The 115,343-nt window shown below is 42.4% G+C and carries 101 protein-coding genes and 1 tRNA gene (2 of these 102 running past the window's edge); 58 read left to right on the top strand and 44 right to left on the bottom strand.

Features of this window, described 5'->3' with window-relative positions; genetic code table 11:
• A protein-coding gene (locus tag AC1DV1_RS07735; protein WP_477357219.1) for a helix-turn-helix domain-containing protein crosses the window boundary here: on the bottom strand, window positions 1-646 show its 5' portion. The gene continues 203 nt to the left of window position 1, outside the view; the window shows 646 of its 849 coding nt (coding positions 1-646); it begins with the start codon at window positions 644-646; its stop codon lies beyond the left edge, outside the window.
• Between the two features lie 1,012 nt (window positions 647-1,658).
• On the opposite strand from AC1DV1_RS07735, the gene AC1DV1_RS07730 reads away from it, so the two are divergent.
• On the top strand, window positions 1,659-4,196 hold the full coding sequence (locus tag AC1DV1_RS07730; RefSeq protein WP_477357217.1) for a PAS domain S-box protein: 2,538 nt from the start codon (window positions 1,659-1,661) through the stop codon (window positions 4,194-4,196).
• 239 nt (window positions 4,197-4,435) lie between these two features.
• Here AC1DV1_RS07730 and AC1DV1_RS07725 read toward each other — a convergent pair.
• From AC1DV1_RS07725 to AC1DV1_RS07685, 9 genes are all read right to left on the bottom strand, one after another.
• A tRNA-Arg gene (locus tag AC1DV1_RS07725) sits at window positions 4,436-4,507 on the bottom strand.
• Window positions 4,508-4,591: 84 nt separating this feature from the next.
• On the bottom strand, window positions 4,592-5,320 hold the full coding sequence (locus AC1DV1_RS07720; protein WP_477357215.1) for an esterase family protein: 729 nt from the start codon (window positions 5,318-5,320) through the stop codon (window positions 4,592-4,594).
• Window positions 5,321-5,389: 69 nt separating this feature from the next.
• Window positions 5,390-5,980, bottom strand: a complete 591-nt coding sequence (locus AC1DV1_RS07715) for a GDSL-type esterase/lipase family protein (RefSeq protein WP_477357213.1) — start codon at window positions 5,978-5,980, stop codon at window positions 5,390-5,392.
• Window positions 5,981-6,078: 98 nt separating this feature from the next.
• Entirely contained in the window at window positions 6,079-6,579 is a 501-nt protein-coding gene (locus AC1DV1_RS07710; RefSeq protein ID WP_477357211.1) for a DUF3859 domain-containing protein, read from the bottom strand.
• A gap of 93 nt (window positions 6,580-6,672) precedes the next feature.
• Complete coding sequence (locus tag AC1DV1_RS07705) at window positions 6,673-7,413, bottom strand: hypothetical protein (protein WP_477357209.1); 741 nt, start codon at window positions 7,411-7,413, stop codon at window positions 6,673-6,675.
• Window positions 7,414-7,439: 26 nt separating this feature from the next.
• The gene (locus AC1DV1_RS07700) at window positions 7,440-7,808 is read right to left on the bottom strand and encodes a DUF1801 domain-containing protein (protein WP_477357206.1); all 369 of its coding nucleotides are present in this window, start codon (window positions 7,806-7,808) and stop codon (window positions 7,440-7,442) included.
• 3 nt (window positions 7,809-7,811) lie between these two features.
• Window positions 7,812-8,372 (bottom strand): NADAR family protein, encoded by a 561-nt coding sequence (locus AC1DV1_RS07695; protein ID WP_477357204.1) that lies wholly within the window; start codon window positions 8,370-8,372, stop codon window positions 7,812-7,814.
• A gap of 1 nt (window position 8,373) precedes the next feature.
• A complete protein-coding gene (locus tag AC1DV1_RS07690; RefSeq protein WP_477357202.1) occupies window positions 8,374-8,730 on the bottom strand; it encodes a DUF1801 domain-containing protein in 357 nt (118 codons plus the stop codon).
• A gap of 81 nt (window positions 8,731-8,811) precedes the next feature.
• The gene (locus AC1DV1_RS07685; protein WP_477357200.1) at window positions 8,812-9,468 is read right to left on the bottom strand and encodes a hypothetical protein; all 657 of its coding nucleotides are present in this window, start codon (window positions 9,466-9,468) and stop codon (window positions 8,812-8,814) included.
• Window positions 9,469-9,600: 132 nt separating this feature from the next.
• On the opposite strand from AC1DV1_RS07685, the gene AC1DV1_RS07680 reads away from it, so the two are divergent.
• The 3 genes from AC1DV1_RS07680 (at window position 9,601) to AC1DV1_RS07670 (ending at window position 12,015) form a co-directional block, all read left to right on the top strand.
• The gene (locus tag AC1DV1_RS07680) at window positions 9,601-10,902 is read left to right on the top strand and encodes a DEAD/DEAH box helicase (protein ID WP_477357198.1); all 1,302 of its coding nucleotides are present in this window, start codon (window positions 9,601-9,603) and stop codon (window positions 10,900-10,902) included.
• A 15-nt stretch (window positions 10,903-10,917) separates the two neighbouring features.
• Window positions 10,918-11,184, top strand: coding sequence for a DUF1456 family protein (locus AC1DV1_RS07675; RefSeq protein ID WP_477357196.1), 267 nt, complete (start codon window positions 10,918-10,920; stop codon window positions 11,182-11,184).
• A gap of 294 nt (window positions 11,185-11,478) precedes the next feature.
• Window positions 11,479-12,015, top strand: coding sequence for an AAA family ATPase (locus tag AC1DV1_RS07670; protein ID WP_477357194.1), 537 nt, complete (start codon window positions 11,479-11,481; stop codon window positions 12,013-12,015).
• A 265-nt stretch (window positions 12,016-12,280) separates the two neighbouring features.
• Here the strand turns inward: AC1DV1_RS07670 and lolA1 are convergent, their stop codons facing one another.
• Together lolA1 and AC1DV1_RS07660 are read right to left on the bottom strand one after the other, a co-directional pair.
• On the bottom strand, window positions 12,281-12,958 hold the full coding sequence (gene lolA1, locus AC1DV1_RS07665) for an outer membrane lipoprotein periplasmic chaperone LolA1 (RefSeq protein WP_477357192.1): 678 nt from the start codon (window positions 12,956-12,958) through the stop codon (window positions 12,281-12,283).
• Window positions 12,959-13,027: 69 nt separating this feature from the next.
• Window positions 13,028-15,601, bottom strand: coding sequence for an FtsK/SpoIIIE family DNA translocase (locus tag AC1DV1_RS07660; protein ID WP_477357190.1), 2,574 nt, complete (start codon window positions 15,599-15,601; stop codon window positions 13,028-13,030).
• 352 nt (window positions 15,602-15,953) lie between these two features.
• Between AC1DV1_RS07660 and AC1DV1_RS07655 the strand changes: the two genes are divergently transcribed.
• On the top strand, window positions 15,954-16,601 hold the full coding sequence (locus AC1DV1_RS07655; protein ID WP_477357188.1) for an ankyrin repeat domain-containing protein: 648 nt from the start codon (window positions 15,954-15,956) through the stop codon (window positions 16,599-16,601).
• Between the two features lie 142 nt (window positions 16,602-16,743).
• Window positions 16,744-17,511, top strand: a complete 768-nt coding sequence (locus tag AC1DV1_RS07650) for a hypothetical protein (RefSeq protein ID WP_477357186.1) — start codon at window positions 16,744-16,746, stop codon at window positions 17,509-17,511.
• Between the two features lie 116 nt (window positions 17,512-17,627).
• Here AC1DV1_RS07650 and AC1DV1_RS07645 read toward each other — a convergent pair whose 3' ends face one another.
• Together AC1DV1_RS07645 and AC1DV1_RS07640 are read right to left on the bottom strand one after the other, a co-directional pair.
• Window positions 17,628-18,671, bottom strand: coding sequence for a sterol desaturase family protein (locus AC1DV1_RS07645; RefSeq protein WP_477357184.1), 1,044 nt, complete (start codon window positions 18,669-18,671; stop codon window positions 17,628-17,630).
• Between the two features lie 127 nt (window positions 18,672-18,798).
• The gene (locus tag AC1DV1_RS07640) at window positions 18,799-19,110 is read right to left on the bottom strand and encodes a hypothetical protein (RefSeq protein WP_477357182.1); all 312 of its coding nucleotides are present in this window, start codon (window positions 19,108-19,110) and stop codon (window positions 18,799-18,801) included.
• Window positions 19,111-19,261: 151 nt separating this feature from the next.
• Between AC1DV1_RS07640 and AC1DV1_RS07635 the strand changes: the two genes are divergently transcribed.
• Window positions 19,262-19,531 carry a hypothetical protein gene (locus AC1DV1_RS07635; RefSeq protein ID WP_477357180.1) on the top strand — a complete coding sequence of 90 codons (270 nt, stop codon included), beginning with the start codon at window positions 19,262-19,264 and terminating at the stop codon, window positions 19,529-19,531.
• A 754-nt stretch (window positions 19,532-20,285) separates the two neighbouring features.
• On the opposite strand, the gene AC1DV1_RS07630 is transcribed toward AC1DV1_RS07635, so the two are convergent.
• Complete coding sequence (locus AC1DV1_RS07630) at window positions 20,286-23,957, bottom strand: ABC transporter permease (protein WP_477357178.1); 3,672 nt, start codon at window positions 23,955-23,957, stop codon at window positions 20,286-20,288.
• A gap of 362 nt (window positions 23,958-24,319) precedes the next feature.
• Between AC1DV1_RS07630 and AC1DV1_RS07625 the strand changes: the two genes are divergently transcribed.
• A complete protein-coding gene (locus tag AC1DV1_RS07625) occupies window positions 24,320-24,877 on the top strand; it encodes a hypothetical protein (RefSeq protein ID WP_477357176.1) in 558 nt (185 codons plus the stop codon).
• A gap of 76 nt (window positions 24,878-24,953) precedes the next feature.
• On the opposite strand, the gene AC1DV1_RS07620 is transcribed toward AC1DV1_RS07625, so the two are convergent.
• The 3 genes from AC1DV1_RS07620 to AC1DV1_RS07610 form a co-directional block, all read right to left on the bottom strand.
• Window positions 24,954-26,111, bottom strand: a complete 1,158-nt coding sequence (locus tag AC1DV1_RS07620; protein ID WP_477357174.1) for an MFS transporter — start codon at window positions 26,109-26,111, stop codon at window positions 24,954-24,956.
• Between the two features lie 226 nt (window positions 26,112-26,337).
• Window positions 26,338-27,006, bottom strand: a complete 669-nt coding sequence (locus AC1DV1_RS07615; RefSeq protein ID WP_477357171.1) for a hypothetical protein — start codon at window positions 27,004-27,006, stop codon at window positions 26,338-26,340.
• 229 nt (window positions 27,007-27,235) lie between these two features.
• Window positions 27,236-27,946, bottom strand: coding sequence for a DsbA family oxidoreductase (locus AC1DV1_RS07610; RefSeq protein ID WP_477357169.1), 711 nt, complete (start codon window positions 27,944-27,946; stop codon window positions 27,236-27,238).
• Between the two features lie 500 nt (window positions 27,947-28,446).
• Between AC1DV1_RS07610 and budA the strand changes: the two genes are divergently transcribed.
• The 3 genes from budA (at window position 28,447) to AC1DV1_RS07595 (ending at window position 31,188) form a co-directional block, all read left to right on the top strand.
• A complete protein-coding gene (budA, locus tag AC1DV1_RS07605) occupies window positions 28,447-29,256 on the top strand; it encodes an acetolactate decarboxylase (RefSeq protein ID WP_477357167.1) in 810 nt (269 codons plus the stop codon).
• A 126-nt stretch (window positions 29,257-29,382) separates the two neighbouring features.
• Window positions 29,383-29,946 (top strand): carboxymuconolactone decarboxylase family protein, encoded by a 564-nt coding sequence (locus AC1DV1_RS07600; protein WP_477357165.1) that lies wholly within the window; start codon window positions 29,383-29,385, stop codon window positions 29,944-29,946.
• A complete protein-coding gene (locus tag AC1DV1_RS07595) occupies window positions 29,947-31,188 on the top strand; it encodes a DUF3179 domain-containing (seleno)protein (RefSeq protein WP_477357163.1) in 1,242 nt (413 codons plus the stop codon).
• Between the two features lie 6 nt (window positions 31,189-31,194).
• On the opposite strand, the gene AC1DV1_RS07590 is transcribed toward AC1DV1_RS07595, so the two are convergent.
• Window positions 31,195-31,488, bottom strand: a complete 294-nt coding sequence (locus tag AC1DV1_RS07590) for a hypothetical protein (protein ID WP_477357161.1) — start codon at window positions 31,486-31,488, stop codon at window positions 31,195-31,197.
• A gap of 202 nt (window positions 31,489-31,690) precedes the next feature.
• Here AC1DV1_RS07590 and AC1DV1_RS07585 point away from each other — a divergent pair, with 202 nt between their 5' ends.
• The 3 genes from AC1DV1_RS07585 to AC1DV1_RS07575 all read left to right on the top strand — a co-directional run bounded on the left by AC1DV1_RS07585 (window position 31,691) and on the right by AC1DV1_RS07575 (window position 34,755).
• Window positions 31,691-32,503 (top strand): helix-turn-helix domain-containing protein, encoded by an 813-nt coding sequence (locus AC1DV1_RS07585; RefSeq protein ID WP_477357159.1) that lies wholly within the window; start codon window positions 31,691-31,693, stop codon window positions 32,501-32,503.
• A gap of 144 nt (window positions 32,504-32,647) precedes the next feature.
• Window positions 32,648-34,300 (top strand): serine hydrolase domain-containing protein, encoded by a 1,653-nt coding sequence (locus AC1DV1_RS07580; RefSeq protein WP_477357157.1) that lies wholly within the window; start codon window positions 32,648-32,650, stop codon window positions 34,298-34,300.
• Between the two features lie 92 nt (window positions 34,301-34,392).
• A complete protein-coding gene (locus AC1DV1_RS07575; protein ID WP_090644786.1) occupies window positions 34,393-34,755 on the top strand; it encodes a hypothetical protein in 363 nt (120 codons plus the stop codon).
• A 306-nt stretch (window positions 34,756-35,061) separates the two neighbouring features.
• On the opposite strand, the gene AC1DV1_RS07570 is transcribed toward AC1DV1_RS07575, so the two are convergent.
• A complete protein-coding gene (locus tag AC1DV1_RS07570) occupies window positions 35,062-36,636 on the bottom strand; it encodes a C1 family peptidase (RefSeq protein ID WP_477357155.1) in 1,575 nt (524 codons plus the stop codon).
• A 31-nt stretch (window positions 36,637-36,667) separates the two neighbouring features.
• Entirely contained in the window at window positions 36,668-38,920 is a 2,253-nt protein-coding gene (locus tag AC1DV1_RS07565; RefSeq protein WP_477357153.1) for a tetratricopeptide repeat protein, read from the bottom strand.
• A 776-nt stretch (window positions 38,921-39,696) separates the two neighbouring features.
• Here AC1DV1_RS07565 and AC1DV1_RS07560 point away from each other — a divergent pair.
• The 5 genes from AC1DV1_RS07560 (at window position 39,697) to AC1DV1_RS07540 (ending at window position 47,520) form a co-directional block, all read left to right on the top strand.
• Window positions 39,697-40,302 carry a hypothetical protein gene (locus AC1DV1_RS07560; RefSeq protein WP_477357151.1) on the top strand — a complete coding sequence of 202 codons (606 nt, stop codon included), beginning with the start codon at window positions 39,697-39,699 and terminating at the stop codon, window positions 40,300-40,302.
• A gap of 48 nt (window positions 40,303-40,350) precedes the next feature.
• Entirely contained in the window at window positions 40,351-41,448 is a 1,098-nt protein-coding gene (locus AC1DV1_RS07555; RefSeq protein WP_477357149.1) for a hypothetical protein, read from the top strand.
• A gap of 27 nt (window positions 41,449-41,475) precedes the next feature.
• Complete coding sequence (locus AC1DV1_RS07550) at window positions 41,476-42,294, top strand: hypothetical protein (protein WP_477357147.1); 819 nt, start codon at window positions 41,476-41,478, stop codon at window positions 42,292-42,294.
• A gap of 15 nt (window positions 42,295-42,309) precedes the next feature.
• The gene (locus AC1DV1_RS07545) at window positions 42,310-45,267 is read left to right on the top strand and encodes a tetratricopeptide repeat protein (RefSeq protein ID WP_477357145.1); all 2,958 of its coding nucleotides are present in this window, start codon (window positions 42,310-42,312) and stop codon (window positions 45,265-45,267) included.
• 324 nt (window positions 45,268-45,591) lie between these two features.
• Window positions 45,592-47,520: an ATP-binding protein gene (locus AC1DV1_RS07540; RefSeq protein ID WP_477357143.1), complete on the top strand. Its 1,929-nt coding sequence runs from the start codon at window positions 45,592-45,594 to the stop codon at window positions 47,518-47,520.
• A 422-nt stretch (window positions 47,521-47,942) separates the two neighbouring features.
• Here the strand turns inward: AC1DV1_RS07540 and AC1DV1_RS07535 are convergent, their stop codons facing one another.
• On the bottom strand, window positions 47,943-49,028 hold the full coding sequence (locus AC1DV1_RS07535; protein ID WP_477357141.1) for a toxin-antitoxin system YwqK family antitoxin: 1,086 nt from the start codon (window positions 49,026-49,028) through the stop codon (window positions 47,943-47,945).
• Between the two features lie 183 nt (window positions 49,029-49,211).
• On the opposite strand from AC1DV1_RS07535, the gene AC1DV1_RS07530 reads away from it, so the two are divergent.
• Together AC1DV1_RS07530 and lysA are read left to right on the top strand one after the other, a co-directional pair.
• Window positions 49,212-50,522, top strand: a complete 1,311-nt coding sequence (locus AC1DV1_RS07530; protein ID WP_477357139.1) for an aspartate kinase — start codon at window positions 49,212-49,214, stop codon at window positions 50,520-50,522.
• Window positions 50,523-50,655: 133 nt separating this feature from the next.
• Window positions 50,656-51,861 (top strand): diaminopimelate decarboxylase, encoded by a 1,206-nt coding sequence (lysA, locus tag AC1DV1_RS07525; RefSeq protein ID WP_477357137.1) that lies wholly within the window; start codon window positions 50,656-50,658, stop codon window positions 51,859-51,861.
• A 72-nt stretch (window positions 51,862-51,933) separates the two neighbouring features.
• On the opposite strand, the gene AC1DV1_RS07520 is transcribed toward lysA, so the two are convergent.
• The 4 genes from AC1DV1_RS07520 to AC1DV1_RS07505 form a co-directional block, all read right to left on the bottom strand.
• A complete protein-coding gene (locus tag AC1DV1_RS07520; RefSeq protein ID WP_477357135.1) occupies window positions 51,934-52,698 on the bottom strand; it encodes a hypothetical protein in 765 nt (254 codons plus the stop codon).
• A gap of 103 nt (window positions 52,699-52,801) precedes the next feature.
• The gene (locus AC1DV1_RS07515) at window positions 52,802-53,455 is read right to left on the bottom strand and encodes an HAD family hydrolase (RefSeq protein ID WP_477357133.1); all 654 of its coding nucleotides are present in this window, start codon (window positions 53,453-53,455) and stop codon (window positions 52,802-52,804) included.
• Window positions 53,456-53,708: 253 nt separating this feature from the next.
• On the bottom strand, window positions 53,709-54,605 hold the full coding sequence (locus AC1DV1_RS07510; RefSeq protein ID WP_477357131.1) for a hypothetical protein: 897 nt from the start codon (window positions 54,603-54,605) through the stop codon (window positions 53,709-53,711).
• Between the two features lie 197 nt (window positions 54,606-54,802).
• The gene (locus AC1DV1_RS07505) at window positions 54,803-55,231 is read right to left on the bottom strand and encodes a hypothetical protein (protein WP_477357129.1); all 429 of its coding nucleotides are present in this window, start codon (window positions 55,229-55,231) and stop codon (window positions 54,803-54,805) included.
• 395 nt (window positions 55,232-55,626) lie between these two features.
• On the opposite strand from AC1DV1_RS07505, the gene AC1DV1_RS07500 reads away from it, so the two are divergent.
• Window positions 55,627-55,821, top strand: coding sequence for a cold-shock protein (locus AC1DV1_RS07500; protein ID WP_090644815.1), 195 nt, complete (start codon window positions 55,627-55,629; stop codon window positions 55,819-55,821).
• A 264-nt stretch (window positions 55,822-56,085) separates the two neighbouring features.
• Complete coding sequence (locus AC1DV1_RS07495; protein WP_477357127.1) at window positions 56,086-56,484, top strand: YtxH domain-containing protein; 399 nt, start codon at window positions 56,086-56,088, stop codon at window positions 56,482-56,484.
• A 73-nt stretch (window positions 56,485-56,557) separates the two neighbouring features.
• On the opposite strand, the gene AC1DV1_RS07490 is transcribed toward AC1DV1_RS07495, so the two are convergent.
• Window positions 56,558-58,438 (bottom strand): M1 family metallopeptidase, encoded by a 1,881-nt coding sequence (locus AC1DV1_RS07490; RefSeq protein WP_477357125.1) that lies wholly within the window; start codon window positions 58,436-58,438, stop codon window positions 56,558-56,560.
• Window positions 58,439-58,714: 276 nt separating this feature from the next.
• Window positions 58,715-59,221, bottom strand: a complete 507-nt coding sequence (locus AC1DV1_RS07485; protein ID WP_477357123.1) for a DUF892 family protein — start codon at window positions 59,219-59,221, stop codon at window positions 58,715-58,717.
• Window positions 59,222-59,357: 136 nt separating this feature from the next.
• Here AC1DV1_RS07485 and AC1DV1_RS07480 point away from each other — a divergent pair, with 136 nt between their 5' ends.
• Window positions 59,358-60,305 carry a Smr/MutS family protein gene (locus AC1DV1_RS07480; protein ID WP_477357121.1) on the top strand — a complete coding sequence of 316 codons (948 nt, stop codon included), beginning with the start codon at window positions 59,358-59,360 and terminating at the stop codon, window positions 60,303-60,305.
• A 49-nt stretch (window positions 60,306-60,354) separates the two neighbouring features.
• Here the strand turns inward: AC1DV1_RS07480 and AC1DV1_RS07475 are convergent, their stop codons facing one another.
• Entirely contained in the window at window positions 60,355-61,644 is a 1,290-nt protein-coding gene (locus tag AC1DV1_RS07475) for a DUF885 domain-containing protein (protein ID WP_477357119.1), read from the bottom strand.
• An 89-nt stretch (window positions 61,645-61,733) separates the two neighbouring features.
• Between AC1DV1_RS07475 and AC1DV1_RS07470 the strand changes: the two genes are divergently transcribed.
• A complete protein-coding gene (locus AC1DV1_RS07470; RefSeq protein WP_477357117.1) occupies window positions 61,734-62,696 on the top strand; it encodes a TolB family protein in 963 nt (320 codons plus the stop codon).
• A gap of 93 nt (window positions 62,697-62,789) precedes the next feature.
• On the opposite strand, the gene AC1DV1_RS07465 is transcribed toward AC1DV1_RS07470, so the two are convergent.
• Both AC1DV1_RS07465 and AC1DV1_RS07460 read right to left on the bottom strand, forming a co-directional pair.
• The gene (locus tag AC1DV1_RS07465; protein WP_147052543.1) at window positions 62,790-63,491 is read right to left on the bottom strand and encodes an NUDIX hydrolase; all 702 of its coding nucleotides are present in this window, start codon (window positions 63,489-63,491) and stop codon (window positions 62,790-62,792) included.
• 183 nt (window positions 63,492-63,674) lie between these two features.
• Entirely contained in the window at window positions 63,675-64,097 is a 423-nt protein-coding gene (locus tag AC1DV1_RS07460; RefSeq protein ID WP_477357115.1) for a secondary thiamine-phosphate synthase enzyme YjbQ, read from the bottom strand.
• A gap of 169 nt (window positions 64,098-64,266) precedes the next feature.
• Here AC1DV1_RS07460 and AC1DV1_RS07455 point away from each other — a divergent pair, with 169 nt between their 5' ends.
• From AC1DV1_RS07455 to AC1DV1_RS07430, 6 genes are all read left to right on the top strand, one after another.
• Window positions 64,267-66,852, top strand: a complete 2,586-nt coding sequence (locus tag AC1DV1_RS07455; RefSeq protein ID WP_477357113.1) for an ATP-binding protein — start codon at window positions 64,267-64,269, stop codon at window positions 66,850-66,852.
• 525 nt (window positions 66,853-67,377) lie between these two features.
• Window positions 67,378-67,929 carry an RNA polymerase sigma factor gene (locus tag AC1DV1_RS07450; protein ID WP_477357111.1) on the top strand — a complete coding sequence of 184 codons (552 nt, stop codon included), beginning with the start codon at window positions 67,378-67,380 and terminating at the stop codon, window positions 67,927-67,929.
• 4 nt (window positions 67,930-67,933) lie between these two features.
• Entirely contained in the window at window positions 67,934-68,752 is an 819-nt protein-coding gene (locus tag AC1DV1_RS07445) for a zf-HC2 domain-containing protein (protein ID WP_477357109.1), read from the top strand.
• 11 nt (window positions 68,753-68,763) lie between these two features.
• Window positions 68,764-69,615, top strand: a complete 852-nt coding sequence (locus tag AC1DV1_RS07440) for a DUF4097 family beta strand repeat-containing protein (RefSeq protein WP_477357107.1) — start codon at window positions 68,764-68,766, stop codon at window positions 69,613-69,615.
• Window positions 69,616-69,626: 11 nt separating this feature from the next.
• Window positions 69,627-70,439 carry a DUF4097 family beta strand repeat-containing protein gene (locus tag AC1DV1_RS07435; protein WP_477357105.1) on the top strand — a complete coding sequence of 271 codons (813 nt, stop codon included), beginning with the start codon at window positions 69,627-69,629 and terminating at the stop codon, window positions 70,437-70,439.
• A 156-nt stretch (window positions 70,440-70,595) separates the two neighbouring features.
• A complete protein-coding gene (locus AC1DV1_RS07430) occupies window positions 70,596-72,956 on the top strand; it encodes an ABC transporter permease (protein ID WP_477357103.1) in 2,361 nt (786 codons plus the stop codon).
• A 125-nt stretch (window positions 72,957-73,081) separates the two neighbouring features.
• Here AC1DV1_RS07430 and AC1DV1_RS07425 read toward each other — a convergent pair whose 3' ends face one another.
• A complete protein-coding gene (locus tag AC1DV1_RS07425) occupies window positions 73,082-73,399 on the bottom strand; it encodes a hypothetical protein (RefSeq protein WP_477357101.1) in 318 nt (105 codons plus the stop codon).
• 265 nt (window positions 73,400-73,664) lie between these two features.
• Here AC1DV1_RS07425 and AC1DV1_RS07420 point away from each other — a divergent pair, with 265 nt between their 5' ends.
• The 3 genes from AC1DV1_RS07420 (at window position 73,665) to AC1DV1_RS07410 (ending at window position 77,350) form a co-directional block, all read left to right on the top strand.
• Complete coding sequence (locus AC1DV1_RS07420; protein WP_477357099.1) at window positions 73,665-74,471, top strand: alpha/beta fold hydrolase; 807 nt, start codon at window positions 73,665-73,667, stop codon at window positions 74,469-74,471.
• 1 nt (window position 74,472) lies between these two features.
• Window positions 74,473-76,965 (top strand): response regulator, encoded by a 2,493-nt coding sequence (locus AC1DV1_RS07415; RefSeq protein ID WP_477357097.1) that lies wholly within the window; start codon window positions 74,473-74,475, stop codon window positions 76,963-76,965.
• A 148-nt stretch (window positions 76,966-77,113) separates the two neighbouring features.
• The gene (locus AC1DV1_RS07410; RefSeq protein ID WP_147052534.1) at window positions 77,114-77,350 is read left to right on the top strand and encodes a helix-turn-helix domain-containing protein; all 237 of its coding nucleotides are present in this window, start codon (window positions 77,114-77,116) and stop codon (window positions 77,348-77,350) included.
• Between the two features lie 114 nt (window positions 77,351-77,464).
• Here AC1DV1_RS07410 and AC1DV1_RS07405 read toward each other — a convergent pair whose 3' ends face one another.
• Window positions 77,465-78,394: an AraC family transcriptional regulator gene (locus AC1DV1_RS07405; protein WP_477357095.1), complete on the bottom strand. Its 930-nt coding sequence runs from the start codon at window positions 78,392-78,394 to the stop codon at window positions 77,465-77,467.
• 155 nt (window positions 78,395-78,549) lie between these two features.
• On the opposite strand from AC1DV1_RS07405, the gene AC1DV1_RS07400 reads away from it, so the two are divergent.
• Together AC1DV1_RS07400 and AC1DV1_RS07395 are read left to right on the top strand one after the other, a co-directional pair.
• On the top strand, window positions 78,550-80,052 hold the full coding sequence (locus tag AC1DV1_RS07400; RefSeq protein WP_477357093.1) for an aldehyde dehydrogenase family protein: 1,503 nt from the start codon (window positions 78,550-78,552) through the stop codon (window positions 80,050-80,052).
• A 350-nt stretch (window positions 80,053-80,402) separates the two neighbouring features.
• On the top strand, window positions 80,403-80,777 hold the full coding sequence (locus AC1DV1_RS07395) for a DUF779 domain-containing protein (protein ID WP_477357091.1): 375 nt from the start codon (window positions 80,403-80,405) through the stop codon (window positions 80,775-80,777).
• 45 nt (window positions 80,778-80,822) lie between these two features.
• Here AC1DV1_RS07395 and AC1DV1_RS07390 read toward each other — a convergent pair whose 3' ends face one another.
• The 3 genes from AC1DV1_RS07390 to AC1DV1_RS07380 form a co-directional block, all read right to left on the bottom strand.
• A complete protein-coding gene (locus tag AC1DV1_RS07390) occupies window positions 80,823-81,947 on the bottom strand; it encodes a C1 family peptidase (RefSeq protein ID WP_477357089.1) in 1,125 nt (374 codons plus the stop codon).
• A gap of 135 nt (window positions 81,948-82,082) precedes the next feature.
• A complete protein-coding gene (locus tag AC1DV1_RS07385; protein ID WP_477357086.1) occupies window positions 82,083-83,174 on the bottom strand; it encodes a PAS domain-containing sensor histidine kinase in 1,092 nt (363 codons plus the stop codon).
• A 77-nt stretch (window positions 83,175-83,251) separates the two neighbouring features.
• A complete protein-coding gene (locus tag AC1DV1_RS07380; protein WP_477357084.1) occupies window positions 83,252-84,706 on the bottom strand; it encodes a sensor histidine kinase in 1,455 nt (484 codons plus the stop codon).
• Window positions 84,707-85,233: 527 nt separating this feature from the next.
• On the opposite strand from AC1DV1_RS07380, the gene AC1DV1_RS07375 reads away from it, so the two are divergent.
• The 6 genes from AC1DV1_RS07375 to AC1DV1_RS07350 all read left to right on the top strand — a co-directional run bounded on the left by AC1DV1_RS07375 (window position 85,234) and on the right by AC1DV1_RS07350 (window position 91,059).
• The gene (locus AC1DV1_RS07375; RefSeq protein WP_477357082.1) at window positions 85,234-86,451 is read left to right on the top strand and encodes a DUF5690 family protein; all 1,218 of its coding nucleotides are present in this window, start codon (window positions 85,234-85,236) and stop codon (window positions 86,449-86,451) included.
• The gene (locus AC1DV1_RS07370; protein WP_477357080.1) at window positions 86,402-87,496 is read left to right on the top strand and encodes an alcohol dehydrogenase catalytic domain-containing protein; all 1,095 of its coding nucleotides are present in this window, start codon (window positions 86,402-86,404) and stop codon (window positions 87,494-87,496) included. Before AC1DV1_RS07375 ends, AC1DV1_RS07370 begins: the two co-directional genes overlap by 50 nt.
• A gap of 74 nt (window positions 87,497-87,570) precedes the next feature.
• Window positions 87,571-88,251: a phosphonatase-like hydrolase gene (locus tag AC1DV1_RS07365; protein ID WP_477357078.1), complete on the top strand. Its 681-nt coding sequence runs from the start codon at window positions 87,571-87,573 to the stop codon at window positions 88,249-88,251.
• A gap of 129 nt (window positions 88,252-88,380) precedes the next feature.
• Window positions 88,381-89,130, top strand: coding sequence for an HAD-IIB family hydrolase (locus AC1DV1_RS07360; protein ID WP_477357076.1), 750 nt, complete (start codon window positions 88,381-88,383; stop codon window positions 89,128-89,130).
• A 171-nt stretch (window positions 89,131-89,301) separates the two neighbouring features.
• The gene (locus tag AC1DV1_RS07355; RefSeq protein ID WP_477357074.1) at window positions 89,302-90,186 is read left to right on the top strand and encodes an oxidoreductase; all 885 of its coding nucleotides are present in this window, start codon (window positions 89,302-89,304) and stop codon (window positions 90,184-90,186) included.
• An 18-nt stretch (window positions 90,187-90,204) separates the two neighbouring features.
• The gene (locus AC1DV1_RS07350; protein ID WP_477357072.1) at window positions 90,205-91,059 is read left to right on the top strand and encodes a helix-turn-helix domain-containing protein; all 855 of its coding nucleotides are present in this window, start codon (window positions 90,205-90,207) and stop codon (window positions 91,057-91,059) included.
• Window positions 91,060-91,268: 209 nt separating this feature from the next.
• On the opposite strand, the gene AC1DV1_RS07345 is transcribed toward AC1DV1_RS07350, so the two are convergent.
• Entirely contained in the window at window positions 91,269-92,033 is a 765-nt protein-coding gene (locus AC1DV1_RS07345; RefSeq protein WP_477357069.1) for an SDR family NAD(P)-dependent oxidoreductase, read from the bottom strand.
• A gap of 290 nt (window positions 92,034-92,323) precedes the next feature.
• On the opposite strand from AC1DV1_RS07345, the gene ccsA (AC1DV1_RS07340) reads away from it, so the two are divergent.
• The 6 genes from ccsA (AC1DV1_RS07340) (at window position 92,324) to AC1DV1_RS07315 (ending at window position 97,097) form a co-directional block, all read left to right on the top strand.
• On the top strand, window positions 92,324-92,998 hold the full coding sequence (gene ccsA / locus AC1DV1_RS07340; RefSeq protein ID WP_090644907.1) for a cytochrome c biogenesis protein CcsA: 675 nt from the start codon (window positions 92,324-92,326) through the stop codon (window positions 92,996-92,998).
• The gene (locus tag AC1DV1_RS07335; protein ID WP_090644910.1) at window positions 92,998-93,207 is read left to right on the top strand and encodes a CcmD family protein; all 210 of its coding nucleotides are present in this window, start codon (window positions 92,998-93,000) and stop codon (window positions 93,205-93,207) included. Before ccsA (AC1DV1_RS07340) ends, AC1DV1_RS07335 begins: the two co-directional genes overlap by 1 nt.
• 152 nt (window positions 93,208-93,359) lie before the next feature.
• A complete protein-coding gene (locus tag AC1DV1_RS07330) occupies window positions 93,360-94,796 on the top strand; it encodes a Glu/Leu/Phe/Val family dehydrogenase (RefSeq protein WP_477357068.1) in 1,437 nt (478 codons plus the stop codon).
• A 455-nt stretch (window positions 94,797-95,251) separates the two neighbouring features.
• A complete protein-coding gene (locus AC1DV1_RS07325) occupies window positions 95,252-95,761 on the top strand; it encodes a hypothetical protein (RefSeq protein WP_477357066.1) in 510 nt (169 codons plus the stop codon).
• A 193-nt stretch (window positions 95,762-95,954) separates the two neighbouring features.
• Window positions 95,955-96,578: a hypothetical protein gene (locus tag AC1DV1_RS07320; protein ID WP_477357064.1), complete on the top strand. Its 624-nt coding sequence runs from the start codon at window positions 95,955-95,957 to the stop codon at window positions 96,576-96,578.
• Window positions 96,579-96,584: 6 nt separating this feature from the next.
• On the top strand, window positions 96,585-97,097 hold the full coding sequence (locus tag AC1DV1_RS07315; protein WP_477357062.1) for a hypothetical protein: 513 nt from the start codon (window positions 96,585-96,587) through the stop codon (window positions 97,095-97,097).
• Between the two features lie 223 nt (window positions 97,098-97,320).
• Here the strand turns inward: AC1DV1_RS07315 and AC1DV1_RS07310 are convergent, their stop codons facing one another.
• Together AC1DV1_RS07310 and AC1DV1_RS07305 are read right to left on the bottom strand one after the other, a co-directional pair.
• Window positions 97,321-97,500 carry a type II toxin-antitoxin system YoeB family toxin gene (locus AC1DV1_RS07310; RefSeq protein WP_477357060.1) on the bottom strand — a complete coding sequence of 60 codons (180 nt, stop codon included), beginning with the start codon at window positions 97,498-97,500 and terminating at the stop codon, window positions 97,321-97,323.
• Window positions 97,476-97,679 (bottom strand): DUF2683 family protein, encoded by a 204-nt coding sequence (locus AC1DV1_RS07305; RefSeq protein ID WP_477357058.1) that lies wholly within the window; start codon window positions 97,677-97,679, stop codon window positions 97,476-97,478. Before AC1DV1_RS07305 ends, AC1DV1_RS07310 begins: the two co-directional genes overlap by 25 nt.
• A 217-nt stretch (window positions 97,680-97,896) precedes the next feature.
• Here AC1DV1_RS07305 and AC1DV1_RS07300 point away from each other — a divergent pair, with 217 nt between their 5' ends.
• The 3 genes from AC1DV1_RS07300 to AC1DV1_RS07290 are packed head-to-tail and all read left to right on the top strand — an operon-like array spanning window position 97,897 to window position 101,507.
• Window positions 97,897-98,307, top strand: coding sequence for a cytochrome c maturation protein CcmE domain-containing protein (locus AC1DV1_RS07300; RefSeq protein WP_477357056.1), 411 nt, complete (start codon window positions 97,897-97,899; stop codon window positions 98,305-98,307).
• A gap of 10 nt (window positions 98,308-98,317) precedes the next feature.
• Entirely contained in the window at window positions 98,318-100,780 is a 2,463-nt protein-coding gene (ccsA, locus tag AC1DV1_RS07295; protein WP_477357054.1) for a cytochrome c biogenesis protein CcsA, read from the top strand.
• A 13-nt stretch (window positions 100,781-100,793) separates the two neighbouring features.
• Complete coding sequence (locus tag AC1DV1_RS07290) at window positions 100,794-101,507, top strand: phytanoyl-CoA dioxygenase family protein (protein WP_477357052.1); 714 nt, start codon at window positions 100,794-100,796, stop codon at window positions 101,505-101,507.
• A 38-nt stretch (window positions 101,508-101,545) separates the two neighbouring features.
• Here the strand turns inward: AC1DV1_RS07290 and AC1DV1_RS07285 are convergent, their stop codons facing one another.
• Entirely contained in the window at window positions 101,546-102,265 is a 720-nt protein-coding gene (locus AC1DV1_RS07285) for a hypothetical protein (protein ID WP_477357050.1), read from the bottom strand.
• Between the two features lie 170 nt (window positions 102,266-102,435).
• Here AC1DV1_RS07285 and AC1DV1_RS07280 point away from each other — a divergent pair, with 170 nt between their 5' ends.
• Window positions 102,436-103,161 carry a DUF4262 domain-containing protein gene (locus AC1DV1_RS07280; protein WP_477357048.1) on the top strand — a complete coding sequence of 242 codons (726 nt, stop codon included), beginning with the start codon at window positions 102,436-102,438 and terminating at the stop codon, window positions 103,159-103,161.
• A gap of 398 nt (window positions 103,162-103,559) precedes the next feature.
• Here AC1DV1_RS07280 and AC1DV1_RS07275 read toward each other — a convergent pair whose 3' ends face one another.
• Entirely contained in the window at window positions 103,560-104,486 is a 927-nt protein-coding gene (locus tag AC1DV1_RS07275) for an alpha/beta fold hydrolase (RefSeq protein ID WP_477357046.1), read from the bottom strand.
• Window positions 104,487-104,568: 82 nt separating this feature from the next.
• Between AC1DV1_RS07275 and AC1DV1_RS07270 the strand changes: the two genes are divergently transcribed.
• The 6 genes from AC1DV1_RS07270 to AC1DV1_RS07245 all read left to right on the top strand — a co-directional run bounded on the left by AC1DV1_RS07270 (window position 104,569) and on the right by AC1DV1_RS07245 (window position 108,083).
• A complete protein-coding gene (locus AC1DV1_RS07270) occupies window positions 104,569-105,351 on the top strand; it encodes a Rossmann-like and DUF2520 domain-containing protein (protein WP_477357044.1) in 783 nt (260 codons plus the stop codon).
• Between the two features lie 19 nt (window positions 105,352-105,370).
• Window positions 105,371-105,703: a 2Fe-2S iron-sulfur cluster-binding protein gene (locus AC1DV1_RS07265; RefSeq protein ID WP_090648362.1), complete on the top strand. Its 333-nt coding sequence runs from the start codon at window positions 105,371-105,373 to the stop codon at window positions 105,701-105,703.
• 126 nt (window positions 105,704-105,829) lie between these two features.
• Window positions 105,830-106,072, top strand: a complete 243-nt coding sequence (gene iscX / locus AC1DV1_RS07260) for a Fe-S cluster assembly protein IscX (RefSeq protein ID WP_477357041.1) — start codon at window positions 105,830-105,832, stop codon at window positions 106,070-106,072.
• Between the two features lie 99 nt (window positions 106,073-106,171).
• Window positions 106,172-106,693, top strand: a complete 522-nt coding sequence (locus AC1DV1_RS07255; RefSeq protein WP_147052511.1) for a KdsC family phosphatase — start codon at window positions 106,172-106,174, stop codon at window positions 106,691-106,693.
• A gap of 98 nt (window positions 106,694-106,791) precedes the next feature.
• On the top strand, window positions 106,792-107,361 hold the full coding sequence (locus tag AC1DV1_RS07250; RefSeq protein ID WP_477357040.1) for a Maf family protein: 570 nt from the start codon (window positions 106,792-106,794) through the stop codon (window positions 107,359-107,361).
• Window positions 107,362-107,423: 62 nt separating this feature from the next.
• On the top strand, window positions 107,424-108,083 hold the full coding sequence (locus AC1DV1_RS07245; protein WP_477357038.1) for a DUF4136 domain-containing protein: 660 nt from the start codon (window positions 107,424-107,426) through the stop codon (window positions 108,081-108,083).
• Between the two features lie 51 nt (window positions 108,084-108,134).
• On the opposite strand, the gene AC1DV1_RS07240 is transcribed toward AC1DV1_RS07245, so the two are convergent.
• The 3 genes from AC1DV1_RS07240 to AC1DV1_RS07230 all read right to left on the bottom strand — a co-directional run.
• Window positions 108,135-108,356: a hypothetical protein gene (locus AC1DV1_RS07240; RefSeq protein WP_477357036.1), complete on the bottom strand. Its 222-nt coding sequence runs from the start codon at window positions 108,354-108,356 to the stop codon at window positions 108,135-108,137.
• A 14-nt stretch (window positions 108,357-108,370) separates the two neighbouring features.
• Window positions 108,371-114,418, bottom strand: coding sequence for a LamG-like jellyroll fold domain-containing protein (locus AC1DV1_RS07235; protein WP_477357034.1), 6,048 nt, complete (start codon window positions 114,416-114,418; stop codon window positions 108,371-108,373).
• Window positions 114,419-115,144: 726 nt separating this feature from the next.
• Window positions 115,145-115,343, bottom strand: the final stretch of a protein-coding gene (locus AC1DV1_RS07230; protein ID WP_477357032.1) for a T9SS type A sorting domain-containing protein. The gene runs 3,224 nt beyond the window's last position; only the last 199 of its 3,423 coding nucleotides appear in the window; the start codon falls outside the window, past its right edge; the stop codon is at window positions 115,145-115,147.

The following is a 115,343-nucleotide window of genomic DNA, read 5'->3' as shown; positions in this document are numbered from 1 at the left end:
TATTGAACCTGGTGATCCGGTAGTAGGCTTGCGGGCCAACACCTATGCGTTCCATAAATTTTCTTTCTAATTGCCTGTTTGATAAGCAAACTTGCCCGGCTATCCTGCTTAAAGAAAAATCAGTGTTATGCGAATTAATGAATTGATCTATTTTATCAATCGGGTGTTTATCAAATTTCACGGCCCCGAGTTTGCCTGTCAAATATTGTTCTATAACCTGGATCATCTGAAGATAGCTTTGGGCATTCGCTAATTGTTCGTTAACGGATTTAACTTCTTTCGGGACTACGAGTTCAGCATCTACGTATTGACTTTCAAACACCGAAAGCGGAACGCCAAACAACCGGTATAAAGCGCCAGGTTTAAAAACCACTTTCAGCATCAAATAATCTTCGTCAAAATGCAATCGGTAGGAAGTGGTTTGTTGTTGAGAGAGGTAGCTGTAGGCCCTATATTGGGTATCGCCTGTTTGTATATTTACAGAGGTAACACTTCCCTTAGGATTAAAAGTCAAGCATTGTTCGGCACGTGGATAATAAAGTTTAACAGGACTTACCGTCGATCCTTTAAAATTAAAATGAAGTAACAGGTAATGATCTACAAACTCCTGTAAACATGCCGAAGGTTTGAAGGATTGATAAATCATGCTGTCGTAATTTTATCCCTAAAGATAAAAAATCCCGGCTCTTGTTAAAAGTGAATTATTCCTGATTGAAAAATCCTGATTGTCTGCGTTTTTGCAAGTTGTGTGTTGATGTATTTTATTAGGTAAGCTTGCTGAAGACGCTGGTTCAAAAGTTTATTGACCGGTAATCGAAATTTTTAACTATGCCGGTGAACCGCTGCCAAAGAAAAGTGAGAACCACCTATTGACGAAACTTTATGTTTGTTAAGTTTATCATTTTTTTATTTGTAATTTTATTAACAAAGAATCTTTCTTGCGGTAGCTAAAATAATCTGCCGGCCAAATTAACCTGTCACACAGCCTTAAAATGAGTTTTTACAAAAAAAATAAACTGGTTTTAATATCAAGCCTGGTACTGTTCATTACGGGCATTATATTTATAGGTATTCAGCTCTCAAATACAACCTACCTGCTGGTTTTTTATCGAAAATATATTTCAATAGCATTTACTTCCTGCCTGTGTTTAATTTTGATTGGGGCTGGTTATATGCTGTTGCAATTTACGGGTAACAAAAAGGTCATGGCGTTTTTAATTGCCACATCMTTATTGTTAACCGCTATCTGTACATTAACTCTTTTAGAACGTATATTTCATTTTAATGCGGGTGTGGACGGAATTTTTGTGCCCAGGGGGCATTCAAACCCTATAATCTATCCATCCACGTACGGCAAAATGCTACCGGCGACGGCGGTGGTCTATTTATGTCTGGGCCTGGCCTTGATCGGATTTTGCACCAGGAATAAGATTGTTCACATCTTTTCTCAATACATTTTGCATGTGGCGTCTGTGATTTGTTCAATTCTCCTTATCGGCTTTGCATACAGCGGAATCTCCTTTGTTGACATGCAGGCTCACATGCTGAATTATTTTTGGTTAGGTAGCTGGATTATCACGTTATCAATTGCAGCTTCGTTTCGGTACCCGTCACTTGGGTTAACGAGTTTGTTCAGCGGCAACCTTGTGGGTAACAAAATGGCCAGGAGACTTTTTTTAATGATGGCTGTATCAATATTAGTCTTCGGGCTGGTGAAGGTAAAATACCTCAGTTTTACGATATGGCAGTATGATACATCCATCTCGTTGTTTGTGTTTTGCATCCTGGTAGCTGCGTTGCTGATCATCTGGCATACCGCCAATTGGCTGAACAAAGTTGATCTGGAACGCATTAAAGCAGAATACGAATTAAAGATACTGAATGCGGAACTTGGAGAAAGGGTAAAAGAACGGACTACTGAGTTATCTGATCTGCTTGAAAAATATAAGGAGAGTGAATTGAAGTTCAGGTCCCTGGTTGAAAAATCGATGGTTGGTGTATATATAGCCCAATTGGATAGGCGCCTTACCTATGTAAATCAGCGGTTCGCAGAACTTTTTGGTTATGAGCCCCAGGAACTCATAGACATGGGGGACAAGGTTGTAGACAATATCTATAACAGGGAAAACCGTGACAGAATATTGAAGCAATTAGAGGATCGTAAAGCTGCGAAAAAGAATGTTACAAATTTTGAAATAGAAGGGGTAAAAAAGGACGGTACCTCATTCTGGGTGGAGGTTTACAGCAGCTTAGTGACTATAAAAGGTGAAATGACTAGCATAGGGATGTTGGCAGACATAACCGAACGTAAGAAGGCAGAGGAATCTCTCATACGATCCGAAGCCCGTTTCCGCGGCGCTTTTGAAAATGCGTCTATTGGAGTAGCACTCGTTTCTTTAAAAGGCGAGTGGCTGCGGGTAAACCGCGCCTTATGCGAAATTCTGGGTTATAACGAAGGTGAATTACTGCTGTTAACCTTTCAGTTAATAACCCATCCGGACGATATAGCAAGCGATGTGGAGTTTTTACGCCAAATGTTGCGCGGAGAAACGGACTATTACAAGATTGAAAAACGATATATCCATAAAGATGGCAGTACTATCTGGATAAATTTGAATGTTTCCCTGATCAGGGAAACAAATAAACAGCCGGCTTATTTTTTATCAATAATAGAGAACATAACGGAAAAAGTAGAGTCGCAGCTTAAGTTTCAAAACCTGGTAGAGAATTTTATTGTGGGTGTTTATATTTATCAACATGGAGAGATCGTTTATGTAAATCCAAGGTTACTGGAGGAATCGGGGTATAGCGAGGCAGACTTGATAGGGCGACCGTTTGAAGAATTTATTTATAAAGATGACCTGGCCCTGGTAAAAAACGCTGCCGCCGAACGAGAGAAAGGACAGATTGATGCAATAAGATATGAGGCCAGGTTTGTAAAAAAAGGTGGCCAACCGATATGGTTTGAAATATTTGGTAGCAGAACAGTGTACGAAGGTGCGCCTGCGCTGATGGGGACGATGGTTAATATCACCGAGCGAAAGGCCGCTGAAGAGGAAATACACAGGCTATCACGCCTTTACCGCTTTGTAAGCAGCATCAATGAATCGATGCTGAAAGCAGAGAATGCTGACCAGGTATACGTTGATGCATGCCGGATAGCTATAGAGATTGGGGAATTTCAGATGGCATGGGTTGGCCGTTATGATAAAAAGAATGACTGTATCATTCCGGTGGCTTGCGGCGGTCATGAGGATGGATTTTTGGCCAGGATCGGCATCAGCGCCATGAAAGTCGCCGAATCTGCTATCCCATCAGCCCGGGCAATTCGTGAGCGGAAACATTTTTATTATAATGACATCGCCAACGACCAGGATATACCGCAGGACATCAAACATGAAATGATCAAACGCAACTATCTGTCAGGAATTTCGTTCCCCATTTTTGTCGACGGCGAGATCGTTTCGGCAATGGTACTGCTGATGTCTGAGCGGTTTTTCTTTAATGAACAAGAAATTGAATTGCTGCGTAATGTAACTGATAATATCATGTTTGCCCTTGATAAATTAAAAATGCGGGGGCTGCAAAACCAGTCGGAGGCAAACCTCAAATCGATATTTGATACAACGGAGGTAAATTACATGCTTTTGGATACGAATTACGACATCGTGGCTATAAATCAGCAGTCAAAATACTGGCAGAGGCATCTTACCGGAGTTTTGTTTGAAAAAGGGGTGAATGTGATTGATGCACTATTGCCCGAAAAAAGAGAAGCTACCAGAGCATTATTCGATAAGGTTATATTGAACAACCACTCCGAAGATTACGAAACAAGCTATTTAAAAGATGGGGTTTATACTTACTTCCTGGCCAATGTAAAGCCCATACACGACGGTAAAAAAGCTATAGGGGTATGTATAACCGGCATAAATATCACCCGGCAAAAAAAACTCACCCTTGACATGATAAAACATGTAGAGGCCATAGAAGAACAGAATAAAAAACTACGCGAAATAGCCTGGATTCAATCCCATGTGGTTAGGGCGCCGCTTTCCAGGCTAATGGGTCTTATCGATTTATTCAGCAACGAAGAAAATGATGATGACGAAAAGCGTGCGATATTGAGTTATATGCTCGTCAGCGCGAATGAGCTTGATGCTGTTATTAAAACTATTTCAGATAAGGTACACGAATAATAATAAACTTAACAAGCGTGATAAATAGATTACGCTCCCATATTTGCTGAACATCGATGCAAGATAGTGGCCCCTTATTTGATGGAAAGAGTTAGGGAACAGGCAGCTGAATGCCAGGGTTATTGGCCGTGGTTTATGCTGAAAAGCATGGCATTTTACACCGGGATGAAGAAAACCGATCAAATAATGACCATAAAAAACGCAAAAACCCACTTAGTAGTAGCTAAATAGGTTTTTTGTGCTCCCGACGAGATTCGAACTCATATCGATGGTACCGGAAACCATAATTCTATCCATTGAACTACGGGAGCAGAGCCGCAAATATATAAAAATGATAGTTAAAATGGCCGAAATTTGAAGAAGATATGTTAGGTGCTGTCAGGTTAGTTTCGCCGTTACAAATACAAAGACACCATTTGTTTCCAATAGCGTGGCCGGTGCGCGTAGTTATCCCAAATATATAGCTGGTGTGCGATGCCTTTTCCAGCAAGCAATGCGCTAAAATCACGGTTGCTATGTACAAAAGGGTCTGTTTCGCCTACCGCCATAATGATCTCGACGTTGCGGATGGCATCTAAAATTGTGCCATCGTGCAGGTTGGCCATAAATTGCTGGGGCATATTAAAGTATATATCCTCATCGCGATAGCCATCAAACAGATCTTTAAAATCGTCTATTTGCAGGGTAAGATCAAAACGCCCGCTCATGCAAACTACTTTCTTAAAAATAGAAGGATGTTTCATTGCGATATTGATGGCATGGAACGATCCCATGCTACAACCGGCTACTTCAAAGTAATCGCCGCCATTTTGGGCTTGCATAAAGGGTAAAACCTCGGTAAGGATATACTGTTCGTACTGCAAATGGCGTGCTATGCGTGTGGCCGGATGCACCCAGTGGTTATAAAAGCTTTCGATGTCAATACTATCTACACAAAAAAGCTGGATTTCGCCATTTTCAATTTTGGTTTGCAGCGCCTCAACAATGCCCCAGTTTTCGTAGTCATAAAACCGCGCCATCCGGGTGGGGAAAAACAGCACTGCCCGGCCTGCATGCCCAAATACCAATAGCTCCATATTACGGTGTAAATTGGCGCTAAACCATTTGTGATAGGCTCTGTTCATTTGTGGTCCGGCGTTTTGCTGCGAAATTTCCAAAACAAATGTTAATCAAAATTAAATAAATGGTAATGCTTACCTGTTAATATTAGCTGTAATTACCTGTTTCCACAATTGGTAGCCAAGCGGGCTTAAATGCAGGCCGTCGCCAACAAAGTATTCTTTTTTAGGGTAACCTTTGGCGTCAATCATCTCTTTATAAATATTAATAAATCGCCAGTTGTTGGTGTTTTTAACAATTTCGGTTTCGATAAGGTTATTGGCATATTTAAATTTATCAATGATGTTCCACCGGCTAAGGCTTGGTTTTAATGAAACAAAATAGCAGGGCAAATCGCCATAGCGGTGCTGCACTTCGGCAACCAGTTGCTGAAAAAATATAAAAACTTCTTCGGGATGGCGGCCATCGCCAAGATCATTATCACCGGCATATATTACCAGTCGTTTGGGGCTGTAGGTTTCCATTACCCTATCAAAAAACCAAACACATGCAGCCAGGGTCGATCCGCCGAAGCCCAGGTTAACGGGTTTTAATTCCTTAAAATCCTCTTTAAGCCCTGTCCACATCCTTATTGACGAACTGCCGTAAAAAATAGTTTCGGGCTCATATTCCTTGTTTAAACTAACTTTTTCAAGTTGTTTAATATCTTCTTCGTACCAGTACATTAAACTATTTTAGGGTGTGCAATTAATTAATGCTTGTAAATTACTCAAATAATTTAATTACAGGTACAGCACTTGCTTCAAAATGAAAATTGCGGTGCTTAATAAAGCTCAAATTTGCGGGTATAAATCAGTTTACCGGCGTAATAGATATTCAATTGCCAGGTGCCTTTTATTACTTCAAAATCATTATCGAGTGCGTAGGTGCTCGCATCGGTTGCATTTACAGCTATATCAATGGGGTACCTTACACTTTTAAATGATTCTTTTTTCGCGGTGTCTACAATCTCTGTGGGGAAGATCCATTCAATATCTAACTTTGCAATATTGCCATGTTTTCCGGTTATTTTATATTCAACGCCAAATTGGGTTCCTTTTTTAGCCTCAATTCTGTTTGTCTTTTTACCGAATACCTGATTTGCAAAAATGGAATGATCGCCCGATGGCGAACCAGGCATCTCTTCTTTAAAAACTGTTGTTGATGTTGCCGGGCCAAAAGTTATTTCAGTAAATTTTACCCGCGGTGCAGCCTGTTGGGCATTAACCGTTAAGAAACCTAAAACCCAAATAAATGAAAGCGCAAATGTTGTGATTTTGATCATGATGTAAGGTGGTATATTAAGGCTAATATAATATTTTCATGTAGCGCGTATATTAACTAAACAAATTAATAAACCACGAAGCGATGCCGGTGGCTACTTTAAATTAGGAAAAGGCATCCGGTACGAGACCGAAAATTTTTGGCCGTTAACTAAAACAGCCTGGTTTTCTTTTAAGGACGACTTTAGTTTGATGAAAGCCGAAAAGTATTTTTTATCCAGGTAAACGCTATATAAATCGTCGGCTCGTTTTATGGTTGTTTTGTTCTTAAGATCGGGCCATGCGACTTGCCAGGCCAGCGGTTTTTCGGGAGAGTCCTGGTAGTTGGTCAGCATTACTTCAATGCTATCCGGCAGCCATTCGGTTGCCCTGCCGTGCTGGTATTTTACAAGGTTATCGTAAACGGTAGTAAAACAAGCGGGCGCTTTATCCCGGTTGGCTCCCCAGCGTAAATTGCCCGAAATGCTAATTGTTTTCACGGAATCAAGGTTTAGGTACAATTCGGCAGTCGGTTGATCTGTAGCTCCGGAAACATTGGTGTACTTGGGCAATCTTTTCAAACTATCTGTGATGCCCAGGTCATCAATTGTTTGTAGCAGGTCCTCGTGGCTCAGGTTAACCCGGTAGTATTCAGCTTTGTCGTACATTATCTTTTTGTAAATCACCTGGCCGTTTTCGTAAATGGCAATGGTGGGCGCATCAGAGCTTAAAACCATCTGCCATGGATTAGTTTCTGTTAGTACCACTAACGGTCGTCCATATCCTGTTTTGTGCCGTGGTTTGCAGGAGATAGTTATAATGCAGCCTATTAAAAGGAGTGATAAGGTTTTCTTCATGATGTTTAAGTAACATTATAACTTATTTACCTGATCTTTATTACCCCCGTTTTATACAGATCGATAGCCAGCTTCAAAATTTCTTCAATAGTTTCAAGCGGCAAATCCTCATCAGCATCAAAAAGCATAATTTTCATGCGTGCCCGTTTTTCGATGATTAGCCCCGGATGATCAAAACGTTTGCCTTCAACAATGCCGATATAAGGTTGCAGCAATTTTTTATGCACCCACAGGTAGCAAAACATTTTGCCTTTATAGCAAAAAAATGACATCCCATATTTCCAGGCGGTGGTGATGTCGGCATCCTGTTTCAGTATGATTTGGCGCAGGGCCAAAAGGCAGCTTTTTACCGGTTCGGTTTGTTGAAGATAGAAATTATCAAGTGGGGTAGGCATACACTAATACTTAACGCCTTTTATAATATCCCTTACTTCCATTAATGCAAAACCCAATAAGTTTGGTCCGCGCCAGCAATAAATATTATTCACATCTTCGTCATCCTGCGCCAGCCCAATACCCCAAATGGTATCAACAGGGCTGGCTTCTACCAATACCCTGTCGCCGGTATTTATCAAATATTCGGCAAATTTGGGGTGCTGGTTAAACTTGTGGATATTACCGGTAACAACAATTTCAAATCTCTTGCCGGCCCAGATAATTTCGTCGAATCCCAAAACCTGCCGCCCCAATTCCTTTACCTCGCCGGGGCTGTTGGCGGCAATTATTCTTTCGCCGATTTTTGGATTGCCAAACAACATGGCTTTGTTGGCCATCATCCAGTGTTCGGCAGTTTTGTAGGTAATGCCATCAACAGTAAAAGGCAATTCAAACCATTGGCTAAAACACGATTTATCAATTTCGGCCCGTTTGGTCCTGTGGCCCCAAAAGAACAGGTACTTAATATCGTCGCCGTTTTCAAATTTATCGGTGAGCCATTGCAGGCTATAGTTTTGTTCCATCTTATAAATCCCGTTTTACCAATTCAATTGCCATATCCAATACCTGTTTAATGGTATTTACAGGCAGCACTTTCCCTGCATCCAATATCATTATTTTTATCCGCGAGCGGTTTTCGAAAGTAAGGCCAGGGTGTTCCATCAGTTTGCCTTCACTGAAACCAATAAAGGGCTGTTGTAGTTTTTTATGCGTCCAGATATAGCAAAACATTTTGCCTTTGTATAAAAAGAAAGGCATATTAAATTTCCAGGCGCTGGTAATGTCTTTATCGTGTTGCAGGATGATATCCCTTAAGGCAATGAAGCTGCTTTTTAGTGGTTCGTCCTGCTCAAGATAAAATTGATCTAATGGCAATAGCATATCCTATCTTTTTTAAAGAGTCCTTTGTCGCGATTTAGCGTATGTAATTTACAGGTGATTGAGTAAACATAAATCTGTTGTTTATGCTTTGCCAGGCATCAATAACGATACAAGGAACATTATACTGCAAATTGCCAATATAAAGTATATGAATTTTCCAATGTCGTTAAAAGTACGTTCTTCCTTTAGCAAAAGGTTCCGGAATGGGGCGGATAATATAAGCGTTAAACAAAGTAATACCATAAAACCGGGCGCCAACCGCATGCCCATGAAAATATCCTGAGACTTGTTTTGTGCAACAACGCGGTAAAACTCCGGGGTTAACAGCGCATTCCAAATTATTACGATAATAATTGCTGCGGGCACTTTCATGGCAAAACCACCTTGCGATTGCAGGCTGGTTATTGTTGTATCAAGGTCAATTGGCAAAGGTTTTTTATTACCTGTAAAGCCTGTCTGCGCTATCTGGCTTATAGTTTCTCGTACGTTGCCCGAAGGTCTAAAAACAACCGGCGTTTTATAATGAGGTACGGTATGATTAATAACCAGGCCGTTTGTAGTAAAACCACGATTATACGGCTCAATTGATACTACATCTGCAGGTCTGAAATACAGGGTACATAATGGCAGGTTTAAGCTGAGCTGATTTTCGGTAACAGTTAAGGTAGCTAAAGGCCAGGTTGCACTCAGCAGTGCATATCTTGCACCGCCGGTTTGTGTAAATTGATAAGTGTTCATTTGTTAGCGCTATGATTGACGCGTACCATAAAGCTAAATTTTTATTTTGAATTTCGAAATTATTGAACTATTTATCACGCTTTTGCCTTTCACGACCGGGGGACGGGGCTTTTACCTTATCTTTGCCGCACAATGATAAAGCAAGCGCTCGAAAACCTTAAAATAACAGCCCTGAACCAGATGCAGGAGGCAGCCATCAACGCGGCAAAAAAAAGCGATGTGATCCTGCTATCGCCAACCGGCTCTGGTAAAACGCTTGGGTTTTTATTGCCTTTGCTGGGTTTGCTGGATGCCAATATCCCCACGGTGCAGGCGTTAATTATGGTACCATCGCGCGAACTGGCCTTGCAAATTGAGCAGGTTTTCCGTACAATCGGCAGCGGCTTTAAAGTTAACTGCTGCTATGGTGGCCACCCGGTTAAAATTGAGCGCAACAATCTTTCGCAGCCGCCGGCCGTGCTTATAGGTACGCCGGGCCGCATAGCGCATCATTTACGTCGTCACAGTTTTAGTACCGATACGATACATACCCTGGTATTGGATGAGTTTGATAAAGCGTTGGAGTTTGGTTTCCAGGAGGATATGGCTTTTATCATTAAGCAAATGCCCAACATCAAAAAGCGGATGCTGACATCGGCCACCAAAATGGACGAAATTCCTTCATTTACCGGCATGGTGAGGCCAATTGAATTGGATTACCTGACCAATGCCACCAATAAACCCGATATTAAACAAAAAGCTGTAATAGCCGAAGCCGCCGATAAACTGGATGCCTTATTCGCTTTGATTTGCAAAATAGGCGACCAGGCCACACTGGTTTTCTGTAACCATCGCGAGGCTGTTGAACGTATCAGCGATTTGTTATATGACAGGGGCCTGCCACACGATATTTTTCACGGTGGTATGGAGCAGGACGACCGGGAACGGGCCCTGCTAAAATTCAGGAATGGCAGCCACCGCTTATTAATCACTACCGACCTGGCATCGCGCGGGCTGGATATACCCGAAATTGAGCATGTGGTACATTATCAGCTGCCCCATAACGAGGAAGCTTACCTGCACCGCAATGGCCGCACGGCCCGTATGCATGCCAAAGGCACATCGTACCTGCTGTTGGCGCCCGATGAAAAGCCATCCTATTTGAAAGATATGCCAGAGGTTGAAGAGCTGCCCGAACATCCTGTGGTACCCAAGCCATCGCCCTGGGCAACGCTTTATGTAGCTGCCGGTAAAAAAGACAAGGTAAATAAAATAGACATTGTTGGCTTGCTGCTAAAAAAAGGCGGGTTGGATAAAGAGGATGTAGGCTTGATAGAAGTGCTGGATTACACCTCATACGCGGCTGTGAAGCGCAACAAGATAGAAAAGGTGGTGCAGCAGATTAAGGGCGAAAAGATTAAAAACAAGAAGGTTAAAATAGATATTTCCATATAATTTAATACCAATAGCATGAGCAATAATGATATCATGAAAAAGCTGCGGGTAGCTATGAAGTTTACCGACGATGATATTGTAAAAGTATTGGAGCTGGCCAACTTCCGGATTACCAAAACCGAACTGGGCGCCATTTTCCGTGCCGATGATCACCCCAACTTTAAACCCTGCGGCGACCAGATCCTTCGCAATTTTCTGAATGGCCTCATCATCTACAAACGCGGCCCTATGCCCGATAAGCGCGCACCTAAAACTGAAGAGAAGAAAGAGGAAAATAAATAATTTCACCATTGGCTGTGAAGACACCAAGGCTAATAAGTTAAGGGTTTTCAACCCCGTAGGGGTATAACATTTGTAGAGAAAATAGAAAAATAATGCTCCGTGCCGTAGGTACGGAACTTAGGTAGCGTACCTACGGCACGCAAAAATGTTAATTACAAGTGCTACAAATGTTTTGCTCCGATGGAGCAGCCTGTCAATTCCTTAACTTAATAGAATTAGTGTCCTTACAGCCAACCATCTTGTTATAACGGAATCGGCTGTGAGTACACAGCCGATCGGGTAAAGGTTTTTTACATGCAGATTAATATTTTTGGAGCATCCGGCTCCGGCTCAACCACTTTGGGGAAAGCCCTGGGGCAGGCGCTTGGTTATCCCGCATTTGATGGCGATGAATACTTTTGGATGCCATCTGAAACCCCGTTCACCGTTAAGCGAAAGCCAGAAGAACGTAATGCCATGCTTAACCTGGATACAGCCCCTTACGAAAACTGGATACTAAGCGGTTCGGTGGTCAGTTGGAACAATAATTGGGACTTCGACCTCTCGGTATTTTTGTATATCCCAAACGCAGTAAGAATGGACAGGCTCAAAAAACGTGAGTTTGAACGTTACGGCGATAAGATATATACCGATCCGGAACGCGTCATCCTCTACCATGAATTTTTAGATTGGGCGAAGGGCTACGATGATAACACCACCAATGGCCGTACCCTGCAGGTACACCAAAACTGGATGAAAAGCCTCAAAAAGCCCTTGTTGCTTATTGAAGGTGATACTACTGTAGATGTGCGGGTAGGGACTATATTGCGGAAGCTGGAAGAGTTGAAATGACTTTTTATGGCGTTATAAATTTGACTGTGTGTCGGGGAACTTCAAAAAGTAGAGGAATGTGCGATTCCTTCCTTGGGGAAGGAGGAGGTAGGGGTTAAATCAGGCGTTCGGGCCAGCGTTTTGTAGTCAGGCGGCTAAACCGCCCCCTGGAGGAGACTTTTTTAACCCATCTATACTTCGGAATACCCTCAAACAAAAAGAGCGATGATCCTAAAATCACCGCTCTTTTTGTCTCATATCTCAAATCTGATATCTCAAAAGCAATCTACCTCAAGTCCACCACTTCAACACCGGGGTGTGCTTTTGCGTCCCAGCCAAAGGTGCTGTCGGCAATGGGAGCATTGGGGGTAAAGCTTTTTACAACATAGTTGTATTTGTTGCCGTTTTTATCGAATAAAAGGGCACTGTAAATCTGTTTTTTAGCTTTATCAACCAATAGACGTACTTTAAAAATGCTTGCCTTTTCGTTTTCGGGTGTCAGGTCTATAGCCTGGTATGCTTTGCCGGCAATTTTTTGTTCGCCTGTGTACAGGTATTTGTAGCCTTTTTCATAGATGGTAAAAATCTGCGAAGGATTGCTTAAACCATCGCCGCCCTTGGCGGCATCGCCTACCTGTACCTCTTTATCTTTTTTAAGGTAAGTCCACTGGCTTTTGCCGTCGCTGATGATCTCTTTATCCACATCCTTTGCCGATGCGGAGCTGTACAAAGTAACCTTGTATTTTCCGGCTTTGGCTTTGGATATCAGTGTACCGGTCTGCGTTTCTTTTACGCCGGCCTGCTGGTTATCAAGGGTGAAAGAAAAATCGGCTTTAATAAGATCGTATGATTTGTATTTTGCGCTTACCTGGTTTAAAATCGCTTTAGCCTGGGCATCTTTCTGGGCAAAAGCATTGGTGCAGATGGTTAGCGCTAACAGGGTGTATAAGATTGTTTTTTTCATGTTTGTTTTATCATCAACAACTATTCATGTTAATAGTTATTGGTTTAGAGCATATTTATTGTATTTGGTTTAATCTTTGGCTTTTTGCAGGGTTTCCAGGTAGCGTTCAAGGCTATATTCGTCGGGGTAAAGTACATCACGGGCTTTGCTGCCTTCAAAGGCGCCAACAATGCCGGCGGCCTCCAACTGGTCGATGATCCGGCCGGCGCGGTTGTAGCCCAGTTTCATTTTACGCTGAATGAGCGATGTTGATCCTTGCTGGTGCAATACAATCAAACGTGCCGCTTCTTCAAACATCGGGTCGCGGTCATCCGGATCATATTCTTTAGGGCTGCTGGTTTCGCCTTCGCCAACGTATTCAGGCAGTAACATAGCGGTAGGGTAGCCCTTCTGGTTGCCTATAAAATCAGATATCGCCTCAACTTCTGGTGTATCCACAAACGCGCATTGTAAGCGGATGAGGTCACTACCGGTTGAAAATAACATATCCCCGCGGCCAATCAACTGATCGGCACCACCCGCATCCAAAATGGTACGCGAATCTATTTTAGATAGCACCCTGAATGCCAGCCTGGACGGGAAGTTGGCCTTAATAGTACCCGTAATAATATTTACCGATGGCCGTTGCGTTGCAATAACCAGGTGTATCCCCACGGCGCGGGCCAGCTGGGCAATACGGGCTATGGGTACTTCTACCTCTTTACCGGCGGTCATCATCAAATCGGCAAACTCATCAATTACCAGTACGATGAATGGCAGGTAGCGGTGTTTTTCGGGGTTGCTTATTTTACGGTTAACGTATTTGGCGTTATATTCTTTCAGGTTACGTACCTGCGCATCCTTCAGCAAATCATAACGCTGGTCCATCTCGATACAAAGGGAGTTGAGGGTATTTACCACCTTTTTGGTATCGGTAATAATAGCGTCGGCTTCATCAGGTAGCTTGGCCAAAAAGTGCCTTTCTATCTTACGGAAAAGTGTAAGTTCCACCTTTTTAGGGTCAACCAATACAAATTTCAGCTCAGCGGGGTGTTTTTTGAATAATAAAGAAACTAATATGGCATTTATACCAACCGATTTACCCTGGCCGGTAGCACCCGCAACCAGCAAGTGGGGCATTTTGGCCAAATCGGCTATAAAAACCTCGTTTGATATGGTTTTACCCAAAGCAATAGGCAAATCCATCGTGGTGTTCTGAAACTTCTCGGTCATCAGGATCGACCGCATCGACACCATTTCGGGGTGCTGGTTAGGTACCTCGATACCAATGGTTCCCTTACCCGGCATAGGCGCGATGATACGGATACCCAATGCAGCTAAACTCAGGGCGATATCATCTTCCAGGTTTTTGATTTTGGAAATGCGGACGCCCGGGGCAGGTATAATTTCGTATAAGGTAACCGTTGGGCCAATGGTGGCTTTTATTTTGTCAATCTCGATATTATAATGGTTCAGCGTTTCAACAATTTTGTTTTTGTTGGCTTCCAGCTCTTCGGCATTAACCGAAATTTTGTTTGAACCATGGTTTTCCAGCAAATCCAGGTGCGGGAATTTGTAGGTGGCAAGGTCAAGGCGATGGTCATAAATGCCAAACTGGTTTACCAGTTCCTGGGCTTTTAAATCGTCGGCTTTTTCAACATTCAATTCAGGCAAAGGGCGATTAACGTCAATAGTCAGTGGTATTTCGGTTTCGTCGTCGGGTTCGGCTTTTGTCGGAATGGTAGGTGTTAAAACAATGGGTTCATGATAAATCGGTGTTTGCTCTAACGGCTGCTGTTTTATAGGCTCGGGTTTAACAACATTAACCGGGCTTAGGGGGATATCTTTTACACGGTTGCCGCGGGGCCATTCAACAGGCAGGTCAATTTCGTCGTCAATCAGCTCAACAGGCTCGGGCGATACTTCTTCAACAGCTATCGGAGTTACCTTTTTTTCCTTGCGGGATGGTATTTTAAAATCGATGTTATAGGCTATCACCATCACTGTAAGCGCTGCAAATACAAGCAGGCCGCCGGTGCCTGCGGGGCCTATCTGGGCATCAAGCAGCCGGTTGCTCCAGTAACCGAAGCCGCCCTCTAAAAAATGAGGGTAATCTATAATAAACGCGTGAAAATAGCCTATTGCTGTTGAGATGAATACAATGCTGAAGATAGAGTAAGCGATTGTTTTAGCCAGCGAAAAAAGCCTCACCTTGAATAACAGGCGATAACCCAACACAAAAAATACAAATACAAAAAGGAACGATGCTACCCCAAACCACTCATAAATAAACTGGTTGCTCAGCAGCGCCCCAAATTTACCCAGCCAGTTTTGTGCAATGTGCGGCGTACCGGTATCGGAAATTTCCTGTATGGTTTTGCCGGTGGCCAGGTTATGCCAGCCGCCATTGGTTGATGAAATATAACTTTGGTCTTCCTGCCAGGTAAACAGGTAGGAGGTAAAGGCGATCAGGAAATAAATGGCCAATAAAAGCGAAAATAGGCCCGCTATTTTTACACCACGCCCATTTTCCATATCAAAGCGGGGCATTTTAGGGAGCAGTTTTTTTGCTTCCTTCTCTTTTTCGGCCTTGCCGCCTGTTTGGCGTGGCTGATTATCGTCCTTAAAACTATTTGATTTAAACTGATTTGCTTTTACCGGCATCCTGATGTAACATCCTTTAACTGCAAACTTACATAAAATTTCACCTATGTAAACTTTGCAAAAACAACATATAAATTTTTATCTACTGTCAAGTCAAAAGCATTTAATCGCGGGTTTTTAGCCCAAAGCCGTAGGTTCTGAGTCAAAAATGACAATCAAACTTATGGCTTGCAACTAAGTACTGATGACTTAACATTACCCTCATCAACCACCCAAAAAATACTAAGTGTTGAAATATAAAGTTAGCAGATTAAACAAATATTTAGGCGTATTTTTATTTTTTTAGTATAATTGAAAGAACACCGCGCTTTACGTTTAACGCGCAGGTTTGGCCTTTATTTATGTACAGATAATGAGTATAGAACAGGTTGAAGAGTACATTGCTACCACCGATTTAACCGGACTGGCACAGCTGCTTGCCCAAAATCCGAAGCTGGCCACGACATTAACCAGCCAGCGGGTTTCGCCGCTGATGTTGTCATGCTATTACAAAAAGCCCGGCGTAACCGAGTTGTTGTTAAAATACGCCGGCGAGCTTACCATGTTTGAGGCCGCCGCTGCCGGTAAACTGGATTTGATAGCCAACCTTGTTTATGATAGCCCCAACTCGCTTGACGATTATGCCGACGATGGCTTTACCGCCCTTGGGCTGGCCTGCTACTTTGGCCACTATGATGTGGCCCGCTACCTGGTGCTAAAAGGGGCCGATGTTAACCGGCCTTCAAACAATGGGTTTCATGTGTATCCTTTACATTCGGCTTGTGCGGGTAACTATACCCAGATAGCCAGGATGCTGATTGAAAACGGGGCCCTTATCAACATAAAACAACAGGCTGGTGCCACGCCGCTGCACTCTGCTGCTCAAAACGGTAACCTGGAACTGCTGATCCTGCTGATGGAAAACGGCGCCGAAATTAACACCCGCATGGAAGGCGGTAAACTCCCGGCAGATTTGGCCCGCGAAAAAGGTTTTGATGAGATAGCGGAGATATTGGAATAGGGGAGGGTGAGGGTTTTTGGATGAAAGAGCAAGGATTGAAGGAGTAAGGATTCAAAGAATAAAGCCTTTTAAATATTAAGCTTCGATTGATCTCTTGCTTGTTTATATCTTTAATATTCTTAATTGATTGTTGTTTTGGTGAATGAAAAAGATTTATAGTGTAGAATACCTTAAAGATGTATCCAGTCAAATTATTGATTGGAATTACGAATCTATAAAAGGGACTGGGGTATTTGCTAAACTGGAAAAGTATGCTCATATCGAAATAAGTATAAGAACGACCGAATACTATACCGATGAAATAATCTGGAATGTAAAAGAGGAGTTTATTCCTATCGAATTTCATCAGGAGATAAGCGAAGTATTAACATTTTTTGGGAATTATTTAAGTGCGTTAAAGGGAAGACGGGAAAAAAATCTTGCCTTTGAAATTACTGACGGTAGTTTTAACTTCGATAGCGGGCGGCATTCATTTATGTTTGCAACTGTAAGGGCATTGGTAAGTTGCTTTGACAAAAAAATATTTGAGGTTAGCCTTATGCAGCGGGAACGGATTATTCACGCGAAAAAAAATGGTTTGGATACTATTAAAGAATGGGCGAAATATTTTTCGGAGGAGAAAATAATTGAATCGCTTCAGGATGTAGCTTTGACATCGCATATAAGAAGCTTTTTAAATAAGGATGACCTTTTGAAGTTGAAACTGACTTTACATTTATCTCAAGCACAAGATATTTTAGGGAACAGGTTTTTAAGCGATAGTACCTTGATCGAAAAAAACATAATTACAAAATATGGTGATTTATCGCGGATTGGACTAGCCCACATAGCCTTAATCGCGAATAATAAAGCTGTTTTTCCTCATATAGGAGTTTTTCGCATGGATTTGATACGCGATAAATTTGTGTAATATCGACATTGAAAAGACACAATTGATGATAGTTACTACCGGCCAATGTGGTTAAGGCCTGTGTAGTATGAGCAAAAAGCCCGACCCCAACTTCTATCAGTTGGGGTTACGCCCTGTTAAGTTAATACACCTTCACTTTTAGGCTTCTCTCCAATTTTCTGTTTCTCCAGATCGTCAAAATATTTTTTCTTTACAACGGTGGTCATTTTATGATCGCCGGTGTGGCTCCAGCCGGGGGGCATTACGATGTACAGGAATTTATTCTTGATACCGGGGGCTTTGTACACATCTTTGGCTAAAGCTACTATTTCGCCAAAATAGGCATCCAGGAAGCTGTTTTTGATCATGGGGCGGCTAATGCCATATTCTATCGGGATGTTGCGGTCTTCGTTTTGGTAGGTGCCAAAAACACGGTCCCAGATGGGGAGCAGGTTGCAAAAATTGGTATCCATATAGGTTACATTGCGGGCGTGGTGCACCCGGTGGTGCGATGGTGTAAGGATAATGTTGTTCAGGAAACCCAGGCGGGCATCTTTCATCGCATTTTCGCCAATGTGGATAAACGTGCCCCAGAAACCATCAATAAACATGATAACGCCCAGCATAAGCGGGCTAACGCCTAATAATATACAAACCGTAGTACGGATAAAATCGGCATACGGAGCCTCTAAAAAGAAGTGCGCATTGCTGATGGCAATATTCATGCTTTCGGGCGCGTGGTGGGTGGAGTGCAGGCACCAGAACAACCTTACCTTATGACCAAAATAGTGGTACAAAAAGTGCGCAAACTCCCAAACAATATAGCCATATATAAACCAATACCAGGTGAACGACGTTTTAAAAATGGYATACTTTTCAAACAGGCCTATACAAAGCACCACCATGGCAATTGAAAAATACCTGCCGATAAAGGAATTGAAAACGAACGAAAAAAACGACAGCTTATAATGGATAACATTAAAACGTTTATAAAACGCCCCGCGAATTATCTCGAGCAGCAGCAAAAAAGGCATGATGGGGAATAGCATAGCCTGGAAACCTTCGTAAGTAAGCAGCCTGCTATAATTTCCTGATTTTACAATGTCGGTTAAGCTACCCCAGCTGCCCCAGCCAAAAAAGCCTTTAAAAAGATCAAGTATGTAATTGAAAAAAGTACTCATCTGAATTTTTATAATTGGTATAACCGGCAGGTTAATGTATATACATTACAATATTATAAAAATAGATTTACAAAATGAAAAGATTTGGGTGCTGTAACATGTAACAATTTGCCCTGTGGTGTGGCGTTTAGTAAACAAAGGCTTCCATGTGCTGCACGTGCTCTTCAAACTCCAGCAGGTAATTGGCATCCTGTTCAAAATACCTGGCCTTTTCGTAATCTTTGCCGGCAAACAACTTAATTGATTCAAACGAATCCCATTTGGTAACCGTCCAGAAATGGCAAACATCGCCGTCTGTTTTTCGCCATATTTCGGCAGATAGGTTGCCTTTTATGTTTTTGTATTCGGCAATGCCGGTATCTTCAACATATTTAAGGTATATGTCGGCATCGGTGGCTTTTGTGCGGCCGTGCCAGATACGTGTTATCACTTTTTCCATAAACTATATAACGCGGGCTTTAAAAGTTTGTTTAGCGGCCAATTTGATTTGATTTGACGTGCTTATGTAAAACAGAATGCATAGGCGTATGTTATTTGCACAGTAATATAAATCAAAAAACCGCACCCAAAGGCGGGGTAAAAACACAGTTATGAATGTTTATCAACAAAAGTGGCTAACGGTATTGCACCATACCAACTTGCCCGGATGGAAGATTGAGGCACAGGGAGATGATATTTTTATTGAAATGCCCCACGTTACAGATCTGAAACTAATACGCGATAACCTGCCCGAAACACTGGCTTTAATGGCCTTAGATATTGCAGGGCCGAAAGAAAGGTTGAAATTTATTATCCACAACGGTTACGAGCAGTTTGATTACCTGCTAAACCCGGGTGATGCCGATTTGAATAAAGCTTAGGATGCTAAACTACCACCATTGCGAGTATCCATCAGGATTATCCTGAAGAAACTGGGGATGACGTGTTGTCATTAGAGCAACACAAGAACCATGTCATTGCGGGCGCAGCGCGGCAATCGCGAACTGTGCAGGTCCGCCATACATAACTCGCGATCGCTTCGTTCCTTATAATGACGCGCCTGTAAGTCGCTGACTGTCAACATCACATATCCGTCATTGAGTGACCACCAGCTTAGGCTGAAAAAAATACTAATGACATGGTTGCAAGTGGGGCGGTTGCAGACGCAATAATATTTTGTGGATCCTTTAAAAAAGCGGTGGAAACGTGCGATTCCCCTCTCGAGAGGGGCGGAGGGGTGTGTTTATGCACGCGCAATAAAACGCGTGCAAACACACCCCTGCCTACGCGCCTCCCATCCCGCCCCCTCTCGAGAGGGGAACAAAATATAAGAGTTGTCTAATCGCATCTCGTACATTAGAAACCAAAAAATATCATTGATAATCAACACCTTAAAAACAAGTCATTATAAGGCACGAAGCAATCCCCTACATGCTAAGTCCCACATAGTTCGGGATTGCTTCGTACGTCGCAATGACGGTAATTTAATGCATTCGTTTAACTATATCCGTAGCACGTCATAACGATTTTTTTCAGATTTTACCTGATGGATACTCGCAATGACATAGATTGAATAAAAAAACAACTTTGATAATCAATAGATTACCAGTGCGTCATTATAAGGCGCTGAATAAATTATTCACTCCTCAAACTCTTCACCGGGTTTGCTTTTGCCGCTTTTACGGCCTGGAAACTTACGGTTATAAGCGCAATAATTATGGCCGCCAGGCCGCCTATCGCAAATAACCACCAGCTTATATCAATACGGTAAACATAAGCTTGCAGCCATTGGTGCATGTAATACCATGCAATGGGTGCGGCAATAGCAAAGGCTATTGTAATAAGCATGATAAATTCTTTTGAAAACAAATAAACTATACTGCCCGCGGTAGCGCCAAGTACTTTACGGATACCAACCTCTTTTATCCGCTGCACCGCCATAAACGAAGCCAAACCATACAAGCCCAGGCAACTAAGGAATATGGCTATAGCCGCAAAAATTTTATATAAAGCCGATAACTGATTTTCCTGTTTGTAGAAACCTGCAATTTTATCATCCAAAAACTTGTATTCGTAAACAAAATCGGGGAATGTTTTCTCAAATATTTGTTTAACCGACTGTAATGTGGCCGCAATGTTGGTGGTTGCCAGTTTTACCCCAACCTGGTTGTACATGGTTACGTTTGTAGTAACAAGCAAGGGTGCCAGATCATGCCGAAATGATCTGTCGTTAAAATCCTTCAACACACCAACAACAGAGCATTTTATTTGATCGCCCCATATGCTTATCTCCTTGTTCAAAATATCCTCCGGCTTTTTAATTCCTAAGCTTCTCAGGAGCGATTCATTTACTAGAAATTCTCTTGTTGTTTGGGAAGGCTGCAAATTTCGACCGGCTATCAGCGTTAATTTATAAGCCGGTATATATCCCTCGTCGGCAAATTTGGTGATCGCCTTAAAATCTGTTTCTTTGATGGCATGGTTAAACCGCATACTGCTCCAGGTATCATTAGCATCTTCAACCGGCGTGTTTGAGCTGTAACTTACCGCCTGCACACCATTTACCGACAATAACTGTTGCTTTAAATAATCCAGCCTGCTGATGCGGAGACTATCTACCCGGAACGGAACATTTACAATGGCATCTTTATCAAAGCCTAAAGGCTGATCCATAAAATAATTCATTTGCCTGACAATGACCAGCGTGCCGATAATGAGTGCCTGTGCAATGATGAATTGAAACACCACCAACCCCCGTCGTAATGAAATTCCGTTTGCCGGGCTTGCTGTAAGCTTACTCTTTAAAGCATTAACCGGGTTGAAGCGTGATAAAACGATAGATGGATAAAAACCGGCGAGCGCGGTTACAACAATTGTTACCGTTAGCAGAAATAAAATAATGGTGGGATTATTCAATATATTGAAAGAGAGCGAAAGCTCTAACAATCCACTTACATAAGGTAATGCCAAAATGGTAAACAAGGCTGCAAGTATTACGGCGCAGGTAACAATCAAAAATGTTTCAAAAATAAACTGGGTTTGCAATTGAGCTTCGCTGCTCCCCAAGACCTTGCGCACGCCAACTTCTTTTGCCCGGTTAACAGCTTGCGCGGTAGATAGGTTGATAAAGTTTACGCAGGCAATTAACAGGATAAATGCCGCTATTAGCCACAATACGTTAAGTAGTTGATGACTAATTGTTCTGTTGCTGTAATTGCCCACCTGCGTATCATAATGCACCGCGCTTATAGGCTGTATAATATGGCTATCCTTGTTGGCAGGCGATTGTACCTTTTGTGAGTAGGCCCGTAATTGCTGGTTGAAATTCTCGACCGATACATTGGGCGGCAWCAAAACATAACAACCAAAGTCGGGTACGGTGTTCAGCCAATCGGTAGATTTTGCCAGGTAACTCCCGGTAAAACCGGTTCCAAAGGCTACCACAAGCTTCAGCTGAAAATCGGTATTCGCCGGTATGGTGGCAAGTATGCCCGACACTTTCAATACGTCGGTACCGTGTTCAAACATGTAGCCGCCGCCCTGCAGCTTAATGGTTTTACCTATCGCCGTTTTCCAGTCGCCAAAATATTTTTCTGCAACCTCTTTGGTCAGCAGTACATTGTTAGGGTCTTTTAATGAAGCATATGAACCTGCAAGCAGCGGAAAATCAAATATTTTAAAGAATGATGGATCGGTGTAAAATACGCCGCGCTGCTCCTTAAACACCTGGTCAGTATTTCCATTATTATCAAGCGTAATCAACTGATCATTTTGGCTTGCAAAAACCGGGGCCAATTCTATTTGGGGAAAGGTCGTTTTTAACCCTAATGGCATTGGAAAAGGGACATCTTTCCCATAGGTAATATTTGCCGATTCGGCGTGATGATATTCGGTTAACACCCTATACGTGCGGTCTTTTTTCGCATGAAAACCATCAAAGCTGGTTTGGTATTGTATGATGATAAAAATTACCAGGCAAACGGCAATGCCAACAGCCATACCAATAATATTAATAGCCGCATAGCTTTTGTTACGTGTAAGATTACGCCAGGCTATTTTAAAATAATTTTTGAACATATAATTGCGATTTAATTTGTGAGGAGACCACACAGGGGTGGTTTCCTGGAACGAAATTACCTTCGCAAAGCGGGGCGACCGCCCCAAACTATAAGATGGGCCTTCTTTTTTCTGATGGTTTTTATATTCGGCCGGGCTTTTCCCGGTTATTTGTTTAAAAGTGCGGTTAAAAGTAGTTTTAGAATTGAAGCCCGATTCAAATGCAATACCCAGCAGGGTGATATGGTCATAAGCAGGGTTCTGCATTTTTTGAACAACTGCTGCCACACGATATTCGCCAATAAAATCATTGAAGCTTTTTTTGAGTGCGGTATTGATGATGCGCGATAATTCATGGGTGCTTAGGTCAAGCTTTTCGGCCAGCGAGCTTAAGCTGAGTTCCGGGTCCTGGTAGTACAGGCCTGCTTGTACGGCTTTTTTTAGCCAGGTGCCCCTTTGCTTCATTTCGGCCGGAAGGGATGGGGTAAACAAGGCCGGTGTTTTGGCTGGTACACTTGTTCCCTGCCTGAAAAAAGCGACTGCCGAAAGCCAGGTGGTCATTACTGCTAATAAGAAATACAAGGGATAGTAAGCATGTATACCTAACTGATGATGGTAATAAAAATAATCTATGGCGATATAAGGTATCCACAATAGCCATAGCAGGCCAAAAATGGTGAGTAAGCGATGCAGCCACCGCAATTGGTATCGGTAACGGTCATTCACCGTATTAAATTCCAGCTGTTGGTAAAAGCGTTCTATCTGCCTGAAAGATAGATACAAGTATAAGGTGACAGAGATAAAGGTTGCGAGGTCCAGCACCGGCCCCAGTTGCGTAAAGATGAGTGTATCATAAGTGGCTGCTCCTGTATGTATACTCTCCCTGATCTCCAATATCCAAACGGCCAGTTGCAGCAGCCATGGACTAAAATGTAAAAGATGCTTACGACGGAATTGATACTCCGGCCGGGTTATTTTAAGTACATAAAAATAGATAAGGGGGCCAAGCGCGATGGAAAATTGCAGCGGCAGCCAGCTCCAGCGGGGAATATAGCTATCCAGCCGGATGTCGACGCCCAATACCCAGGCCATCCACAAAACGGTAGTTGCCAGGGCCAGGCCAATAAACCGGTTTGCGGCCCGGTTAACTCCTTTGGCCAACCATAACTGCAAGCTAAAAGTTAGCCCGATAAATATCGCCCCCAGGAAAACCAGGTCGAACAGGCTGATATGGAATGTGTGTGAATTCAACGTGAGTTGATTATGTCAATTGCTGTTCCAAATTAACAATATATTGATAGATAGGAAAATATGAATTACATACTATATCGGTTGTAACAAAAGCGAACATGCGGATGTTCGCTTTTGGACTGTGTAGTAGGCTGGGTATATAGCCGGTATACCTATCAGTCTGACGCAAAATTTTGTCTGAACCGGAATTTATAGAATTAAAGAATTTCCAGAATTTGCTTTTAAATTCTGGAAATTCTAAAAATCCGTGTAATTCAGGTTCAGACAAATACATTTGGACTACAAAGTCTACACCTTCTATCTAATGATGAAATTTATGCTGATATTTTTTCTATCTTCAAAACCAATGAACTAAATAATAAATGGGGACATATTTTTTGGATGTTATTAACTTTATTGGTCACTATGTAATTAAGGGTATATTTATCAGCATTTTAGTAATTATTGTTAGCAGAAAGCTATTTAAAGGAAAGATAAACATTCAAAACGCCGTCAATATTATTGCCTGTATTTTAGTGGGGTATGCTATGTTATCGCTGTTATATTACCTCATCTATTTTATCCTCCACTGGCACGGGGATACCTATACTACAGCTTTTTGGGCACGGGCGACGGGAACATATTGGTTTGCGTATTGGCTAATGTTAGTATCCAATATCATTATGCCCTTGTTACTGCTCTTTAAAAAACTGCGACTTAAAATCTATGTGGTATTCATGTTATCGGTTATAGTAAACATCGGATGGTTATTCGAATCATTGGTGATACATGTTACAGGTATCCATCGCAATTATTCTCCCGGACTAAGTGTGTTTTTACCTTATAGCCAGGAATTTATCACTATTTTAAATGGGCTGTTACTCGGAGTTGGTGTAATGGTTGCAGGGAATTTAAGATTCAAAACTGCTCCTGAATTATAGAAAAACTGTTTACGAGATTTCGTACCTATTTATTTAATAACCTCAAGTTCGGGTCTCCGACAAACTTGCGAGTGCACTACGAATCCAGTTTGGCTTTGGTTGATACCAAAACAACAGAAAGGCCCATTAGTGCAATAAGCACAAACGACGCCCGAAGTGTGGCGATGCCTGCAATAAAGCCGATAACCGGGGGGCCTACAAAAAAGCCCAGGAAACCTATGGTTGATACTGCAGCCAAAGCAACGCCGGGCAGCATAGTTTTTGATTTGCCGGCAGCGCTGTACACCATGGGCACAACAGACGATACACCTGCGCCAACTAACAGGAACCCGAATATGGCGGTGTAAAAATTAGGGAAAATTACAGCGATAGTAAGGCCGGTAGCTGTTAGGGCACCGCTTACCTGTAAGGTGCGTTTTAAGCCATACCTATGGGCAAATCCATCGGTCACAAAACGCCCGATAAACATGGTACACATAAAAGCCGTAAAACCAATACCCACCCACTCGGCAGGCGCAAGCACAATTTTTTTGAAGTAAATAACGCTCCAGTCAAACATAGCGCCTTCGCATATCATCGAACAGAATGCAATAATGCCTAACTTAATGAGCGATTTATCGGGCATAACAAAAGCAGGCCCGGCGCTGGCTACCTTATCATCTTTTAAATAACGGGCAGATATAGCCAGCCCCGTTATGATAACCAGCAGCATAAACAAAAAGTGATATACGGGCGCTATTTTAAATGCAATCATTAGCGTGCCAAAGCCGCCGCCGACAAAACCAGCCAGGCTCCATAAACCATGGAAAGAGGCCAATATGGGCCGTTGGTATATTTCTTCGGCAGCCACGGCCTGTGTGTTAACAGCTATGTTAACCGCGTTGCTGCTGAAGCCAAAACAAACCAGGCAAATAATAAGCTGAAAGGTGTTTTGGGCCAGGCCCAACGTAACCAATGCACAGGCATAAACCAGCAATGCGCCGATAAGTAACCTGCGGCTGCCAATTTTGGTAATAACCCAGCCGGAAAATGGCAGCGATGCCATTAAGCCAACGGGCAACGAAAATAATACAGCGCCAAGTGCCGCATCGGATAGCCCCATGGTTTGCTGCACAGTAGCTATACGCGACGCCCAGCTTGAAAAGCTTAGCCCGGCCATAAAAAACATAGCGCCCACCGCAATGCGCAGTGTTCTTTTGTTATTTAAAACCGGTAGGGCGGGAGCATCTATCATTCTACTTTTATTATACTAAGTGTATTTTTTACACTTAGTTATGTTAATGCAAATATAGGTGTTTTATTGACACAATGAAAATGCTAAATCGTTTTTTACTTTAGCCTGTTTTTTTTGAAAATGAACGTGCTAAATCGTTTTTTAATTTGGCCTGTTTTTTTCGAAAATAAAAAAGCAGTTGCTTTTACACAACTGCCTTGCAAATATGACACTGGTTTGGGTAAGGTTACTGTTTTAAGTTAAACGACCCTTTAACATGATGGGTATTAAATGATGCGTCCATCTCGTCGCCGCTAAATGTACCTTGTACGGTTCCCTTGGTATTAGATGAATGCGTTAAAATTGTGGCTTTTGCCTTACCTGTTGCCTGGGCGGTAAGCTGCAAGGTTGGTGTGGTAATAGTTGCCGCGAAAATATCGTAGGTACCGGGTGTTATGCCTGTAAAAATCAAAGTAAAAGAAGTATTCAGGTCTTTTGGGTTAAGCATCCCAATTTGTGTGGCCCCGTTTGGATAAAGCAGGCTCACGCCCGGATCGGTCGGTAAAAAAACAACAAACACTGTGTTTGTATTATAGGTAACGATAGGATCGCTATCCACCTGGTACGATATAGTACCAACCGGACCAATAGCCACATCTCCACTACTGCCTGTTCCTGTTCCTGTGCCGGTACCTGTTCCAGTTCCAGTTCCCGTTCCTGTTCCAGTTCCTGTACCCGTTCCAGTACCTGTTCCTGTGCCGGTACCCGTTCCTGTCCCTGTACCAGTACCAGTACCAGTACCAGTGGTGTCTATTTTGACAGCATTAGCCGGTATAACGTCGCCGCTAAGCCTACAGCTGCTTACAGTAGCAATTAAAAATAAGCCGGTAAATAAATTATAGTATATTTTTCGCATACATACATCGTTGATCTTCAATTCGTTTTACTGCTTTAAATATAATATTGTTTCGCCTTATTTAAAAATGTTTAAAACTATTTTTCGCGCTAATTGTATAAAGCGGGATTAAAAAAAAGGTATAGGCTAAATAACGAAATTTATTTAACCTATACCTTCTGAAATTTATATCAAATGAAATATTGTCGTAAAAAAACAATATACCGGATTTACAGCTATTAATCAGTAATTAAGCGCAGTCGCTATCCGGTCCGCACGATTCTCCTTCAATAATAGTTAGCGCCGGTTTGCTGTTTTCCTGCTGCCATTCGGCAAATGATTTTTCTATAGTCTCCTGGAAAACGGGAACCGCCTGCGCGCCTGATACGCCATATTTGTTATTCATCACAAAAAACGGAACACCCCTGATGCCCAGTTGCTGCGCTTCGGCAATGTCGTGCTTCACATCGTCAGCATAAGTATCGCTTTCCAGCACTTGTTTTATTTCGGCTGAATTAAGGCCAATGCCGCTGCCCAGGTTTACCAGGGTATCGGTATCATCAATATTTAAACCCTCGGTAAAGTAAGCTTTAAACAACACTTCTTCCGCTTTGTCGCCCAGGCCATGCTTCTTAGCCAGGTGGCTAAAACGATGCGCTTTAAAACTATTGGCAACAACCGACCGGTCGAAATCATAGGTCAGGCCAACTTCGGCCGCCATCTGGGTTACGTGGTTGTTCATTTGTTGGGCGTATTCAAGCGTCCAGCCTTTTGCATCGGCCAGGTACTGGCTAATGTTAATGTTGGGGTCGGTTTTCATATCCGGGTTAAGCTGAAAGCTTTTCCATTCAATTTCAACCTGGTCTTTATGTTCAAATTGTTCCAAAGCTTCTTCAAACCGGCGTTTGCCTATATAACAAAAGGGGCACATTACATCGCTCCAGATCTCTACTTTCATCATGGTATTTTAAATTATTTGCTATACAAATTTAAACTAAGCGTTTAGCATCACCGTAAGGGCAAAGTAAAATTTAAGTGGCCCGGCAACGCAATTATATGCTTGCCGAACTTGTATTTGCAACCGGTTTTTGTTAAATTTGTATAGAGCGATAGGGGCGGCTGTCTTTTTAAAGATAATCGCCCCTGGTTGTTTAAAAAACAAATCGCCACTTGTTGTTTTATTAATTTAAATATCTGTAATTCACTTAGTTAAATACTAAAATATGTATTTAATAGTATTGTAAAAGTATGCCAAAAGTGCGTAAAAGTATCAATAAAGTATGCCAAATATGTATTAAAAGTACTTGAAAAGTAATCGTTTGGTACAAGATATCCGGCATCCAAGGCGGATAGATATGGGTCTGGCCGGACGCGATTAGCCGGTCAATAAAATCTAAACTTAATTAGGATAAGCGGCAGTAAAACAATTGCTTTGTATACCCTGAAATAATTACACCATCAATGCAAACGCGTCATGCCTCTTTTTGTTTATTATCCTTGTTTATTTTATGCTGCAGCACAGCCATCGCCCAGCAAAAAACAAAACCTGCCGGTACCGGCGATAACCTGTTCAGCGCCGGCTTTGCGTCGGGTTTTATAGGCGGCCTGTATGATAACTGGTATCCCTATAAGCAATTGGAAAAACATGGCGATTTTGGCCTCGGCGCCCCCGGCCACCTTGATGGCGAGCTGCTGATGCTGGATGGAAAGATATACCAAACAAGATCAACAGGTAAAACGACCTTGGTTGCCGATACAGGTAAACTACCTTATGCAATAGTTTGCTTTTTTAAGGCTAAAAAAACGTATAAGCATACCGGCAACTTAAATAAAACAGCGCTTTACGCCCTGATGGATAGCTTGCTTACCAACCAAAACGGTATTTATGCCATCCATATTAAAGGTAAATTTAAGTTCGTTAAAACCAGGGCTTTCCCACCGGTTGAAAAGCCTTACCTGCCGCTTGCCTCCATGCTAAACAGGCAGCATTTTTTTGAACATACCAACGTACAGGGCCACCTTGTTGGCTTCCGTATTCCGGCGTATATGGAGGGGGCGCATATCAGCGGGTATCATTTTCATTTTCTGTCGATGGATAAAACCGCCGGCGGCCACCTGATTGACCTGGACGCGACTGATATTACCATAGAAGTTGATACCCTTACCAGCTACACCATGGATTTGCCCCAAACTGCCGATTTTAATAACTTCGACTTTAAAAAAGACCGCAAGGAAGAGATAAAGAGCGTGGAAAACGGTAAGAAACAGTAGTTACCAGAATAAATTTTGCCGCTTATTGTTGTTTAATTAATTTTTTAGATAAATTAGGGTCGATTATAAAACCTTGTATTTAAATTTATTGGTTGGCTGCAACGCCCGAAACACATTAAAGCTGGTATGCCTTATATCCCATTAGACGAAAACCTGCCCGGAATTACCGGTTTGCTTAATTACAGGCAGGATACAGCTTTGCCCATACGGCAGCTTACCCAAATCCTGTTGCGGGGAGAATCGACCCTGACGGAAGGCGAGCGCGAATTAATTGCCACCGTGGTAAGCAATGGTAATCAATGCCGCTTTTGCACCAACGCCCACACCGCCGCCGCTGATGTTTTGTTAGGCGATACCGAAACTGCCGAAAAGGTAAAAAACGACCCCGACAACGCCCCGGTAACCAAAAAAATGAAACATTTGCTTGAAATTGCACGCCAAACGCAGCAAAACGGCAAAAATGTAACCCCCGAATTGGTTGCAAAGGCCAAACAGGCCGGCGCTACCGACCTGGAGTTACACGATACTGTTTTAATTGCCGCTCTTTTTAGCTTATATAACCGTTATGTAGATGGATTGGCCAGCGTAACACCAACCGACCCTGCTTTTTACAATCGCTTGGCGGGTATCTTAAAAACAAATGGGTACCTGCCATCGGCAAACAGGTACGCCGCCTTAAATGCAGATTAAATGAAGAAATATATACACAGACCAGGAATATTTTGGATTGGGATTATTTTGTTGGTGGTACCGGGCCTGGTACATGCCTACCTGCTGATGCCTTTTCCCGGTAGCCAGGATTTGAATGCCATTACAGTATGTTATTACCTTGAAAAAATAGTGAATCCGTTACGCTTGATAGGCGCAATTTTTATTATTTGGTACCTTTTTAAGTTCTACTCAAAAAACACGCAGAAGGGCAAAATAGTTAAAGCCGTGGTATTGCTACTTTGCCTGGGCAGCTTTTACATTACCGATTATATGTACAAAGCCGAAACCATGTTTAAAGAAACCGGGGCTGCTAAATTTGCCAACGGATTATCAAACAAAGTGCCTTTAAATTATTTGGTTGTGGGTGTGGTAAACAATGGCGTTGCCAAGGCTTACCCGGTTATTTATTTGGGCTATCATCACAAAGTACAGGATAATGTGGGCCAGCAGCCTGTTTTGGTTACCTATTGTACCATGTGCCGCACGGGCAGAGTTTATAACCCAATTGTGAATGGCATACGTCAAAATTTCAGGCTGGTAGGGGCAAGGCATTATAACGCCATTATTGAAGACGAAAGTACCAAAACCTGGTGGTACCAGGCTACCGGTAACGCCGCGGTTGGTAAACTAAAAGGTCAGCATTTACAGGAATTGCCTTATGAGCAATTAACTCTCGGAGCATGGTTGCAAAAGCACCCTACATCGCTTATCATGCAGCCTGATAAGTTGTATGCTCCTGATTATGCCGATCTTAAAAATTATGACCGTGTGCAGTACATAGATAAAGATAGTACGCTGAAAAATAAGGATTCGTTAATCCGTAAAAGTTGGGTTATCGGGGTAATCATCAACGGCCAGGCCAAAGCTTATGACTGGCGGCACATGTTCCACAAGCGGATATTGAATGACGAACTTAACAACAATTCGCTATTGATAGGCATCGAGAAGGACAGCCTGAGCTATCACGTATGGAATACCGTACTCAATGGCAAAACATTGCATTTCGATCTGGATAAGAATGATCAGCTTACCGATAAAGAAACAGCCTCTGTTTGGGATTGGGATGGTTTATGTACTTCAGGGGCTCAAAAAGGCCAACGGCTTATCAAAGTGCAGGCCTACCAGGAATATTGGCATTCGTGGAAACATTTTCACCCCAAAACCATATTCTGGAAAGAAGGTGAACGTGAGGAGCCTTTGGCCGTTATTTTTGGTTTTTAGCTTAACCTAAATAACAGCAATAATTTTTGCTACATCGCCATCGTTTAGCAGGTCGCCGTTATCAATGTTCGGGTAATATTTGTTCAGAATTTTTTGGATAAGCAGGTAGCTTTCCATCGACTGGATAGGAGGGTTGGCCAGTTCATTGATGATAGAACCGATCATTTTTATTTTTTTAGCTTCATACTGGTTCAGCACAAAGTCAGAAGTCTTTTTTTTGCGGCTTTGAGTAATCAATTCGTCCAGTTTCTTAATCTCCTCAATCAGATCAATCAGCTTTAATACTTCCACTTTTTTCATCGGCGGTAAAAATAAACAAATAATGTAGATGTACAGATTTTAGATTTCAGATGTGCAGATGAAAGTGGATTTGAGGATTTGAGAATTTGAAGATTTGAAAATGAGGGGTTGCTATAGATTATAATTCAATAATTCAATAATTCAATAATTCAATAATTCTTACCCTCGTAACAATTCTCTTTGCCAGCCGTCTATAAAGCGTATGCTTCAGCTTGACAAAGGAAAATATTTCGGAATCCAGAATAAGGCTATTCATTTGGATAACCTTATCATTACTGATACCGAGTATACACATGATAAGGTTGACTGGCATACGCATCAAAACCCGTACTTTACTTTTTTGCTTACCGGTAACATGCAGGAAACCAACAAAAAAGGAAGCTATGAATGCGAGGCCGGAACTTTGTTATTCCATAACTGGCAGGATGCGCATTGCAATACCAAATATCCCGGCTATACCCGTGGCTTTCATATTGAATTGGAGCAGAATTTTTTTGACAAGTACCAATGGCCTTTAAGCCAGATAGAAGGCAGCCTGAAACTAGACAACCCGGTTTTCAAACTGCTGTTCCGCAGCATGTCCATGGAAACCAAATACGCGGCGGGTATCGAACTGCTTTCAATCCGCGAATCGCTTTTTAAAGTTTTGGGCTTGTTAGTCAATGAAAAATGCCGGGAAACAGCTAGGCAGCCAACCTGGGTTAAAAAAATAAAAGAGGTTTTAAACAGTAATGATATATCCGCTTTATCCTGGGATACACTGGCATCCATAGCGCAGGTGCACCCGGTACATTTATCGCGCTGTTTCCCTAAATATTTTAATACCACTGTTGGCGATTACCTAAAAAAACTACGAATAGAACAGGCGGCCGGGTTATTAACCAAAGCAGGTGTTTCACTTACCCAAATTGGTTACGAATGCGGTTTTGCCGATCAGAGCCATTTTATCAGGAGTTTTAAGCAGGCGGTAGGGGTTACGCCATTGCAATACCGAAAAATAATTACCGCACGTTAACAATGTGCTATTTTGCCGGCATTATTGCCATTACTATTGTGGTATAAAATATATATCATGTTATCAGGCAAGTTTTTAAAAAATAGGTTACCCGGGTTGTTATTTCTGTTGCTAATCAGTTGTAGCTGCATAGCCCAGATTGGGATGAAACCATACGAAGGCCATTGGGAGGGCTTACTAAATCATCCGGAGAATTTCAGCATCAATGTATCAGTAAAAAAGTTGAGCGCTAATGCATATACTTTTCAATTGTCATCATCCGGGAAATCAATTCAAAAGAAATTTGGCTTATTGGCCAATAAATTTGATATCAAAATAGATAGCAACCTTGCTGTTAAGGGCATTATCGGGGAGGGGAAAATCCGGCTCTTCATCCGTTCCGTTCAGTGGAGCTATCACCTGGTATTGAAACAGCAACCAGGAAATATTTATACCGGCCGGTGGAATATTCTTTTTGTGCCCAACCTGAAGCCTCAATTTTATATTGATGTGGAAAATACCGATTCAACCAAATACGAAGCTTATATTTTCCTGGGCGATCCCCGTTTTTCGGGGTTCGCCAGTGGCGGGCTAACGCTTACAGGTGATAGTGTTCATTTCGGAGATTATCGCACCGGGTTAAAGTTTAATGGCAGAATTTTAAAGAATGCAATAAACTTACAGGCGTCAATAGCCGGCTTGCCCATTGCTGCGGTTTCATTGCGCCGGTCGGTTAATGATTGGGATTTAACAGGCGGAAATCCCAAAATACCATTTGATGGTAAAGTGCCGGCCGATATGCAGGACGGCTTGCCTGTAAATAGTTTAAAAGCTGCCGGCTTTGACGTGCGTTATTTAAAGTTGATGGCAGATAGCATTAACGCCAATAAAATCACCAATACGCATAGTGTGCTCATTAGCCGTAACGGTAAGCTGGTTTATGAGCAATATTTTAATGGCTATGATGAAGCAACGGTGCATGACCTCCGTTCGGCCTCAAAAAGTATCTCGTCGGCAATTGTGGGCATTGCCATGGATAAAGGACTGCTGAAAGATACGGCCCAAAAACTGTTTGGGTTTTTACCTGCAAAGTACAAACGCGCCGCCGATGGCGATGCCAGGAAACAAGCCATCAGTATTGGCAACCTGCTTACCATGAGTTCGGGCCTTGATGCGATAGACTTCGGGATTGATCGTAAATCTGTAGCATCCGAAGACGAATACCAAAACTCGGCCGACTGGCTTAAAACAGTAGTAGAGGCACCGATGATCAATTATCCGGGGACGCATGCCAATTATAGTTCAGCTAACCCGTATTTGTTGGGTGTAATTTTAGATACTGTTGTAAAACAACCGCTCGATTTCTTTATAGATCGGAACCTTTTTGAGCCCTTAGGCATTTCCAACTATATAGTTTTTGACGATCCGTTGCATCGCCCGTATTTTGGAGGTGGAATGCTGCTGCGCCCGCGCGATCTATTGAAATTTGGTTTGCTTTATGCTGATAGTGGTAAATGGCAAAACAGGCAGATCATCAGCAAAAATTGGGTTGACGCATCATTTAAAAAATACCTGGTGCTCGAAAATCATAACGAGAAAAACGAGTATGGCTTTTTATGGTGGCATTATCACTATAACGTAAACGGCCAAACCATTAATACCATTGAAGCCCGTGGGGCGGGTGGCCAATACATTTTTATTGTGCCGCAATACCAAATGGTCGTAGTCATTACATCCGGTAATTTCAGGAACCGGAGGGTATGGCAACCTGAAAAAATCATGGAAAATTATATTTTGAAGGCGGTAATGGCTAAGTAGTGTAAAATATTGGCCCTTAATTTTTTTTATAATAATTTGGTAACTTAAGTGTTTAAAAAAMATCTTATCTTAGATATCAACAAAATTAAATTATGAAAAGAAAGTTTTTTACTACAGCATTATTGGTTGGCTGCTTTATGGCTTGCCTTGCAGCCATTGCCGACCTTAACGGAAAATGGGCCGGAAAAATTGACATTGGCGGCACCGAGTATCCCTTGCTTTACAATTTTAAAATTGAAGGGGACAAATTAACAGGAACGGCTTTAACACCCGAAGGTGATGTGCCGTTAACCAATGGTAAAACAGATGGTACCACTTTCTCATTCAGCATAGCTACCAGCGGAATGGATATTGCTCATACCGGCAAATTTTACGGCGATTCAACTGCTATTGACCTGGAAATTAACGGCTCAAAAAATCATGCCGTTTTAAAAAGAGCTGAAGAAAAGAAATAAATACTTTTCAAATAAAAGAAAACTCATGTCGACGCTTGTTTCGGCACCTCCTAAAAAAGTTCGCCCTTATATTGGTTAGCCTATACTGTGATGTGCTGAAACAAGGTACGCATGATCTGTTATATTTTCAATGTGTGAGGCTTAGCCTGCCTAAGACTGTAAACGAGGTAGATATAACGCCCCCTTAATACTTCCGGATGTAAAACAATCTTGCACGGGATTGACAATTCTTAACTTTTCTTCTTCGCAAAAAAAAGACTGCCCTTTTGAGGCAGCCTTCATAAGCAACAAGGTAGTGGAAATATTTTAGTTCACGTTAACTTTCAAAATGATCGGGATGATATCGCCGCTTTTCGACGTACCTGTAACACTCATTTTTCCGGGCTGATATTGCAAGCTGCCGGGGGGCATCAGGCGGGTACCAAGTACTTCTTTAAGTTTATCCATCATAATTGGTTTGGCGCTTTCTTTTACCTGGGTAACAATGTCGCTTATGTTTTCTATCTGGTTGTAGCTGTATAAAATCACCATATTATCAAGGCCGCTAACATCCGTGGTAATAACCTTATTGTTGCCCGGTATCTCCAACACCGCGTTATCGTAAATACGTGGCACCTCGGTTACATTGCCACTCAGGCCATGTGCCGCGCTAAAAGCTTCATTTTTACTGAAGGGGTATAATACCTCGTCCTTGCCATTAGGATCGATACTGAACACATAGATATAACAGTTAGAGCTCACATTTTTTGCAAAAAGGCGTAAATAATCGCCTTTGCTAAATTCGGCATGCAGTGTATATTCGTTATTCTCGAGCTTTGGACTCACGGCATCAAATACAGGCTTATCCTTTTTATCGTCCCATGATTGGAAGCGTTCTATCGCGAAATCGCCGCCAACTTTCACCGCGGCATCGGGAGTGGGCCGATCATCAAGCGTTACCTGGTAGCCGTAATTGGCAAGCCTGGCAAAATCTTTATAGCTGATATTAAAGTACCCGCCATTGCCCCAGCCTATGCCCCAGCTGTTCATCACCTCGAAGGTTTTTAGGTAATCGTTGTAGCCTACTATGCACATAGCATGCGACGCCAGCTTTTGCTCGGCAGCGGGGTTGGGCGACCATAGGAAATTAGTTGAATTTACATCATAAAAGCTGGAATATAGCTGAAAGCCGGCAACAACTGGTTGATGGTTTGCAATGCTATAACGGGTTTCATCAACCTTTTTAGCCGAATCGGAATTAAGGGGAAATACCGTTGCAAAATCTTTAATGCGGTATGGCAAAGCCACAGGCTTTAAAGGTTCAATATCGCCCAAATGATTGTCAGATGTGTAATAAGTTTGCGGGTTAAAATCGTTTATGGAACACGCTCCCTGCTTTTTGAGTACGGTTAATGCGTCGTTCAGCCTTGACCCGCGCTCGCAGCTATTGGCTATTTGTACATATACAAACATTGGCGATTTGGCATCACTGGTAATTTTTGCCCTGTCGGTTATATTGTTTTTGTAAGCCCATGAGGTGGTAAGGGCACCATAACTGGCCGCCCAGCACACGCAGGAGTTACACTGCCCCTGGTTACCAGGATAGGGGGTGTAGTTTTTGAGCGAAAATTGCGGGGCTGTAACCGGCGATTTACTGCCAACGGCCAACCGTGGCGCGCTGTTATATAAGGTATCATCCAATATTAACCCAAATTGCCCGCCATTTTTAAACAAGGTATCTTGCTTCGCTTTTAAACCAGAGTATTGTATATCCGGCTGTGTTAAGTCATAATGCAAGGCGCGTGTTTTAAGTGCCAAGGTTTTTGACTGGGCCATCACTCCGATACAGCAAACCAGGTTTAATATGATAAATACAAGTAAAAGTACAGGTTGCTTATTCATTTTAAGTGCTTTTTATCGATGACAAGTCCGGCTATTTTATATAAATGCTAACATCGCCCCGGGGATTTACCATTTTGGGCGTTTGCGTAACCGGGTTACCGTTTTCGTCTTTCTTACCAGCCTGGCTTATCAGGTCGGCCACCCGGATTTTTACATACTCAAACAATTCATTCATGGTCACAAAGCCATTGCCGTCTTTGTCGGCCTTCATGTCCTGCAGGCCATCTTTTATTGCCCTGGTAAAGGCGCCATTTCCCCAGCTTTCATCTTCCCAGCTTTTTTCGGTGCTGCTGCTCGAGCTGATGATGGTAATGCCGTTGCCCGATGTTGCCATCTTATTAATTTCGCCGGTTACGTCCTGTAAGGCTGCCTTGCCGCCATCGCCCAGCCCGGCACCACTGTTGCAGGCATCGATAAAAATAAATTTCTTACAATTCAGTGCCTCCAGTTGGTCAACCACCTGGCTTTTAAAATCGATAGTTGTTTGCCTGCTATTGGTGGCCTTATAGTCCGACCCGGTAATTACCAGGTGCCCATTTTCAATTAATCCGTGCGATGAGATAAACAACATGAGTACATCGCGCTCGTTATATTGCTTGCCGGCCCACATTCCAATTTCGTTGGCCATATTTATAGCTTTGGCATCATCGCCTATCAAAACTTTCGCACTTACATCATGAAACAATTTGCCGGCGCCTTTTTGCTCGCTGAATATATTTGCAAAATCGGTCGCATCTTTTTCGGGATATTTTAAGCTTTGCCCTTCGGTACCTATGGCCAGTATGTGCAGGCTTATATCCTGCGGACGATAAACAACAGTAAGGTCATCGCTTGGTGCGTAATTTTTGTATGCAAGCCTAATAACGCTTGTATCAAGCCCTACCTTAACGGTGGTTATATAGGTGTATTGATAAGTATTTGCCTTGCGCTTTAAATCCTCGATACTGGCGGTTGTCATTTTATTGCCGTTGCTTACATCGGCATTGTTCATATAAAGGTGAAACTCCTTTGCATCAAGCGGCACGTTGGAATTTACCTTTATTTTAATCTGGATTTCATTGCTGTCAAAAGGTTTTAAAACACCATTGGGCAGGCTGCTGACGTCGTCAACCGGCTTAAGCCACTGAAAATTCACAAAAGTGTTATTTGCATTGTTTTCCGGCGGTGCAATTGTACTTTGGCTTACAACGGGCGGTTGTAGTGGCTGGACTGTTTCTGCCTGTTTTATGGGTGCAGGATTAGCAGGCACATTCATTGCCGCTGTTTCGGTTACCGGAACAGGTTTTGCCGGCGAAGGTGTTGCAATGGGTGTGGTAGCCGGGGTAGTTGGTTGCGAACTGCTTGAAGATGAGTTGACTGTGGGTTTAGCAGCCGGTACCGTTGCCGTTACCTTTGATGCTATGGCAATTGCCCCCCCTCGTTTATTCAATTTAGCTTCGGCATCGTCGCGGTATTGCCAGTAGGGGGCGCTATCGTCCTCTTTATAATCGGTACTGGTATCATCATCTTTTATCGCCAGTTCATGCTTACCCATCATATAATAGGCGTACCCCCGGTAATTATAAGCTTTGGGATTTTGCAGGTCGAGGCCAATGGCTTTGCTGCAATCTTCTATCGCTGCCTCATATTTTCCCAGTTTTATCTCGGCGTTACCGCGATTACGATAAGCGCCTGCCGCAAGTTTAGGGTCTAACCGAAGCGCCGTATTGCAATCATTTATAGCATCAACGTTTTTACCCACTACAGTGCGTGCAAAGGCACGGTTGTTATAATAGGTAGCGTTGGCCGGGTCGATAGCAATCGCCTCCGAAAAATCATTTATTGCCTCATTATATAAATGTACACACACCTTTGCATTGCCGCGGTTGGCATAAGCCGACGCATATTTGGGCGAAATACGGATAGCAGCGGAAAAATCTTTTATAGCCTCAAGCACCTGCCGCTGTTGTTTATCCATTTTATCTGTTTTACCAAGTATATACCGGCATGTGCCTCTGTAGTTAAAAGCCAGCGCGTTGGTAGGATAAACGCGAATAGTACGGTTAAAATCTTCAATGGCCTGTTCATACTGGCCAAGGTTAAATAACGATAAAGCTCTGACATTGGTTATATCAGCAATATTTTGCCCAAAAGCCAATGCTTTGGTACAATCGGCAATTGCTCCCTCATTATCTCCTGAGCTTTGTTTGTCTATAGCGCTCTTTAAATAACTTTCGGCAGTTTGCTGGGCATTTAGGGTAATAGCTGAAATTAGTAAAACAAACGCGAGTAAAAGTTTCTTCATAAATAACAATAATTACAATATATTAAAATATAACGTGCGATTTAACTCTTGCTTAAGTCGATCGGGTGTGTAGTTTGCAAAAAACAAGCTGGGGTATGGCTCATAATTATTTAAAGGTTAGGTGTTTAGTAGTAATTTATCGATATAGTGAATTTAAAAGTAAAGCAGGCAACGTATTCTAAATTATTAGCCTCAATCCTTGTGTACAACCTAAATAATTTGCTGCGTTTATATTTTAAATATAACTACAAATATTTTAGTTTTTATCTGTGCTCCAATATTTAAAAAAAAGCAGGTAAAACTTCCCGTTGAATTGAATCAGCTTCAAAAAAAATCTTTAATTCCAAATTTGGATAGCAACTCAAATCGTAAAAAGCATGTCCGCCAACTCATCAAATTTAAGCATTAAACATTGTAAATGAATACCATGAAATGGGTATTTGTTTATAATATGCCATTGATTACTTTAGGCGATATTAAATCAAGAGTTAATTTTTTTTGCCGTAGTTGGGGAGATATCATGGGAAAGCTGGCCGCCGGATCATACATCGACACTACTAAGGTTATATATTATTTATTATTTTTCTAAAGAGTCAATTTGGTAGTTGTTTTAAGTTTATTAAATAATTTACAAGTTAAATTTATTTTTATTTTTATGTAAAAAACTGATTAGTAGTAATATGATTGATAATAATGGGCTGATAATTTTTCATTGCGCATTTAATTATTATATTTATGATACCTAATGCCAAATTGATTTCCTAATAGTTAATTATATGATTAAACCTTTACAAAAACTTTTCACTCATCGCCAATCGGCATTCCCGATATTGATTAAAGCGGTGTTAATCATTTCAATATTTTGCTGTTCGCACGTTGCCAATGCACAAGCTATAATTTATACTGTAAAGGGCGTTGCAATTTCCTGTAAGGTGCAGGAAATTGGCGATGACTCAGTGGCATACAACGAGGCTACCGATCTTGCAGGCAAGCCCAAACTGATTTTGAAAAAAGAAATAAGCATAATAAGGTATACTAAGGATAATTATGAAGAACCTTTTAACACCGATGCTATATTAACAACCGCAGGAAAACAGATATACGCCAGGATTATTACGGCCGACGAAGCAAGCGGAGCCGTAACATATACCTTGCCCGGTGCAGCGGATCCGGAGAAAATGGCAACAAAAAATATTCAGTTTGTTAAATACGCCGATGGAACCAGGAAAAGTTTTACCATAGCCGGCCAAAAGGCAGCATCTGCGGTTGTAAAACTGCCGCCGAAAGTTGATGTAGAAACTGCTCAAAAAAACAATAGCATGTTAACCATATTGCAAAACTGGAAAAATAAGTATATAGCCCCGCCACTTGACGTGCTTTAATCGTCCATAAATAGCAAACCTAATATACCCCTAATCACTATACCCGAAATGAGAGTTTTTTACCTTATAATTTTGTTGTTTTTTGTTTCAAAGGCATCGGCACAGGATATTCTGTACACTAATAGCGGCGAAGCCACCCCGGCCAAAATTGTAGATATACAGGCCGAAAAAATTAAATTTAAAGACCCAGAAAACGTAACCGGGCCCGATCATTCAAAAAGCATTTCCAAATCCCTTTTTGCATTTAATGCTGCCGGCAGCTATCTGGTTTTTTCGGATAAAAAAAGCGTTGCTGATAACAAAGATCAGTTTATAACGGAAACAGCCCAGCCCCGTGCATTTGATGTTTTGGTTGATAACAAAGGCGTAGTGCTTGATATGAATATTACCACCGAAGGAGATAACGACATTACCGGTACCCGCCATTATAAAACTATCAAAGCCCCGAAAGCATCACTTATATTTTTGATCCGCAAAAATGGCACACACCAGTTGTTTGTTGCTGCCGACAAAGCCGCTCCTTACCTTATCAATGCCAAAGCAAAAATAGCCCAGCTGTTTGCGCCGGCTACAGCTGGGCCTGTACCAACTCCTGCCGTTTCAGGAAAACCGGCAGTTGTAGCCGCCGGCGATATTGATGTAGATATGGCATTGTTTAATAAAAAAGCGCTTGATAAAACCAAGGAATTATCTAATTACCTGGCAACAATATGCTCGGTAAATACATCGGCAACAATAGCAACCAAAACCATCGGCCTTGCAGTAGATTTATTTGTGAACGAAGATGCCAAGGTTGAGGTGTCAAGCGTAAATGCTTTAACCAAACCTCAATACAAAATCCGTAGCTATCTTAACCGGCTGCAAAAATTAAGCGGTCAGTATGATAAGGTTGATATTGAATACGCCAATATTAATTACGCGTCAAAATTCACTCTTGGCGCCGATGGTAATTATTATGCGGTGATAACATTTGTACAAAAGTTTAAAGGATTTAGTGATGGTAAAATAGTTTATGGCGATGTAACCCGCCGTAATGTAACCGTGGTTTTAAAATCGTACCTGAAAACCGGCGCCGATGGTGATACTAAGAAAGCATGGGATGTTTTCCTGGAAGATATTGGTGTTGTACAAACCCATAAAGCATAATTTTTTAAGCCTTATCATTACCTTATTATGTTAAAATACGCGTTTGCTTTTTTACTGGTTTTTAACGGCACTGTGCTGTTGGCGCAGGATTATGAGAACGAATATCAAAACATATTTGTATGGCAGGTAAAGCAGGTTAACGAATTTATTGAACGTTTTAATAATAATGATAGCACATTATTAAAAAAATACGCTGGCGATAACGTTTCAGCCAACCTCATAAGCCGCGAAAGGCTGATATTAAGCCTTTTTAATGCGGAGAAAAAAGACTGGGATAAAACCGAAGTAAAAAGCTTTATTAAAAGTGTTGATGATAAAGCAAACCCCAGATTTTTGAGCATGTATGGCGATAAATGGTACGCCAGCCTCAACTGCGATGTTAATTGGAAGGGTAGGCGTGAGAATGCAGTATTAAGATTAAAGCTGATAAGGTTGCCGTCAAATGGTTATAAATGGATAATAACAGCAGTTAATGGCAAATTCTTAAACATTGTTGCCCCAGCCGGTGCTGTAAATCAGGCAGGGTTTACAATGCCGGCTGCAGTGAATAAAACTACCTCACTTAACCCTATGAGTCACGGTACCGATTTTATGGATATTTACCAGGTTAACACCGATAAAAAAAACATAGCCAACTATTTTGACGAAATGGACAACCTTGATGCAGCAACACAACGCTTTATACAGGAAATTATTAACAGCAATGCCCAAATTACCAGGGTAAATAATATAACCTACCACTTTAATCAAATTGACGGCTGGGCGTTTGACATTCAACAGTATAACCGGCAAACCCGAAACTCCGGATGGCTTATAAGTAAACTTACAAAAACATCCGCTAATTAAAATCCCCTCCCTATTATGGATAAAAAATTACTTATCAAAAATTTACAACTGAAAAGCGCCGGCAGCATACTTTTTTTGCTCTTATTTTCGGCAGCCGGTTTTGCCCAAAAGCTTACACTTAAGGATGCACGCGAAATTAGCTACCAGGCTACCGAAACTGTAAAACGGATACCAGACCTGCTTAATGTTATTAATGATCCTAACAATATAGCCAGCGACCTGATCCAGATTGAGGGCGACAGTTATAAGCCATCGAGAAACCAGCTTTTTTACAACAAAGACATTACCGTTGAGAATGATATTGACCCCTTGGCCTCGCTTGGCAACAGTAAAGATATAAGCATTGATAAGTATATGACTACGCTTGATTTACAATACGACAAATCAACAGATGCTACTATTAACTATAACAACCTTGTACCTTCCTTTATCAAAAAAAAGGACTTTGTATTTGTTAACGTAAAGTTTGACGATGAGTTTAAAGGCAAATACAAGGTTAAAAACATCGCCTATAAAACAAGGCCGCGCATTGCAACTATCAGGATGGTAAGCGGCGGTAACGGCAAATGGTCGGCTTACGTTATGGGTATCAGCTTTTATGATCCGGCGAAGCCGATAGAATCTACAGAAAACAATACAGATATATATACAGACACATCAGCTACCGCAACCGTTGTACCTCCCGATAGTGTATTTAGAGAAAGCAGTTCGTTCCGTACAGCCAAAGAAGAACAAGAAAAAGCGATTCAAGCCAATTTTAACGAATATGTGAACACCGGCAACGGCTATTTTGCCGATCAGCGTTATAAAGATGCTTTGGAGATGTATGTAAAGGCTCAAAACCTAAAGGCATTTGTTCCGGCGCTTGATAAGAAAGTGATGGATACCAAACGTATGGTTGCTGAGTACACTTATGACAACTTTAAAAACAAAGGAGATAAAGCTAAAGATGAGCGCAGATATAACGAGGCTATCAGGTTCTACCAAAAGGCGCTCACTCTAAAACCAGAAGCCAATGCCGAAATAACTGCCGCAACCGCGCCGCTAAATAAAATGCTTATCCTGATTGCATCTCCGGGCAATAAAGTTGGGTCTGGGTTATTAGATGAGGCTATTGACGAATGCGATAAAATACTAAAGGAACACAAAAAAGATAAAAGTGAATACCCCGAGGTGTTTTTTATTAAGGCTAAGGCATACGAAGCTATGATTGCTAAAAAGCCCGATGAAACCAGGGCGATAGATAGGGCCCTGGAAAATTACTCATTTGCTATACAATATTTCCCGAACTACCTGGATGCCCGAATTGCCCGTGCTGCCTTTTATATTAAATACAAAAATGATTTTAGCAGCGCCATTTCTGATTATGATGTGTTAACCTTGAGCGCTACCGATGACGCGCCCGAAAAACCAATTTATTTTGACACAAAAGGGCATTGGAAAGATAAAGTTGGCAATTATGCCGGTGCACTTGATGAGTACGGTAAAGCGATAGCTTTGAATGATAAAAACGCTGTTTTTTATTTTGACAGGGGCGAAATTTTATACCGCTACGGAAAAACTGAAGATGCCCAAAAAGATCTTGATGTTGCGCTTAAATTAAATCCAAAATACGAGGCGGCTTTTTATATCAGGGGCTTAAATTATGTGGCAGCAAAAAACAACAGCAGTGCCGGTGCCGATTTTATTGAAGCCGAAAAGTTGGGATTTGAACCCGTGCAGCAACAAAAGGTTGATTCCATCAGCAATGCCTATTTCTTAGCGGCCGAAGATGTACGCCAAAAGCACGATTTTACCAGTGCCGATACCGCTTATGACAATGCGCTCAAAATTCGCAAATGCAATGCACTGGCGCTTCATGGCAAGGCCGAGATAAGGTTTACAAGAGCGGTGGAGTTTGGCAAAAAAGATATCGGTGCAAAATCACAATACCTGGAATCAATTGATTTTAACAGGCGTGCCATTGCCTGTAATAACGACTTATCTGATGCTCATTTTAAGATGGGGCTTGCTTATAACCGTATAACCAATTACGATAAGGCTATAAAGAGTTACGATGAAGCTATCCGCAGCGATAAAAATAATTACGGCGCGTACCTGGAACAGGGTAACACGTACCAGATACAGCAAAAATATGCTAAAGCCGTTGAGGATTTTGGTCAGGCCATCAATATTCTTAAAGCTAACCTTGAGGCAGCTAAAAATGGTTCAAAGAGTGATCTTGCGAAAGAAATCACCCTCAACCTTTCGACTGCCCAGGAACTTTATGGCGAAGCATTATATAACTCCAAAGATTATGATAACGCGCTGATAGCGTTAGATCAATCGCTTAATTATAATGAATTTAATTCCGAGGCATTATACTATCGGGGTTTGGTACGTGTGCAGCAAGGTGATTTTAGCAAGGCATACAAAGACTACTACGCAGCTATAAAAATAACACCTAAGTACAAATACTTTTATGCTAACGGTGATGCATCTTTAACCAATAAAAATTACGAACAGGCCATCAGCAATTATAACGACGCTATAACTGCCGATACCTTATCGACCGTGAGGAACAGGTTTTACCTGCTTGGGCTGAGTTACTTTAAAAATAAAGCGTTTGAAAATGCCACTACAGCTTTTGCCAGCTATGAAAAAGGAGGGCCACTACGCAGCGACAGTTCATTTAACGCCGAATATGGTTTAGCATTACTATATAACAACCAGGATAGCCTTGCCGTTAAGCATCTAACCCAGGCAATAACCCAAAAGAGTAATGATGCCGGTGCGTTATACAGCATGGGCTGCTCTTTTGCAAAAAAAAGCCAGTTTGACAAGGCGTTGGAGTATTTTGAAAAAGCCTTTGCCACCAGGCAGCTAACCAGGGATGAAATTAAGCTTGCCGAAAATACATTCCTGGCAGATTTGTATAAAACCAAGCCGGTGAAAACCAAATATAACCAGCTAAAAAAGCAATATACCGATTGATGGTGCTTTACTAATAAGTTGATTTAACATTTCCGATACTGATTTTTGCATGCATCCGTATGTCGTGGCGAGATCGCAGCGGAATTACTTTATTCTCGCTTATAAGTGGATGAATTAATTATTAGGAAAATAAAATCAAGAAAAATACTATAATATACTACGTGAAAAGAAAGAAAATCGGGTAAATTATCAATAAGTAACCCGGAACTGCAAAAAAGAGCAATATTGGCATGTATTTTACATATCTGAATATTGCTTGGTAATAAAAATTTTACATATATTCATCCTGTCGATTTTGCCCTCCTGCACAGCCTGATTTGTAAAATGAAGAAGTACTTAGCCCTTTTATTATTGCTGATATTTGTGGGCAAGGTAGGCTATTGCCAATTGAAAGAGATTGAAAGTATCCAAAAGCAGCTTCCTTTAATAAAAGACAGTTTAAAATACGTTAATGCCATTAACCGCCTGGGCATGTTGATGTATGAAAAAAATATCGATAATTCATTTTACTACGCAAAGCTTGCACGGGCTATCTCGGCAAGGTTAAAATACCAGCAAGGCGAAGCCGACGCCCTTAACACAATAGGGATAGTTTATGACCTGCGCGGCAATCTCCAACTATCGCTTAGGTATTACAATGATGCCTACAATCGATATATGGTTTTACGCGACTCGGCGAACATCGTTCAGKCTTTGATGAATATTGCACTTGTTTTTGACGAACGTAAAGAAGACAAAAAAGCTGTACAGACTTTAAAACAAGCTTTGGTTCAGGGGGCAGGACTTAAAAAAGATTCGGTCATGTCTTTACTTTATTGCAATTTCCTGTTGATGTACCCAGATTCGGTTGGTGAAGATTTAACTAAAGTATACCTTGAACGGGCACGCCGCATAGCCACAAAGTACAAAGATGAACGGGTGTTGTTGGTAACAGACCAGGTGCAGGCAAACCTTTACCTGAAAAGTGGTAAACGCGAACAAGGCATAGCGCAACTGCAGAAGGCTGCGGCCGAAGGGATAGCCTTAGATGTAAATTACGTAACCCTCGATATATTAAAAAGCCTCGGCAACCTTTTTATACTTACGGATAGCACAAAAGCTATTGATTATTATAAAAAGGGGCTGGCAATATCCGAGTCAAAAGGTTATCACTTTTATGGTAAAGTTTTTGGTAAAAGCCTGTACAATATCTACATCCATCAAAATAACCTGCGCGAAACCCAACGTTATAGCGGTAAACTGCTGGAACTTTATGAGGACGAAGAAGTATTCACCAACACATCCGGGCTTGATTACATTGACTATGCCATAAAAGATCAGCAAATTGAAGCTTTGACGGTAAGAGCCGAGAACCGCAATAGTTTGATGTTGGTTTTTGGTTTCCTGCTTTTACTTACCGCGCTTTCGGTAGGTATTTTTTATCGTTTGTATAGGCTCAAACGCAGGCATAGTGAAACACTGGAAGAGTTGAACCGCACAGTACAGCTGCGCAATCAAAAATTGGAGGTTGATCATGAATTTAATAACCGACTGGTATCTATCCTGGCCCACGATTTCAGGCAGCCGTTGGGCACATTAAAAACGCTGGCGACAGTTTTGAAGGATCCGGATGCTTTTACCCGCGAAGAATTGATAGCATTGGTAGAAACCATGGAACGCTCGTCGGATGTATCGCTGGAAATTTTCGAGAATATTTTACAATGGATAAAGCAACAGCTATCCGGTTTTAGTTACAGCCCTGTTGTACTGCCACTCAGGGAGCTTATAGAGGAAGCCTTACAACCATTTGCCGTTATGGCCCGGGAAAATGATATTACATTAGTAAATAACGTAGACAGTCACATTAACCTTTATGCCGATAAAGAACTGGTGCAATTTATCCATCGTAATTTTATCCATAATGCAATCAAGTTTTCGCCAAAAAAATCAAGTATCACCATTGTTGGATATGGCAGCCCCGATGAAGTAACACTTTGTGTACAGGACGAAGGCAAGGGCATTTCGCCGGAAAAGCTACCGGGTATTTTCAATTTCAAGATAGACCTGAAATATAGCAACGAAAAAGAAAAGGGAGCAGGTGTAGCCCTCATGATATGTAGCGATTTTATYGACAAAATGAATGGCCGCATTTGGGTTGAAAATAATAAAGGCAATGGGGCCTCATTTTGTTATGCACTGCCAGTTATTCAAAAAATATCAAAAAGAGCCAATTCAAATGCGCCGGTTGCCGCCAATGTACTTACTGATTTATAAAACTTTTTATTACTCCCCCCAAATTTTATCCAACACTCAATATATATAGGCAAGGCAACCTATAATCAGAGATGCTGTGAAACGTTAAAACAGAATAATTACTATATTAGCAGAAATGCAGCTGCAGTTAAATGCAACTTCATTTCTGCCTATCATAAGCGTACAATAAAATGTGTTTGGAATATGCTCATTGTAGATATAAATAAAAATACGCCAAAGAAAAAACGCAAATTACACCTTTGCCCAAAGTGCAAAAGCAATGGCGGACAAAGAAAGCAAAGGCCATTATTAATTAAATGGCTTTTATTTTGGCTCCCCATAAAACGTTATCATTGTAAAATTTGCAGCAAAAATTTCATGACTTTCGGCAGTTGGGGATAAACTTTGACCATATCACACGTGCAGGTAATTAACGCGAAAAACTACATTTCAAACTGGTAAACATAGCCGTTTACAGGTACGTTTAGCAAAAAATGATCTGCACGCTTATACTTCACATTCAAAAAGCCAATAAGCCGTGTGCCGGGGAGTAAGGTGTTTAGCTTCAGATAGCCCTCGTTTATGTTTTGCTTCATCACATAAGGTTTATAGCCCGAAGTTGAATCGGCATGCAAGGTAGCAGGTTGGATTGCTATGGCCTGGTATCCTTCTGGGGTTAACAAAGCGGCATTTGAAAAGGCGCTAAAGCCCGGGCTCCATTTTTGCTTATGGCTTACCCGCGATGCGTAGACATCATATGACAGAATATCAACCGGTATCATTTTATCGTCCTTTTGCAGGATAGCTGTTACCTCTGCCGGATCAAAATTAAACTGCTCCTTTGTCCCGTTTTCGATAGTGATATAAATCTCAAAATAATCGCCCCATAGCTGCTGCATCGAAAACCTTGCGGCTATACTTAAACCACTGAACGTAGTGTAAAACTGAACCGGCTGGCCATCTTGAAATATGACATTTTTATCAGTAAACCTGCCAAGTTTTTTATCTGTTGTAGCCAGGTTTACGGGCATTTTGGTAAGGTAAGAATAGTTTACCGCAACGCCATCGGGCATGTAAACCTTGTAAAAACTATCAATGGGGTTGCCATGAACAAAATCGTTCTCCTGTATTTTAGTTCCTTCTTTATCAAATAGTAGTTGCTTGCCGTCTAACAGCCCTTCGGCATCAAAGCTGCCTTGTTTTATTTGTCGTCCTTTTTCATTGTACGTAATAATAGTACCGGTCCACCTGCTTTTGGTGTCGTTGCGCTTATCAATATAAAGCGCTTCGCCTTTACTGTAGGGTTTGCCGCTTATATAAAAATCTTCAACTGTGCCTATGGGTTTATCGCTGGTGCTAAATTTTACCCTCCTGTAAAAAAAGGCGTTCTTTTTATCATCCAAGCCCTTTCCGTTTTTATCGTAATAAAGGGTTGTTACCTCCTGTGATTTAACGATAGTGTTTGCAAGCAGCAATAAAGCACATAAAGCGCTAATTGTTAATAATTTCGGTTTTAATGATAAGGCCATATAACAAATATAACAGATAATCATTATGGTTAAAATGCAATATCAAATTTTGCCAATTTGATAAAAAAATACGTTTCTGAAAACCTGCTAAATTTTATTAGCTATAAGAACTTTAAAACCCTATTTTTAGCGCCGCAAATAAGGGCACCTACCCGCCCTTTATTTTAGGTTAACATAACAGCAATGAAAGTTTTAAAATTTGGTGGTACATCTGTAGGCAGCCCTGCCCGCATGAAGGCACTGCTTGACATTATTGACCCTACAGAAAGACAAATTGTTGTGCTTTCGGCAGTATCAGGTACAACAAACAACCTGGTTGAAATTGGACAGGCTTATTTAACAGGGGATAAAAAGAAAGCAATTATCCTGATAAGTGCATTAAAGGATAAGTATGAGCTATTTATAAAGGAACTGTTTGTAAATGCTGAATATTTGAAGCAAGGTAAGGAAGTAATTGATTATCACTTTGCTTTACTTAATAACCTGGCCAATAATAATTTTACTACTGTAGAAGAAAAAATAGTTTTGGCTCAGGGCGAACTGCTGTCTACCACATTGTATCATGTTTACTTGAAGGAAATAGGCGTAGCATCGGCATTGCTGCCTGCTTTAAGTTTTATGAAGATAGATGAGGATAACGAGCCCATTGTTGATTATATCACCGAAAAAATCACTCCTTTACTGAATAAGCAACCAGAGGTTAACTTATTTATAACACAAGGGTTTATTTGCCGGAATGCTTTTGGCGAAATTGATAACCTGCGCCGTGGCGGCAGCGATTATACGGCATCGCTTATAGGTGCCGGCATCCGCAGCGAAGAGGTACAGATTTGGACAGATATTGATGGGATGCACAATAACGATCCGCGGATTGTAAAGGGCACCCAGCCCATAGCCCAGCTATCATTTGATGAAGCTGCCGAACTGGCTTATTTTGGTGCTAAAATATTGCACCCGCAAAGCGTGTTCCCGGCGCAAAAGTATAAGATACCGGTACGCCTGTTAAACACCATGGATCCGCAGGCAAAAGGTACCTTGATAACCAATACCAGCGAAAAAGACAAGATAAAATCTATTGCGGCTAAAGATGGTATTACTGCTATCAAAATCCAAAGCAGCCGGATGTTGCTGGCGCATGGCTTTTTGAGGAAGGTATTTGAGGTATTTGAACGATATAAAACTTCTATAGATATGATAACCACATCGGAGGTGGCTGTATCGTTAACCATAGATGACACCACTTATCTTGGCGAAATAACCAGCGAGCTTAACATATTTGGCTCGGTAGAGTTGGATGTAAACCATACTATCATTTGCGTAGTAGGCGATTTTGGTGCCGAAAAACATGGCTATGCAGCAAGGGTGCTGGAAGCCGTGAAACATATCCCGTTAAGAATGATATCATACGGCGGCAGCGACCATAACTTATCATTACTGGTTAAAACCGATGATAAGGTGGAAACGCTTAGAAGCTTGCATAACAGGCTGTTTTAGCCTCACCCAACCCTCTCCAAAGGAGAGGGCTACAAAAACAAAAAAATGCGTCATTGCGAGGAACGAAGCAATCCCCGACTATGCCGGGAGCAACAATTAGGACGTTGAAGACAACGATAAAAGATTTCACAACATGTTTACAACCGATATCATAAATACCTTTAATCAATTAGATACCCCGTTTTATTATTACGATATGGGTGTATTGCGTCAAACTTTGGAAGCCTGCCGCACTGCCTCGGTAAAACATGGCTTTCATGTACATTATGCCATGAAGGCAAACTTTAACCCGAAGGTACTGGATATGATTCAATCTTTTGGTTTTGGTGCCGATTGTGTGAGCGGCAACGAGGTTAGGGCAGCCATTGAACATGGTTTTGACAAAGGCAAAGTGGTTTTTGCGGGGGTAGGGAAATCAGACCGCGAAATAAACTATGCGCTTGATGCTGATATTTTTTGTTTCAATGTCGAGTCGGTTCAGGAGTTGGAAGTGATTAATGAACTGGCTGCTGCCAAAGGCAAAAAGGCCAATGTAGCTATCCGCATTAATCCTAATGTTGATGCACATACACACCATTTTATTACTACCGGCTTAGATGAAAATAAATTTGGCATTAATATATGGCAACTGCCCGATGTGGCTACGGCTTTACGTAAATGTGCCAGCCTGCAATTTTTAGGCATTCACTTCCATATAGGCTCACAAATTACCGATCTGGAGGTGTATAAAAGCCTTTGCACCCGCATTAACGAAATGCAGGATTGGTTTGAAGACCATGGTTTCCCGGTTAAAGTACTAAATACCGGCGGTGGCTTAGGTGTTGATTACTACAGCCCCGACACCAACATTGCCGATTTTGAAAATTATTTCCAGGTTTTTAAAAACTTCCTGAATGTTAAACCAGGGCAAGAGGTACACTTTGAGCTTGGCCGTGCTTTGGTAGCCCAAAGCGCATCGCTGATATCGAGGGTACTGTATGTAAAAAATGGCAAAAAGAAAAACTTCCTGGTACTGGATGCCGGCATGACCGAACTGATACGCCCGATGCTTTACCAGGCTTATCACCAGATAGAGAATATAAGCAAGAGTCAAGAATCAAGAGTCAAGAATCAAGACAACTTATTACTGGCAACTGACGATACGCAATCTGCAACCGATATCAAATACGATGTGGTAGGCCCCATTTGCGAAAGCACAGATTGTTTTCAGAAGGATGTTGACCTGCCGGAGTCATTCCGTGGCGACCTGATTGCTGTGCGTACTGCCGGAGCATATGGCGAAGTAATGGCCTCGGGGTATAACCTGCGTGATAGGGTTGGAAGTATTTATTCGGAATAGCTTGTTTTAAGTCGAAAGTTCTAACTCAAAATCAGACTTCGGACTTTCGACTTAGAACTTAAGACTTTCTACTTAAAACTTTAAACCCACCCTGAACTGTACATAGGTACCACCTTCAACCACGGCAAAATATTGCTTCAATTGTATGAAATAGGAGAACGCAACATAAGTGGGCGTTTTGTAAGTTACATAGTCGTTTTTATTATTGTTKTAAATATTGTCGTTGCCAAATGTTTCGCCGACAAATATCCTGAAACCCATTTGCGTATTGGGCTTGCGGCCGTGAAAAACAATTTCGCTGGTTAAGCCCCCGGTAAAAAGTTCGGTGCGGGTATCGGTATAAAAGTTAGGATCGCCGGTTACGTCCTTTCTGAATTTGGCATAATCGCCAAACTCATGGCTATAAGCCGCTTCAAAACCAATAATCCTGATATCGGTACGGCCATCATTATTGATATAGAAGTTGCCTGATAAACGGCCACCTACCGCGCCAAAGAATTTATCTTTAAAATAATGGGCATCGCCTTGTTGCAAATCATAATTTGCGTAGCTACCTAACGATGTAAAGGCTCCATAAGCCAGGTTGAAGTTTTTAAACGTGTGTGCTTCGCTGATGTTTAACTGGCCGCTGGTAAGCTGATCTGTAAGGTTATTGCCAAAATCGAGCACCAGTCCGGCAGATACATAAGTAGCCGATTTAACACTATCCATCGACATCGGTTTAGGCATGTAGGCAATATCGCTTTTATGCAGCGCAGGGCCGTAAACATGATCGCTGCATGAACTTAACAAACCTAAAAGTAGCGCTGCCGCCGGCAAATAGTATTTTACTTTCATAAAGGTATATTGGTGAAGAATTTAGGGATTAAAAAATCTTTACCAATAATACGCTAAAAACCTAAGTTATGTAACAAAGCCCTGCTAATAAATAGCTTTCTGCCTAAAATGCCAGGGCTTCTATGTACGCGTCATTAAAATCTTCTGAAAAATGGAGTACATTATCCAGGTGTTCAAACTCCTGGGCAACATGGGTGGTAGTAAGCACCACGGCTTTCATACCGGCGTTGGCAGCTGCTTCAACACCCTTGGGTACATCTTCAAATACTATACAGTTGGCTGGTTCGGTATTTAAAAGCTGCGCCGCCTTTAAAAATGTTTCGGGGTGGGGCTTACTTAAAAGCACATCATCGGCGCTTACTATTGCCGCAAAATAGTGCCTTATGTTCAGGTTATCCAGCACAAAGTCGATATTGAACGGGATTGCGGCCGAACCTATAGCCATCGGGATACCTTTTTGATAAGCGGCTTCTAAAAACGCTCTTAAACCGGGTAAAAGTGCCAAATGGGGTAAAAATTCCTGCTGGTACTTTTGCTCTTTTTTGTAAGATAGATCGTTCATCTCATCAACAGTAAAGCGGTTGGCGCCAAACATTCTTACCAGTACTTCGGGGTTTTTGCCATACATCTCTTTTTTTACTTCTTCCCAGGAAAAATTGCCGCCTAACTGGTCGTTTAAAAGCGTTTGCCAGGCTTTAGTATGATAGGGCATGTCATTTATCATGGTGCCATTAAGGTCGAATATAAAGGCCTTCATAGGTATATCTTAAATTTTGGCGCAAAATACACTTTATAAAAACTAAAAATTGCTTCCCCCCGTATATTCATATCATACACCGGTAGAATTTTAGTTAACCACATAGTTAATGCGATATTTAAAACGTAGCTAAAATAATAAGGGAAGTGTTGGGTTGTTTTTTGCGTGGTTATTGATTTAGCAAGTCCATTGGCCCAAAAGGCTGACGGACTTTTTTATTGATAGCTGGTTTGGCTATCGTGCCGTGGTCCCACTAAAGTTTGATGGTTGCACCAATATCAAAATAAAATATACCGGGTTTGTTTATCATGCTGCCGGTGATATTTGCCGGCAGCTTATTTTGCGAAATGGCATATGAAGGCGTGGCATGAAGTATCAGTACGCCAATTTTGTAGGCCATTGGTACCAAAAATTCATAATCAAGCAGGTTAAATTTACTCAGCCTGGTTTTTTGTTTAGTCAGCGCTTTTGCGGTATTTGCTGCAAGTTTGTATTTTTTTTGTGTAAGATAGGCGTCGTAAAAATTTTGAGTACCTGCATTCACCTCTGCCAATGGCGAAATAACCAAAAAATCGTCATCGTTGATAATACCTGTAGTTATGAAATCGTGGGATAAGCCTGCATTTACAAACACATCGTTTTTAAACCCGTTACTCACAAAGTTATAGTCGGCACCTATAGTAGGGCTTATAATGTCTGAAATGTCATAATCAAAGCTTGCGTTGATGGTGCTGTTTATTGAAGAACCTATTTGTGTACTGTTTTTATTATAAAATAATTTTGAAAATGAGGTTTCGGCGCTCATGTTATCGGTAATATCAAAATCATAGCCGCCTGTAAGGTTTCCTTCGTCAAGTTTGCCGGTAATTCGGTTGGGTATATAAGTAACGCTGCCCGAAAAATATACACCGTTGCTAAAAGTATACTTCATATCAGGTATTAGCATCGGGGTTTTTATGGTATCTGCACGCCCCATAATTACATTGTTGTTCAAATAACTAAGACCGAATTTGAAAGCGCCTGCTTTGTCATCTTTATCACTCTTATCTGTTTTATCAACCTTATCTGCAGGGTTACCTTGAGCAAGAATTTGATTTGCACAAAGTAAACAAAGGATAGCTATCAATATTGAAGCGGATACAATTTTCATTCTTTTTTATACATCAATCAAATGGCAACTGTTGGGCTTTACCATTATTATAAAATCGGAATACCAGTTGTTAGCCCGGCTGCCTGCGGCAGGATAGGGAATACGATTCCACCTCTGTTATTAACGCTCAAGGCTTAAATAAGGATATAAAAAAAGCTGCTTGTTTAAAAGCAGCCTTTTTGTATCAAAATTACATTTTACCTTACATGTGTTGCGTGGTGTTTTACCACGTCATGTTTGGCCTGCCTTATTTCTTTCTTTATATCTTTTACTTCTTCCTTGGCTGTCAGGCGTACTTCCCTCGCAGTTTTAACGTTTTTCCTTGCAGCTTTTACATCTTCTTTTGCTGTAGCCAGGTTGGCTTTGGCCGCGGCTATAGTTACTTTATCTGCTTTTTGAGCAATGGCTGCATCCAGCGTTGCCTGCGCAGCTGCCAGTTCCGTTTCGGCGGCGGTTAAGTTTGTTTTAGACGTTGTTACTTCGGTTTTGGCCGATGCTACTTCGGTTTTGGCGGCAACAAGGTTCACTTTTTCATCTACTTTGGGTGGGGCAGCAGGGCTTGAGGTTTGAGCGAAAGCCACGGCTGAAAATAACGTACTGAACGTTAACAGAATTATACTTTTCATGACTTTTTTGTTGGTTCGGATTGGTTATGGTTGTTTACGTTTTTTGCAACTATTTAGTTACACGAATATGACGTAACGGTTATCAAAAGGTTTAAATGTAACTGCTCACAAATATAATATTTATGTTGGCCAATTTCCCAAAACAATTATTTGTTGGATGTGCCATTACGTGAAGGTCTAGTGCCATAGTGACGTAAATTTAATTTGAAAATTTGAGAATTTGAAGATTTGGAAATTAGTTTTTAAGTTTTTCAAAACTGTTGACTTTTAGCTGTTTAGTAGTTATTGATGTGCTTTGTTTTTTAAAACAGGCATTTTCGTTCCTGAATCTTCAGATTCTCAAATCTTCAAATCGAAGAATTTTCCCTACCTTGGTGCCTTTAATAAATAACATAATGCAAAAAGAAGGAACAGTAAAATTTTTTAATGAAACAAAAGGTTTTGGATTTATTACACCAACAAGCGGTGGCCAGGACATTTTTGTTCATTCGACAGGCCTGATCGATGAGATCCGCGAAAACGACAAAGTTGAATTTGAAGTTGAAAACGGCAGAAAAGGTTTAAATGCGGTAAATGTAAAAGTTATCTAAGTATAATATAACCATTAAGCATACCAGGCATCCGCTTTTTAGTGGATGCCTTTCTTTTTTAGTCATTGGTCATTCCGCTGCGCCGTCATTAGTCATTAGGCTGTGCCGTCATTGGTTATTGGTGTTTTAAAGTCCGAAGTCCAAAGATACCAAAGTCCAAAAAGTCTTAACTCTTGGTTCTTGATTCTTCTTCCCCCTCAAAACTGGCATTGTTGTTGTTCTAACTTATTCAAGTTAAATCATATCTACAAAAAAACGAGTAACATGAAAGATCAAGCAAAAATTATAGCCGCACTGTTAGTAGGTGCAGCAGCAGGAGCTGCATTGGGTTTATTGTTGGCTCCCGAAAAAGGCAACGAACTTAGAGACGATATTGCCGATTATATAAACGACCTGGTTGATACCGCTAAAAACAAGGCGCAAACAACTGCCAGTGGCATAAAACAATATAGCAGTGATGCCGTTGAAAGGGCCAAATCAAAATTTAACGGCACTGTTAGCGATCTTTATGATTATAAAGACGATGCTTTGGAAGCAGCAAAATCAAAGGCAAGGGCTGCTACAGAAAAGGCACAACATGTAGCCGAAGAGGTTGTTGATGACGCTAAAGCAAAAGTAAAGACTACTGCAAATAACTGGAACAATACTATACAAAATGCATAATTTTTAGTACTAAGCTAAAAACAAAAAAACCGGCCAGAAATTGCCGGTTTTTTTGTTTTAAATATTATTGATCTTATTTAATAGTGAACGTGTTATTATTCTCGGTTGCGTCCATAAAAATGCCACCGTCTAGGGTTACAGTTTGAATTGTTTTGGCAGTTTTAATGTTGACGGAAATCTGTTTTTCATTTTTTTGCCAAACGGCAGGCGTCTGGTGTTTGGTTTCAGTTGTCCCATCGGCATAAGTTATTTTTACATCAAACGGAATAGCAAAACCGCCAACGTTTTTTATATCGGCAATGTAGCCGTCTTTAACTTTGCCAACTTTTAGCAGGTTAAGGTCGATGTAGTAATTGGTGAAAAACCAGTTATTGAAAAACCAATTGAGGTTAGCGCCGGATATATTGCTCATGGAGTTAAAATAATCCCATGGTATCGGGTGCTTACCGTGCCAGCGGTCCATATAGCCATGCAGGGCTTTTTTAAACAGGTCGTCGCCAAGCATGTCTTTCAACGCAAAATAACTTAATGAAGGCTTACCATACGAGTTATTGCCATAGCCACCCCTCAGTTCGTTCGACATGGTGATAATAGGTTGGTCTTCGGCGGATGATGCATCATGAATCCATCCATTTATCCTGAAGTTTTTATAAAGTGCATCGGCTTTTTCGGCGCCCACTTCGTCGGTGCCAATCAAACGTTCAAAAGTTGTGGCCCAGCCTTCATCCATAAAGGCATAACGGCTTTCGTTAATACCCATATAGAATGGGAAATAAGTATGTGCAATTTCGTGATCCTGAACAAAGGCGGCAAACTGAATATCATCGGTATGGCTGTCATTGACCATCATAGGATATTCCATATCCGCAAAACCCTGGAAAGCCGTCATCTTAGGGAAAGGATAAGGCACGCCCGGCCAGTTGTGCGATAACCAGCTTAACGAATGACGGCCAGCCTGTACGGCATGATGAAAATCTTCAGACTTATCTAAAAAGGCAGCCTGCATACTTGCCCTGCGGTGCGTGGCATCGTCAACAATGGCGCTTGCGGCATCCCATACATAATGATCGCTAATGCCAACAGCCATATCGCTGATATCATTGGCTTTCCAAACCCAGCTGTTTTGGCCTTTTTGCGCTGTAATTTCTTTTTTGGCAAGGTCGGCAGCGGTTGCTACATGTATGGTCGAATCGCTGGTCATGGATGTTGCCAGGCGTTTGGCGTATTCTGGTTGTAAAACCTGGTTAGGGTTTTGCAATGTGCCTGTTGCCCAAACTATATAGTTTTTAGGGGTGTTTACGGTAAGGGTGTAATCGTTAAAATCGTTATAAAACTCCTGTGCGTCTAAAAAAGGCAGCCTGTCCCAGCCGTTATAATCGTCATAAACTGATACACGTGGGTAAAAATAGGCCAGGTAATAGGAGGTAGAGTCTATCATACCCTCGCGTCCACTTTGTAACGAGATCTGGAAATGCCAGTCGATATCCAGTTTCAGCGAATCATGCGGCATTAAAGGTTTTGTCAAACTTACCGCCATATTGGTTGAAGCTCCTTTACTATTAACTTTCTTAGCCTCGCCATTAATCAAAAACTTATCGAACTGAATGCCGCTGGTCAGGTAATCTTCGTCTGCATCTCCAAACCGTGCAACACCCGGTTTGTGAATATTCAGTATCAGCTTCATATTAAGCCTTTTCAGCGTATCAGGGCTGTTATTTACGTAACTTATGGTTTCTGATCCCTTGATATTTCTATCTGGCGGTAGTGCAGTAATGGTGATGTTGTAAGTGCCATGGTTTTGCCAGTATTTTTGCCCGGGTTTACCATCGGCCTGTCGCGTTCCTTTTGTAAACGCTTTTTGAATATCACGCGGCATGTACAAGGATTGGGCCCTTACCTGCGTCAACGCAAAACAAGATAACGCGCATAACGCGATTGGTTTGATCAGTTTCATAATATAAATAAATTCAGTGTGTCAACTTTTGTAAAGATGCTTTTAACATCAAATAGTTACAAACTAAATAAAAATTTAACACACATACTTACTGGTCAGTTTTTCGTAACAAAATTGTAACATCTTTTTAATTGAGAATAAATAGTTTGCGATTATGGGAAATATTTTTTTTATTTGTTCAAGTTATTTTAATAGGGGTATTAAATAACTAATATTTAAGCCATCCGAACTTGTTCGGGTGGCTTTATTTTTTCATAATGGTGTTAAAAAGGGTGTTTACTCCTCGGTAAGGTATTCCTTTGATATAAGCACAAACAGGCGGTCGTTGTCTGTCGATTCGTCAAAACATTCAGTAAGTAATTGGTTAACCTTATCGTATTTCAACAATTTGGCAACCATCATCAGCATTCGACAGGATGTAATACTAACATGCTCAAGTAATTGCAGGTACATGATGATGTCCATATCACTCAAAATAGTTATTTCCTGTTTTTCATCCAGGCAAAACTCATCTTTGACAATTGATTTTATGGGGTTGCAGTTTTTATCCGACGGCGTTTCGCCCATATAGGCATAAACTTCGTCCATACGGGCTATCTGTTTTTTAATATCACCCCAAAACTCGTGTATGGCCAGTTGTAAATTGTTGAAGGAAGCCAGGCTTATAATGTGCTCCATGTTATTATTAAGATAACACTTGCCAAAGTAAATGCGGTTAAGGTTGTGTAAAAACACCTGTTTTAACGAATAATGGTTTAAGTAATTAGGGGTATTACCGCTCATATCTTTAAAAATAAATGTTGTGATCAGTAGATTAACTTACCGGAAGGTTGACCAAAAGTAATACTTATAGGGTTAATTTTATTTTATATTTTWATGTGCCCATATAAGCTAACTTTGCCTGCTGATAAGCATGACTATGAAATATAAATTAGGCGATTTTGTTCGGTTTGTTGACGAAAAAATGGAAGGTTTTGTAACGCGCATTATTGACGACCAAATGATAGGCGTAACCGGCGATGACGAATTTGAAATACCGGTGCTGGCCAGTAAAGTAACAACGGTACATGGCTATGAACCCGCAGGGACAAAAAAGACAACTGTAACCGATGAAAAACCAGTTGATTTGGGGTTATTTGAAAAAAAAGGCATTTATATTGGGGTGGTAGCCGATGTAAAGGCTCCTTCTGTAGTGCATTTCCATTTGGTTAATACCACATCGTTCCAGCTATTGGCAGCCTTTAGTACCGAAAAGCAACAGGTATTTAAAGGCGAGTTTGCCGGTGTAATAGCTCCATCATCCGCAGAAAAAATTTACTCGGCTCAACTGGCCGATTTGCAATTATGGCCGTTGTTTACTTTCCATATTGTTTATAACACCCAACAGAATATCGAACCACCTTTGCCATTGGTTGTAAAAGAAAAATTTAAGGCAAAAGACTTTTCATCAACCAAAAAACAGGTGCCTTTGTTAAACCAGGCCGGGTGGCTGATAAGGCTTGACGAACCGGATTTGGTGATAGATGCCCAAAAATTAAAAGAAAGCTTTTTTAAGCCCGCCGAAGAAAAGGTTGTATTTGAAAAGCCGGTAAGCGAGGTTGATTTGCATATAGAGAAGCTGCGCGACGACCACCAGTTTTTACAGGCCAGCGAAATGATTCAGATCCAGCTGGCCCACTTTCACAAAGCCCTTGACTCGGCCATAGTACATCAGCTGCCTGATATTACATTTATTCATGGGGCAGGCAACGGCATTTTACGGCATGAGCTGCATAAACTATTGGGCAAACACCCTAAAGTACAAACCTTTATGGATGCCCGTAAAGAAAAATTTGGCTACGGCGCCACAAAGGTGATCCTGAAATAAAACAGGTAAATAAAACCCGCGGTAGTGTAAATAACATTGCGGGTTTTATTTACCTGAATACATTTTCTTTTACTAAAAACAAGGGTAGCGAGCCATGATCTAACACGCGCGAGTGAAAGTCCCTAATGTTAAACTCCGTGCCCTGCTTTCTTTGCAATTCCTCTTTCCAGTGCAGTATTTGCAGCGCTCCGTATTTGTAAGTAACTACCTGGGCAGGCCAACGGCGCATGCGGGCAATTTCGCGCAAGGCAATGTCATCCTGGTTGCGGATGTTCTTTTTCCAGAAAGCAAGGGCCTGTTCATCAGTCCAGCCATAATAGTTTAGCCCAACGTCAAGCGGCACGCGTACCGAGCGTACAATATCCCATTCCCACTTGCCCAACTTATCATAAGGCGTTTGGTATACCCCCAATTGCTTGCCTAATTCTTCGGTATAAGCACCCCATCCTTCGGCAAAGCCCATGTAATAAAAAAGCTGCTGTACCGCCGATGTTTTGGTTTTGCTTTCAACACTTGCCTGGTAGTGGTGCCCCGGCACGGCCTCGTGTATAAACAACCAATCGTATTGGCGCTTGTTATAAGGCTTATCAAAAAGGTTATAGTAAAAAGTGTTGTTATCGTAATAGCCGGGTGTTTGCGCCAGCTGCCTGCTCTCGCCTGCCTTGATCTTTAAAGGGTTTGGCTCCGCATCATTAAACAGCCTGGGCAGGTTGGTATATATAATTGCTTTGGTATGCTCAAAGCTTTGTTGCACTACTTTGGGGTCGCTTTCAAAAAAAACAGCATCATTTAAATGTTTATAAAAAGCATCATCTGATAAGCCGGTTTGTTGCCGCACTAATTCAATGTGCCGCTGTACACGGGCCACCTCTGTAAGGCCGAATTTGTAAATTTCGTCGGGTGTTACATCGGCGCTTACCCATCGTTTTAATAAGTAGGCATACCATGCCTTACCGTTTGGGATAGTTATAATGCCGCCTACGGATATTTTATCCGGGCGATGTTTTATCCATTCCTGTTCCAACGCCAGGCGCTCCAGGTTTAGGCCAGTTTCATAAGTAATCAGGTTATAATCCAGCTTTTGCGCCGGCGTTAGTTTATCGGCTTTATAATTTAAAAGGCCAGACTGTGTCCAGGTAAAGAAAGCGGTTTGTTTTTGTGTATTTTCGGCGGTGCCAATATGTTCCAGTCCACTCACATAACTCAGCTCAAGCTGTGGCAGGTTAAGAGCTTTGTAGTCGCTTACAAACTTATCCGAAAAAGCATCAAACTTTTCTTGCGCGCCTGCATTAAATAAGCACAACATTAAAAAGTAAAAACAACATAAACTTATCTTCATCAACAGGTATTTGAATGGTTAACATATTCGATGATAATTTGGCGCCGATGTTACAAAACATGCGTTTTATAATGTAAATTGTAACCGCCATGTATAAATTTATTTTTGTTATTCTCTTATTAATTATAGGCAATAAAACCATCGCGCAGGTAAATTATCCCGATGCAGTATTACCAACTGATACCCCAAGACTTTTTGCTAAAGGACTACTAACAGATGGACTAAGCAACCGCGATTTTGCCATATCGCCAAAAGGCGACGAGATATTTTATACTTTACAACAGCCCCGTTTTGTAACAAGCACCATTTTACAACTGGTTAAAAATAACGGTAAATGGGGCAAGCCACAGGTAGCCCCGTTTTCGGGCCGATATAAGGATCTGGAAGCGACGTTTTCGCCCGATGGGCAGACGGTTTATTTCTCGTCAGACAGGCCCACGGTAAGTAATCCCACAAAAAAAGACTTTGACATTTGGCGGGTTAAGCGTAACCCGAACGGTACATGGACAGAACCGGAGAACTTAGGCCCGATAGTTAACACAGATAAAAACGAATTTTACCCCAGCATAACCCGCAGCGGCAACCTGTATTTTACGGTAGAGGCCGACTATGGCAAGGGCAGCGAGGATATTGTAATTTGCAAACCGGCAGCAGCGGGCGGTTTTGGCAAGCCAGAGAGCCTGCCCGAAGACATCAATACCCAATATGATGAATTTAACGCTTTTGTTGATCCTGACGACCAATTCATCCTCTTTAGTTCGGATGGCCGGCCGGATAACCTTGGCCGCGGAGATTTATATATGAGCCGTAAAGATAAAGCAGGTAACTGGCAGCCGGTAAAGCATCTACCTGGGCCTGTCAATTCTATCGCCATTGATTACTGCCCTTTTGTAACATGGGATAAAAAGTACCTGGTATTTACCAGCAGCCGGTTAAATAAAGATTTTACAAATGGTAAACCCAAAACCTATCTGCAATTAAAGAAATTGCTAAGTGATGCGGGAAATGGCTGGGATGATATCTATTGGGTGAAATTCAACCCCGATTGGTAACAATAGAGTGGAGAAACTAACGAAGTTTTTAAAACTTCGTTAGTCTGGGATCTTTCGAGTTTTGATAAGCAGAAACGAAGACCCTTATTGCCCCTACAAGCTATCCGGATTTGGGATGAAATTCATGAACGCCTGGAATTTGGCATAATAATTTTGCATGTTTAACTGGTAATAGTACGCGCCCCGTTTGGATCCCGCTTTATCCTTATCAGCAAGTTTAATAAGCAGTCCTGTAGCCAGTACCCGTTTACTAAAGTTGCGCTTATCAATAGTGGTATTAAACACGCTCTCATACAGGATCTGTAACTGTGGTATGGTAAATTTTGTTGGCAACAACTCAAATAGGATAGGGTGCATGGCCGCTTTGTAGCGGATACGCTTGCGTGCCTGTTCAACCATTTCCTGCTGGTCGAATATTAGTTTTGGCACCCGTTTTAGCTGAAACCATTCGGCGTGGTAATCGGCGCTTATCTGGGTTTCATATTTATGAATGTCAATCAAAGCAAAATAAGCTACAGAAACGGTGCGTTCCAATGGATCGCGGTTTGGATCGCCGAAGGTGTATAATTGTTCAAGGTACACGCCTTCAAGGCCGGTAAGCTGCTTCAGGATACGGTTGGCGGCCTGGTCAAGGCTCTCTTCATTCTGAACAAAACCACCCATTAAGCTCCAGTTACCCTTTTCGGGTTGGAATCCTCTTTTGATCAGTAATATTTTTAAAACCTCCCCGTCAAAGCCAAAAATTATACAATCTACAGCTAATAATAACCTGGTTTGTTTCGAATACTTCTGCATTTTTATCGTAAAGGTTTATAACAAAAACAAATATATAATAACATTTGGGATATGTGAAGCCCTGCCTAAGCCATCGCCGGCCTATAGTGTTTAATTAGTGTGTTTAAGACGGTAATTTGACAAAAAATAAAGAAAAATCTGCAATGAATTTTTTGGCAAAACTTTGGCGCGGAACGGATAGGGCTATTCTCCCCAGGCGGTAATTACCAAATCGCGGCTGCCACCATAATTACGGTGTTCGCATAAATAAATACCCTGCCAGGTACCAAACGCCGGCCTGCCGTTACGGATAGGTACCGTTACCGAACTTCCCAGCATTGCCGCTTTCAGGTGGGCGGGCATATCGTCAGATCCTTCATCATCGTGCCGGTAGTCGGGGTCATTTTCGGGCACAGCTTTGTTAAAATACATTTCAAAATCCACGCGCACAGTTGGATCGGCATTTTCATTAATAGTGAGCGATGCCGAAGTATGTTGAATGAAAACCTGTAACATGCCTACCCTGATACTGGCTATTTGCGGTAGTGCCTGCAGCACCTCACCGGTTATTAAATGGAAACCTCGTTTGCGTTCGCGTAGTCGGATAGCTTGCTGGTGTATCTGCATTTTGAAAAACTGTACTTAGGTAACAAATTTAGGGAGTATTAGTTTAAAAATGTATTATTCAGGGCAGCTATGATATTGTTTTGTTAAAACAAATTAATCCTGGGGTTTATTTTAATTATTACTTTAAATTTTGCAAAACACCAAGTAAATTGCGGCTTATAACCTATCTATGTCTATAAATATTGGTCCGTCTGCCCAAACGCTTAAAGCATTGGAAACCGTTCCGGTTTCTATAGCTATCCTGTCGCCGCAATTGCTGATATTAACTGCCAGTGATCAATATTTAAGAGAAACAGAAACCATCCGCGAAAACATAGTAGGGCGCAATGTATTTGACGTTTTTCCTGATAACCCTAATACGCCGGAAGCGAAGGGGGTATTCAACTTGAATGCTTCGCTGCAATCAGTTTTGAGCAATAAGCAGCCCCATAAAATGGACCTGCAGCATTATGATGTACCACACCCTGTTGTGGCCGGCAAATTTATAACCCGCTATTGGGAGCCTTTAAATGCTCCTGTTTTTGACGATGCCCATAATATCCAGTACATAATTCATATGGTTACCAATGTAACCGATAAGGTATTGGCCGAAAAGAGGCTCGCGCTTTCAAAAGATGAGCTTATAATAGTTAACAGTAAATTGAGTGAGGCCAACCATGAAATACAAGCCACGGTAGAAGAGCTGGAGGCCAGCAACGAAGAACTGCTGGCAACACAGGAAGAATTGCAGCGGGCGAACGTATTATTAGAAGAACGGGTTGCCAGGCGCACCAAAGAACTATTTGAGAGTGAACTGAATTTAAGAACCCTAATAGCTACAGCGCGTAACCCGCTGGCTATAATAAGAGGACGTAATTGGACAGTTGAAATAGCAAACCAGGCAATTGCCGATATTTGGGGTAAAGTTGCCGGAGATATTACCGGGAAACAGCTTCTGAAACTATTGCCCGAATTAGAAGGGCAGCCCTTTGCCGCTTTCTTGGCCAGGGTTTACGATACAGGTATCAGCTATGGTGAGGATGAAGAATTATTTTATTTAAATACACCGGCCGGTACGGTAGTTAAATACATAAGCTTTTACTACGACCCCTTGTTTGATGCAGATGGAAATGTAACGGGGATAGTAGTTGCCGCTAACGATATTACAGGGCTTGTTGAAGCCAGGCAGCTATTGGAAAAAAGCTACGACCAGCAAAAGGCGCTTAACGAAGAGATAGGCGCATCAAATGAGGAATTGGCTGCCGCAAATGAAGAGCTGCTGGCTACCAACGAAGAACTGATACAAGCAAAGGAGAATTTAAGTGCGAACATTATTGAACTGGCCGAGCGTGAGGCTAAGCTAAGTTATATGCTGGCCGATGCTCCTGTTGCAATTGCCGTGTTGAAAGGCCACAATTTTATTGTTGAATCGGCCAATAAAAAGGTTTTAGAAGTATGGGGGAAAACTGACGATATTATTGGCAAACCCCTGCAAGAGGCGATACCAGAGTGGATTGGACGAAAGTATTTGGATTTACTTGGCAATGTATATGTTAGCGGCACACCTTACTACGGCAATGAAGTTAAAACCTTATTGGAACAGGAAGGGAAAATTGAAGAGGTATACTCCAACTTTGTTTATCAGCCATTAAAAGACCCGGCAGGTAAAACTACCAGTATTATGTTGCTGGCCCATGTGGTAACCGAGCAGGTAAAAGCCCGAAAAGCCATTGAACGGGCCGAGGAAAAGCAGCGTATTGCTGTAGAGGCTGCCGATATGGGTACATGGTACATTAATGCAGCTACACGGGAATTAATTACAAATGGCAGGCTTAGGCAGTTGTTTGGTTTTAATGCCGACGAGGAAATGCCATACGATGCAGCTGCCCGGCAAATACCGGAACCTTACCGCCAAATGGTGCTCAACTCTATTGAACATTCTATAGAAACCGGTGCCCTGCATGAAATTGAACACCCTATTGTTGGTTATCATGATAACCAAACCAGGTGGGTAAAAGCTACGGGTAAGTTATATGAAGCAGAACCTGGTAAACCCTCGCATTTTTCGGGTGTAATGTTTGATATAAGCGACCGCCGCGAGCAGGAACAACGGAAAGATGATTTTATAAGTATTGCCAGCCACGAACTTAAAACCCCTATTACCAGTCTTAAAGCATCATTGCAATTGCTTGAGCGGATGAAGGATGATCCATCGTCGCAAATGCTGCCAAGGTTGATAGAGCAATCGAGCAGGAGCATGGGCAAAATAAGTGCCCTGGTTGAAGACCTGCTAAATGTGAGCCGGATGAACGAAACAAAACTGCAACTTCATAAGGAACCCTTTAATATTGCAGCCATGCTGAACGTGTGCTGCAACCACGTGCGTATAACCGGTAAGCATGAACTTATAGTTCAGGGCGACGAAAGTTTAATTGTTTATGCCGACGAACAACAGGTAGACAAGGTATTGGTAAACCTGGTAAACAACTCTGTTAAATACGCGCCCGAGTCAAAAATTATCTATATCGTCATCGAAAAACTGGATGATTTTGCGAGGATATCTGTAAAAGATACTGGCCCGGGTATGTCAAAAGAAAAAATAGGCCATCTTTTTGATCGTTACTACCGTGCCGAACCCGCCAGCTACCAAAACGCGGGGCTGGGCCTGGGCTTGTACATCAGCTCTGAAATTGTAAAACGCCATGGTGGCGAAATTGGGGTGGAGAGTGAATTAGGGCAGGGGAGTACGTTTTGGTTTACATTGCCGCTGGAGTAGGTATGGCGGTCGTTAGGGGATAAAATGAATCGTTGCCTGCGTTCAAACCGGTGTTTAGTGCTTTACGCCTTGAATGCCTTTTTGAAAGTTTTTACCTTTCGCTTCCAGGGTAAACGCATCTAATTGGGTTAACATAACTTAACACATTTTAGATAAAAAATTTATAAATATTTGATAATCAATATTTTATATTTTATCATGGTTAACATTAAAATTGGCAAAATTTAGGCGCATCCCAATAATTATGCCTGTTGTTGGCCAATACAAGCCCCTTCGGTAGCGGGGGATCATTTAACCAGGATCGGTCAATAAAAACACGGTTTCGTTTGATGCTTGTATCTTCCCGGCTACGTAAGCTCATTCCATTGGCTATTTAGATGCGTTTGCCCTGCTATCGCCTTTCACCTTTCACCTTTCGCCTTTTACCTTTCACCTTTCGCCCTTTTCCAAAAAAAAGTTTAAATTTCCTGTAACCAATTAAAATTACGGCGGTCTCCAATATATAACTAACGCAACCAGGCCTTTTTGAACGCACTAAGTGATAACACGATCATGCTCCGGGTAAAAGCTGGAGATCTGGATAGGATGGGACTGCTGTTCCAAAGGCATTACCGTGCCTTATATGGCTTCCTGTTCCACATGACCTATCAGCGCGAGGCCAGCGAGGATATGGTACAAACCGTGTTTTACAAAATGCTGCGGTATCGTAGCAGTTTTACAGGCGAGGGGGAATTTGTGGCCTGGATGTACCAGATTGCCCGTAACGTGTTAAAAGACAATGCCAAAAAAGGCAGTAAACAAGGTGTACACCAGGATGTAGGCGAATTGGCCGACAGGCTGCCGGGAGGCACCAGCGCCGATGAGCACCTGGAAAAAAAGCAGGCCAATGCCGGGTTATACAATGCGATGGAAAAGCTGAGCGATGACAACCGGGAAATACTGACGCTCAGTCGTTTCCAGGAGCTGAAGTACCAGGAAATAGGGCAAGTTTTAGGTATTACCGAAGGCGCTGCCAAAGTACGCGCTTTTAGGGCTATGCAGGAGTTAAAAGATATTTACGCCAAAATGGAACGTTAAACAGATGAAGATGAATTGTGCGCAATACGAAGAAAAATTTAGCGGATATATAAGCAATGAGTTAACCGCTGCCGAGCGTGATGGGTTTGAAAAACACGTATCGGGTTGCGAGGATTGTATGCAGCAACTTGCCGAAATGCAGCAGGTATGGGGTTTGATGGGCGATATACAGCCACCTGAACCGGGCGCCCATATGGAGCTAAAGTTTAAAGCGATGCTGGATACCTACAAGGAATCGGTTGAGGAGAGCAAGCCTGGCTTTAATATAAAAGAACAATTTGCCCGCTTTTGGCAATGGCAGCAGCGCTGGCCGCTGGCGTATAGCCTGCTTATTGTACTGGTTAGTTTTGGCGCCGGGTACCTGGCTTTCAGGGGAAGCACCGGCGGTAAACAAGACGAGCAGTTGAAAGACCTTACATCGCAGGTACATGAATTGAAACAAACCATGATGCTTGCGTTGTTGGAAAATCCGTCGGCATCTGAAAGGATAAGAGGGGTAAGCTATACCAGCGAGATTAAGCATGCCGATAAGGAGGTTATTGATGCTTTGTTTGCCACCCTTAACAACGATCCGAATGTGAACGTGCGTTTAAGCACACTGGATGCCTTAACCCACCTGGCCGCACATCCGGAAGTACGGCAGGGACTTATAGCATCCATCGTTCAGCAGGATTCGCCGCTGTTACAATCGGCCATTGCCGATGTGATGCTGAAGCTGCAGGAAAAAAGGTCGGTTAATTCGTTTAAAGAGTTACTGAAACAAAAAGGACTAAATCCTGGTGTAAAAGACAAAATCAAACAAACCATAACACAACTCATTTAAAAATAACCATTATGAAACCAGTTTTATTTGCCGTTTTTTCGGCACTCGGGCTATGCCTTGCCCAAAACAGCGTACAGGCACAGGAGTATAAAGAGCACATTACCAAACAATTTGCCGTTAGCGGCGGCACGATTGCAGTATACAACATTTGGGGAACCATTAAAGTAGAAGGCTACAGCGGCGACAAAGTATTAATGGAAATTGACGAAACCATCAAGGGCAAAACCCAGGCCGATGTTGACATAGCCAAAAAAGAAGTTAAGCTGGGCTTTGATCAGAAAGCGGATAGTGTGATAGCGTATACTGCCGAACCTTATGATACCCGGCCGCATACCTGGAACCGTAACGATGAAGGCCACCGGAGGGATTATATTGTACACCTGGATTACACCATCAAAGTGCCCTTTAATGCAAGCCTGGCAGTATCAACAGTAAACGATGGCCATATTACCGTTAAAGATGTATACGGATCATTAAAAGTGAACAACGTAAACGGCTCATTAGAGATCGTCAACGCCAAAGGAACCACCATTGCGCACACTGTAAATGGCCCGGTAACAGTGAATTACCTGGCTGTGCCTCCCGGCGAATCATCGTACCATACCATCAACGGGCAAATGAATATTACCTATCCGGCAAACCTATCGGCCGACCTGACTTTTAAAAGCATGAACGGGCAGTTTTTTACCGACTTTCCGGATGCCCAGGTAATGCCCAGCAAAGTAGTAAAAACCGAGGCAAAAAGTGGGGCGGGCACTACTTATAAACTCAGTTCCAATTCTGATGTGCGTATCGGTTCGGGCGGTAAACTATTCAAATTCGAGACCCTTAACGGGAATATTTATATCAAAAAACAACAATAACAAACGATAAGATGAAAACGATAAAATTTTTAAGTGTATTCGCGATAGCTACCCTGATAACAACCCGGCTTTTGGCGCAGGAACAACTGGTAGTTCCGCTGAGCGATCCCGGCAAACCCTTTAAACTGAACGTAGGCTTGATAGATGGATCAATTACGGTGATAGGCTACGAAGGTAAAAGTATTGTTGTTGAAGGTCAGCTCGATGAAAAACGCAAAGACCGGGATAAAGAAAAGGAAAAAGTAAACGGTATGCATCGTTTAAACAGCAACGGCATGGATATCAGCGCCCAGGAAAATAACAACCAGGTAACAGTACACAGCAGCATGGGCAAACAGGTTAATTTAACCATCAAGGTTCCTAAAACCACGTCCACTTTTAAAATATCAACTGTAAATGGCGGCGATATTACAGGCAGCAACCTGGATGGTGAATTGGAAGTAAGTAACGTAAATGGTTCTATAAAACTTACAGATATATCGGGTTCTGTGGTAGCAACCACCGTAAACGGCCCGGTAATCGTTACTTTTAAATCCATCGACCCAAAAGCAGCTATGGCATTTTCGACCCTGAATGGCAAAATCGATGTTACCTTTCCTGCAAGCCTGAAGGCCAATGTAAAATTGAAATCGGACAGAGGCGATATATTTACCGATTTTGATGTATCCACCGAGCAACAAAAGCCCAACGTAACCCGCACCAATAAAGACGGCATGTACGGCCTGAAAGTTGATGAATGGGTATACGGCAAAATTGCAGGCGGCGGCCCCGAACTAATGATGAAAACCACCTTTGGCGCGGTGTATATCAGGAAAGCGAAGTAGTTTTTAATTTGAAGATTTGAAAATTTGAGGATTTGAAAATGCAACGGAAACGCCTGGCAGCGAAGGCTTATTCCCATAGCAATAATCATCAAACTCATTTTCAAATTTTCAAATCCTCAAATTTTCAAATCGATATTAATTTTCAAATTCAATACTGTGTTCAAAAATTATCTAAAAACAGCCTGGCGAAATTTGCTCAAGAATAAGTTTTATTCGGTTATCAATATAGCCGGTTTAACCCTTGGTTTGGCTATTGGTATCCTGATACTCATTTGGGTGCAGGATGAATTAAGTTTTGATAGTTTCCATACCAAAGCGCCGGATATTTACCGGCTGGAATTGTTTGGCGGCACGGGTGCCAGCAGGCAGATATATAGTGTAGGCGTAGCGCCTATTGGCCCTATGGCCAAACAGCAATTAACCGAGGTGAAGGAGTGTGTACGCATTACCGGTAATTATAATTTTTCGCTGTACAAATACAAGGATAAGGTTTTTGGAGATGAGAATGCCGCCTTTACTGATCCTTCGTTTTTTTCGATGTTCGATTTTCATTTGATAAAAGGGGATGCAGACAAGCCATTTAATGATGATAATTCAGTTGTTATCACCCAAAAAACCGCGCAAAAATTCTTTGGCGATCAGGATCCGATTGGTAAAGTCATCATTGCAGACGGGAACAAAGCCAATTTTACAGTAAGCGGTGTAATAGCTGATTTTCCTAAAAACTCCAGCATCAATTACGATATGCTGATGCCTATGAGCTTTCACGAAAAAGCGATGCTGGCAAGCAAAAACGACCTCAGTAATAACTTCAGCTTTTTTAATTATGAAACGTATTTACAGCTCAAACCGGGCTCGGCAACTAAAGCATTAACCACCAAAATACGCCAGATTCACCTTAACCATAAGGCTGATGATACTGATGCCGAATACCTGCTGTTGCCGATATCTAAAATGCGCCTATACAATGCTGATATGACGGATAGGGGTATATCTACCGTGCGCATCTTTATTATCATAGCGCTGTTGATACTGGTTATCGCCTGCATCAATTATGTAAACCTTTCAACCGCGCGATCTATGCTCCGGTCAAAAGAAATCAGCATGCGTAAAATTATCGGCGCAGCCAAAATGCAGCTGTTTATGCAGTTTATTGTGGAGACGGCATTACTGTTTTCGCTGGCCGCACTGTTGGCAATCGGGTTGATATTTATATTAATGCCGATGTTTAACCATCTGCTCAACAAGCAAATGATGTTTAACCTTGGCGACTATCAGGTATGGCTCATTCTTCTCGCTGCCATCGGCGGCACCTTAGCGCTATCGAGTATTTACCCTGCTTTGCTGCTGTCTTCATTCGAGCCGTTAAAAGCTTTAAAAGGGAAAATCTCGGCAGGTATTGGCGATGTGTTATTCCGCAAAATATTGGTGGTAACCCAGTTTGTGTTTTCGATTGTGCTTATCATCAGTACCATGGTTATTACGGGGCAGTTAAACTACATCCGGCAGAAGAATTTGGGCTATGATAAGGAGAATGTAATTAGCTTTTGGATGCGTGATATGGCATCGCACTATGATGCGGTGAAGGCCGAACTATTGAAGCAACCCGGCGTACTGGCCGTCACCCGGTCTAACCAAAATATAGTGCGCTTTGGCGGTTTTACGGGCTGGCTGGATTGGGACGGTAAAGATCCTAAACAAAACATGATGATTCACCCGATTGTGGTGGATAAGGACATGGTATCCTTTTTTAAAATGAATATGAAAGAGGGGACTACGTTTACCGGTTCGATAGCTGATACTTCGTATTATGTGTTGAATGAAGCAGCCATCAAGGAAATGGGTATCACTAACCCTATAGGCAAAAGTTTTACCATGCAAGGTGTTAAGGGCACCATCATAGGCGTAGTCAAAAATTTTCATTACGCATCTATGAAAGTGAAAATTGCACCTGCCATGTTTTGGTACAAGCCCGCGTACCTAAACACCATCTACATTAAAACCACTGGTCGCGATGTGCAGAAGGCAATAAGTGCGGCCGGGAAGCAATTTAAACAATATAATGGCGAGTACCCATTTGCCTACAATTTTCTGGATGATCTTTTCAATAAAATGTACCAAAGCGAGCAGCAGGAGGGTAAGCTATTCAGCTATTTTGCTGGTATTGCCATATTTATATCATGCCTTGGTTTATTGGGTTTGGCCGCCTACACCGCCCAGGTGCGTACCCGCGAAATTGGCGTGCGCAAAGTGTTAGGTGCAAGTGTAAGCGGTATAGTAAGCCTGCTGGCCCGCGATTTCATAAAATTAGTTTTGATAGCAATTCTTATCGCGTCGCCCCTGGCCTGGTACGCCATGTATAAATGGCTGCAGGATTTTGCCTACAAAATAAATGTAAGCTGGCTGGTATTTGTATTTGCCGGGTTTATGGCCATACTTATTGCCTTTGCTACCATAAGCTTCCAGGCGGTTAAAGCTGCTTTGATGAACCCGGTAAAAAGTTTGAGGAGCGAGTAGGTGAAGGTGAAAGGTAAAGGGTGAAAGGTAAAAGGTATGTTATGTTTTTCCCCTTTGCCTTTTGCTCTCTCGATATCCGCGCTTAAACTGCCGTGCCAAAAAAGTAGTGGTCTGTCAATATTATTCTAAATCAATACCGTTTTCATTCCGGTAGGTTCTGCTACAAACCATCTGTTAATAAATCCTCGGATCACGTCAAGCAGGTTCAGTTTTTTTGTCGGCTCAATAGGCGCCTTTTCAATAGACAGTGTATGATCATCAGATGCATCGCCTTCCTGCATTTCTACCAGGATGCTTTCGCGGATGGCAGGGTCGCGGTTTACAATATCGTCAAGTTCGGTAAGCTCGTTAAAGGTAGCTGTGCCATTTTTTTGTCGTTTAATTAAAATATCAAAACGGTCTTGTAAAAACGTGCGCCGTTCCAGTTGTTTATGGTGCTTCATGGTGCTTTCCCTTAGTAAAATGTACAAAGCAAACCAAATGCCATGCTTTTATTTTATTGTATATCAATAAGTTAAGTTGCATGTATGTTCGGCTCTGTTCATTTTTGATACAGCAGATGTACGCTTTCGCGCAGCGCAGTGTCATACTGATATTTCTATTATCGCTTAATTTTAATATTTTTTTAATTTTTTTGCTTCTTTTCAAATCCTACCTTCGCTTTTTTTCGTACTTTATCTGAGCTGATACTTTACTATTGATTTTTGTATGACCCCCGCAATTCAAAAAAAGAATAATKTTACAATCGAAGGTAATCTTGAATCTGCAAAAACATTGTTATTTGCACATGGTTTTGGAACCGACCAAACCGCATGGAACTGGGTAAAAGAAGCTTTTAAGGACGATTACCGCCTGGTGTTATACGATAATGTGGGAGGAGGCAGCGCCGATCCGGATGCTTACAGCCCTATCAAATATCATCATATAAATACATATGCCGATGACATGCTGGTCATTATGGCCGACCTGGGGCTTTATGATGCCACTATTATAGCGCATTCCGTAAGTTCGATGATTAGCTTACTGGCGGCCAATAAAGCACCAAAGTATTTTGGCAAGATGGTTTTTATAGGCGCTTCACCGCGTTATATAAATGACGAAAGTGTTGGTTATACAGGCGGTTTTACCCAACCCGCGCTCGATAGTATGTACGATGCCATGACCAATAACTATTATGCGTGGGTAAGCGGCTTTTCGAATTATGCCATGGGTAATCCGGACCGCCCGGAGTTAGGCGAATATTTTGCTTATAGTTTATCTGCCATCCGCCCGGACGTTGCTTTATCGGTTGCTAAAGTAATTTTCGAATCAGATTTGCGCAATGAGGTTGAGAAACTGGATAAAGAAGTTCTGTTACTTCAAACCAGGCATGATATTGCTGTTCCATTAGAAGTAGCCGAATACCTGCACGAGCATATCAAGGGAAGCGAACTAAAAATAATAAATGCCACAGGGCATTTTCCACACATCAGTGCGCCTACAGAAGTTATAGCCGCCATTAAATCATTCATATAGTTTGCTGCCTGACACTTCAAATATAAACTGGGCAAAAAGAGCGCTCAATTTTATAACCCGGCTGGGCGTGGTTGACCGTTTTGAAAAATGGGAAACCATCATGCGGCGTAGCATTGCGTATTTAAAGGAATTATCAGGAGCATCGACTGTATTGTTGTTTAAAATTGAAGACAGCATTACGGTTAGAGTTTACACTCCTGATTCGCAGGAGAACGAGGTGGTTTATATTGACCCTGCCGCAATATCCGCGTTCGCTGATGATAAAAGTGTTCAATATTTTGATCAGCAGTACCCCCATATCAACATCAAAACTATTGAATTGCTAAATACCCCGGCGTCGTTGGCGGTGCTGCCTATTGTGCAGGGCGATACCAAAGGTTATATATTGTTAGCCTGGGAAAATAACTTCAGCTTTAATGACGATTTTAAAGAGTTTGTTCAAAGTTGCGCAGCCAAGATAGACGAAACGGCAAAGCTATCCACCACTTATTATTCGCTCGAAGAGTTAAAAGTACGCTTTAATGGCATCTTGCAAACTGTACCGCAGAGCATTGTTTTTGCCGACGATACCGGTAAAAACAGCTGGGTAAATGATCATGCCGCTAAGTTGTTCGGTTTGCCAGGCGGTAATGTGCAGCCTGCGTTGTTATCAGCTGCCATGCAACAACTGCGCGATAGGGCTACAAATAAAGAAGAGCTATTTCGCCGGGGGATGGAGTTTTTTAAATCAAAGGACAAGCGTATTGACAATTGGCAATGGATTTTTGAAGGTGCCGATGTGCTGGTGTTGAGTGTGTGTGCCCGGCCTACCGTATCCGAGCACGTAAGCGGGATGTTATGGACATTTGAAAACATTACCCAACAATACCTTGCCGACTTGCATTTAAAAGAGCTAAATGTGAAGTTGGAAGAGAAAAGCGAATTGGCTGAAGCTCAGAATAAAGCCAAATCGGAATTCCTGGCTAATATGAGCCACGAAATCCGTACGCCAATGAATGGTGTTATCGGGATGACCAGCCTGTTACGTAATACCCGTTTGGATGAAGAGCAATTTGATTTTGTGGAATCTATCCGGCTGAGCGCGGATGCCTTGCTCGAGATAATCAACGAGATCCTCGATTTCTCTAAAATTGAATCGGGCAAACTTGAACTGGAAGAACACCCGTTTTTTGTACATAAAATCATTGAGGAAACTTATGACCTGCTTGCGCTGAAGGCTTACGAAAAGGATATCGACCTGCTTTATATGGTCGATCCGGAGATACCGATGGAGGTAATAGGCGATATGACACGCCTGCGCCAGATTGTGATGAACCTGGTGGGTAACGCCATTAAATTTACCCCAAGCGGCGAAATCCTGACCAGTATTAAATTGGTATCAAAAAAAGGCAATAATTACGAACTTGAATTTTCGGTTAAGGATAGCGGTATAGGTATCCCTGCCGATAAGATGCACAAACTATTTAGCTCATTTAGCCAGGTTGATTCATCTACCACCCGTAAATACGGCGGCACAGGCCTGGGACTGGCCATTAGCGCCCGTTTGGTGGAGAAGATGAACGGCCGCATTTGGGTAGAGAGCGAGGTAAATGTAGGTACCACCTTTAAATTTACTATTCATTTGCGCACCGATGCGCAGATCAAGGCATTTAAACCCGTAATAGCGCTAAAAGAACTTACCGGTAAATATGCATTGCTGATAGATGATAATGTGACCAACTTACGTATCCTGAAAGGGCATTGCGAACATTGGGGTATGCATGCCGATGTTTTTACTACCGGCAAACAGGGTGTAGCTGCCATGGCTAAGCGCAAGTACGATATTGTAGTTATTGATATGCTAATGCCCGAAATGAACGGCATTGATGTAGCAAAGCAAATTGCAAAAAAATATGGCAAAGAAGTACCGATGGTGCTTTTCAGTTCGGCGGGGCATTTTCCGGCAGAGCAGAAAAAAGACCGCAAGCTTTTTACAGCCATATTGGATAAGCCCATTAAACAATCATACTTCCAAAAAATGCTTGTTGATACCATATCGCAGGCAGAAGGAATTACTAAAGGAACCCCGGTGTTAGCAGATATTATAAAAAATGTTCCGGTTGTTGACGATGAGCATTTGGCAGTTTTAGTGGCAGAAGATAACCTGATTAATCAGAAAATAGTGATCAAGGCTTTACAAAACATTGGCCATCGGTGCGATGTGGTAGCCAATGGGCTGGAAGTATTATCATCTCTGGAGCGGCAACGTTATGATATTGTGATGATGGACGTACAAATGCCCGAAATGGATGGCCTGCAAGCCACCCGCGAGATTATCAGGCAATATGGTGAAAAGCGCCCAATCATCATCGCTATGACGGCCGGTGCATACGAAAAAGATAAACAGGAATGCCTGGAAGCCGGGATGGACGATTATATTACCAAGCCCTTTGATTTTGATAGCTTTTATTACAAGTTTAATTTCTGGAAAGGCAAAGTTGGGCAAACGGTGTAAGGGAGTATGGCTAAGGTGAAAATATTTTTTTGCTCCTTATAATCAAACGTACAACCTACGCGATTACTCTTTATTGAAGTAAGTGAATATTCGGTAAATCCGGCTTATTGTTTATTGCGTTTATGTAATAAATAATAAGCCATAACCAATGAGTGCCTTAGTAAACCACAGCGTAAAAACCATAGCCGAAAACATCCGTAATACCAGGATACGGTTGGCTTACTCGCAGGAATATCTTGCTGCAAAGTTGAATGTATCGCAAAATACCTACAGTAAAATTGAATTGGGCTATGTTAAACTAACCTTAGAGCGATTTTTTAAGATTTGCCGGGTATTGGAGATCGATCCGGCCGAGGTTATTAATGCTGATGGGGTAGCGGCCTAAGTTAAAAGTAAGTATAGAAAACAGCCTTGTCATTCCTGGTATTAGGGTAGGTTTGTAAAAAAATATGACGTGTTATTCGGGATTCCCAAATCCCGATGGTTGGGAGCGCAAAGTTTAATTCACCCCCTTTACAATCCCCGCCTTATAAAAACTTGGTGTGGTACCGGTAATTTTGCGGAACGCCCTGCTAAAATAATGCTGGTTGTTAAATCCTGCTTTAAAGCAGGCATCGGCAATGCTGCAATACGGATTATGCAATAGTTGTTTGGCAAACTGTATCCGCTCCTTAATAATATAATCAACCGGCGAAATTCCCATTTCATGCTTAAATGCCCTGAAAAAGCTGGCCTTGCTCATATAAGCCATTTGGCTCAGGGCGTCGATGTTCAGCTTTTCGGTAAGGTGGTTTTTAATGTATTGTAAAATATAAGCAAAACGGTTTCCTGTTGATAGTTGCTGCATATTATCTTGTACAATATGCAGGTTTTGCATTTGCATTATGCGTATCAAAAGTTCTTTCAGCGTTAAATTGGCCAGTACGTCTTTGGTTAACACATCGCCGGTGCTTATACTGATGAGTTTATTAATCAGCTGGGCCAGTTCATGATTATTAAAAAAGTGGAATTGCTGGTAGTTTAGCTTCCATAGGTCGTCGTCAGCGCGCGGGTAATTCTCATTCAAAAAATCAAGGGTACTTTTTATTTCGTGATGATTTATGGCCAGGGCGGTACACTGCGAAGGGTTAAGCTCGGATGCCTCGGGGAAATCAATAGTCATGGTAACATTTGGCGGTACTATCACCGTTTCGCCGGGCAGGTAATCAAAACCGGGTTTATCAAACAGGTGCATTACTTTTTTGCCGCGTAGCATACTGGTAATAACAAGGTCATCAAAAGTAAGCGGAACCAGCTCGCTGCGCTGATAGGTTTCGTAAATATTTAGTTCGCAGTGGTTTAACGTATATGCACGGCGATTTTCTACCAGCGTGTGCAACTCGCGTTTACCGCTAAGGGCAAACGGAGATACCAGGTTTCTCTCGGTCATAATTGGTTTATTATTAAATAAAATTAGACATACTAATTGGTAGTTTATAATTCATTTTAAAATTGAAATTATAATGCACCCAATTGAGAGTATCGTGCAAATACCCGATACAACGGGCTGGTAACTTAGCCTAACCAATTTTAAAAATAAACAGTATGAGTGTAGCCCAAAGACCATCCTTTAAGGATAAGTACGACAATTTTATTGGCGGTAAATTTGTTCCGCCTGTTAAAGGCGAATATTTTGACAACATTTCGCCTATTGATGGCAAAGTTTTTACCAAAGCCGCCCGATCAACCAAAGAAGATATTGAAGCAGCTGTTGATGCTGCCACAGAAGCATTTAAAACCTGGAGCAAAACCGCAGCCACTACCCGCAGTAACTTATTGCTTAAAATAGCGCAGATAATTGAAGATAACCTAAGCTACCTGGCCACGGTAGAGACGATTGATAACGGGAAAGCCATCCGCGAAACCATGGCTGCCGATTTGCCGCTGTGTGTTGACCACTTTCGTTATTTTGCAGGTGCCATCCGCGCCGAAGAAAGCAGCATATCTGAGCACGACGAATTTACCGTAAGTATTAACCTGCAGGAGCCTCTTGGCGTAGTTGGCCAGATTATTCCCTGGAACTTCCCATTATTAATGGCCACATGGAAAATAGCACCTGCTTTAGCGGCCGGTTGTTGTGTGGTTGTAAAACCTGCCGAGCAAACGCCAACCAGTATTATGGTGCTAATGGAACTTATAGGCGATGTTTTGCCTGCCGGAGTGTTAAACGTTGTTACCGGGTTTGGTCCCGAAGCAGGTAAGCCGCTGGCTACCAATCCGCGCATCAGTAAGGTAGCTTTCACCGGCGAAACCACAACAGGCAGGTTAATTATGCAATACGCCTCAGAGAATTTAATCCCAGTAACCATGGAGTTGGGTGGTAAATCGCCAAACATCTTCTTTGAGTCTGTGGGCGATGCTGACGATGAGTTTTTTGATAAAGCAGTAGAAGGCGCCGTATTATTTGCTTTAAACCAGGGCGAAGTTTGTACCTGCCCGTCGCGTATGCTGGTGCACGAGAATATTTACGAAAAATTTATCGAACGTGTAATTGCCCGCACAAATGCCATCATTATGGGGAACCCATTGGATTCAACTACCATGATGGGCGCTCAGGCATCTAATGATCAATATGAAAAAATTCTGAGTTACCTGGATATTGGTAAAAAAGAAGGAGCAGAGGTGCTGGCCGGCGGTGGCGCTCAAAAATTGCCCGATGAGTTAGGTGGCGGCTATTATATACAGCCAACTATTTTTAAGGGGCATAATAAAATGCGCATTTTCCAGGAAGAAATTTTTGGCCCGGTGGTATCGGTTACAACCTTTAAAACTACCGAAGAGGCTATTGAAATTGCCAACGATACCCTTTACGGGTTAGGTGCCGGTGTGTGGACGCGCGACGCTCACGAAATTTACCAGGTGCCCCGTGCTATTCAGGCAGGCAGGGTTTGGGTTAATAATTACCATGCTTATCCGGCACATGCACCCTTTGGTGGTTACAAAAAATCGGGCTTTGGTCGCGAAAATCACAAAATGATGCTGAACTACTACAGGCAAACCAAGAATATGCTGATCTCCTATAATAAGAACAAACTGGGCTTCTTTTAGCCTGGTAATGTTAAAGGCGACCGCGAAGTGTTTGGGATTTTGCGGCGCCTTTTATTAGTTTATTGCAAATCAAATGCGAGGGAAAGCGGGATTCTCCTATCGAGATTGGGAGGAACATTTTTTAGATTAGTATCATCAAATAAACAAAATGTCATTTCGAACGAATCAGAGGTGGATGTTAGCGGTGGGGTGAGGAGAAATCTTGTAAGCCCTGCATCTCGACAAGTCCATCGGAATGCAGGGCTTACAAGATTTCTCCTCGTACCTCGTTCGAAATGACATTTCTTTTTATCTAAAAACTGTATACATGCAGTAGCTCTCAAGAGGAGAATTGAAACAACTATCACACCATGACCAAAAGAGTATCCATTACCCCAGAAGCCGAAAAAGTAATAGCTGAGTTAAAATCCCGGTTTGGCGAATTGATGTTTCATCAAAGTGGCGGTTGCTGCGATGGCTCATCGCCCATGTGTTTTGAAAAAGGCGACTTTAAAATTGGCAGCAGCGACGTAAAAATAGGCGAGATTGCAGGTTGCGAATTTTTCATGAGCATTGATCAGTTTGAATACTGGAAACACACACACCTTACGCTGGATGTTACCCCCGGCCGCGGCAGCAGTTTTTCAATCGAAATCCCGATTGGGATAAGGTTTATTATTCGCTCCAGGTTATTTACTGATGAGGAACTGGGTGATTTGGAGCCTGTTGAGTATTTTGAATCCTGATCCGGCTTTTTAACTGCTTTCTGTCTATTGCGTTGTCTCCCGTTTTTAATTAATAAGCGGTACCGGGGCCTTTACCAGTTTAGCGTACTTTTCATCCAGGGAATTTACCGGCACGGTGATGCTTAATGCATTTATCGCAAAATAATTTACCGATACATAGTCGTAGCCCTTAAATGGCCCGTAGTGATCGCCGCCCGAATCTTTCAGGATAAAAAATAATTTGCCGGCTTTGCTTTTGGCGATACCTACAATATGGATAAGGTGATCGTCCTGCGTTACCAGGGTTTCAAATAGCTGTTGTCTTAGCGGTACGCTATACGCCATCTCTGCTGTATCGGCGTTGCCCACCCGGTAAAAGCGTTTGTCTTCAAACAGGGCGTAGCCTGCTTTACCGCAGTTCCAGCCATTATTGCTTACATCCATATCAACTACCAGCGATTGGCCTTTTTCGATGGTTGTTTTGGCAATTGCTATCAACTCATCCAACGGTACATTCAGGTAATTTTCGCGCAGCAAAAAGTTATCGGGAATTTCCAGCGGAAAGTTTTCGTAAAATGGATGGTGCGTAAACGAGGTTATGGTGGCGTATTGCTGCCTGTTGAATTTTAAAACATCCTTTGCAAAGCTAAGCGGCGTATATTTTTTACCCTCCCAGGTAAATTTGGCTGGTGGAATGCCAACAATATCGTCATGCTTTTTAATAAACCCGGCCAGCCAGTTGGCATCAATGGGTTTTGTTTTAAGCACCGAATCGAGGTAGCTTTTCAGGATTTCGTCGGTTTGCCTGTTGCTTTTATCTGAAAATTCGACACCTTTTTTACGTGCATAAAACTCGTTGGGGATAGCGCCGTATTTTTCTATCCCGTACATGGCATCATGGGCCAGGCCGCCGGCCTCAAATAAACTTGTGCCATTTGACAGAATATAACGCTTTGCCTTTTCAATAAACAGGTTACGCGAGGTATATAATTCCGAAATGTCAATATCTTTTTTATCATTCGCTATCTCGGCCGATTCAACCAGCGACGTAGTTGAAAACGACCAGCAGGTATTGGTGCCGCCCTGGTATTTTACGGTGCCAGCTGTAATTTTTTTAATGGTGACAGGTTGCTGTGCATAAGCACAACCAAAAGCAGCTGCAAATAACAGGGATAGATAATATTTTCTCATCTATAAGTAATTGGGTAAACCACTAAAATAGGAATAAATTTTGATTGGGCGATTGGCCCTGGCCGATAGTACCAATTCATCGGCAGCCTTTTTTAATACCTGTTTAATCGGTTTGCGAAGGAGTGGGATTTTATTTTAACCAACAGCAGGTACCGGCAGGGTAAAATAAAAACAGGTACCGTTTGCCAATTCGTCATCATCTACACCAATAATGCCACCATGCCTGATGATGATTTCGGCGCTTAAAAATAAGCCGATGCCAAATCCCGGTATGTTTTGTGGCGTTGATGTTGCCCGGTAAAATTTTTGGAACACCTTGTGATGTTCGCTTTTGGGCAGGCCGATGCCAAAATCTTTAACCTGTACTTTTACTTCTTTGTCGTTTGCGCCAATGTATACCACGATATTGGTACAATCGGGCGAGTATTTAACGGCATTATTAACCAAATTGGTTAGCACCTGGGCAATACGGTATCTATCTGCAAATACCAGGTTTTTATCATTTGTGGTAGCCACCCGAATGTTGTATTCAGGGTTTATCAGCATAGCATTAGCGGCAATTTCTTCGCCAAGGGCGTTTAAATCAAATGAATCTTTAGCCAGTTTAATGTGGTTGGATAGGTTGGCCGGATCGGCCATTTCATTCAACAACCTGGTAATCCTTTCTACCGAACCGAGGGCTCGTTTGGCAACCTGGGTGATTTTTTCATCGCCAATGCCGGCAATAAACCTATCTAATAGTTGCAAATAGCCCTTAACTGCCGATAGGGGTGTTTTAAGTTCATGTGTGGTTACATTAAAAAGTTCATCCCTTAAAAGCTCCAGGTCTTTCTTCTCGGTGATATCAACCATGGTGCCTATAATGTGGGTGGGCGCTGCCGCATCAAATAGTACCGTGCCCTTTGCATCAATCCAATGAATGGTATTATCAGCATGCCTTACCCGGTATTGCAGGCTATAAACCCCCGATGCAGATTGAATGGCTTCAATAATTGCTTCGGGCATTAGCGGCCTGTCATCGGGCAGTATACAGTTTAGCAGCTTATCGTAATCCAATGTTTCGTTTTCGCCGATGCCAATGTTAGTTTTACATTTGGAGGTACAGTTAAGCGAGTAATTGCTAAGGTCAAGCTCCCAAAAACCTAATTGAACCTGGTCGAGCGCTATCTTCAGATGCTCCTGGGTTACTTTGATAGACGGCTCCTTATAGGCTAACAATGACGACATAATTGGTACGTTGATAATTGGATAAGGCCAACAAGTTAAGCAATAGCTTTTGTATTTAATGTAATTTATTTAAGGGCTTATGTATTTAAGGGCAGGCTAAAGCAAAAGCGACTGCCTTTACCAAGTTCGCTTTCAATACTGAAAATTCCGTTGTGTTTCTTAATGATCTCTGCTGCAATGTAAAGGCCCAAACCTACACCTTGGTAAAGCATAGCTGTCTTGCTTACGCGGTAAAATCGCTGAAACAACTGGTCTATATCTTCTTTGGCAATTCCAATTCCAAAATCCTCCACAATTACCATGATACTACCCGCTGCAATTTCGGCTTTAACTAATATTTTATCAGCCTGGGGCGAATATTTGATTGCATTATTCAACAGGTTTACCATTACTTGTTCTATCCGGAACTGGTCGCCCAGGTATTTTATGCTGACGGAGTTTTCCAATAAAATCTTGTGCCTGTCGGCTGTTAGCTGCACATTACCAATACTATGGGTAAGGGCATCTGTAAAATTAAATTCGGCTATATTTAAATCTATCAGTCCTGCATTTATACGGGTAACATCCAGCAAATCTTCAATTAACCGCTCCAGGCGTTTAATACTGTGGTTGGCATTTAAAATGAATGCGTAAGTTTTGTCGGTTTTATCGGCTGTTTTCTCCAATAACTGGTTAATGGCCTTAATATTGGTTAGCGGGGTTTTAAATTCGTGGCTTACCATGTTAAAAAACTCATCTTTTTTGGCTTCGGCGGCAGCACGTCGTACTTTTTCCTGCTTTTGCGCTTGTATTTCCCGGTTAGCCATAATTAACTCGGCGGCACGTTTGCCCTTTTCTTCGTCCTGGAAATCAAGCTCCTTAAGGGCCGCAAGCAGCTCGGCGGCCCGCCTTCCTTTTTCTTCATCCTGTAAATCGAGTTCAATATTGGCAATAATCAGCTCGGCGGCGCGCTTGTCTTTTTCTTTGCTTTGGTAAACAAGTTCTTTATTAGCTATAATTAGTTCGTTAGCCCGTTTTTCCTTCTCCAGGTTCTGAAAAACAAGTTCTTTGTTGGCTATAATTAGTTCGTTAGCCCGTTTTTCCTTCTCCAGGTTTTGAAAAATTAATTCGGTATTGGCTATAATTAATTCGGCGGCCCGTTTTTCTTTTTCCTGGTTTTGAAAAATTAGTTCAGTATTGGCCAATATCAGTTCGGCAGCACGTTTCTCCTTTTCCGCGTTCTGAAAACTCAGCTGGGCATAAGCAAGTACAAGCTCGGCGGCTCGTTTTTCCTTTTCTTCGTTCTGAAAATCAAGTTCTTTGTTTGCAATAAGCAGTTCTTCGGCGCGTTTTCGTTTTTCAACGTTCTGAAAATTAAGCTCGACGTTTGCAATCATCAATTCATCAGCCCACTTTCCTTTTTCCTGGTTTTGCAGTTCAAGTTTCATCAGTGCCTGGCTTAAATCTTCGGCAAGTTGTTCGTTTTTCTGATGCTGGCTTACCAATTCTTTATTGGCAACGTTCAATTGTTCCGATAGCTTATTTACTTCCATAACATAGGGGCGACAATACCATTATTTAAATGAGATACCAACGCCGTCCGAACAGGTAGATATTTGTAAAATATTGCAAGCTGATTTTGAGTTGCTACGCTTAAAAAAACCGGATCTGCAATAGCACAAATGAAAGCCGGGATTGTTTTCGTAATTCTGAAAATAGATAAAAGAAATTAACTTAAAAAAAACGCTGTTAAATAAAGTTTGAAAAATAGTGCGCTGGTTGGCGGATTATACCAAACTGTAGATACTTTGCTATATAATGCCTAACAATTAAATAACAATTTAATAAAACAGTAAACACAGGCTATCCATTTAGCCACCTTATATTTGGCGTTTATTAATAGTTTGATTGTTTTATAAGGAGCTGTAATCAGTTTGGCTCAATTCGGCTGCACTATGATCCGATGCAAAAGCAATTTCTGCAACCAGTTATGCATCAACATAATTTTTCAGTTCGTCTGCAAAAAATAGTTTCGAATCCGGCCTGGGCGTTAGTGGCAGCGTTTGGTACTTATTTTTGTATGTACGGGTTTCGTAAGCCCTATACCGCGGCTACCTATGCCGATGCCATGTTTTGGGGTATTAACTATAAATTCCTGCTCATTATTGCACAAACCATTGGTTATGTTATTGCCAAGTGGGTAGGGATAAAAGTAGTTTCGGAAATAAAACCACATCAGCGTATCCGGGCCATTTTGGGCTTTATAGCCTTTGCCGAGTTGATGTTGCTGCTTTTTGGCTTTGTACCACGCCCCTGGAATATAATTTGCCTGCTGCTGAATGGTTTATCCCTTGGGGTGATATTTGGCCTGGTGCTGGGCTTTTTAGAAGGCCGCAAGCATACCGAGTTTTTAATTGCAGGGCTGTGCGCCAGCTTCATCGTATCTGATGGGGTATCCAAATCGTTAGGTACCATGCTGTTGAACTATGGAGTTACCGAAAGCTGGATGCCTTTTTTTGCGGGCCTGCTGTTTGCCGTGCCTACATTGATTTTTATAGGTATGCTGGCGTTTGTGCCCTTGCCATCTGCCGCCGATGTGGCCGAACGATCGGCAAGGGAGCCTATGTGCAGTAAGGACAGGCGCGACTTTTTTATAAAATATGCACCGGGGCTTATAGGCATCATAACGGTTTATTTATTTGTAACCTTACTACGCAGCGTACGTGCCGACTTTGCTCCCGAGTTATGGGCCGGCTTAGGCTTTCATCAAACGCCGGCTACCTTTACCCAATCGGAGTTGTTGGTTTCCTTCGCTGTTATAGTTATTATCAGTTTCGCGGTTTTTATTAGCAATCATTATAAAGCGTTCCGGTTTTCGCTCTTTATTTGCCTCGCGGGCTTTATTATTTTGTTGGCTGCTGTTTGGGGCTTAAATCACGGTTTGGGTACTTTCAACTTTATGGTGCTGTTGGGCCTGGGCGTTTATATGCCTTATGTGGCCATACATTCCATCGTATTTGAGCGCCTGATAGCCGTAACCAAAGAGCGTGCAAATGTTGGCTTCCTGATGTATATTGTTGATTCGGTTGGGTATACAGGTTATATCGTACTTATGTTGTTAAGATATTTCACGCCTTCTACTGATTCGATACTGTTTATTTTTTTGAAAATATGTATTGCCCTGGGTATTGCCGGGGCGCTCATTGTATTGTTTTGCCATTGGTATTTTAAAATAAAGTTAAAAAGGAATGAACAACAAATTGCTCCGGTTCCCGGCTGGCAAGGCGGCCGTATTTAACGGTGCCGGCCTGCCATTTGAATTTATAGAACGGGAATTGCCGGTTATTAAACCCGGCGAAATATTGGTAAAAAACCTTTACACCACGCTTTGCGGCAGCGATATACATACCTATTGCGGTCGGCGCGTTGAGCCGGCACAGGTAGTTTTGGGGCACGAAATTGTGGGCGATATCCTGTATATCGACCCGGCCCATCCGGCAAAAGATTTCAGGGGTGATGATATTAAAGTGGGGGATAGGGTTACCTGGTCTATATTTTCGGTACCTGCTGATGTAACCGCGCCAAGGCCCGATATGCCCCAAAAAAGCGACCAGCTTTTTAAATACGGCCATGCATTGGCCAATGGCAACGATGTATTTAACGGCGGCCTTGCCGACTATTGTGTACTGCATGCCAACACGGCACTTATCAAAATTTCCGCTGATATTCCCGTGCAGGTGGCTGCCACCATTAGTTGCGCCCATGCAACGGTTACCGGGGCGCTTAGGATAGCCGGGGATATTGCCGGTAAAAGAGTGCTGGTTTTTGGCGCGGGCTTGTTGGGCCTGTCATGCGTGGCCATGAGTAAAGAAGCAGGTGCGTCATGGATTGGTTTAATTGATAACGATGAGTCGCGCCTGCATTGGGGCGAAAAGTTTGGTGCCGATGAAAACTACATTTCGCCGGCCGACGACGCAACAGGCCTGCCATGGCCCGAGGTTGATGTTGTATTTGATATGACAGGCAGCCCACTGGCCATGCTCACAGGGATCGATTCGCTGGCCCTGGGCGGTATAGCCATATGGATAGGAGCCGTGTTTCCCGCTAAGCCGGTACAGGTAGATGCGCAAAAGGTTGTACGCAAAGTTTTACAAATAAGGGGCTTGCATAATTATAATTATGAGGATTTTGTAAATGCGACCGTGTTTATAGAAAACAATTACACCAAATACCCTTTTGAGGCGCTGATTGAAAAGGAATATACCTTGGATGAGGTATCAGAAGCCTTTACATTTGCCAGCGACAGCAAACCGGTAAGGGTGGGCATAAAGATTGGCGATTAACACCTGGCAGGGGAAATGATTTTATACCGTAGAATTGAAAAGATAATTTACACACAGATAAAAAATAGAATGATATGATAAAAATGGTTGTTTTTGATATGGCCGGTACTACAGTTGACGAGAATAACGTAGTATACAAAACGCTTCGGACAGCTATAAACGAGGCCGGTTATAACTTTAGCCTTGATGAGGTGTTGGCCCAAGGTGCAGGTAAAGAAAAATTGCAGGCAATAAAAAGCATATTACAGGCTTATGCAGGCATTGACGATGATACCCTTGCCGATGCCATCTACGCCAACTTTATTGTACAACTGGCGGATGCTTATGCCACGCTGGAAGTATTGCCGCAACCCAACGCAACAGATTTATTTGGTGCTTTAGCCGAAAGGGATATTATTGTAGTTTTAAATACCGGTTACAACCGGGAAACTGCCGAATCATTGGTTAACAAATTAGGCTGGGAAGAAGGTGTAGAGTTTGATTTGCTGGTTACCGCTACTGATGTAGATAAAAATCGCCCCAACCCTGACATGATCCTGTTTGCCATGAAGCATTTTGGCATAACTGATGGTGCAGAAGTAGCAAAAGTTGGCGATTCGATTATTGATATTGAAGAAGGCCGCAATGCGGGTTGCTTAATGAATGTTGGTATTACCACGGGCGCGCATACTTTGCAGCAATTGCAATCGGCCAATCCCGAGGGTATTATTGATAATTTATTGGAGTTGTTGAAATTGGTGGATGCGGTTGAGTAGTCATCACCAAAAAAAGAAATCGCCATTTAAGTATAAATTAATGGCGATTTCTTTTTGCTGTTATACGAGTTAAATAATACCTAAAATCGTCCCAAACCAAACAACCATTCTGCCTGTTGCTTAACCATCATGAAAAAACTAATTGTTTTTGACCTGGATGGCACCCTTGCCGAAAGTAAGGCAGCGATAGATGCCGAAATGGCCAAATTGTTTTCGGCACTGCTGGATGTGGCTAAAGTTGCCATCATATCTGGCGGCGACTGRCCCCAGTTTGAAAAACAGGTTATTGCCCACCTGCCTAAAGGTACAAAGCTGGCAAAACTTTCCATCCTGCCTACCTGTGGTACCAAGTTTTATCAATACAAGCCCACTGGCTGGAAAAAGATATATTCAGAGGATTTTACTGCCGCCGAAAAGAAAAAGATCATCAGTTCACTGAATCAAGCTGTTGAAAAATCGGGTTTTATGGCCGAAAAGATTTGGGGCGATCAGGTAGAAGACCGCGACAGCCAGATCACTTTTTCGGCCCTTGGTCAAAAAGCCCCGCTCGAACCTAAAAAAGCCTGGGATTCCGATTTTAAAAAGCGCAAAAAAATTAAGACTATACTGGATAAACTGATCCCGGATTTTGCCGTTAACCTGGGTGGCGCCACGTCCATTGATGTTACCAAACCCGGAATAGATAAAGCCTACGGAATGCACAAGCTGCACGATATGCTGAAAATACCCATTAGCCAAATGCTGTTTATGGGCGATGCCTTGTTTGATGGCGGTAATGATTACCCGGCCCGTACTACCGGCGCCGATTGTATACAGGTGCGCGACCCGGAGGAAACAAAAAGGGTGATTGAGGGCGTGGTGGCCTGTTTAAAAAAGTAGGGTTACAAGTTCATTCACCAGCTAAAGAAGCCATTTTGATCAACGGGCAATTTTTGCAGGTCTGATAAACCCCGGCATCTGCACCTTACAGCAAAGTAGTTTGAGCTTTACAACAAAACGTAGCCCATGGGTTCTCCCGATATTTGTATTAACAAACAAATAAAAAGAGACATGGAAAAAATATGGTTTATTACAGGCAGCTCCCGCGGATTGGGACGCAGCCTCACAGCAGCAGTATTGGCCAAAGGCGATAAAGTAGCCGCTACAGCCCGTAACCCCGGGCAGTTACAGGATTTTATAGATAAATACCCTAACCAGGTGCTTCCCATTCAACTGGATGTAACAAGCCAGCAACAAATAAACGCAGCTATTGAAAGTACGATACAGCATTTTGGCCGCATAGATGTATTGGTAAACAATGCCGGCTTCGGTATTACCGGTGCTGCCGAAGCTTATACGGATGAGCAGGTGCAAAGCCAGCTGGATACCAACCTGTGGGCACCCATAGCAATTACCCGCGCTGCGTTGCCTCATATGCGTAAACAACGGTCGGGGCATATTTTGCAAATCAGCTCCATTGGTGGTAGGGTAGGCAGCGGTGGTGTAAGCATTTACCAGGCAGCAAAGTTTGGCTTGAGCGGCTTTAGCGAGGGCCTTGCACAGGAAGTGGCCCCATTGGGTATCAAAGTAATTGTGATTGAACCGGGTGGTTTTCGCACAGATTGGGCCGGCGACTCGATGACTTACGCACAATCAATTGAAGGATACGAATCTACAGTCGAAAAAAGGGCCGCCTTTTTCAAAAGTGGCAATTTTAAACCGGTTGGCGACCCTGATAAGGCTGCAAAAGTAATGCTTGAAATTGTTGACCATCCGCAGCCGCCACTACATTTAATACTGGGCAGCGAGGGCTTAGCTATTGTAAAAGCATCCGACACCGCCAAAATGGCCGAACTTGAAAAATGGGCCCCCTTAAGTATTTCAACCGATCATGATGAATCGGAGAACTTCTTTGAGTCGGCGCAGGGAAAAGCATACCTCACGCTCAAAAAATAATCACCAGGAATAATAGCTGTGCAGGTTTATTTTACAGGCGCAGCTATTATTGTAAATTTGAATGATATGCTTAAACAGGATAAAGAACCCATTTTACAGCAAATAAAGCACTCCTGCTACATTACCAGGAGCAGGGAGGGCGAGCAGTTTGTGCCCGAGCATGTTTTTAGTTACCAGATAGCCGGCTCCATCCAGATAACCGACGGAGAGCATACTTATCATGTTAAAGAGGGGGATTTTAGGTTAAGCAAACGCAATCACCTTATCAAATTTATAAAATCGCCGCCGCTCAATGGCGAGTACAGGGCTTTATCCATCTACCTCGACCAGCAAACCTTGCGTAACTTTAGTATAGAGTACGGTCTGAAATCAGAAAAGCATGATGCCGACGGGCCTTTTATCGCTTTAAAAACCAACGCTTTATATAAAAGCTTTATGGAGTCGCTGTTGCCTTACCAGCAGAGCGGACATACCATTAGCAATGAGTTACAACGTTTAAAACTCCGCGAAGCTATATTGATATTACTGCAGGGCAATCCCGAACTTAAAGATGTGCTGTTTGATTTCAGCGAGCCTGGTAAAATAGACCTGGAAGGCTTTATGAACAAAAATTACCAGTTTAATGTAGAGCTAAAACGCTTTGCCTACCTAACAGGACGGAGTTTGGCCACGTTTAAACGCGATTTTGAAAAAACCTTTCATACTACCCCCGGCAAATGGTTACAGCAGCGCAGGCTGCAACAGGCCCACTACCTGATTAAGCAGAAAAAGCAGGCCCCATCTGAGGTTTACCTTGAACTGGGTTTTGAAGACCTCTCGCACTTCTCGTTCGCGTTTAAAAAAGCCTTTGGCGTAGCGCCGTCTAAAGTTTAAAGTAAGCCTTCGGTGGTTAAAGTAACCGGGGGATAATCAATTTGTATTGAGTTGTTTAAATAAATAAAAAATCTAATTTTTAACGTAACCATTACGTTTTGGTTCACGTACAACAAGGTGTAAAAGGTTAGTTATTTATTGGTTTGAATTTTTGTTTGAAAACTCCCGGCTGCCAACCGGGAGTTTTTTTGTGTGATGGCGAAACCGCGTTAAATGTTCATGCCGCCCGATACTTCAATGCGTTGCGCATTAATCCAACGCGCATCTTCTGTGCACAAAAACGCTACCACGCCGCCAATATCATCGGGTACGCCAACACGGCCAAGTGCGGTTACACCGGCAATCATTTTGTTTACCTGCTCATTATCGCGTACCACGCCGCCGCCAAAATCAGTTTCAATGGCGCCGGGGGCCACGGTGTTTACCGCTATGCCGCGGGCACCCAGTTCTTTGGCCTGGTAACGGGTTAATACTTCAATGGCACCCTTCATGGCTGCGTAAGCAGCATAACCCGGGTTACTAAAACGTGCCAGTCCGCTCGATAGGTTGATAATGCGGCCACCATCATTAATCAGGGGCAACGCTTTTTGGGTTAAAAAGAAAACACCTTTTAAGTGTACGTTAACCAGTAAATCAAAATCTTCTTCGTTGGTATCAGCAAAGGGGGCGTGAATGCCAATTCCTGCATTGTTAACCAGGAAATCGAAGTTGGTGGTGTCAAACTTTTCCTTCAAAACCGTTTTTAATTGATTAAAAAAGCCGTCGAAGCTTTTAACATCGCCGGCATCTAATTGCAGGGCGGCGGCTTTAACACCCAGGGTTTCGGCTTCGGTCACTACGGCCTGTGCTTCATCTTGTTTGCTATGATAGGTAATTATTACGTTGATGCCTTTTTTGGCCAGGGCAAAAGCCATGTTTTTGCCCAAACCACGGCTGCCGCCGGTAATAAGGGCTATTTTATTTATTGGTTCCATTTGTGTATTTTAATTTAACAGCACAAAGGTAACACGCCATATTACGGCTGGTTTGCGCAATTCAATCCGAAGTTTACCAAAATCAAATCTTATTAGTTCATTGGTGTTGTCTTTTTCGTTCATTGGTTCATTAGTTTATTAGTGATTGGCGGTTAATTAGCTTGTTTGATAAGAGTGGTGATGTGTTTTATTTGGGCTATTTATCTCCAGCTATTCCGGTAACCAACTATGCCACCAATGAACTAATGAACCAATGAACATTTTTTTCTACCTTTGGCCATCCAAATAATATGAAGTTTATTTATCAAACCTGGTGGAAGGTAGTAACCGTAATTGTGATTGTTTACACACTTATTGCGGGCTTATTACTTGGCGTGCCAACCATGCCCATCCTGCACGAAACTATCCGTAATACTTATTTCCACGTACCCATGTGGATGGCCATGTTCACTGTATTTACCATATCGGTTTACTACAGTATTAAATACCTGCAAACCGGTAAAGAGGAATACGACCTGATAGCCGTAGAAAGCGCTAATACAGGCCTTTTCTTTTTTGTTATAGGGCTTATAACCGGTATGCTTTGGGCCAGGTACACCTGGGGCGCTTTCTGGAGTAACGATCCTAAGCAAAACAGCGCGGCCATTGCGTTCCTGTTGTATTGTGCTTACTCGGTATTGCGTAACTCTATTGATGAGGAACAGAAGCGGGCCAAAATTTCGGCCATTTATAACATCTTCGCGTTCCCTATCATGATCGTGCTCATTATGGTATTGCCCCGGATGACAGATTCATTACACCCCGGCAACGGCGGCAACCCTGCTTTTGGTAAGTTGGATATGGATAACCGCATGCGCATGGTATTGTACCCGGCATTTATTGCCTGGAGCGCTATGGGCGTGTGGATAGCATCGGTACGTTACCGTATCCGTTTAATTGAATATAAAAAGAACCAAATAAATTAATGAAAAAGTTAACATTAATGTTAATGTTGTTGCTGAGCTTTGCTACTGCTTTCGCACAACAGAATGGTCCGGTTGAAATGGCCGATGTGTTGCGCAGTTCGGGGAAAATATACGTCGTAGTGTGTACTATCGTGATCGTTTTTTTAGGACTGGCCATTTATCTGTTCTCTATCGACCGCAGGCTTAGAAAAATAGAAAAAAACCAATAACAAAAAAGATAGCCCTATTCTGTTTAAACACTGATTTTACTATGCATGCATAGTGTGTACCTGAAACACTAACTATAATATATTTGCAATATTGATAAAAATTGTACCAAATTTGCACACTTTTTTAAGAGTTTAATATTTATACAATAATTATGGATATCAATATTTTAGTTGCCGACCAGGAAACCCACTTTTTTGGCGACGTATGTAAAAACTTTGATTACGCAGCACAGTTTACCAAACACGACGCTGGTTTGCTGGATCAGATTAAGTCATGTAACAGTGTTTACCGTTTCCGTTTTCCTATCCGCAGGGGCAATGGTTTCGAGGTAATTGACGCCTGGCGCGTTGAGCACTCGCACCACCAATCGCCAACTAAAGGCGGTATCCGCTACAGCGAAATGGTGAACGAGGATGAGGTAATGGCCCTGGCCGCCCTCATGACTTATAAATGTGCTATCGTAAACGTGCCCTTCGGCGGCGCAAAAGGCGGCATTAAAATAGATCCTAAAAAATACACCGTAAGCGAACTGGAAAACATCACCCGCCGCTATACTGTAGAGCTGATCAAGAAAAACTTTATTGGCCCCAGCATCGATGTACCAGCCCCCGATTACGGCAGCGGCGAACGCGAAATGAGCTGGATTGCCGATACCTATGCCACCATGAACCCCGGTCAGCTGGATGCCATGGGTGCTGTTACCGGCAAGCCAATTGCCTTGCATGGTATTGCAGGCAGGAGGGAGGCAACAGGCCGCGGTGTAGCTATCGCTATCCGCGAGTGTGTTAGCTTTGGCGATGATATGCAAAAAATTGGCCTGCTGCCAGGTTTATCGGGCAAACGGATCATTGTGCAGGGTTTAGGTAACGTAGGTTACTACTCTGCCAAGTTCCTGGCCGAGTTTGGCGCCATCATAGTAGGCCTTTGCGAATTTGAAGGCGCTATCTATAACGAAAACGGTTTGGATGTTGAAGCAGTTTTCCAACACCGCAAAGCAAGTGGATCTATTTTGGGTTACGCAGGTGCAACACAAGAATTTAAGAATACCATGGAAGGCCTGGAGCAGCCATGCGATATCCTGGTACCGGCAGCTTTAGAAAACCAGATAACCGAAGCCAACATCCGCAACATACAAGCAAAAATTATTGCCGAAGGTGCAAACGGCCCAACTTCGCCCGAGGCTGAAGCTATATTTTACGCCAACGGTGGTATCATTATCCCGGATATGTATGCCAATGCCGGTGGTGTGACCGTATCATACTTTGAGTGGTTAAAAAACCTGAGCCACGTAGCCTTTGGTCGAATGAACCGCAGGTTCGAGGAAAACTCAAACCTTAACCTGGTAAACATGGTAGAGGGCATCACCGGTACATCATTAACCCCGATGCAAAGGTCAACCATCATCAAAGGTGCTTCTGAATTAGAATTGGTAAACTCCGGTTTGGAAGATACCATGATCCGTTCCTACCACGAGATCAGGGAGATTTACAAAAACAACCCGGCAATTGATACCCTGCGTAGCGCTGCCATGGTAGGTGCAATTAATAAAATAGCAGTAAGCTACCAAAACTTAGGTATCTGGCCGTAAAATATTAGTCATTGGTCATTTCGCTTCGCTGTCATTGGTCATTTGCTTCGCAGTTATTGGTCATTTCGCTGCGCTGTCATTAGTCATTGGTGCAAAGCGCTAATAACCATGTCATTGCGAGGAACGAAGCAATCGCGAACTGTGCAGGTTTGATGCTATATTACGAAAGAGGCAGGTTTAACAACTTGCCTCTTTTTATTTTTATTAGCCCTGCCCCGTTTAGTGGCTATCCGTTTGTAGAAAATAAGCAACACAAATATTTTGCGCCGTAGGTGCTACCCCGAGCCGGGTATGTTCAACACCGTGCAATCACAATGGGTAGCCGCTACGAGGCAAAAAGTGGTGTGGGGATTTTTGCTACAAACAGGTAGCACCTACGGCGCAAACTTGATAATGTAAATGCCGGAATTTAAAATTTGCCTCTTTTTAATTAATATTGGATAAAATTTAAAGAGGTGCAAAAGCCTAAACCGAACAAACCTGCCACAACCGAAATTCCCGACGACGGTTATTTTACCTCGGCGCGTGTGTTACTTGTTATTCTTGCTCTTATTTCGTTTAGCTATATGTTTAGCTGCCTTGAACGCACACTTGTCAACCCAACATGGCTGGTAACAGCAGGCATAGTTTCGGGTGTGTTAATTTTGCTGGCTATCAGGAAAAAGCAGCATCTGTATCGTTTTATGATATTGGGCGCATGCTCCTTAATGGTCAATATCCCGTTGATAATAAACAACGTATTTGCCAGTAATAAATTCGTAACACTAAAACAACCCATTATTCAAAAACAATACAAGCAAGGTAAATCCGATGCTTATGTGGTTGTCAATTACCAGGGATTGGTTAAAAGTATACCTGTTTACGATGAGTCTCAACTCGACAGCTCATCCTATCTCCTATTAACGGTTAATAAAGGGCTGTTGGGTTATTACGTTATCCAACAAAGTAAACTGGTCAAAGAGTAATACATACAATACAGCTTATCATGGCATTGCCTTCGGGCCGGGCTCATATCCGCTTATACGCGCACGGGGCATTAGGCTCGGGCCTGTACCCGCTTCTATCGCTAATGCGGGCTGTTCGCTCTTGCTTAACTAACATCCACATAATTTGTAAACATTTCCCGCATTTTTATATCTTGTCCCCAAATCAACATCAATGCAAACCCGAACCTTAATACTATTGCTCCTGTTGTGCAGCGGTAAACTTTTTGCACAAACCACCGAAAAATTCACTCCGGCTTTAATGGAAACAAAATCAGGCGCCAAAGTGGTTTATACCAGCGACAAGCATTCCATTACTTTTGATGTGGTATCAAAAAAGATTGCGCCAACAGATAATCCTAATCTTATTAATGTCGATAATAAACCCTTACAGTTTATTTTGATACCCAACAGCGCTTTAAGTACAACCGATACAACATTGGCAAGACAAAAGGCTGAATTACTTGGCTATGCTGATTACGAACTTGACTATGTAAAAAAGGATGTTAAGATGAAGATTTCCGGTGTTACTGAAAAATGGATAACCATAAATAATAAACTGTTTTTGTTTTGGACCTATAATATGCCTCCCGACAATAAATCGGTTTTACAACAGCTAAACTTAAGCACCCTTTGCTTTGCTCATGTGTTGAACTTAAATAATCCGGTTACCCAGGGCGAAACCTTGGAAACCAATAGCGATCTTTTATTAAATGCCGCCAAAACTTTAAGGCTCAATAATTTCAAAATAGATTTAGAGGCGTTGTACAAGCAACTGCAGAACGAAATGAAGCAATAACATACTGTGAATAAACGAGAACAAAGGATATTCGAACGAAAGGAGCAACAACGTGTTGCCCGGATAAAAGGCTGGTGGTTACTCTTACTTTACGGAGTTGGAATTTACGCTTTTTTTAAAAGCTTTAGCCTGTATCGCGATACGTTTATTGGATACCAACTGCCGCTTGGCGGCGGGCTGATATTTGGCCTGGTGGTATCCTTTATCTTTAATAAAGACTACCGCTATTACTTGGCCCCGGTTATACCGCTGATGGGCATCTTTACCACAATAGTGCTCTCTGTCAATAGCTTCTTTGCCGACAAAAAGAATGTTATGCTGAAGGAGATAATTATAGAAAAACACCACCAATACCGGCGTAATAGTCCCTATGCTACAATAAAATTTCGCGACTTTGAGCGCAGTATATCAACCTCAACCGATGCCGAAGTAGATAGCATGTCATACGGAGTGCTCACGGTAAACAAGGGATTGTTTGGGTATTATGTGATAAGAAATAAGAAATTGGTGAAAGAGTAAGGTCTATTGTGTGCGTATCCAGCGATCTGTGTCCTCACAGATCGTAATTCGTTCGCATTCGACAAACCGATGGCTTACCGGGACGACGCCTCTGAGCACACAGTTATCGGGAACTTGTGGGTTACTTACTATTATAATGCCCCATAGCAGAGATCACAAAGACGGTGACAACATCTTCTTCTACTTTGTATATTAACCGGTCTTTTTGGTTAATCTTTCTCGACTAAAATCCAGAAAGCTCGTATTTCAAAGCCTCGGGGTTTCCAATACCATTATATGGTGTTTCTGTAAGCTCGACAAGTATTTTTTCGATCTTCTTTATACTCGCTTTGTCTCCGGATTTTAAGTGTCGCCTTATATGCGCTTCGGCTAATTCCTCTACTTGGAGTTTAAACTGCCCCATATATCAGCCACATCAATAGTTTTATAATTACCTCGTTTTTCAGCGTCTTTTACCATCACCACAAAATCAGGGTCGTAGGGGCTTTTCCGGGTTTCAACAGTAATCTTCAAGGCTTTCGCAATAGCTTTTAAAGCCAATAGCTGTTCCTTATTCTTCGGGTGCATGATTAGCGTTTCCATAAACAAATTTATTAATTTATGCACGAAATAAAGAAGTTACAAATCAATACGTTAAAATATATTACAAGGTGTTAACCACTCCCAGGTCTCGACTCTTGATTCTTAACTCTTGATTTTTCTTAAGAACGATTCTAAATAACACAAACAACCCTTAATAAACATTATTAGCTTTAGGTTTTGTATTTTTGCAAAACGATTTTTATTTTATAAACCGCAGATGAAAAAAAGTTCAATTTTTGGTCTTGTTGTTATAGCTATAGCTATAGCGGTTATCATAAGTGTATACGCTAACACAAGCACATATGGTTCTTTTGGCGATGCCGAAAAAACCAGCAGCGAGCTGCATATTGTTGGCCACCTTAATAAAGCAAAAGAGTTATATTTTGATGCCACTAAGGATGCCAACTACTTTTCTTTTTACGCGAAGGACAATAACGGCGAGGAGTGCAAGGTAATATTGAAAGGCCCCAAGCCCGAAGATTTTGAGCGCAGCGAGCAACTGGTGCTTACTGGTAAAATGGTTGGCAGCGAGTTCCACGCATCAAGTATCCTGATGAAATGCCCATCCAAATACACGCAGGATAAGTTAGAAACCAAAGAAGTTAAGGCCGCGTCGGCCAGCATATAAACCCGTTTTAATGGATATTCAATTTAAAGGTGAACACCTTTTACCGGGCCAGATAGGCCAGTTCTTTATCGTCCTTTCGTTCGGTGCCGCGCTTTTATCATTTATAAGTTATTATTTTGCCACTACCGACGATGCCGGCAAGCCAAACAGCCTTTGGCAAAAACTGGGACGCGCGGGCTTCCTGGTAAACTTAGCTTCTATCATCGGTATAGGTGTATGCCTGTTTACACTCATTTATAAGCATTATTTCGAATATCATTACGCCTGGGCTTATACCTCGCGCTCGCTGCCTATTTACTATATCCTTTCGGCGTTTTGGAACGGACAAGAAGGCGGCTTTTTGCTTTGGCTATTCTGGCAGGCAGTTTTAGGTACCTTACTTATCTTCCGCTCCAAATCATGGGAGCGCCCGGTGATGACGGTTGTGGCAATGTCGCAGGTGGTATTGGCAGCTATGGTTTTAGGTGTCGAAGTTTTTGGTCAGCGGATAGGCAGCTCGCCGTTCTTGCTGTTAAGGCAATCAATGGAAGCGCCCATCTTCTCGAACCCCAATTACCTGGAGTTTATTAAAGACGGGCAGGGCATGGTGCCATCACTGCAAAATTACTGGATGATAATTCACCCGCCAACCTTGTTCCTGGGTTTTGCATCAATGGTAGTGCCATTTGCTTACGCCGTAGCGGGGCTTTGGCAAAAAAAATATAAAGAGTGGGTAGCCCCCGCAATCCCTTACGCCCTGTTTGCCTGTATGATATTGGGTACTGGTGTGGTGATGGGATCGTTTTGGGCATATGAGTCGCTTAACTTTGGCGGCTTTTGGGCCTGGGACCCGGTAGAGAATGCCTCTATCTTTCCCTGGATTGTACTCGTAGCGGGTCTGCACGTATTAATCGTATTTAAAAATACCGGTCATTCGTATTTCACAGCAACATTTTTGGTGCTGTTAAGCAATGTGCTCACCTGGTACTCATCGTTCCTGAACAGGAGCGGTATCCTGGGCGATACATCGGTACACTCCTTTACCGACCTGGGGATGTTTTGGCAATTGGTGATCAGTATTTTTATATTCCTGGCGATATCTGTATGGTTGCTTGTATCCCGCTGGAAAGAACTGCCTATCACCAAAAAAGATGAAGATACTTACAGCCGTGAGTTTTGGATGTTTGTAGGCGCCGTATTTATGGGCCTGTCTTGCTTCCACTTACTGGTGGTTACTTCGGTACCGGTTTGGAATGCCATTTTCCATACCAAAATGGCACCGCCATCTGATATTATTAAGCATTACAACGTTATCCAGTCGTCGTTTGTATTTGTTATCGTTTTAGTAACCGGCTTCAGCCAGTTTTTGAAGTACAAAAAAACAGATGTTACTAAATTCTTTGTAATAACAGGTTCATACCTGCTAATTGCCGCCGCGCTTACGGCGCTTATTGCCTATACAACGGGTGTGTACAAACTCAATTTTGTGTTTGTGYTGGCTATGTGGGGTTCGGTTTATTCGGTATTGGTTAACGGCAAAGTTTTGGCCGATGCTTTCAAAGGCAAGTTTAAACTGGCCGGCTCGGCGGTGGCGCATATTGGTTTTGGTTTGCTGATGATAGGGGCGCTGATTTCGGCAGGTACCAGCAAGGTAATATCTATAAACAACACCGGCGAGGCTTATAATGCCGAATTTGCCAAAGAGGAAAACCCGCGCGAAAACGTAACAGTTTACCGCAACCAGCCAACAAAACTGGGCGATTATACCGTTACTTATATAGGCGATTCGATATCATCCCCAAATCACTGGTTTAAAATCAACTACAAAAAGATAGATGCAAGCGGCAAGGTTACCGAGGAGTTTACATTGAAACCTAAAGTACAGGTAAGCAAAGGCACCATGTCGGCCTCGCCGGATACACGCCATTACCTGTTTAGCGATATCTACACACACATTACCCTAACCAACGCTATTACGCCTACCGAAGCAGGTACCGAAAGCGCCGAAGCTGCTCACGATGCTGATAACGATGATAAGAATTACGATGCACCGGTGAGCCACGAAGTAAAAACCGGCGACACTATTAGGTACCGCGATGGATATATTGTATTAACAGGTTTAAACAAGGAGGCTAAAGTTCAAAACATTCCCCTTAGCGATAGTGATGTGGCCATTGGCGCGCACTTGGAAATTGTATCTAACGGTAATAAATACAGCGCTACCCCGGTTTACATGATCAAAAACGGCAACGTGTTTGATTTTGCCCGCAAGGTTGATGATGCCGGTTTAAAACTGCGTTTCAGCAAGGTAATACCTGAGCATAAAACGGTAGAGATTGTGGTTTACCAGCAGCCCGAAAGCAAAAAGAAATTCGTGGTGATGAAGGCTATTCAGTTTCCTTTTATCAATTTCTTTTGGGCGGGCACTATCATTATGGTGATTGGTTTCTTTATGTCGATACTGCGCCGTAAAAGCGAATTAAAAACGGTTTAAACCAGGCCCGGCTGTGGTAACAACACAACAGGATAATATTTTAAACGATGGTTTTGCCATTGTAAATGATATTTACACCCAGGCGGAGGTTAACAGTATTATCGCTGCGATTGAAGCGGCCGATCAGTCGAACCCCGCCTTCCGTAAAACCGACGATCTGTTTGCCATCAGGCAATTTTTAAAGGAACTGCCGCAGGTAATTCCTTTAATTTTTAACCCAAAGGTAAAGGAACTCATCCTGGCGTTATTTGGCGAAGGATACTTTGTTACCAAATCCATTTACTTTGATAAGCCCGAACTAAGCAACTGGTTTGTAGCCTGGCACCAGGATTTAACCATTGTGGTTGATAAGAGGACCGATGCTCCCGGTTATGGCCCCTGGACGGTAAAACAAAACCAGTTTGGCGTACAGCCGCCTTTAAACATCCTGCAAAATAACTTCACCATCCGCATTCATCTCGACGATACCAACGGCGACAACGGTGCGCTGAAGGTTGTAGCCGGATCGCACAAAAAGGGCGTGTATCGCCTAGAAACCATTAACTGGGACCTGGAAACTGAAACCACCTGCAATGTAAACGCAGGCGACGTAATGGTTATGCGCCCCTTGCTGCTCCACGCATCAAACCGTACTACCAATAATAAAAAGAGGAGGGTGGTACATATTGAATTTAGCCGCGCCGAACTGAATGGAGGATTGAACTGGGCGGAGTGGCTTTCAGTTTAAATCGACGTTTGCCCTGCCGGATTGCTACGCTTTTGTAATTAATCTAACGGTACTTTGTTATCCGCCCCATATCTAATTCCTGCTTTTATAAAAAAACGGGCAAGCATGCCGAATTTTTGAGCGCATGCTGTTCCTATACTTAACTTTTTTGAAGCCGATTCATAATTATTACAGTGGAAACAAATGTCGAGATGGTCAAATATTTCCCCGTTTTCATCAAAAAACAAAATGGAATTTCTTGGCTCAAAACACGCTGCAAAACCTGTAACTGTGTAGTTTTTCATACCGGCATATTCATAATTGAAAATAATGTTGGTTAGGTCTGCAACTTGTTGCTGGTTTAAAACTTTTGTTTCTATCAGCGTAGAATAGTCCAATTTTTTATTCTTTATAACTAAGCCCATGTAATGCTTGCCCTGCTTGTGAGTTGATGGGATGGGAGCATTGAAAGGCGAGTCAATTTTAATATCCTGATTTGGTTGCCCGCCACCGTAATATGATACCAACATTATTTTAATCGCCACGGAATAAGGGTATTTCTTTAGCCTGTTAGCTACAGTATACTTGTTGGTAAATAAGCAACTATCAAAGCCCGGCTTATAGCCTTTTATCGCTTCCCTGGTTACTCCTATGTGTTTTTTAGCCATCCTTCTTGCCTGCGCAATAGTATAGCTGGTATCTTTTTTTAAAGGAGCAGTGTTTGCATAATAACTAAAGCTCAGCAATGCAAAAAGGTACATTAGCAATTTAGATTTCATTGGCTCAAGTTAGCAAAAAGCGGAAGGTTAAAAAAACGCTATTCGAACGCCTGCTGTGATTCGTTCGACATCAAGTTTGCGGCGGACCTGAGATTCGATATTAACTTAGCTGAAATAGGAAAACGTTATCTTTATCGTAAAATGCAACCCGTATCATTGTCGTCAATAAAATGAATAAACAACAATTTTTAGATTTAATCCGGTCGAATATCCAGGATCACGAATTTCATGTCACTATAGTAAATAGCGCTATACAGCCCCGTTTTGCTTATACCATTGGATTAACCAGGTTGCTTGGCTTTGAATTGATATTTGCCGGGGGGATTATTTTTCTGAAAAATGATTTGTGGCTAATTTTCGATACCATAGTCGGCCAGTTGAAAAAGCACAGGAATCTGCTTAATCGAAAAGTAGCAGTTGATAATTTAGGAAGTTTTTCATTTGCCCCGGTTGATCCATCATGGAGTAAAATAATGATGTTGGGCGTTTATGATTATTACAAAACTGATGCTATAAACGCTTTTCAAATTATACCGGATGCTGAACACCATACGCTTGATATCCCCCACATGTCGGACAAATGGGGCGGTCCATCGGACCCGGTTTGGCGATGGTTAGATGACGTTTGGACGTACGCTGTTCCCGAAAATTCAACGGTTGCTACCAATATCGCTGTAATGATGGGAGAGCCAATTACGGAAGTGACGCGCTGGGAGGAGAATGAGTGGGAAATGTTTGCAGGCGAGGGGACTGAAGTGGAAAAGGATGATATGCGGGTAGTATCATTAGGAACAATCTTTGGCATTGATAAAACACTTATCTCTGCTATTGACCTGCCTATTGGCAAGGGTTTATGGAGACTGGATGGTGATGCTGAATGGAACAACTGGGGATAGCTGTACCTATATGAAAAACATGATAACTATGATATGGAAACCATGGGCCCAATGGACCTTAATCATAATTGCATTTTTGTTGTTTTCTATATGGGGAAGAATTTATCGGCACAACGCAGATCGGGAGTTACAATATGCCGATGAGGTAAACAGTAAGGTAATCCAAATTAGCGCGGCGAGGGGGACAACAGTAATAACCGTAGAATATATTTACCGAGGTGATAAAATTAAAAATGACTTTGAAGCGGGGGCGGATACCTTCAAAGTAGGCGATGCGGTACTCATCAAAGTTTCAAAAAGGTATCCGGGAAAACACATTAGTTTTTTACGCAAAATAAAAAGTCAATAAGCGCGCGGCCCGGGCCGCATGCAACACCCAAAGTGTTAAAGACGTAAGATCATCCCTCTTTTAAAAACGAGACAATTTTTGGGTTTACCAAATCGGGTTTTTCTAAAAAAGGCAAATGCGCCGCATCTGTTACCGGGAAAAAGTTCACTTTCAAAATGCTGCGTATGGTATCGCTGTAAACGAATGGTACGGTTTTATCATCTTTGCCCCATATGAGCAATACAGGTTTATTGGCTCCGTTAAGGCAAACGTAGCTTTGACGGCCTTGTTTTTCATAATCGTAGAGAGTTGAAACCAGGGCATTCCTGAAACCCTTGTATTGCATTTGTGGCAGGTACAGGTTTTTCCATCCGGGATGCTGTTTAGGGTACTTGAAGTCGGTAATCTGTCCGGCTGCCCGCTCGTCGGAGTTTACGGCTTCGTTATACATGGCCAAATATTTAGGCGCTTTTGGCCTCTGTTGTTCGTATACCGGGTCAATAAGTATAACTTTGTTCACTATATCAGGATGCTGGCAGGTAAAGTCGGTTACAATTTTACCGCCGAATGATACACCTGCAAGGTTTACTTTGCCGGCCTGTAACTTTAGCTGGCTTATCAGTTCCAGCAGTTGATTGGTGTAAAGTTCTTTATTATAAGTAACCTCGGGCCTGTCAGAATAGCCCCTGCCGTAGGTGTCATATCGTAATACTTTATAGCCTTTGCTAATAAGATATTCATAAGTGCCATCCCATATATAATATGGTACGCTGAAGCCGTGCACAAGCACAATAACTTCGCCATTTTCGGGGCCTTTTAGTTCGTAATGAGTAACGCCCTGGCTTAATTTGATAAAGCTGCCGGCAATATTTTTACGGTCGGTATTGGTAAGTATTTTTTTCTCTTTATTATTATATTTATAAAAACCAAATAGTATTAAAGTAGCCGCGCCGACCAGGAATATTATAATTATTATGCTCGCTTTGAGTATTTTCATGAGGTATTAGGATGATGATTACTAAAATACACAAATATTTAATCGGTAGTTAATCTATTTTTACATTAAATGTAAAATTTATATGCGCTTAACATTTATCGGATCGGGCAACGTTGCAACCCACATGGCAGCGGCATTTAAAAATGCGGGGCACCGCATTGTGCAGGTTTACAGCCCTAATATGCACAACGCGGCCTTGTTGGCTTACCATGTTGGCGCTGCCGCCACAAACCTGCTTACGGAAATCAGTTCCGAAACCGATATTTTTATTATTTCGGTAAAGGATGACGCTATTGCCCAAATTGCTGAAGCATTGGCCGTACATCAAAAATTAATAGTACATACATCAGGCTCAACCAGCCTCGATGTTTTATTGGACTATACTAACAATGCAGGTGTGCTTTATCCCCTGCAAACATTTAGCAAAACGCGCGAAGTTGAATTTTTAACTGTCCCCTTGTGTATTGAAGCCGCAAATGATAGTATATATACTGATATTAAGCAACTTGCAGCCACTGTTAGCAACAGCATTTATAGCATTAACTCGGCCGGGCGTAAAATATTGCACCTGGCAGCGGTATTTGCCTGTAATTTTCCCAATTATCTGTACGGTGTGGCTCAGCAACTGCTTGCCGGTCATGAAATTGACTTTAATTTGCTGAGACCCTTGATTTTAGAGACGGCCCAAAAGGTACAACAGCAACTGCCGGCTAATGTACAAACCGGGCCCGCGGTACGTAATGACCAAACTACTATGGCCGCGCACTTGCAAATGCTTGATGGACAACCGCATTTGCAGGCAATGTACACGTTATTAAGTCAGGGTATTATCAAAAACAACAATGGTGGGCATGAGGATAAGTAATTTTGTTACTTTTGCCTAAATGAATATTTTTAAAGTAAAGATAAACTTCGAGGAGAAGGGGCACGACACCGTTGAGCTGCCAATAGCCGAGGGAGAATCTGTTTTGGACGTATGCCTGGAGAACGGCATTGAATTACAGCACAATTGCGGCGGCGTTTGCGGATGCAGCACCTGCCATGTTTACGTAAACAAAGGGATGGATAACATCCAGGAAATATCTGACAAGGAAGAGGATTTTATTGACAGGGCTGTAAACCCGCGTATAACATCGCGCCTGGGCTGCCAGTGTGTAATCATCGATGGCGATATAGAAGTTACCATTCCTGATCAGTCGGCATTTATGGGGCACTAAGCGCCATGCAGGTTGGTGAGGTTTTACGTATCACGTTTTACGTTTTACGTGAATTGCGCACACTGATAATTAACACGAGATTAAAAAACGTATAACGTACCACGTAAAACGTACAACATATAAAAAATGAGCGATAATAAATTTGCCTTACCCATTAACTGGAACGATTACGAAGATATTGCCATGGAGCTTTACGAAAAATTTGGCGATGATTTTGGCGAATCGAAAATATACCGTATCCGCTTTACCGAGTTGCTGGAGTGGGTATTAAGCCTGCCTAATTTTGCCGGTAAACGGGAAGAATCAAATGAAGGCCACCTGGAGCAAATTCAATCAGCCTGGGTATACGAATGGCGGGATAACCAATAGTTGGTTTGCAGTTAACGGTTGGCAGTTTTCATTTTTGGCAGTGCAATCAACCCTAAATCGGTGTAATCACCCTAATAATCGGTGAAATCATAAAACAATATGGAGTCGTTCCTGAATAAATTAAAAGATATAACCACGTTTATTTTTGATGTGGATGGTGTGCTTACCGATGGCTCTGTTTTTGTGACGGACAGTGGCGAGCAAAGCCGTGCCTTTAATATTAAGGATGGGTATGCTTTACAGCTTGCTGTAAAATGCGGGTATAATGTTTGTGCCATATCGGGTAGCCGTTCAAAAAGCGCTATTTATCGTTTAAACAGCCTGGGCATCAATGATGTTTATATGGGTACGCATACCAAATCTCAACGTTTTAAAATTTACCTGGAGGAGAAAGCCATTATAGCTACCAACGTATTATACATGGGCGACGATATCCCAGATTTGGAAGTAATGAAACTTGCCGGCCTGCCCGTTTGCCCGGCCGATGCGGTTGAAGAAATAAAAGCTGTAAGCGCATACGTTTCGCCTTATGGCGGCGGTAAAGGCTGTGCCCGCGATATTATTGAAAAAGTACTTAAAGTTCAGGACAGGTGGATGAGCGAAGAGGCGTATAGCTGGTAAGTTATGTCAAAAGTCAAAATTAAAAAGTCAAAAAACTCTATCCTTTGTCTACAAGTCTTTGATAAACAAGCTTATAATCTGTAAATCTATCATCCAAAATGAATATTCCAAAAATTATTCTTGCATCAAAATCGCCGCGCAGGCAGGAGCTTTTGCGTTTGATGGATATGGAATTTGAGGTGGTGCTGAAGGATGTGGATGAAAGTTACCCCGAGGGCTTAACGCCACAGGAGGTTGCTGTTTACATAGCCCGTAAAAAAGCCGAAGCCTTTGACGAAACGGTGGGTGACGAGGTGGTACTGACCGCTGATACCATTGTTTGTGTTGATGGGTTAATATTAGGTAAGCCCGAAACTCCGGCACATGCTGTGGAGATGCTGCAAATGCTGTCGGGCAAAGTTCACCAGGTGGTTACAGGAGTTTGCCTGTTATACAAACACCAATACAATGTGTTTTTTGATGTATCTGAAGTGTTTTTCCGGAAGCTTACTTTGGATGAAATAAGCAGTTATGTTGCCCAATATAACCCGCTTGATAAAGCCGGCTCATACGGCATACAGGAACGGATTGGGCTTATCGGTATCGAAAAGATAAGTGGCTCCTACACCAATGTGGTTGGTTTACCTACCGAGAAATTGTACGCCCAGTTAGTTAGTTTAAATAAATAATATTTAAATTAAACCTTTCGTTTCTGCATTGTCTAACAATAAATATAAGGGAGCATTTTGTCATGAAAACAATTATTAACACAGGACTGGTACTGTTGCTGGTATCTGCCCTGTCTGCTTGCAGCAGTTACAATTATTACACCGCAGCAAAAAACAAAACCAATCTTACTGCCTACCGTACTTTTGCCTGGTTGCCGCCCGATGCGCAGCCAAATAAGGCAGGTGGCGTTGTAAAAAAGGAAATTGCCGACGAGAAGGTTAAAGAAACTACCATCGGGGCATTAACAGCCAAAGGGCTAAAACTACAGGAAACCGATCCGGATTTGCTGGTAAGCTATTCAACCGTAACAGGTAGGGGCGTAAAAAATGAATTTTACCCTGCTTATTATGGTACGCTTTACTCTGGCTGGGGCTGGGGTGGTTTTGGCTGGGGATACCGTCCGTTTTACGGATACGGCGGCTTTGGCTACGGCTGGGGATATCCTTATTACGGTGGCGGCGGTGTTGTAGCCCGCGTGCCGTACAAAGAGGGTACTTTAATCATCGATATCATCGACCGCAATACCAGGCAACTGGTGTGGCGTGGCTTTGGCGTTGGCGAATTACATAATCCCAAAACTACTTTGAAGGAATTACCAAAGGTGGTTAGCGGTATTTTACAGCAACTTAACCTTAATTATACCGGCCATGCACCGGTTGTTTTAGACACTAAAAAAGCTTAATCCAAAATTTATTTCACCTGCAAGCAATAAATTTAAAAATCCCTTTGGGCTTTAAGCCCGGAGGGATTTTTGTTTACGACGTAAATGCATAACAGTAAACAGCCCGGTTGCAATAACCAAAGCAACTACCCAGCTATCCAACGGGCAGGCTGAGTTAAATGGGTCGGCATCATTACATGGCAATTCGCCCTGGGCATTGCTAATAAGGGGTATTGTTAATAAAAGTAGGGCAGTTACCGTTTTGGTATTCAGCCTGTAGGCACCAATCTTCATCTGTTTTAATTATATCATTTTTTCATGAACTTGGCTTTTCCTAATGAGCTGCCACTTTTATCTTTGAGTTCAACTACGTAAACGCCAGGTTTAAATTGCGAAACATTTTCGCTAAAAGTGCTGCTATCGGTCGTTTTTTGCAATACCATCATACCTGTAACATCATATATGGTTAACTTATACGTTGATGCCGTTGTGTTTGTTTTTCCGTAGGTAACGTTAACATTAATCTTTTCTACAGTAGGGTTGGGGTACAAACTAAACAGGCTTGCATTACCGCTATTGTCGTAATAAACGTTAACCGGTGCCGAGTAGGTGATATTGCCAAACAGGTCTACCTGTTTTAAACGATATACATTATTACCGGTGTTTGGTGTTTTATCGGTGTACTTATAAATGGTGCCGCCATCACTTTGGATTTGATAAACCGGCGAAAAGTCGGTTCCGTTGCTTTGTTGTTTTTCCAGCATGAAGGAGTAGTTTGCGCCTTCGTTGTATGTTCTCCAGGTTACCAGTACGCCATCTGTAGCTTTTTGAGCAGTAAATGTTGCTAATTGGTACCTGGCACCCGGCAGTTGCTGAATGGAAAGCTCGAAGCGGTTGGCGCCAAAAGTATTGGTATCGCTTTTTAACACATTAAAAGCGTATGATTTGTAGCGGCCAATATCCGTAGAGTCCTTTTTAAAGTGATCAAGCAACGTTATTTTATAGTTATTGGTATCGATATTGCGGATGCCTTCCATTCTTAAAGTATACATGCCATTGGCTTTTCCATCTGCATACAACTTAATTTTTAGGCCTTTCCGATAGTCGGGGAAGTGCTTCACGGCCGATCGGATCCCATCTGCCGATAAACTGGACATGTACACCTGTGGCCCGGCCCCGTCAAGATCCCGTGCATCGCCATCCTGGAAGTTTGCACCCCAGTTTTGGCCAAAATAAATGCCGCAATAATCATAGGTAAGGCTGTCCTTTTCCATTTTCATGTACAAGCCGGTAAGGCTGTCTCGCTGCATGCCGGCGGGGGTAAGGGCATTAAAGCTTAGGCCAGTATTTACGCTGCCATTGTTTGCTAAAATAGGTTTCTGCGGCTCGGCCATAATAAGGGAGGTGCCTGTAAGCTGAACGGTAGGCGCTTTTTCCGATTCGCTAAAGGTTAGTACGCCGTTGTTGCCGGCCGAACTTTTAACATGCACCATAAAACCTTCGCCACTTAATGCGTAACCCTGGCCGCCGGTCCCGGTAGGTGCCGAGGTACCTGCAGCCGTGTACACAGTATAGGTTTGATTAGGACTATTTTTGGCCGATAGGATATAGATATTGTCTATCCCGGTAGCTGCTGAGGCGTTGTCGGCCAATACTTTACTTAAATCAATTGTTGATGCGTAAGGGTTACCCACCAGATTATAACCCGGCAACGCCACTGCTGAATTTGACAATTTGTTTGCGCCGCCGGCAGGGGTATACCATAAATTTACAGTAAAACCCTGCTGGTTCAGATAGCCTGTAGCGCTTATGGTTGCATCTGCCGGTGTTATGGAAGTGGTACCGCTTGTACGGCTGCTTGGGCCTACAAAGTACATGATAAAGCCATTGCCTATAGGAACCGCTTTTGTAGTTGTACCGTCGGTAAGGTCAATCACACTGTTACCTCCGGAGGTGTAAATATTACTAACGCCAACGTGCTTACCCGATGTAAAGGTTTTATTATCAATTTTAAGAGGCTCTTTGTACAAATAGATGGTTGGGTTGGCGTTTGAAATGGTAAAGCCATTGGTAGCACCATTTAATCCGGCAGTCATGGCGCCTGCATAGGTAATACTATTGTAAGTATGGCTGCCCATATAATTCATAGCAAAGGTATTGGTTGATGCTATGGTGGCGCTTGTTTGGTTAACAGGTGACGATAGTACGCGGTATCCTCTGTTCGATAAGGAATTACCCCCGGTTAAAAAACGTTCTACCGCAACCTGGCCGGTGATTTTACAGGCTACCGGAAGCACAGCGACTGCTGCCGATTGCGAGGCTGAGCTTTTCAATGTCAATAACCCGTTGCTGGCATTATCAATAGCCAGGTTACCCTGTGTCATTGTTAGCAAATTGTATACATCTACAGGCCCACTTTTTATTGTAACTGTGCCGGATGCTGTGTTATTTACCGTCATATTGCCCAGTATAGCGGTGTTGGTATTATTGGTGCCGGTGTAGGATTGTGCCGCCAGTGAGCCGTTCCAGTTAATGGCCGATGCCATGTTGCTTGCGTTAAGTATGCCTGTGCCGCCGGTGGTTGTATTATTGTAAATATTGCATCCCACACTTAAAATATGACCATTTAAATTAAGTGATGCACCATTGGCAATAGTAAGGCCGTAAATACCGACATCGGAAGTTAAAGCCGGGTAATTGCCGGTGCCAACAACCGGAACAACAAAAGATGTTTTGCTGTTAAATACTGGTGCCTGGCCTATGTCCCAATTGCCCGCAACGGTGGGGTCGGTACTGGTGGTGCCTGTCCATGTGTATACAAGGGCGCCAGTTAGCGCCGAGGCATTGGTTGGATAAGTAGAAACAGAACCACTGTAATTTGTAAAAGTTGTAGGATTTGATTGATTGTAATATTCTGCTTTTATCCAATCCGCCGATTTTGCAACGTTTGAGATGCGCACTTCATCCATATAGCCGTTATAAAAATTTGTTGTCCCGGTTGGAAGTAAATAGTCAACGCCCAAAGAAATTACGTTACCGGCTTCAGGGGCGTATCCGGTTGCTGTGGTAGCCGAAGCCGTTCCGTTTACAAAATTTATAAATTTGGTACCATCAAATTCACCTTGTATATACGTCCACGTTGCCGACGATACCGTACCTGTTTGCAAGAGGTTGCCTGGCACCGGGTTTGCTGTTGTTCGTGTTTCGGTTTCAATTTTGCCCGATTTAACGCTCATTTTGTAGCCATGCCCATAATTCAGTTCGTCAGATATGATCTTATTATCACTTGATGATGAGCCGTTATAATATACCCATGCCGACAATGTGAATTTGCCTGTGATATCTGGATTTGTGCCGGAGGTTTGAATAATTTTACTGCTTGTACCATTGAAACTATAACCACCACCAACAACCGGCATGCCAGCTGCTACATGGATCTCATCGTTGCTTACGGTTGTATTTGATTGGGTAAGCTTTCGGCCGTTGCTGGTTGCATCCAAAACGGTAGCCGTGGCAGATCCTTCGCTAAAATGGTAAACGGCAAGATAATCGCTTGACCATGTGGATGTGGCAAACGCCGCAGTATGCGTAGGGGTTGCCGATCCGAAATAAAAAGTAAGACTGGTATTTGTTGACGTTAATGAACTTATTTGTACCCAGGCCAGTAAAATGCCGTTAACCTGATCATAGGTATCAATCTGATAATTCAATTCGGTGGTGCTGCCTGCAAGGGTAAAAGCAAAATCGTAGTTTGTACCTGCCGCAAGACCGCCACCGTTTCCTGTTGGGTATTGCACCTTATCGCCGCAGGCATTACCTGTTTTAAGCGCGTCATCCTGTATATAAACCAGCGCCGGAAAGTTTGTAAGGGTTGATGATATGCCCCCGGTTATTGATGATGTGTTTAACACAATTGGCTTGCTGAAACCGTAGCCTGCCAGGGCGCCACTATAAACAACCGTTTGAGTTGATGTTGAGCTACAGCTGGCGGCATTGGTAACCGTTAATGTAATAGTTTTGGTACCGGTAGTACTCCAGGTAACCGAAAACGGCCCTTTTCCTGTTCCTGTTGCAGGTGTGCCGCCGCCAAAATCCCAGGTAAAGGTTGATGTTGCCGGATCGGTACCAGTATAGGTAACTGTAGATGTACCTGATCCATAAACCGGCGAAGTGGCCGTGAATGCCGACGATGCCCCCGTAAGGAGGGTTGGTGTAAATGTGGCTGTCGAACTACAGCCCCCCGGCCCGCCGGTTACAGTAACCGAGTAGGTACCGGCTATAGCGCTGCTAAATGTTGGGTTTTGCCCGGTAGTGGTAGCGCCTGAAGGATCTGTCCATGTATAGGTGGCACCGGTGATAGTTGGTGCATAAATAGTTAGCGGATTGCCGGTGCATACTGGGGCGTAGGTGCCAATTTGTAATACATCGTTTGATGCAGCTACCGTGGCTGCAGATAGTTCGGTGCTGTAAATGGAAACATCATCAATTTTACCACTAAAATATGCGCTTGTTGGCGACGATGGCCAGCCACCAAGATTATTGCCGCCTATTTCCCAGTAGGCGTTTGTTTGCGGTTCGGCCGATGTATAAGCCGCATTTGATGCCTGAAGTATGTTATCAACATACAGCTTCATGCCCGATGTTGATGATAATGTGGCAACAACATGGTGCCAGTAACCATCATTATACGCCGATGTGGTATTAACGGTGTTGGTTGCGCCAAAATAAACACCAAAATAAATCTGACCGGCGTTATTCATGTAAATATGCCTGTCGAAGCTTCCTGTGCCTGCCTGGTTTTGCGAAATACCAACCAACCGGCCACCTGACGTGGTTAAGGTATTAAACCAAACACTTATCGAGAAGGTTTGAGGGTTACCTGCCGGGGTAGTAGTTTCGATAAATTGGTTGGTGCCGTTAAAGCTGTAAGCACTGTTTGCCGCTCCATATCTGTCTGTGGTAAGGGTGGGAGCGTTTATTAATATGCCATCATTTTGATTACCTGAAACATCTTTTGTGTTTCCTGAAAACGAATAAGAAATTGTGGAGTTGGCGATGGGTGAAGAAACTTCCGGATAAATAGTTGCTGTGACTGCTGTGCGGGAGGTCTCGATACCGCCGGAAGTATATGAAACATAAAATGTTCTTGTAGCTGCAATAGTAGGAGTGTAGGTGGCAGATGTGGTGTTCTGTAAAGCTGCGCCGCCAGATGAAGTGGCATACCAGTTATAAGTTCCGCCTGATGGAAAACCGCCGGATGCAGTTAAAGTGACCGCACCTGCACCACAAGCCGAACCATTGGTAACAGAGGGCGCTCCTGAGTTTACGGTTATATTTACCACGGTACTGCCGCTGCCACCTGTATTGTAGGCAGTAATAGTATAGTTGGTTGAAGCTGATGTAGCAGTAGGGGTGCCGGTAATTTGGCCTGTTGTTGTACTGAAACTTAAACCTGCCGGCAATGTGGCGCTGATAGAATAGGTGGTAGCCAAAGATTCTTTTATCGTATTGGTACCATAGTCGGCCTCAAAGAGATTACCATTGGAATCGAATGCAGCTTGTCGGGGACTGTTTAAGCCAGTTGATAGTATGGTGGTAACAGTACCTGTGCTGCTAATGCGTTTGATAGCATTGTTGCCGTAATCGGCTACGTAAATATTGCCATAGGCATCTTCACTTAAATGTCGTGGAAGGTTAAAGCCGGTTGCAAATGTGGTTTTAGTGGTTGATCCGTTGGCAATTTTAATTATATTGTTTTGAGTGAGTTGCGAAACGTATGTGTTGCCGGATGCGTCGATAATTATTCCATATATTGATGAGAAGCCAGTTAAAAAAGTACTTGTTGCAGCTGTACCTGCCGCTATTTTAATAATGTTACCTGCCCCGCTGTTAGCCACGTATGCATTGTTTGATGCATCAAATGCAATTCCTAAAGGATTACTAAAGCCAGTTATTGTATTCAATAGTGTTCCGCTTGAACTATATTTTAAAACAACATTGTTTGTGTAGCAAGAAACGTATATATTTCCCGACCCATCTACCGCTACCTCTGAAGTTTGAAAGTAAGGCGTATTAATAAAAAGCGTATTTGTACCGGCGGAGTTATATTTATATACATAACCATTATTGTAATCTGTAGCAAAAACATTGTTTGAACCATCAATGAAGATGCTGTAAGCACTATTTAAACTTACGAATGTTGAAACAGCACCGTAATTAGCCGGGGATACCGCTCCGCCCGAAGTTGTGGGGGAAAGAGTTGTAATAGGAGTACCTACTGAATAAATATTTGTTGAAGGTGAATAAGTGATACCGGGCGCAGTTTGGGCCAGGAGCTGTATTGCTGGTACAAACATCAGGATTATTAAAAGAATGTATAAACGTTTCAACTTATCGGGTATAAAATAAACTTAGAACACCTGGTGGTTTTCCTTTAAAGAAACCTGTGTTTTTTTACGATAATGAAGGCGGTATTGTTTTGTGTTTCCTTAAAAAAATATCGGGAAAGTTGAATAATGTTTGCCCCGATTGTATTTTGTGTACTTGCGGACCTTTTTTGGATAGTAAGCTGTTTAAGACGGGTGTGAAACATAATTCTACCTGCCTGTTTTTAAAAAGAAATTTAACTTTCTTTTTAAAAACAACAGGAATATTGATTGCTTGCCACCCCGAAGGAAAACCGTCAGCGCAAGGATCGGCATCAAAGTTGGTGTATTTTTTTTTGGCCGGCAGGTTAATATGAAGGTGTTAACGCACTGGTACTGCGTTTTGGGGCAATAGGGAACCGGAAATATGATATCAAACTTCAGATAATAAAACCGAGGTTTGACGAAAAAACTTTAGGATTGAAATGCTTTTTGTTTGCGATGCAAATATACTGCAGCCGATAAACCAGCCGCAATTACAAGTGCCACTACCCAGGTATCAAGCGGGCATGCTGAATTAAAAGGATCGGCATCATTACAAGGCAACTCACCCTGCGCATGGCCTATTACGGGCGCCGTTATTAAAAGAAACGTAACTAATACACTATAAACGCACTTCAACCCAGTCTTGCAAATCTTCATCAATATATCTATTACTTATTTTTTTACAAATTTAGCTTTTCCCAACGAATTTCCGCCATTTTCTGTTAATTCAACAATATAAACACCTGGTTTAAAATGCGAAACGTTTTCAGACCAGCTACTGTTAGCCGATGTTCTTTGAGTCACCAATGTTCCTGCGGCATCATAAATGTTTAATTTATAGCTTCCGGTTGTCGCCGATGATGTTTTGCCG

The sequence above is a fragment of the Mucilaginibacter sp. P4_D1 genome, from assembly GCF_056401935.1.
The sequence above is the reverse complement of the archived record's forward strand: the minus strand, read 5'-3'. Positions and strand labels throughout refer to the sequence as shown.

Excerpts from the sequence above, each read along its gene's own strand:
- AC1DV1_RS07650 (WP_477357186.1), top strand. The coding sequence starts at position 16,744 with ATGAAAAAGATTTATAGTGTAGAATACCTTAAAGATGTATCCAGTCAA.
- AC1DV1_RS07550 (WP_477357147.1), top strand. The coding sequence starts at position 41,476 with ATGTTAAAATACGCGTTTGCTTTTTTACTGGTTTTTAACGGCACTGTG.
- AC1DV1_RS07495 (WP_477357127.1), top strand. The coding sequence starts at position 56,086 with ATGAAAGATCAAGCAAAAATTATAGCCGCACTGTTAGTAGGTGCAGCA.
- AC1DV1_RS07320 (WP_477357064.1), top strand. The coding sequence starts at position 95,955 with ATGCAAACCCGAACCTTAATACTATTGCTCCTGTTGTGCAGCGGTAAA.
- AC1DV1_RS07580 (WP_477357157.1), top strand. The coding sequence starts at position 32,648 with ATGAAACCATACGAAGGCCATTGGGAGGGCTTACTAAATCATCCGGAG.
- AC1DV1_RS07410 (WP_147052534.1), top strand. The coding sequence starts at position 77,114 with ATGAGTGCCTTAGTAAACCACAGCGTAAAAACCATAGCCGAAAACATC.
- AC1DV1_RS07305 (WP_477357058.1), bottom strand. The coding sequence starts at position 97,679 with ATGGAAACGCTAATCATGCACCCGAAGAATAAGGAACAGCTATTGGCT.
- budA (WP_477357167.1), top strand. The coding sequence starts at position 28,447 with ATGCAAACGCGTCATGCCTCTTTTTGTTTATTATCCTTGTTTATTTTA.
- AC1DV1_RS07715 (WP_477357213.1), bottom strand. The coding sequence starts at position 5,980 with ATGTACTGGTACGAAGAAGATATTAAACAACTTGAAAAAGTTAGTTTA.
- AC1DV1_RS07690 (WP_477357202.1), bottom strand. The coding sequence starts at position 8,730 with ATGCTATTGCCATTAGATCAATTTTATCTTGAGCAGGACGAACCACTA.
- AC1DV1_RS07380 (WP_477357084.1), bottom strand. The coding sequence starts at position 84,706 with ATGGAAGTAAATAAGCTATCGGAACAATTGAACGTTGCCAATAAAGAA.
- AC1DV1_RS07345 (WP_477357069.1), bottom strand. The coding sequence starts at position 92,033 with ATGGAACCAATAAATAAAATAGCCCTTATTACCGGCGGCAGCCGTGGT.
- AC1DV1_RS07675 (WP_477357196.1), top strand. The coding sequence starts at position 10,918 with ATGAGCAATAATGATATCATGAAAAAGCTGCGGGTAGCTATGAAGTTT.
- AC1DV1_RS07425 (WP_477357101.1), bottom strand. The coding sequence starts at position 73,399 with ATGAAGCACCATAAACAACTGGAACGGCGCACGTTTTTACAAGACCGT.
- AC1DV1_RS07515 (WP_477357133.1), bottom strand. The coding sequence starts at position 53,455 with ATGAAGGCCTTTATATTCGACCTTAATGGCACCATGATAAATGACATG.
- AC1DV1_RS07600 (WP_477357165.1), top strand. The coding sequence starts at position 29,383 with ATGCCTTATATCCCATTAGACGAAAACCTGCCCGGAATTACCGGTTTG.
- AC1DV1_RS07610 (WP_477357169.1), bottom strand. The coding sequence starts at position 27,946 with ATGATGAAAGTAGAGATCTGGAGCGATGTAATGTGCCCCTTTTGTTAT.
- AC1DV1_RS07710 (WP_477357211.1), bottom strand. The coding sequence starts at position 6,579 with ATGATCAAAATCACAACATTTGCGCTTTCATTTATTTGGGTTTTAGGT.
- AC1DV1_RS07480 (WP_477357121.1), top strand. The coding sequence starts at position 59,358 with ATGAAATATAAATTAGGCGATTTTGTTCGGTTTGTTGACGAAAAAATG.
- AC1DV1_RS07680 (WP_477357198.1), top strand. The coding sequence starts at position 9,601 with ATGATAAAGCAAGCGCTCGAAAACCTTAAAATAACAGCCCTGAACCAG.
- AC1DV1_RS07565 (WP_477357153.1), bottom strand. The coding sequence starts at position 38,920 with ATGAAGAAACTTTTACTCGCGTTTGTTTTACTAATTTCAGCTATTACC.
- AC1DV1_RS07370 (WP_477357080.1), top strand. The coding sequence starts at position 86,402 with ATGAACAACAAATTGCTCCGGTTCCCGGCTGGCAAGGCGGCCGTATTT.
- AC1DV1_RS07245 (WP_477357038.1), top strand. The coding sequence starts at position 107,424 with ATGAAAACAATTATTAACACAGGACTGGTACTGTTGCTGGTATCTGCC.
- AC1DV1_RS07300 (WP_477357056.1), top strand. The coding sequence starts at position 97,897 with ATGAAAAAAAGTTCAATTTTTGGTCTTGTTGTTATAGCTATAGCTATA.
- AC1DV1_RS07275 (WP_477357046.1), bottom strand. The coding sequence starts at position 104,486 with ATGAAAATACTCAAAGCGAGCATAATAATTATAATATTCCTGGTCGGC.
- AC1DV1_RS07385 (WP_477357086.1), bottom strand. The coding sequence starts at position 83,174 with ATGTCGTCATTGTTAGCCTATAAGGAGCCGTCTATCAAAGTAACCCAG.
- AC1DV1_RS07310 (WP_477357060.1), bottom strand. The coding sequence starts at position 97,500 with ATGGGGCAGTTTAAACTCCAAGTAGAGGAATTAGCCGAAGCGCATATA.
- AC1DV1_RS07400 (WP_477357093.1), top strand. The coding sequence starts at position 78,550 with ATGAGTGTAGCCCAAAGACCATCCTTTAAGGATAAGTACGACAATTTT.
- AC1DV1_RS07530 (WP_477357139.1), top strand. The coding sequence starts at position 49,212 with ATGAAAGTTTTAAAATTTGGTGGTACATCTGTAGGCAGCCCTGCCCGC.
- AC1DV1_RS07405 (WP_477357095.1), bottom strand. The coding sequence starts at position 78,394 with ATGACCGAGAGAAACCTGGTATCTCCGTTTGCCCTTAGCGGTAAACGC.
- AC1DV1_RS07700 (WP_477357206.1), bottom strand. The coding sequence starts at position 7,808 with ATGCCTACCCCACTTGATAATTTCTATCTTCAACAAACCGAACCGGTA.
- AC1DV1_RS07485 (WP_477357123.1), bottom strand. The coding sequence starts at position 59,221 with ATGAGCGGTAATACCCCTAATTACTTAAACCATTATTCGTTAAAACAG.
- AC1DV1_RS07445 (WP_477357109.1), top strand. The coding sequence starts at position 67,934 with ATGAAGATGAATTGTGCGCAATACGAAGAAAAATTTAGCGGATATATA.
- AC1DV1_RS07285 (WP_477357050.1), bottom strand. The coding sequence starts at position 102,265 with ATGAAATCTAAATTGCTAATGTACCTTTTTGCATTGCTGAGCTTTAGT.
- AC1DV1_RS07250 (WP_477357040.1), top strand. The coding sequence starts at position 106,792 with ATGAATATTCCAAAAATTATTCTTGCATCAAAATCGCCGCGCAGGCAG.
- AC1DV1_RS07560 (WP_477357151.1), top strand. The coding sequence starts at position 39,697 with ATGATTAAACCTTTACAAAAACTTTTCACTCATCGCCAATCGGCATTC.
- AC1DV1_RS07585 (WP_477357159.1), top strand. The coding sequence starts at position 31,691 with ATGCTTCAGCTTGACAAAGGAAAATATTTCGGAATCCAGAATAAGGCT.
- AC1DV1_RS07390 (WP_477357089.1), bottom strand. The coding sequence starts at position 81,947 with ATGAGAAAATATTATCTATCCCTGTTATTTGCAGCTGCTTTTGGTTGT.
- AC1DV1_RS07660 (WP_477357190.1), bottom strand. The coding sequence starts at position 15,601 with ATGCCGGTAAAAGCAAATCAGTTTAAATCAAATAGTTTTAAGGACGAT.
- AC1DV1_RS07575 (WP_090644786.1), top strand. The coding sequence starts at position 34,393 with ATGAAAAGAAAGTTTTTTACTACAGCATTATTGGTTGGCTGCTTTATG.
- AC1DV1_RS07470 (WP_477357117.1), top strand. The coding sequence starts at position 61,734 with ATGTATAAATTTATTTTTGTTATTCTCTTATTAATTATAGGCAATAAA.
- AC1DV1_RS07555 (WP_477357149.1), top strand. The coding sequence starts at position 40,351 with ATGAGAGTTTTTTACCTTATAATTTTGTTGTTTTTTGTTTCAAAGGCA.
- ccsA (WP_090644907.1), top strand. The coding sequence starts at position 92,324 with ATGAAGTTTATTTATCAAACCTGGTGGAAGGTAGTAACCGTAATTGTG.
- AC1DV1_RS07655 (WP_477357188.1), top strand. The coding sequence starts at position 15,954 with ATGAGTATAGAACAGGTTGAAGAGTACATTGCTACCACCGATTTAACC.
- lysA (WP_477357137.1), top strand. The coding sequence starts at position 50,656 with ATGTTTACAACCGATATCATAAATACCTTTAATCAATTAGATACCCCG.
- AC1DV1_RS07570 (WP_477357155.1), bottom strand. The coding sequence starts at position 36,636 with ATGAATAAGCAACCTGTACTTTTACTTGTATTTATCATATTAAACCTG.
- AC1DV1_RS07395 (WP_477357091.1), top strand. The coding sequence starts at position 80,403 with ATGACCAAAAGAGTATCCATTACCCCAGAAGCCGAAAAAGTAATAGCT.
- AC1DV1_RS07615 (WP_477357171.1), bottom strand. The coding sequence starts at position 27,006 with ATGCGAAAAATATACTATAATTTATTTACCGGCTTATTTTTAATTGCT.
- AC1DV1_RS07625 (WP_477357176.1), top strand. The coding sequence starts at position 24,320 with ATGGGGACATATTTTTTGGATGTTATTAACTTTATTGGTCACTATGTA.
- lolA1 (WP_477357192.1), bottom strand. The coding sequence starts at position 12,958 with ATGAAAAAAACAATCTTATACACCCTGTTAGCGCTAACCATCTGCACC.
- AC1DV1_RS07375 (WP_477357082.1), top strand. The coding sequence starts at position 85,234 with ATGTACGGGTTTCGTAAGCCCTATACCGCGGCTACCTATGCCGATGCC.
- AC1DV1_RS07365 (WP_477357078.1), top strand. The coding sequence starts at position 87,571 with ATGATAAAAATGGTTGTTTTTGATATGGCCGGTACTACAGTTGACGAG.
- AC1DV1_RS07685 (WP_477357200.1), bottom strand. The coding sequence starts at position 9,468 with ATGAACACTTATCAATTTACACAAACCGGCGGTGCAAGATATGCACTG.
- AC1DV1_RS07240 (WP_477357036.1), bottom strand. The coding sequence starts at position 108,356 with ATGAAGATTGGTGCCTACAGGCTGAATACCAAAACGGTAACTGCCCTA.
- AC1DV1_RS07505 (WP_477357129.1), bottom strand. The coding sequence starts at position 55,231 with ATGAAAAGTATAATTCTGTTAACGTTCAGTACGTTATTTTCAGCCGTG.
- AC1DV1_RS07475 (WP_477357119.1), bottom strand. The coding sequence starts at position 61,644 with ATGAAGATAAGTTTATGTTGTTTTTACTTTTTAATGTTGTGCTTATTT.
- AC1DV1_RS07355 (WP_477357074.1), top strand. The coding sequence starts at position 89,302 with ATGGAAAAAATATGGTTTATTACAGGCAGCTCCCGCGGATTGGGACGC.
- AC1DV1_RS07620 (WP_477357174.1), bottom strand. The coding sequence starts at position 26,111 with ATGATAGATGCTCCCGCCCTACCGGTTTTAAATAACAAAAGAACACTG.
- AC1DV1_RS07595 (WP_477357163.1), top strand. The coding sequence starts at position 29,947 with ATGAAGAAATATATACACAGACCAGGAATATTTTGGATTGGGATTATT.
- AC1DV1_RS07435 (WP_477357105.1), top strand. The coding sequence starts at position 69,627 with ATGAAAACGATAAAATTTTTAAGTGTATTCGCGATAGCTACCCTGATA.
- AC1DV1_RS07720 (WP_477357215.1), bottom strand. The coding sequence starts at position 5,320 with ATGAACAGAGCCTATCACAAATGGTTTAGCGCCAATTTACACCGTAAT.
- AC1DV1_RS07640 (WP_477357182.1), bottom strand. The coding sequence starts at position 19,110 with ATGGAAAAAGTGATAACACGTATCTGGCACGGCCGCACAAAAGCCACC.
- AC1DV1_RS07255 (WP_147052511.1), top strand. The coding sequence starts at position 106,172 with ATGGAGTCGTTCCTGAATAAATTAAAAGATATAACCACGTTTATTTTT.
- AC1DV1_RS07670 (WP_477357194.1), top strand. The coding sequence starts at position 11,479 with ATGCAGATTAATATTTTTGGAGCATCCGGCTCCGGCTCAACCACTTTG.
- AC1DV1_RS07455 (WP_477357113.1), top strand. The coding sequence starts at position 64,267 with ATGTCTATAAATATTGGTCCGTCTGCCCAAACGCTTAAAGCATTGGAA.
- AC1DV1_RS07490 (WP_477357125.1), bottom strand. The coding sequence starts at position 58,438 with ATGAAACTGATCAAACCAATCGCGTTATGCGCGTTATCTTGTTTTGCG.
- AC1DV1_RS07590 (WP_477357161.1), bottom strand. The coding sequence starts at position 31,488 with ATGAAAAAAGTGGAAGTATTAAAGCTGATTGATCTGATTGAGGAGATT.
- AC1DV1_RS07460 (WP_477357115.1), bottom strand. The coding sequence starts at position 64,097 with ATGCAGATACACCAGCAAGCTATCCGACTACGCGAACGCAAACGAGGT.
- AC1DV1_RS07465 (WP_147052543.1), bottom strand. The coding sequence starts at position 63,491 with ATGCAGAAGTATTCGAAACAAACCAGGTTATTATTAGCTGTAGATTGT.
- AC1DV1_RS07535 (WP_477357141.1), bottom strand. The coding sequence starts at position 49,028 with ATGGCCTTATCATTAAAACCGAAATTATTAACAATTAGCGCTTTATGT.
- AC1DV1_RS07330 (WP_477357068.1), top strand. The coding sequence starts at position 93,360 with ATGGATATCAATATTTTAGTTGCCGACCAGGAAACCCACTTTTTTGGC.
- AC1DV1_RS07695 (WP_477357204.1), bottom strand. The coding sequence starts at position 8,372 with ATGGAACAAAACTATAGCCTGCAATGGCTCACCGATAAATTTGAAAAC.
- AC1DV1_RS07730 (WP_477357217.1), top strand. The coding sequence starts at position 1,659 with ATGGCCAGGAGACTTTTTTTAATGATGGCTGTATCAATATTAGTCTTC.
- AC1DV1_RS07335 (WP_090644910.1), top strand. The coding sequence starts at position 92,998 with ATGAAAAAGTTAACATTAATGTTAATGTTGTTGCTGAGCTTTGCTACT.
- AC1DV1_RS07510 (WP_477357131.1), bottom strand. The coding sequence starts at position 54,605 with ATGAAAATTGTATCCGCTTCAATATTGATAGCTATCCTTTGTTTACTT.
- AC1DV1_RS07280 (WP_477357048.1), top strand. The coding sequence starts at position 102,436 with ATGAATAAACAACAATTTTTAGATTTAATCCGGTCGAATATCCAGGAT.
- iscX (WP_477357041.1), top strand. The coding sequence starts at position 105,830 with ATGAGCGATAATAAATTTGCCTTACCCATTAACTGGAACGATTACGAA.
- AC1DV1_RS07500 (WP_090644815.1), top strand. The coding sequence starts at position 55,627 with ATGCAAAAAGAAGGAACAGTAAAATTTTTTAATGAAACAAAAGGTTTT.
- AC1DV1_RS07235 (WP_477357034.1), bottom strand. The coding sequence starts at position 114,418 with ATGTTTGTACCAGCAATACAGCTCCTGGCCCAAACTGCGCCCGGTATC.
- AC1DV1_RS07270 (WP_477357044.1), top strand. The coding sequence starts at position 104,569 with ATGCGCTTAACATTTATCGGATCGGGCAACGTTGCAACCCACATGGCA.
- AC1DV1_RS07265 (WP_090648362.1), top strand. The coding sequence starts at position 105,371 with ATGAATATTTTTAAAGTAAAGATAAACTTCGAGGAGAAGGGGCACGAC.
- AC1DV1_RS07635 (WP_477357180.1), top strand. The coding sequence starts at position 19,262 with ATGAATGTTTATCAACAAAAGTGGCTAACGGTATTGCACCATACCAAC.
- AC1DV1_RS07545 (WP_477357145.1), top strand. The coding sequence starts at position 42,310 with ATGGATAAAAAATTACTTATCAAAAATTTACAACTGAAAAGCGCCGGC.
- AC1DV1_RS07440 (WP_477357107.1), top strand. The coding sequence starts at position 68,764 with ATGAAACCAGTTTTATTTGCCGTTTTTTCGGCACTCGGGCTATGCCTT.
- AC1DV1_RS07705 (WP_477357209.1), bottom strand. The coding sequence starts at position 7,413 with ATGAAGAAAACCTTATCACTCCTTTTAATAGGCTGCATTATAACTATC.